Genomic DNA, 101,067 nt, shown 5'->3' on the forward strand with positions numbered 1-101,067 from the left:
CTCTTTACTCGAAGCAACCTGTTTATTTTTGACTAAAAAACATTCGTGATCTTGCCCTGGGGTTGGTATAGTTGTTTCGATAATTAATATAAGTATATTGTCACATTATTGTGTTAATTCATGGTGTTCTAAATTTAGGACTTGCATTCACATAATTAGCACAGCACTCATGACCTATGTCACAAAAAAGAAAATTATTTAATGCCATTTCATTCAATGCATATTATATTGAAGACGTATATTGACATGTTCTATTATATCAATATCCTCGTTTCTGGTAGTAGACGATTTTAATAATTTATAGAAGCCACATTGGTCGCAACCATTGTGGTTTCGTTAATTATTATAATAAAAAAAATAATTCATAAAAATAGTTATCCAATTTTCGCATCTGGTTAGATGTCTTATTTAAATAACCCTATAAAATTACGAGTCACGCTCATGCTCATGCTCATGCTCATGCTCATGCTCATGCTCATGCTCATGCTCATGCTCATGCTCATGCTCATGCTCATGCTCTGAATATGAGATTTGATGTATTGCAATTAGAAAAGGTAATTTAACCAAAGAATTTAGTGTGTTTTTAAAACTTATACCTAACGGGTTTAACTTAAATGTTAAGTTTACTTTTTTCGTTATTGAATTAATAATGAAAGTAGTTAAATTAGAGCGCATTTAATGTGTTATAAAATGGATTAGAGAAAGCAATGAACGACACTGATGAAATCGATAACAGCAAGAAAAATAAAAAATATGCTAATTATTTTATTCCTTACAAAACTACGTATGATTTACGTTTAAGTAAAAGGGAACCAAATTTAATAAACATACTTATGCAGATTCAAGGTTATGAATATGGCTTTTTTACCGTATTAGGTGTCCGCCCATTATCTCAACGAAGTGACAGAAAAAACAGTGCTATCTATGTAGTCAGGTGTCGGTGTGGTAAATATGCCGTCAGGACATTAAAAGCAATCAAAAATCCTGGCAACGTTAATGATATGTGTGAACATTGCCACCACCTATTTAATCTCAGGCGTAAAGAAATTTTTCGCACGACAGGAAAAGATGTGGATTTGTCAGAACTAACAGGAATTCAAGATAAAAACCCTTTAGAAATTAAAGAATAAGGAAACAGTGCCGCACCTTGGAATTGAATGTTCGGGGTACACCTTATTCTATACGTGAGAGCAGCCCATATACCGTCTCAGTCATTAAACTGCAAGCGGTATTTCTGCATTTAAATATTGTTCCCGATTTCATTACGCCATAAGCCAATCGTAAGAGTTTACGCATCACTGCACACATTCTGACTTCTCCCCTTTATGGCGTACTGACATCGTATGTCGGTAAACGGTTGGTTTTGCACTGCCACAGTGTCTTTCGTACTCAACACTGCTATGAAAGTCAGGAAATTGACGAAGTGACTGGCCAACGCCTGTCCAAACTCAGGAACAACCTTACCCTGATGTGTTTAAGCTGCTTCCTACCTAATTAATATATGGTTGGTGAATGGCTATATCTTCCGTGTTCCTTTCACTGTATGTGCACCCTATGCACCGTCACATTTTCACAAAATAAAATTCATTTGTTGTCAATATGTTTCTTTTTCTTTATGTGTTGTTGTTCTTTTGTTCATTGAATTGGGGGTTAGTACAAATTAGTGTGGCTACCAATCAATGGTATTGTTGTGCGCATGTTGCGCAAATGTTTATTTTTAAGTCATTGGCTGATGTGATGGTCGTTATTGGGAAGACGGATCCTGGCAGCATTATTTGTATCCACATATCAATACGTTATTTGGTGGGTGAAGTTTGTTTCAAGTCATGATTCAAACATCTAAATATGTTCTTTGGTGTCGTACCAATAATGAGTTTTTATTGAAAATTAAGGTGTTATTTCTGAAATAGGAAAGGAAGAGAAGGAAGATGAATGCACAAAATCAAATTTTAACATTACCAGAAAATCTTGGAGTGGCGATATTAACTGGAGGAGGACTTTGGGATGATTGGTTGGATATTAACGCACTGAACAAACTAGTGAATCATCCATTGCTTAATGCAATGCGCGAAGAAAGAATTACATTATCCGGAATGCGTTATTTCCTGATCCAGCACTATCACTATTCTTGTCATTTCACCCGTTTTTTATGTGCGTTGATAAACCATCTGGATAACCTCGACGATATTCACTATTTAATGGAAAATCTGCTTGAAGAAATGGGCGTCAACGATGACAGAAAAATTACCCATGCTGAGTTATTTCAACGCTCATTAGCGGCAGTAGGTGCTCGCGCTTGCGCGATTACGGCACTGTCGGAAACCACCTTTTTTGTTTCGTCAGTATTGAATTATTGTCGTTCAGGAGCAGTAGCTGATGGTTTAGCTGCGCTCTGTCTGGGAGCTGAAACGATTGTTCCTTTGATTTATAAACCCGTACTGCACGCGCTAACTTGTCTCGACATTAAGGAGCAGGGACTAGAGTTTTTCCGGCTGCATATTGAAGAGGATGAAGAGCATGCAATCACTATGATGCATATTCTCCGTGAGTTGACTGAAAATAATCCTGAGCTGACGCAGCGTGTTAAGGATGTCGGACGTAACACGATATTGCTTCGTTGCAAAATGTTTGATGCTGTCTATAAGAATATTCAAGACGAAATTATTTCTGGCTCTGATGACTACTGTGTCTTTGAAAAGTATGAGTCAAATGTACGAAGCTATTGTCGAAACTATCCAGCTATTTTTACTAAAGCGAGTAATGCGTTACTTACTGATCATAAAGGAAAACTATGGGTTGATTTTCTATCAGGTGCGGGTTCACTGAATTATGGTCACAATAATCCGTTATTAAAAACACAGTTGCTTAATTATCTTGAGCAAGATGGCATAACACATTCTCTTGATTTATATACCAGCGCGAAACGCGAATTCATAGAAAATTTCAATCAACAAATCTTACAGCCACGCGGATTACGTTATCGTTTCCAGTTTACTGGCCCAACAGGCACCAACGCGGTGGAAGCAGCGATGAAAATCGCGCGTAAAGCTGCCGTCCAGTGCCTGAGTGACCAGTACCAAAGAGCCATCTTTCAGTAATTGCTGATCGGGGCATGGCAGCCCCTTGTTAGTCAGATAGTCGGATTGTCCGAAAGTAGTTTGAGCCACCAGCTTTTTAACTTTTTCGGCTATCAAAGGAGCCTCTGATTTCAGAGCCTCCTTTCTGGCAGGCTTGGGTTCTGGCAAAGGGAGGGCCAGCGCATCAGAAACAGCCTTTACCGCCTCAATGATCGTTATCCCTTTAGCCCTCATCAGTAAATCAAAGCCATCACCATGATTCGGGTTATCACACTGGCGACAATGCCAGTCACCGTTCCCGTGGTCATCCATGAAGTGAAAGCGGTCAGAGCCTCCACATATCGGGCAAGCACCATGCTTACCCTTTGCCGGAACATCTACCCCACAGGCAGACAGCAATCCTTGCCACTGCCCTTGCGCGGCTGCTTTTACCGTGCGAATATCAATATGGCTTACCATTTTGGGAATCCCTCACGGTGATGGATTTCAAAATCCGCATACTGTGCTGTGTCATTCAGGGCTTCGGCGATCCTTGGCAGATACATCAGGGCTTCACCGATGCGGCGTAAATCGTCCCTTGCCTGACAATCAGCATAGTTTTCGTTGTCTGCTGACCAGAAAGCCATTTCCCCCATTGCAGACATCGCCGCCATCACTGCACTGTGTGCACCGTCTGAATGCTTGCGTAAGTCTTTCAGCTCCTTAGTGTCCATAGTGCTAAAGTTGTTGTGTACCAAGTGGTTATAGATATCAGACATAATCAGGCTCTCCCTGCGTAGGTGTGTTCTTTAGTGAAACGGCTTAATGGCATGGTGATCGGGCTTTGATAACCCTCACGGACAAACGTCACGCGGTTAAAGGCGACTGACAACACCTGAACGGTATCCCCGTTCTTATGGGTGTAGTAGTCATGGGGGGAAGGGTTAGGCATGGTTCACCCCCTGAACGGTAGACATATCGCTACGGTTGAAAGGGGTATCGATACCGATATCCCATGCTTGACGGGAAACAAATATCAGTGAGGAAATGCCAGCCAGTAAACGGGCTTCTCCTTCGCTACCTGCCAGTACCGTAATCAGGCGCACAGGGTGAAGATCCACCAGCCGCTGAGTGCCAGATGCAATTAGGAATGTAAATTTAAGGCGAGTTTGGTTATGCTGTGGGGTATCCATAGCGTAAGCCTCCTTTACGTTATTGGTTAGACGCCTCGATAGTGTTAGTAGCACTTCGGGGCGTTGTTGTTTTACATCTGATACAAATGTGTTGTACACTGTCAGACACAGACACAGACACAGACACAGACACAGACACAGACACAGACACAGACACAGACACAGACACAGACACAGACACAGACACCTCGAGTATTACATATGTCAAACACAAATTTACCGAGAGGCAATAAACAAATTGCGTTCAGAGTTGAGCCACAATTGGAACAAGCTATGAGAGAAGCGATGAAGATTGATGGTGATGAATCTATATCTGCATGGATAAAAAGAATTATCCGCAAAGAGTTGCAATCTCGCGGTATTGAGCAATAACCAACCAATGGACAATAAGTCCGGTAGTTAACCTCGTCAAAATTATTGACTTGGTTGACTGATCCTCTAAAAGAGGGCAAGTTAACTGATTGATTTATTTCATGACGCAAATATGCGTGATCCCAAAGGGTAGCATTCGCCGTGCTATCCTTTTCTTTTTGTACCTGACTAACTGTCAGTCGCAAATTCTGTGAGTAAATATCATTTACGCTCAAAGTTATTTGCGAGTAACTAAGAGTTACGCCCAAAGTCCGATTTTCGGGCATTGGATTTTGCATCGACGAAATTCGTCGGGACAAATGGTCACCAGTTTGCACACCGATATTATCGGCGCTCAAATTACAAGCAGACTGCAAATATGCCGTCTGCTTACTTTTCAAGCTATCATTGTAACCCATTGATTTATTCGAGGCCGTCACTTTGACCGCCGGAAACATTCCAGTATTTCCAGTTCCCAAAGTGAGGATGAATGGAAGCATCAAAGAGTTACTTGGGTGTGCGAAAATATTCTCATACCCATCGGCTAAAATTTCAGCCGATGATTGAGCGAAACTTTTCGCTGAATGGTACTGAGCAAAATATTTTGCCGAGGTCATTGGTTCAGTGACCCCGAAGCCAGCCAGTAGGGAATCATTCACTTGGTAGGTATTCATTAATTTGCCTCTACGCGCTGTGCTAGCCACTTTTGAGACAATCCTGTCAGCTTGTCCTTACGGGCGTGATAATCCATACCTAACTCAATCAGCGTGGTATTGGTCTGTTCCAGATAAGAAAGGTGCTCAAGCTGTAGCTCACTCATCGCATCACGAGGCTCACCAATAACACCATGCTGTTTCGCCCACTGTTTAGCTGTTAATCCAGCCAGAACAATACGGTTCAGCATATTTGATTCATTGGTGTAGTGGCGTGGTAGTGTCGTTTTACCTTGCTCTATACGTGCCAGTTCCAATGCTGAACACATGGGCTTAAAGTAGTTCGCTACTTTTAAACGTGATTTCAGCTCATTTCGTAGCTGTTTGGTTACTGCTGGGGCTACTTTGTGTAACGCTTCCTCACACTTGATAAAATACTGGCGGATTAAACGGCCTTGTTCGGTACGCTCAACCATGCCAAGTTCTTTGGCCATATTCAGAGATAGGAAATAATCTTTACTGCGTCTGTCACCCCCGCGCTTCGATCTCCATTGTTCGTTTTCTGCGCTTTGGTTCCCCCGTTTCGGGGAATCAAAGGTGAAAAAATCAACATCCTTAATAAAACTATATTCAGCAATACGCCCATCAATCCAAGTCGAAAAATCACGACCCACCCCTAATGCCTCATGTAATGATTTCGCACTTACACTATTCACTAATTGCCCGTTAATATTGCTTTGAATAATTGGCAACATCTCAGCAAAAGATAATTCGTTAATATCGTTCTGGCTGTTTTCAGAGTGAGCAAGTCCCTGACCATTTAAGGCCACCTTTTTAGATGTCATATTTTTACCCTGTCTTAATTAATTTGATTTTCGGCTATAGGGATTATTTACATTCTCTACTGTTGGTGGGTTACGTACCCACCATAATATATCGCTTAATAACCATGCGCAGGAATTACGCCCAAAATGACAGCGAGGAGGAAATAAACCTAATCCCTCTAATTTATGGCAATGACTGCGAGATATACCGGATATTTTTTCTCGCTCCCTTTCTCTTATTCGCCTTTCACTTTCACCATAAGCGGAAAGAATATATTTCCGCTGTTCATCGGTAGGTAATATGAATTTTGACATTACATCACCTCGCTGCGAGATTCAGCGATGCGTTGTGATATCCAGTCATCTATTTCTGACTCAATAAAAGCAACTGAACGAGTACCGATTTTGACTTGTTTAGGGAATCGGTTATCTGCAATGAGTTTGTAGATCCATGCCTTGCCGTAACCGGTTCTACGCTGAACTTCGGGTAAGCGGATAAGATTTTCTTTAAGTGGTGTTATTGCTGGCATATTGCACTCCTGTTATCGAGTCCTTGATTTACCTTAGTGGACGTTTGTTGATGACAGGGAGAATATACAAAACTTATTTGGCGTTTTTCGTAATATTACAAACTCAGATGTAATATTACAGAACGATATTTTTTAACCAGCCTGATACCGTGTTTCCTGATGGTACGGTAAAACCTTTACTTTCAAGATCAAGCTTTATCTCACCATTATCAATATGGGAGCGTGGATTATTGGCGATATCCTCCCCATAATGAGCTGCTATTAGTGCATATATAAACTCTGCTTGTTTATTAGTCGTTTTAGATGATGCTTTTTTGCTGGCTGGCATACATATAGATACAAATTCATCTATATCCTCTTTTTTAATTGCAAAATATGCGTTTTCTGGCAATCCGATGCATGGAACAAAACTGTCATAAAGATTACCTTTAATCTCAACGTTTCTTATTTGCTCAAATCGCTCTATATGAGCCTTAAAGAATCCATTTTCTTCTTCGCTTTGAGACTGAGATAATTTCACCAATTCGATCATTTCTCGTTCAAAGTCTATTTTTTGGACAACCTGAAACTTTTTTTCACCATCTGCCAATATTATTCCTTTAGTCTCATATAAAGATCTTTTGGGTTTCGGTAGCCCTTGCTCTTCACTGTATTTTTTTTCTGCCTCGTACTTAATAATTCCAATATGCAAAGCTGACCAGATGCCTTCAGTAAAAATTATTTTTTCACCAATTGGTGTTGCATGAATAATAGGTGTATCAGTCAACAGAGCTTCTTGACTAAGAAGATGAATGTTTGATGTGATAGCTGTCTCTGGTTCGCTAAGTACATGGGACAATGTTTTACTCGTGATTTGCACTTCACGTATAAAGCAGCAAGAGTGAAAAAAGATTGATGGTTTCAACTCACCGTCAGCAATCAGGCGAGCTACGTCAGAAACACCGATATCATCATTAAGTGTTTTTCGTAAGTATTTTGCACATTCATTCAGGTTTAACCATTTTCTTTTCCCCAGTATATCCAACTGCCAACCCCCATGATTTCCATGTCGTTATTTTGTTGTCTACTGAGGTTAATTTTACGTTTTAATCATATAGTTGCAAGTGTACAAAATCAGGTAGTTTTGTGGATAACTATTGAATGGTTTTTCCATTGTTGGCGTAATCAAAGAGCTTGGATGATTATATTTATTAATATTTTAACTAGTCAGATCCCATGAGCATCAAGCATGTTTCTTAAATTTACCGTGAATGACATTATCACCGTTCTCTAATGCTTCCATATAATCCGCATACCATTGCATCATTTCCCGGCGCCCCTCTAAATATTGGGCATGGTTATACGTGCCGCGAATAGAGTTCTTATCGACGTGGGCAAGTTGCGTTTCGATCCACTCAGAGGGGTAATTTTGTTCGTGCAAAATAGTACTCATCGTGTGGCGGAATCCGTGGCTCGTTGCTTGTCCTGTGTAGCCAATTCGCCTAATTAATAAATTTAATGCCATTTCACTCATAGGCTTATTTGCATCATTCCTGCCTTGAAAAACATACTTGCCTTGTCCTGTAATCGGTTTTAGCTGTTTTAAAATAGCAATAGCTTGATTTGATAAGGGAACAATATGAGGACGGCGCATTTTCATTTTTACAGCAGGTATTTCCCATTGCGCTTTATCAAAATCAATTTCTGACCATTCAGCTTTACGCAATTCACCAGGACGGGCACCAATTATCATTTGTAATCGCATCCCCATTTTTACAATAAAACTTCCTGTATAGGCATTTAAGGATTTATAGAACTCAGGGATTTCATCAACAGTTAAAAATGAATAATGTTCTTTTTTATGTGGAGCAAAGGCAGACACTAAATCAGGTGCGGGATTATACTCAGCTCTTCCTGTCACTATTGCATATCGCCATACCTCCCCACAGCGTTGACGCACTTTTCTGAGTTTCTCAGTCGCCCCCCGATCATTCATTCGTGATAAAACAGACATAAGCTCCATTGGCTTAATTTCAGCGATAGGTCTATTACCTATATAGGGGAAAACATCGTTTTCAAATGTTTCCATCATTTCTTTGGCATAAGAGACTGACCATCTGTCTACACGTTTCTCATACCATTCACGCGTTATGTTTTCAAAGGTATTTTCTATCAAGTTTGCTGCGGATATCTTTGTAGATTTTCTTACGTCGCTGGGATTAATCCCATTAGCAACTAATTTCCTTGCTTCGTCACGTTTGGTTCTGGCCTCGGTGAGTGTTACTACCGGATAAACACCTAATGAAATCATTTTAGTTTTACCCGCGAATTGATAACGATAGCGCCAGCCTTTGGAGCCATTGGTATCAACCAATAAAGATAGCCCGTTACCATCCGCCAGCGTATAGGCTTTTTCTTTTGGTTTGGCTCGTTTGATTACCAAATCTGTTAGCTTCATATGTCACCAATATTGTATAGAAGAAATGTATAAGGAATCTCTATACAAAAAACTATACAACAAATTGTAGAGATTTAGGAAGACGGTTGTAGACTTCGAGAGATCAGAGTTTCTCGTTAGGGTTTGATTTTTCTGGAGGTTGTAGGTTTTAGTAGACGTTGAGAGAGGTTCGTTTGGCGTCCCCTGCAGGAATCGAACCTGCAACTAGCCCTTAGGAGGGGCTTGTTATATCCGTTTAACTAAGGGGACAGCGGAGCGCAGTATACCTGTTTTTCTTGTCAGAGATAAGGCATAACGAACTGTTTGCCTATATAATCACCACTCTTTTTTATTACCATTAATGAAAGATTGGCAGTATATTTTACATATTGGGTGCAATAGCTGGTATACAGCACGATAATTGATATCTAAAAATAATTATATGGAGAACAATATGAAGTATCGTCTGAGCGGGGTTGCTCTTACAGCCGTCTTACTTGTGGGATGTGCCAGTTCATCAAATACGATAGAGCAGGGGCGTTCTGATCCGCTGGAAGGGTTTAACCGTGTTATGTTCAACTTTAATTATGATGTTCTCGACCCATATGTACTGCGTCCTGTTGCTGTAGCCTGGCGTAATTATGTGCCGATGCCTGCACGAAATGGCATTGGTAATTTTATGAGCAACCTCGAAGAGCCAGCCAGTATGGTGAACAGTTTCTTGCGTGGTGATGTTCATGAAGGTGCAAAACACTTCAACCGTTTCTTTTTGAACACCTTGTTGGGAATGGGAGGGCTTATTGATGTTGCTTCCATGGCAAACCCCAAACTGGCAAAAGAAGATCCGGTGCGTTTTGGTAGCACATTGGGATACTATAACGTGGGGTATGGTCCGTATGCTGTTCTGCCCGGTTACGGTAGTTTTACATTGCGTGATGAAGGCGGTAACTTGGCGGATATGACTTATCCCATATTGAGTTATTTCACGGGTTGGATGTCGGTAGGCAAGTGGGTTTTCCAAGGTATAGAAACGCGTGCTCGCTTGCTGGATTCTGATGGCCTGTTAAAGAACTCTTCAGATCCTTATTTGATGATGCGCGATGCTTACTTCCAACGCCACGATTTCATGGCCAATGGCGGCATATTGGCGCCGGAAAAAAATCCTAATTCGGCAAGTATTCAAGATGAATTGGATTCTATAGATTAGTTCGGACTTATAATCAAAAAAGGATAGCGGGCGCTATCCTTTTTGGGGTTACGGTATGTAGTTAGAACGTATAGTTAAAGTTTATACCATACAACCATGCGGTTCCTTTGGAATCGAATTCATATGATGAATTGAAAGGAGCAGGTGCGTCCTCTTGCAATTTTTCGCTAACATGTACTTTTTTACCACGCATATAGGAAACACCAACATCTACAGAAGCATCTTTATTGAATGCATAAGTGGTTCCTAAGCTAAACCAAAAACGATCTTGATCCGGAATGGAGATAGAACGATTTTTGGCGGGTACAGGGCTTTCATCAAAAGCGATACCGGTACGGAATGTCCAGTTATCGTCATAGTAGTAAGTTGTACCTAGTGAGATACGATAAGCATCGCGGAAACCTTCGTGTTTGTGGAATAAGGTATTGCCGGAATCTTTATTTTTACCACGTAATTCTTTAAATTCGCTCCAGCCTGTATACAGGAAGCTATAGTGAATTGCCCATTGTGGTGCAACGCGGTTATAGCCTGAGAATTCCCACATATCCGGTAAATTCAGATCCAATGTTCCTTTGATGGTATTACCCCCAAGGCCATTTATGCCAGGAAATCCGAGCGCCGGGTTAGCAGGAATATTAGGCAGTTCATTGCTGTAATCGCCTTTTTTAAACTTCACTTTAACTTTAGAACGGTAAGTTAAGCTATAACGATTATTTTCATCAAATTGGTACAAAAGGCCTGCATTCCAACCATAACCCCAATCTTTGCCTTCCAAACGGGCACCTTCAGTAGTTGAAGGGATGCTAGCCTTAGATTTTGGGTTAATTTTGTGAATCATTCCTGTTAATGCTGGCCCGACTTCGCCCATATGACGAACAATTTCAGCATCGGCATAAATAGCATTAACACCTAAGCCAAAACTGAATTGATTATTAAATTTGTAAGCGCCACTCAGATTAAAGTTCACAGTCTTGAGCGATGTTTTTCCACCAATGGGACCAGCAGAATAATTATTACTGAAGTTGGTAGACAAGCCAAAGTTAGAAGTCGCAGAGGCGCCAATATACCACTGATCATTAATTGGAGCGATAAAATGCAGGTTTGGGATCCATGCATGTGGTGCGATGTTTTTAGCATTTGTGCTCTGACGCGTAACAGGTGACTTCCCAGTAATATCAACATCTGGGTTGACATACACCAGACCACCAGAAAATGACGGGCGATCAAATAAGGTCATGGCCGCAGGGTTACGGCTGCCTACGGAAGCGTTGTCTGCAACAGCACCTGCCCCAGAAAATGCACGGCCTAGTCCTGATGATGAATATTCATTCAATTGAAAACCAGCAGCACTAGCGTTGGATGAGAGAATGGCAACCGCCACTGCTAATGCTGAACGTGTAAATAGGTTTTTCTGGTCCATAACCAAACCTCATTGTCTAATTATTATTAACATGCCACTCAAGTAGCTGAGAGCGCGGGATTGTAGAGTCGATTTGTCGCAATGACAACAATGACAATAATGACAAATCAGACCAGTGCACGAAGTATAGGCTTGATAATAGAATATGTTGCAAGAATGTTTTCTAAATACAACTAAAATGATTCTTAAATTGGGACTTACTTAACAAAAAACAGACAACTTACGTTAATGAAGTGTAAACGGGTTTCTGTTGACGTGGTCAGATCAATAAACAGTGAGATAAATGGCTTTAAACAGCGTAAGTGCTGGTTATCGGTAGTCAGGAAAACGTAGAATTATCAGCAAGTTTTTTAGCCGGAGTAACTTTAAATGTCTGATGCGATTAACCGCTGTAATGCCGAAGAGACGGCAGCTTGCTGCTGTGTTGATGTGGGAACCGTTATTGATAATGAAGACTGCACCGCTTCTTATCAGTGTATTTTTGCGAGTGAACAAGACGCCGAAATCATGCTTAATATGTTGATCAAAAAGGCAAAATCAGTGGAATCTGATCCCTGTGTTATACGCCATAGTATCGAAGCGGTTGACGGTGGAATGCAATTATCTGTGGACTTTACCTTTAGCTGCCAAGCGGAAGCCCTCATCTTTCAGTTAGGCTTGCGTTAATTCACTCTGAACAATGGTTTTCTCATTGTTTTGTCATGCCAATCAGTGAGAAAATCACTTGTAATCGATTGTAAATCATTGCCTTCTCTTTGTACTCCTGTCGCACATTCTTCGTTTAAGTTGTATAAATTATAATAATTTAAAGTTGAGATTGTTCTCATTTTTCGTTTATTCCTATTTGCTATTTTCCAACATTGCGTTAACAATGCATCATCAGGTCTGACCTCTTATGGGGTGAGTAAATATTTTTAATCAATTGATTTAGTTAATAATAATGATTAGGAGTTGCTATGGGTCGTTCTTCAACAAAAGTAATACCGCAAAAGGAACGTGTCGCTATTGTCAGCGGGTTGCGCATTCCTTTTGCGAAACAGGCAACTTTCTACCACGGTATTCCGGCTGTTGACTTAGGAAAGGCTGTTGTAAGCGAGCTGGTCATTAGGAGCGGTTTGTCGCCTGAGAAGATCGACCAATTGGTTTTTGGACAGGTGGTTCAAATGCCGGAAGCACCGAATATTGCAAGGGAGATTGTTTTGGGGGCAGGCTTAAGTGTAAATACTGATGCCTATAGTGTTTCCCGCGCCTGTGCGACGAGTTTTCAGGCAATTGCAAATGTGGCTGAAAGTATTATGGCAGGGACAGTCAATATAGGGATCGCCGGAGGTGCGGATTCTTCATCCGTTTTGCCCATCGGAGTGACTAAGTCACTGGCGCGCACGTTAGTTGATATGAACAAAGCCAAGAGCCTCTCTCAACGATTCAAATTACTCAGCCGATTGAAACTCCGTGATTTATTGCCTGTATCCCCAGCCGTTGCTGAATATTCTACAGGGTTGAGAATGGGGGATACCGCTGAACAGATGGCAAAAACGTATCATATCAGTCGTGAAGATCAGGATGCACTTGCGCATCGCTCCCACGTATTAGCCGCTAAAGCCTGGGAGCAAGGGCTTTTGCAAAAGGAAATGATATCGGCATATTTCCCGCCATACAGTAAGACATTGGCAGAAGATAACAATATCAGAAAAAACTCCACCTTAGCTTCTTATGCCAAATTGCGCCCGGCTTTTGATCGTAAATATGGCACAGTTACCGCAGCAAACAGTACACCATTGACTGATGGTGCAGCGGCAGTAATGTTAATGCGTGAATCGGTTGCCAAAGAACTCGGTATGGTTCCATTGGGGTATTTACGCAGTTATGCATTTTCTGCCATTGATGTTTGGCAGGACATGTTACTGGGACCGTCCTATGCAACCCCGCTGGCACTGGATCGTGCGGGTATCACCCTGAATGAGCTTACTCTTATCGACATGCATGAAGCATTTGCTGCCCAAACATTAACGAATTTAAACATGTTTGCCAGTGAGAAATTTGCCCGTGAAAAGTTAGGGCGTTCTCAGGCAATAGGTGAAGTGGATATGGATAAATTCAATGTATTGGGTGGATCAATTGCTTATGGGCATCCCTTCGCGGCGACAGGCGCCAGAATGGTTACCCAGACGTTGAATGAATTGCATCGCCGTGGTGGTGGTCTTGGGTTAACAACAGCTTGTGCCGCGGGTGGTTTGGGTGCAGCAATGGTATTGGAGGTAGAATAATGGCTCAGGCTGAAAAAGAAACGGTTATGTCAGCAGCAATGCAACCGGAGCAATCAGTATTCCGTTTTTCTGTCAGGGACGACAAGGTGGGAATTATCACCATTGATGTACCCGGAGAGAAAGTCAACACACTGAAAGCTGAATTTGTTGAACAGTTCCTGATCATGTTTGAAAAAGCGCAACAAGTTTCAAACTTGAAAGGGCTAGTTATTGTATCCGGCAAGGCAGATACCTTCATTGCTGGTGCTGATATTAGCATGATAGCTCACTGCCAATCTCAGGAAGAAGCGACAGCATTGGCTGAAAAAGGTCAAAAACTGTTTGCGCAGATTGCCAGTTATCCTTTACCGATTGTGGCCGCGATCCATGGCGCGTGTTTAGGTGGTGGGCTGGAGTTGGCATTGGCTTGTCATGCGCGAATCTGTTCTTTGGATGAGAAAACCCGTCTTGGTTTGCCGGAAGTTCAGCTTGGGTTATTACCCGGTTCAGGCGGAACGCAAAGATTGCCTCGTTTGATTGGTGTCAGTGCTGCGTTAGACATCATATTGACCGGCCGTCAGCTCAAGGCAAAACAGGCGCAACGGCTGGGCGTTGTGGATGACGCCGTTCCTTTAGATATCTTGCTGGATGTTGCTGTGCAGTATGTTAAAAAAGGCATCGTGAAACGTAAGCCATTGGTATGGTCACAGCGCATACTGGCAAGTGCATTAGGCAGGCCGTTGTTATTCCAGATGGTTCATAAAAAAACGCGAGAAAAAACTCGTGGCCATTATCCCGCACCAGAAAAAATCATCAATGTGATTCGTGCCGGCCTGGAAAAAGGCTCTGAGAAAGGTTTTCAGCTTGAAGCCAGGGCGTTTGGTGAACTGGCGATGACACAAGAATCAGAAGCATTGCGGAGTCTGTTTTTTGCTTCTACAACGTTGAAGAATGAAACTGGCTCTTCAGAACCGCCCGCCGAAATCAGACATGTGGGGATTTTGGGGGGCGGCCTGATGGGGGGCGGTATTGCCAATGTGACCGTGACGCGAGGGAATTTGCCTGCTCGCATTAAAGATATTAATGAAAAAGGCATTAATCAGGCCTTGAAATATACCTGGGATCTCCTTTCTAAGCGGGTAAAACAGCGTCGTTTGCAATCAAGTGAGCGTTCTCGTCAGATGTCTCTATTGACAGGAACAACCGATTACAGTGGGTTTAAGCAAGCTGATATTGTGGTTGAAGCGGTATTTGAAGATTTAGTCCTGAAACGCAAAATGGTTGCAGAGATTGAAGAGAATACAAAACCCGAAACCATTTTTGCGTCTAACACTTCTTCATTGCCAATCCATAAGATCGCTGAAACGGCGACTCGGCCAGCGCAGGTGATCGGTCTTCACTATTTCAGTCCGGTAGACAAAATGCCGCTGGTGGAAGTCATTCCACATGAGGGAACGAGTGAAAAAACGATCGCAACGACCGTAGCGTTAGCCAAGAAACAGGGAAAAACAGCGATTGTAGTCGGGGATAAAGCGGGTTTTTATGTGAACCGAATTCTAACACCTTACATTAATGAGGCAGGTTATTGTTTATTGGAAGGTGAACCGGTTGAACATATCGATAATGCTTTGCTGAATTTTGGTTTTCCTATTGGTCCCATCAATCTGCTGGATGAAGTTGGCATCGATGTGGGTACTAAAATCATCCCTGTTTTAGTAGAAGAATTAGGCAGTCGATTTGCGGCACCGGAGATTTTGGCTGCAATTTTGCAAGATGACCGAAAGGGCAGGAAGAATGGCCGCGGTTTCTATTTATATACGAGTAGAAAATTATATACGAGTAGAAAAAAATCCAAAGAAGTGGATGCTTCGATTTATTCCTTATTAAAGATCAAACCCGCGATAAAGATGTTGCCTGCTGACATTGCCCAGCGTTGTGTGATGCTCATGCTCAATGAAGCCGTGCGTTGTTTGGATGAGGGGATTATCAGAAGTCCACGTGATGGTGATATTGGTGCTGTATTTGGCATTGGGTTCCCACCGTTCCTGGGCGGGCCATTCCGTTATATTGATAAGCTTGGCAGTGACAAAGTTGTAGAAATTTTACGTCGTCTGGAGACGCAATATGGCGAAAGATTTACGCCCTGTGAGGGTTTAATTCGGATGGCAGAACAGAAAAAGAAATTTCACGTATAGCTTGAATTTTATTGGTTAAAACAGTCAGGTCGGCTCTTGTCATTAAGGGCCGATTTTTTATAGGAAATAATTAATTGTTTATTCATGGTTTGAAAAGCTAAAGTGTGGGTTATTTTGAGACAGATTCACAATTAACTTAACGGTGGATTATGTACGTTTTTATTATGCGTCATGGTGATGCTGCTTTGAATGCCATCAGTGATGCAGCGCGGGAACTGACCTCCAGAGGATATCAAGAATCACAGCAAATGGCTCATGGGCTTTCGCAACAATCGCCTGACATAGACTGTGTTCTGGTCAGTCCTTATATCCGGGCAGAACAAACATTGAAGGCGGTACGAGAAAACCTGGTGCTTCCCGACAATGAAGAAATACTGGCTGAGTTAACGCCATCGGGAGATGTAATGTTGGTTGCCAGCTACTTGCACGTTTTGTCAACGCAAGGGTATCAATCTGTATTGATAGTTTCTCATTTACCGTTGGTCGGCTATTTGGTGTCTGAGCTTTGTCCGGGGCAAACTCCGCCGATGTTTGCGACATCCAGCATTGCTTGTGTCGAGTTGGATCACCAAACGGAAAAAGGGTGTCTGTTATGGCAAACATCCCCTGCACAATTAGCGGCGAAATCCTGACCAGACACCTTAATTCTTAGGCAATTTAATTAAAGAGAAAAACAAGTTAGCGCTGCGTAAATTCATCCATCTCTACCAAAATGAGTAACGCAGCGCTCCCTCCCCACGTTTTGGGCGCTTGATGGAAGGCAATAATATCAGGATGTTGGGCAAGCCATAGCGGGGCTTGTTGTTTGAGAATATGTTTACCATGTCCATGCATAACGCAGGCACAATAGACATGCTCTCGACGGCAGGCAGCGATTAATGCCCCCATTTCTTGTTTGGCCTGTAACTGAGTCAGCCCATGTAAATCCAGAAACAGTTCAGGGGAATAATCGCCACGTCGCAATTTCTTTAATTCATAATGGCTGGCACCTTCCCGAATGTAGCGGGTCGGGCCTTCCATATCCAAATTTGGCTGGAATTCATCGGAAAAATAATAACTGGCATCAGCTTGCTCTTGCTTCAAGCGTTCAGGGGCAATACGGTTAATTTTTTTTCTCTTCGGGGGATGGGAAACCGTATCTTGTGCAATGCGCCGGGTTCCCGTGACAGACGACCTGAATAGGCTGATGTCTTCTGTGTTTAATTGATATTTTTTCTTCATTACACGTTCATTTACTCACAACTTTTAGCAAGTGTACCTGATTTTTTGTGATTTTTCCTGATAGTTATCATTTAAAGTAACAACATGTTCACAAAATAATTTGACAATGATGTCTGGTTATAAAATAAATGTATATACAACATGAGTTCTGATACAAACAACAAAAATAACAGGATAGTACAATGTCGATTGAACTAAGAGACACTGATGTCATATGGCGCAATGCCAAACTTGCCACAATGGATCCTGCAATTAAAGACATGGCTGGTGAAAGCAATTATGGCATGTTAGAGCAGCATGACCTTATTGTGCGGGGCGAAAAAATCTTAGCGATTGTGCCGACAGATAGCGTACCCGCCAACCAATGTAAGGTCATTGACGCAGAGCAGCGCCTGATCACCCCTGGCTTAATCGATTGCCACACTCACTTAGTTTTTGGCGGTAATAGAGCCTCTGAGTGGGAACAGCGCCTGAATGGGGTTTCTTATGAAGAAATGAGTGCCAAAGGGGGAGGGATTAATTCGACAGTGAATGCCACCCGCAACAGTTCAGCTCAACAGTTGGAAAGTGTCTCCCAGAAACGTCTCAATGCACTGATGGCCGAAGGCGTGACAACGATTGAGATGAAATCCGGTTATGGGCTGGATCTGATAAATGAAGAGAAACAGTTAAATGTCGTGCGGGCATTGGCACAGAAAAATCCCATCGAAATTAGCCCGACATTACTTTCTGCCCATGCCGTCCCACCTGAATATAAACATGATCCTGATGCCTATATTGATTTAGTGTGTGGCTCCATCCTGCCTACTCTTTGGCAAAAACAGTTATTCGAAGCTGTAGATGTATTTTGTGAAACGGTTGGTTTCAATCTGGAACAGACCAAACGCCTTTTTGCAACCGCAAAGCGCCTGAATATCCCCGTAAAAGGTCATGTTGAGCAACTTTCCAATTTGGGCGGAAGTGAACTGGTTGCTGAATATCAAGGTTTATCAGTGGATCACATTGAGCATTTGGATGAAAAAGGAATTGAGGCTCTCAGTCGTAGTGGAACCGTGGCTGTGTTACTGCCGGGGGCATTTTACTTCCTGAGAGAAACTCAACGTCCACCGATTGCATTATTGCGCCAATATGGCGTTCCAATGGCTATTTCGACAGATTTTAATCCCGGCACGAGTCCTTTTGCCTCTTTGCGCCTGATGATGAATATGGCTTGTGTACAATTTGGTTTGACACCGGAAGAAGTATGGCAGGGAGTCACCATTCACGCCGCCAGCGCACTGGGACGAGCAGAGAGTCATGGTCAACTTACGGCAGGTTTTATAGCGGACTTTGTCGTTTGGGATGCCCGGGATCCGGTGGATATCTTATATGAACTGGGACATAACCCGTTGGTTTATCGTATTTATCATGGTGAAATGACGCATCGTGATGACTTAAATGGCTTTAATTAATGGTGGTGAGGGAAAAAATATGAATTTATGGCATCCAGCATCAGAAAATAGTTGGCAGGGGCGTAATGATCTTGCAGAAGCCAATAATGCCTTACGGATATTCCAGACAATAAAGCAGCCCACCAGTTTCTCCCCAGCTGAATTTCCTCACCACATTGCGCTATTGGGATTTGAATGCGATGAAGGTGTTAAGCTGAATCAGGGGCGTCCGGGAGCAAAACTGGGAGCAGAATATCTGCGCCAATCGCTGGCAAATCTGGCGAGCTATGACGGCCATGATAGGTTAGTGGATTTGGGAAATATTCGCGCTGATTCAGGCGAACTGAGTGAAGCCCAGCAGGCGCTCAGTGATGCTGTCTATGAATGCCAGCAGCATAATATGAAAACGCTGATTTTTGGTGGTGGGCATGAAACGGCTTTTGCACATGGGATGGGAATTTACCGAGCGTTCCCGGAGCAGCGTGTTGGTATCATCAATTTTGATGCCCACTTGGATCTGAGAAATTCGCTGCAGCCTACATCAGGCACTCCATTTCGGCAACTTGCGCATTACTGCCAGCAACACCAGCGTCCATTTAATTACAGTTGTGTTGGCGCCAGCCTGGCATCAAATACCCAGGCATTACTGGATGAAGCCAATCATCTTGATGTCACGATTATTTGGGATACCCACTGTGTTGAATCCCTGTTGGATAAGGTACAGCAGCAATTACAAGATATCATTAATCAGGTTGATATCATTTATATGACTATCGACTTGGATGTGCTGCCAATTTGGCAAATGCCGGCCGTTTCTGCGCCAGCGGCATTGGGAGTTCCGCTGGCGCGTTTATTGCCATTGGTTCAACTCATCTGTCAGAGCAAAAAATTGCAGGCCGTGGATTTAGTGGAGCTAAACCCTTTGTATGATATTCAGGGAATGGGGGGGAAAGCGGCGGCTCGCCTTGCCTGGCAGTTGGTGCACTGGTGGAATAACTAACGGGTGGGGATCGTAAAAAGTGAGAAGGAAGGGACAGTGACAGACGATTTACCATATACCTATGCCAAACCGGTGCCCCTGTATGCAAAGGTCAAACAAGCGATTATTGAAAAGATCTATACAGGGAAATGGAAACCGCATGATCGGGTTCCTTCGGAAGCGGAATTAGTCAAACAATTTAGCTGTAGTCGTATGACGGCTAATCGGGCATTGAGGGAGTTAACGGCAGAAGGTTTCCTGTTTCGTTTGCAGGGGGTGGGATCGTTTGTCTCTGAGCCAAAAGGACAATCTGCGTTATTTGAAATTCACAGTATTGCAGATGAAATTGCTTCCCGCTCTAACCGACATAGTTGCAAGGTGCTGAAACTCGCTGAAGTGACCGCCAATATCACTCAGGCTGTGGAATTCAGTATTGCAGCCGGGGCACCGCTCTACCATTCCATCATTTTGCATTATGAAAATGAGATACCTGTGCAAATTGAAGATCGCTATGTCAATGTTCAGGCGGCACCGGAATATTTGCGGCAAGATTTTCGGCAACAAACCGCCCATGATTATTTATCTCAGGTAGCGCCATTAACCGAAGGGGAGCATATTGTTGAAGCTGTGGCGGGAGATGCCCTTTCTTGTCGGTTATTACAAATTGAAGCCAGCACACCTTGTTTATTAATTAGCCGCCGAACCTGGTCGAAAACGTTTATTGTTTCCAGTGCCAGATTATTGTTTCCTGGTCATCGATATAAATTAAAAGGGCGGTTTAATTCATAGTCTTCCTGTAAGTTATAAAAAATTACGCTACAAAAACCTCTTTTTTCTTATTGGGAGGGAGAGGTTTTTCATTAATCATTGTGACAATAATGTAAAATCAATGTGATATTAAACACAAAACCAGTAAAAATATCTCCCCGTTTATGACGAAATAAATCAATATCATTTTGTTGATTTTTATCACAAATAGTGTTGTGTCCCGCATCATCAACTTTATCTTCGTCACATTTTTGCCTATTGAATATACATGTATATACAACTATAAAATTAACAAAATTCACAAAAATGAAATAGGAAAAAAAACCGTGACGACGCAAAATAATAAATTCAGCAACGTAACCATCCGCTCTCCCAGAGGGCCACAACTCACAGCAAAAAGCTGGCTAACCGAAGCACCACTTCGTATGCTCATGAATAATCTTGATCCCGATGTGGCGGAAAATCCCTGCGAATTGGTGGTTTATGGTGGCATTGGCCGTGCCGCCAGAAACTGGGAATGCTATGAAAAAATCGTTGAAACCTTAAAAAATCTGGACAATGACGAAACCCTGTTGGTGCAATCAGGTAAACCGGTGGGGGTGTTTAAAACACATGAAAATGCCCCGCGTGTATTAATTGCCAACTCGAATTTGGTGCCCCATTGGGCAACATGGGAACATTTTAACGAACTGGATGCCAAAGGGCTGGCTATGTATGGTCAGATGACCGCCGGTAGCTGGATTTACATTGGAAGCCAGGGCATTGTACAGGGAACTTACGAAACGTTTGTCGAAGCAGGCCGCCAACACTACAACGGCAACTTGACCGGCCGCTGGATATTGACGGCAGGCCTGGGGGGGATGGGAGGAGCACAGCCACTGGCTGCAACATTGGCTGGTGCCTCTTCATTAACCATAGAGTGCCAACAAAGCCGCCTTGATTTTCGTTTGCGTACCAAATATGTGGATGAACAGGCCGTTGATCTGGATGATGCTTTGGCACGTATTGAGCGTTATACCCGGGAAGGTAAAGCAATCTCAATCGCATTATGTGGTAATGCTTCAGAAATCTTACCTGAGTTAGTACGCCGTGGTGTACGTCCTGATATGGTGACAGACCAAACCAGCTCCCATGATCCATTACATGGTTATTTGCCAGCTGGTTGGACATGGGACGAATATTGTCGTCGTGCTGAAAGTGAGCCAGAAGTGGTGATCCGGGCGGCAAAAGCGTCAATGGCCGCACATGTTGAAGCCATGCTGGCTTTCCAGAAACAAGGTGTGCCTACCTTCGATTATGGCAATAATATCCGCCAAATGGCGAAAGAATCGGGTGTTGAAAACGCCTTTGATTTTCCCGGATTTGTTCCTGCTTACATTCGCCCTCTGTTCTGTCGCGGTATCGGACCTTTCCGTTGGGCGGCACTTTCCGGTGATCCTGAGGATATTTATAAAACCGATGCCAAGGTAAAAGAGCTGCTGCCGAATGATGACCATTTACACCGCTGGCTAGATATGGCGAGAGCGCGCATCAGTTTTCAGGGCTTGCCTGCCCGTATTTGTTGGGTGGGATTGGGCGATCGCGCCAAATTAGGCTTGGCATTCAATGAAATGGTTCGCCGTGGGGAGCTTTCTGCACCAATCGTCATTGGTCGTGACCATCTGGATTCCGGCTCGGTCGCCAGCCCTAATCGTGAAACTGAAGCCATGCAAGATGGTTCTGACGCAGTGTCTGACTGGCCATTGCTGAATGCCTTACTGAATACTGCCAGTGGTGCGACGTGGGTTTCCTTGCATCATGGCGGTGGCGTTGGTATGGGATTCTCTCAGCATTCCGGCATGGTCATTGTTTGTGATGGAACGGATGAAGCGGCTGCACGTATTGCCCGCGTCTTACACAATGATCCGGCAACCGGCGTTATGCGCCATGCGGATGCGGGCTATGAATTGGCTATCCAGTGTGCGAAAGAACAGGAACTAAACCTGCCAATGTTAAACCTGCCAGTGGCTGATGCAAAATAAGGAGCGTTGTTAAAATGAAAAACATTACTATTCATCCGGGAAAAATGACACTTGAAGAACTACGTCATGTTTATCAGCACCCTGTTCAGATTCGTCTGGACGAACAGTGCGTTCCGGCCATTGAGAGCAGTGTCGCTTGTGTGAATCGCATTATCAGTGAAAATAAAACCGCGTATGGTATCAATACCGGTTTTGGCTTGCTGGCGAATACCCGTATTGCAGAGCAGGATTTAGAAGAGTTGCAGCGTTCTATCGTGTTGTCACATGCGGCGGGCGTGGGTGAGCCTCTGCCGGATGAAATTGTCCGATTGATTATGGTGTTGAAAATTAATAGCCTTGCCCGTGGTTATTCCGGCATTCGTCCGGCCGTGATTCAGGGATTGATTGCCCTGGTCAACGCTGAAGTGTATCCCTGTATTCCAGGCAAAGGTTCAGTAGGGGCTTCCGGTGATCTGGCACCATTAGCGCATATGAGCTTGTTATTGTTGGGAGAAGGTCAGGCCCGTTATCGTGGCGAATGGCTCCCGGCAAAAGTGGCACTGGAAAAAGCAGGACTTGAGCCGATGTGTCTTGTCGCAAAAGAAGGATTGGCACTGCTCAACGGTACACAAGTTTCGACCGCCTTTGCCTTAAAAGGGCTATTTGCCGCCGACGATTTACTCGCCTCAGCGATTGTTTGCGGCACCTTGTCTGTTGAAGCCGCTCTTGGCTCCCGTAAACCTTTTGATGCTCGTATTCATGAAGTCCGTGGACAGAAAGGTCAGATTGATGTGGCCGCCCTTTACCGTCTGGTATTGGAAGAACAAAGTGAGATTTCTGCCTCTCATCAAAACTGCCCGAAAGTTCAGGATCCTTATTCGTTGCGTTGCCAGCCACAGGTGATGGGGGCCTGTTTAACCCAAATCCGCCATGCGGCTGATGTCATTATGGTTGAAGCCAATGCCGTTTCTGATAATCCCCTGGTCTTTACCGAAGAAGATGAGGTGATTTCTGGTGGTAATTTCCACGCTGAACCGGTTGCTATGGCAGCGGATAATCTGGCTATTGCTTTGGCAGAAATCGGTTCATTGTCAGAACGCCGCATTGCTTTGCTGATGGATAGCAATATGTCGCAGTTACCGCCATTCTTGGTCGAAAACAGCGGAGTTAACTCCGGTTTCATGATTGCGCAGGTGACGGCGGCGGCGCTGGCAAGTGAGAACAAGGCACTGGCACATCCTTCGAGTGTCGATAGTCTGCCAACGTCTGCCAATCAAGAAGATCACGTTTCAATGGCACCTGCCGCAGGCCGTCGCTTATGGGAAATGGCAGATAATGTGCGCGGTATTTTAGCGATAGAATGGTTGACGGCTTGCCAGGGCATAGATTTTCGTCATGGTTTGGAAAGTAGTCAGATATTGGAAAAAGCCCGCCATATTCTCCGCGATAAAGTTGCACATTATGATAAAGACCGCTTTTTCGCCCCGGATATTGATGTAGCAATCCAGTTGTTGGCCGAGCAGCAACTTTCTGCCTTGTTGCCTGCCGGAAGTATCTTAGAAAATTAAGTAAAAACACATCGTATAAGGCCGGATTTTATCCGGCCTTATCGTAGTATTTATCTTTTCCAATCTAATAATAAAAGACACAAGGATAAATCATGCAAAGCATCTCACAACTCAAGCGAGGGTTGAGCGTTCGCCACATTCGATTTATGGCACTGGGTTCGGCAATTGGTACAGGTCTTTTCTATGGTTCGGCAGGTGCCATTAAAGCCGCAGGGCCAGCGGTATTGCTGGCTTATGCAATGGGTGGTGCCGCCGTTTTTATGGTCATGCGGGCTTTGGGGGAAATGGCGGTTCATCGCTCTGCACCAGGCTCTTTCTCTTACTATGCCACTCATTACTTAGGGCCATTGGCGGGTTTTCTGACCGGATGGACTTATGTCTTTGAAATGCTGGTTGTTTGTCTTGCTGATGTCACCGCATTTGGTATCTACATGAAGCTCTGGTTTCCCCATGTTGACCAGTGGATTTGGGTACTTGGCATTGTCTTTTTTATTGGTGCCATCAACCTGTGTAATGTCAAAGTATTTGGTGAAATGGAGTTTTGGCTGTCTATCATCAAGGTTGTTGCAATTATCGCTATGATCGTCGGCGGTTTTGCCATCATGATGTATGGGTTTGGTCAGGAGTCTGAGCATGCCACAGGCCTGTCGAACTTATGGGATCATGGCGGATTTATGCCAAACGGCCTCGCGGGAGTCATTGCTTCGCTCACCGTCGTTATGTTTGCTTTTGGTGGTATTGAAGTCATCGGCATTACTGCCAGTGAAGCTAAAAACCCGGAAAAATCCATTCCGCGTGCAATTAATGCGGTTCCGTTGCGTATCTTACTGTTCTATGTCCTTACCCTGTTTGTTTTGATGTGCATTTATCCGTGGAATCAAGTGGGACAAAATGGCAGCCCGTTTGTCCAGATATTTTCCAGTCTGGGCATTGATTCCGCCGCCAATATTTTAAATGTTGTCGTCATTACCGCCGCCATTTCCGCGATTAACAGTGATATTTTTGGCGCAGGACGGATGATGTATGGCATGGCACAGGAAAAACAGGCACCGGCCTCGTTTACTCAACTGACTAAAAGCGGTGTACCGTGGGTTACAGTGCTGGTGATGTCAGGGATCTTGCTGGTGGGCGTGCTTTTAAATTATTTATTGCCGGAAAAAATTTTCATCATCATTGCGTCTATTGCAACATTTGCAACCGTCTGGGTATGGCTGATGATTTTGCTGTCACAATATATCATGCGTCGAAAAATGCCGGCAGAAGAGACCAGACAGCTTAAATTCCCCGTGCCTTTCTGGCCTGTCGCACCCGCTTTGACTATTGCTTTTATGGCCTTTGTTATTGCGGTATTAGGTTATTTCCCCAATACCCGCATCGCCTTGTACGTTGGGATAGTATGGATAGCATTATTGACCATAAGCTATTACCTATGGGTGAAAAAGAATAAATAATCACCAGATAACCTAAACATGCCACCCTGCCTGTGTAGGGTGGTTTCGTATTATCACTCTCCTTTTCAATTCCTAAGATAATTCATCTGTTCAGAAAGCTGATTTGTGTCCGGGAACGTGGCAAACTAACGAGTTGATATATCTTTTTGTTGTTTGGAGGTGTTTTTTGGATAAGATTTTAGTCGATGAGGCTGTTGCAGAGCTGCGTACCATTTTAGATATGTTGCGTTGGTCTACCAGCCGTTTTAGCGAATCGGATATCTATTGTGGACATACGGCATGTAATCCGTGGGATGAGGCTCTGCAATTAGTTCTCCCCTCATTGCGTTTGCCTATGGATGTTCCTGATTCAATGCTGGCTTCCCGCCTGACATCAACAGAGCGCCAACGCATCGTGGAACTTGTCTTGCGTCGTATTAATGAACGTGTTCCTGTTGCTTATTTGATAAATCGCGCTTGGTTCTGTGGTCATGAATTTTATGTCGATGAGCGAGTTTTGATTCCACGTTCACTGATTAGAGATGTGATTGAAAACCATTTTGAAGGATTTATCTCACGTCAGCCATCGACAATTTTGGATCTTTGCACAGGAAGCGGTTGTATTGCAATTGCTTGTGCCCATGCTTTCCCGGAAGCCGAAGTTGATGCTGTTGATATTTCTCCTGATGCTTTGGAAGTTGCAGAAATAAATATAGAGAATCATAAGCTTTCTCACCGTGTCATCCCGATTCGTTCAAATCTATTTCATGATATACCATCGATGAAATACGACATCATTGTGACTAATCCTCCTTATGTCGATGAAGAAGATATGAGTGATTTTCCTCAGGAATACGATCATGAACCTGAATTAGCCATGACTGCAGGTATTGACGGGTTGGATTTGGTTCGTCGTATTCTGGCAACTGCCCCGGATTTTCTTTCAGAAGAGGGAATACTGGTATGTGAAGTAGGTAACAGTATGGTACACCTGATTGAGCAATACCCGGAAGTACCCTTCAAATGGCTGACATTCGAACATGATTATGGTGATGGTGTTTTCGTACTGACTCGTCAGCAGCTTGTTGAATATCACGAATATTTCCAGCCATTCAAAGACTGATATTTTTTTCATTCATCTAATGGTTAAAACGGCTATTTCATATAAATTGTATCTATACCAGTCCAACTTCAGGATGCGTGTTATATTTCCCCGCACAGCGGGGAAATATAAGGCTTCGCGTTGTCTTGCGGATTATAACTTGATGTTTATCGCGTATATATCCAGTGGATTTCGAGTCGTAGCTGGCAATATTGTTGCTCGAAAAAGTAAGGATAAAAGGCAAATAAAATTACTGAAATAAGATAGGTTTTAATCATTGGGTGAGTTATTGTTATTCGATCTCATTGGTAACGCAAATAATGATGGCAGGGTAGGAATGGCAGGAAATAGTATTGGGCAGTTTTTTCGTGTCACCACATTTGGTGAATCTCACGGGATCGCACTGGGATGCATTGTCGATGGTGTTCCACCGGGCATTGCTATCACAGAAGCTGACTTACAAATCGACCTGGACAGGCGTCGTCCGGGAACGTCCCGTTATACGACACAACGTCGTGAACCCGATCAAGTTCGCATTCTTTCCGGTGTTTTTAACGGCGTGACAACAGGCACCAGCATTGGTCTGATGATTGAGAACACCGATCAGCGTTCACAAGATTACAGTGCAATTAACGATGTTTTCCGTCCGGGCCATGCTGACTATACCTACGAACAGAAATACGGGTTGCGTGATTACCGTGGCGGGGGGCGTTCATCTGCCCGTGAAACCGCCATGCGCGTTGCAGCAGGGGCAATTGCTAAAAAATATCTGTTGGAAAAACACGGCATTCTTATTCGTGCTTGCCTCACTCAGATGGGCGATATTCATTGTGAACTGAAAGATTGGGAGCAGGTTGAACAGAACCCTTTTTTCTGTCCGGATGCAAGTAAGCTAACTCAGCTTGATGAATTACTCCGCACATTGAAAAAAGAGGGGAATTCTATCGGTGCGAAAGTCAGTGTAATTGCTGAAAACGTACCGGCCGGATTGGGAGAGCCGGTTTTTGACCGTTTGGATGCAGACATCGCTCATGCTTTGATGAGCATTAACGCGGTCAAAGGTGTTGAAATTGGTGATGGTTTCGGTGTGATCAATTTACGTGGCAGCGAAAACCGCGATGAAATGACGACGCAGGGGTTTACCAGTAATCATGCTGGCGGCATTTTAGGCGGAATTAGCAGTAGTCAGCCAATTATTGCACATATCGCGTTGAAACCGACATCCAGCATTATGGTGCCAGGCAGGACTATCAATCGTCAGGGAGAGGAAGTGGATATGGTAACTCGTGGCCGCCACGATCCTTGTGTTGGTATTCGTGCCGTACCTATTGCAGAAGCCATGATGGCGATTGTGCTGATGGATCACTTACTGCGCCAGCGGGCACAGTGTGCCGATGTAATACCATCGCTTCCGCGCTGGTAATTCGGGAAGAGACGCCTGATATCCACTTCGGCTGGTGCTGAAAGGTATCATGAGAATAGGCAAGCAGTTTTCTGGTGAAATGCATAATGGAATGGTCATTATTGGGACCGGAAATTTACGGTTTTCTCTTTTTGGTTGCGATGGTGGCGGGGTTTATCGATTCTATTGCAGGAGGCGGTGGATTATTAACCATTCCTGCGTTGCTATCGATGGGGGTTTCTCCTGTCCAGGCACTGGCAACAAGTAAGTTACAGGCTATAGGCAGCTCTTTCTCTGCCAGCCTTTATTTTATCCGCCGTGGTGTAGTGGATTTGCGTTCCCAGCGTTTTGCTATCTTCATGACGATAATTGGCGCGATGTTGGGAGCTTTGCTGGTTCAATTTGTGTCACCGGATTTTCTGCGTTATTTATTGCCGGCATTAGTGATTATTATCGGCCTTTATTTCCTCTTAGTACCGAATATTGGAGCAGAAGATAGGCAACGTCGTCTTGGCCCAATGGCATTTGGTTGCCTTGCCGGATGTGGTATTGGCTTCTACGATGGCGTGTTTGGGCCGGGAACAGGATCGTTTTTCGCACTCTCTTATGTCATGCTTTGTGGCTACAATTTGGCGAAAGCGACGGCCCATGCCAAGGTACTGAACTTGGCATCTAACATCGGAGCCTTGGGATTCTTTGTGCTTGGTGGACAGATCTTATGGCTGGCGGGCGTTGTGATGTTGGTAGGCCAGATAATCGGCGCGCGATTAGGGGCGAGTTTGGTGTTGAGCAAAGGGAAGAAACTCATTCGTCCACTGTTGGTGACAATTTCCTTTTTGATGAGCATCAAACTTCTTTATGATCAGCACGGAGATACCATCCGTTCTTGGCTGGCATTTTATTTTTGATTTAGGATCTGGCATTAATACATGACCGCACATCATTATCAACAACTGATTGAAATTTTTGATAATTGCTTTAGCAATGACTATAACACCCGTCTGATAAAAGGTGATGGTGAGCCGATTTATCGGCCTGTAGATGATGAAGTTAACTATAACCGGATAGTGTTTGCCCACGGTTTTTACGCCAGTGGATTACATGAAATTTCTCATTGGTGCATTGCGGGTGAAGAGCGTCGCAAACTGATCGATTTTGGTTACTGGTACTGCCCTGATGGGCGTGACGCCCAAACGCAGGAGAAGTTTGAAAAGGTGGAGATTAAACCACAATCGCTGGAGTGGCTATTCTGTGTAGCGGCGGGATTTCCCTTTAATGTCAGTTGTGACAACCTTGAAGGCGATTTTGAGCCGGATCGCCTTACTTTTCAGCGGAAAGTGCATGCGCAAGTCATGCAATACCTTGAAAATGGGATACCAGCACGAGCTGCACGCTTTATTCAGGGTCTGCAATCGTTTTACAATACGCCACCATTAAAAGCAGGGCATTTTCCTTACCCGGAAGATCTCTTTGCTAACTGAAATTGATTTTGAGGAAAAAATGATGCTCGCAGAGTTTGAAACACGTATTCTGGCGCAAATTGATGATAGGGTTGAACATGCCAGTGATGATGACTTATTTGCTGGTGGTTACCTCCGCGGGCACCTGACATTAGCTGTTGCTGAATTAGAGGAAGAAGGCGCGAATACGATTGAACAGCTCCATCAACGTGTTGAAGAAAGCATCTACAAAGCCATTAAAGTGGGAGAACTGACTCCCCCTGATCAGGTTTTGGTTTTGGCAACTTGGCAAAAACTGCTGGATGGCGCAAAAGACTAATTACTTGATATAGAAATAACTTTATTTAGGGCTATGCATATAGCCCTTTATTTTTTGCTTGAATTGAGTAACTCTCCATCTTCAATGACAAAAATATTCGTAATGCATCTCAATAATGAGAGTAAAGAGTGATAATTAAATCTTTATTGATCGTTTTATCGTAAATATAACGCGCATCTTGAAGTTGGATGGGTATATATATCAAAAAATATCAACTTTAAATGAGGAGCTACCCAATAAAATAGTGGCTCGAACCGGAGCTTGCATCAGACATAATTTTTCCATGCCTGATGCAACAGAATAAACGGCTTCAAGGTTTTTCTGTTCTTACTGCTTTGCCGCGTAATAGCTTCCTAACCCAAAAGCGATTTGGGTGTGAAGCCGCTAATGTCTCGTCATCAAGCGGCAGAGGTTCACCGAAAATTTGGCTGGCTAATAATTCTGCACTTAACGGAGCGGAACATAATCCCCGTGAACCCAACGCACCAAGAATAAATAAGTCTGGGTAACAAGGAGATTCTTCAATCATTTTATTAGTGTTTATTTGCAGAGATAAATTTGCATATTTATCCATAAGTTCACTGAAAGCAGGAACATTCCCGACCATTGGCATATGATCTCGAATGACACAGCGGATACCCTGGCGAGACTTCTCTTCTGAAATGTCAACTTCCTGTGGCCAATCAACATCCGGGAAACATTTTAATAAACGATCTCGGTTTTCTTGTTGCTCGATAGAAGAATACAGTGTATCCAACTGATTACGTTGATAACTGGCACCGATACAGTGATATTGGTTATTAGGATTAACAGGCGTCATGTAGCCATCGTAACACAGTACACTTTTCAATTGGCTCAGGCTATCTGTAGTTGGAATATGGCTAACTTGACCGCGAACAGCGGTTACAGGGAGTTTTTTAGTCTGTTCAAATTGTGGCAGACAGTGACCATTGGCAATAATGACAACGTTGTGATCCTTGCATTGCAGGTTTTCCTTATGTTCAATCTGCAATTGCCAGCCATTTTCACTCTGAATGAGCTGAGTTATTTTATGATTAACATAAACCTGCATTCCACGTTGTTCAGCCAGTTTAATTACTGCTTGAGTCAGTTGTGCGGGGTATAACCAACCTCCTTGTGGATAGTGAATGCCATCATAATTCACATCTATTCCACTGGCATGGCTTAATTGGTTACGGTTCATACCGAGGGCTATTTCTTCTGGCCACGTTGTCCGTAGCATTTTGCTAATTTTCTTCGCGCTTTTTTCATCATAAGCTAGTTGGCTGACACCACACCATTGATGGTCAAACGATACATTTTCGTCAATTAATTGATCGTACTGACGGCGGGCAAAAGTAAATGCTGATGTAAAGAAGCGTTCTAATGGATCGTCATTACCATTCAGTAAGGGATAAATGGCTCCTTGTTGATTGCCGGATGCATTTTGGGCCGGTTGTGCATCTTGGCAATATAGTGTGACTTTGGCACCACGGCGCACTAGGGCAAGTGCAGTAAGTGCGCTGGCAATACCCCCACCAATGATGGCAATATCATCGGTACAGGTAGCGGCTTTGCGAGAAAACCAGGGTTCATAAGGTAAGTGAAGTGAGCCACCTGATGACGATAGCGTACCGGTCAACATCTCTCTTTTACGCCCAAAACCTTTAACCTTAGTGACATTAAAGCCTGCGGCTTGCAATCCTCGGCGGACTATTCCGGCGGAGGTAAAGGTGGCAAACGTACCCTCAGGACGACAAAATTTTGCCATTGCAGCGAACAACTGTTCACTCCACATTTGTGGATTTTTTGCTGGCGCAAAACCATCTAAAAACCAGGCATCCACTTTCTCTGTCAGGCCTGAACTGATTTTCGGTAATAGATCATTTACATCCCCAAACCAAAGATCCAGAGTGATAGCGCCATTATCGAGAATTAATCTATGGCAGCCCGCCAGTGCCAAGGGCCATTGTTGGCATAATTGCGCAGAAAATGCCTTAAATTCTGGCCAACGCCGGTGTGCTGTTTTCAGGTCAGATGGTTTTAATGGGTATTTTTCAAAACTGATATAATGCAGCCGTTTTAATGCAGATTCAGGATATTGTTGTTTAAAATGGGAGAAAGCTCGCCAAAGTGTCAGGAAATTCAATCCAGTACCGAATCCCGTTTCTGCAATAACACATTCTGGACGGGAGTGTGTATTAAAACGTTGAGGAAAATGATTACCTTTCAAAAATACATATAATGTTTCTTCCAAGCCATCTTGATTTGAAAAATAAACATCATCAAACTGCTCTGAAATGGGGGTGCCCTGCTCATTCCAGCTTAGGGTTGCGTTGCTGATAGCGCTGCTTTTCACAATAATGCCTGTACTGTTGATAACAATAATAGGTGGATTTTAACGGTCTTCGTTTAGTTGCACCACCCATGACAAAGCTTTAACGTTGAGTCAAGATCAATTTTTCTTTGAATTTTTAACCTGATCGGACTTGTTCAGCTTACAAGTGTAAGCTAAAGTGCAGGTGAATAAATCCCGCAGGTAAACATATTGATGAGGTAAGTAATGAAACGTGCAGTAATCACCGGTCTGGGTATTGTTTCCAGTATTGGTAATAACCAGAAAGAGGTGTTGGGATCTCTGAAAGAGGGCCGTTCCGGGATAACTTTCTCAGAAAAATTTAAAGAAATGGGCATGCGCAGCCATGTTTGGGGAAATGTAAAACTGGATACTGCTGGTTTGATTGACCGCAAAACTTTACGTTTCATGAGTGACGCATCGATTTATGCTTATCTGGCAATGGATGAGGCAATTAAAGATTCCGGCCTGTCCGATGAACAAGTTTCTAACCTGCGTACTGGATTAGTTGTCGGTTCAGGAGGAGGCTCTCCCTATAACCAAGTCGCAGGTTCAGATGGTATGCGTGCCCGTGGATTGCGTGGCGTTGGGCCTTATATGGTCACACGGGCAATGGCTTCCGGTGTATCAGCGTGTTTGGCAACACCGTTTAAGATCAAGGGAGTCAACTACTCCATCAGTTCTGCCTGTTCAACCTCTGCACATTGCATCGGCCATGCCGTTGAATTAATCCAACTCGGTAAGCAGGATATTATTTTTGCCGGCGGTGGTGAAGAATTAAGCTGGGAAATGGCTTGTGAATTTGATGCAATGGGGGCACTGTCCACTAAATATAATGAAACACCGGAACAAGCCTCCCGTACTTATGATCAAAACCGCGATGGTTTCGTGATCGCGGGTGGTGGCGGTATTGTGGTTGTTGAAGAATTAGAGCACGCCTTAGCCCGTGGTGCGCATATTTATGCTGAAATTATCGGTTACGGGGCAAATTCAGATGGCGCAGATATGGTCGCTCCTTCTGGAGAAGGCGCTGTGCGTTGTATGAAGATAGCATTAGATGGTGTTGAGGGTGGAATCGATTACATCAATACCCACGGAACTTCGACACCAGTTGGTGATTTGAAAGAGTTGGAAGCCATTAGAGAGGTTTTTGGTGACAATACACCTGCCATTTCCGCCACTAAAGCGATGACAGGGCATTCATTGGGTGCAGCAGGTGCCCATGAAGCGATTTATAGCCTGTTGATGTTGGAGCATGGCATTATTGCACCAAGCATTAATATTGAAGACCTGGATGAAAAAGCACAGGGCATGAATATTATTACTGAACCCACCAAACGCGAGCTAAGGACAGTGATGTCCAATAGCTTCGGGTTCGGTGGTACAAATGCATCCCTGGTGATGCGCAAGTATTCAAACTGATTTTTTAAGTAATAAAAAATTTATAGCCAATCCATTGATTATGTGGATTGGCTATTTTTATTAAGGCGCCGCTATTTTATGGCGGCGTTTATTAATGATGCGCAGAATGGGCGGAATAACAATGACCAATACCGCCAGAATCAGCAAAACTTGTGTGATAGTACTACTCCATAAGATCTCAAAATCTCCATTGCTGATTGAGAGTGCCCGTCGTAGGTTTTGTTCCAGCATTTCGCCTAAGACGAAACCTAAAATCAGTGGTGACATTGGGAAATTCATTTTTCGCAGTATATAGCCGAAAACACCTAACCCGACCATCAACATAAGGTCAAAAGTGGTACTGTGGATGGCGTATACGCCAACTGCGGAAACGATGGCTATTGAAGGAACCAAAAACCACATTGGGATACTCAACATACGGGTAAATAGCCCAATCATCGGGATGTTCATGATCAGTAACAAAATATTGGCGATCAACAAAGCAGCAATAAGCCCCCAGACAATATCAGGTTGCTCGGTGAACATGGTAGGACCGGGAGTGATGTTATAAAGTGTCAAAGCGCCCAGCATCACAGCGGTTGTACCTGAACCGGGGACACCGAGAGTCAGCATAGGAATAAATGAACCACAGGCTGATGCGTTATTGGCGGCCTCCGGTGCAGCGACACCGCGGATATCACCTTTACCAAATGAATCACTGTTACCACTGATCCGTTTTTCTGTCATGTAGGTTATTGCACTGGCGATTGTCGCCCCTGCACCGGGTAATATTCCCACAAAAAAGCCAATCACTGATGAGCGTAAGGTTGGTCCTGCACACGCTGCCGCTTCTTTCCGATTGAATAGCAAACGCCCTGTCTGGCGAATGACTTTTTGCCCCGCAGAAGTACTCTCCAGCATCAATAAAATTTCACTGACGGAAAATAGCCCAATGACGACAACAATAAATTGAATACCATCGGAGAGGTGCACGTTATTAAAGGTGAAACGATAAACGCCGGTATTAGCATCAACGCCCACGGTTGCTAAGGCCAAACCGATTAAGGCGGCAAGGAGTGATTTTATGGGATTTTGACTCATCATGCTGCCGAGGCAAGCAATGGCAAATACCATGAGTGCAAAGTACTCAGCAGGCCCGAATGCTAAAGACCACTGTGCTAAAAGTGGAGCAAATAAAATGATACCCATGATAGCCAAAAGTGAACCACAAAACGAACTCACAGCAGAGATAGAGAGTGCAACCCCCGCGCGTCCCTGTTTTGCCATCGGGTAACCATCAAGCGTTGTCATAATGGCAGCGGCATCTCCCGGTACATTCAGTAATATTGAAGAGATACGGCCGCCATACTCACAACCAATGTAGACAGTTGCTAATAAAATCAGGGCAGATTCAGCGGGTAATTTTAACGCAAAAGCCAATGGCAGCAGGATCGCCACCCCATTTATGGGACCAAGACCAGGCAGTAACCCAACAACAGTCCCGATAAAACAGCCGACTAATGCAATGACCAGGTTTTTAGGTACTAATGCGACTTCAAAACCATGGAGCAGATATATCCAAGTATCCATTGTTGTCTCCTTAGCTGAACCAACTGCCGACGGGCAGGGTGACCTCTAACAAACGGTCAAAGGCAAAAAAGAGCGAAATACCGAGAAATACACCAGAAAAAATCGCTGTAAGGAGCGTGGCGTTAAAGAGTCGTGCCACACTGATAGTCAATAACGTGGTTGCGAGTGGAAAACCCAACCACTCAAATGACCATGCATAAATGGCTAGTGTGGCAATTAATAAAACTAAGCGACGTAACACGTGTGGTGTCGGCCAGCAAACAGGGTCAGGTTTTTTAAACAGCAACAGTAACGCACAGAGTGCCATCAATGAAATAATAGCAATTGGAAATGGACGAGGACCCAGAGGTTCATAGCTATATTCACTATGGATACCCCATCCAGTCACCAACCCGATTCCACATAGCACCAGCCATACAGTAGCAAAGATACGATCGCTCATGATGCTATCCCTGTTATTTTGCTAAACCAAAGGATTTGGCCATTTCATGGTATTGAATAACTTGTTTTTTCACATAGTCATCCAGCTCTTTGCCCGTCATATTAAATTCAAATAACCCGCGCAGTTCACGTTGTTTTTTGAATTCGTCAGTTTGTTGGAGTTTTTTAAAGGTATCTACCCACCATTGATATTGTTCATCAGAAACTTTGGGTCCCATATAAAAACCGCGAATAATTGGCCAAACAAGGTCATAACCCTGTTCTTTTGCTGTTGGAATTTTTGCTAGATCGCCGTCTAAGCGTTTATCGGCATAAACAGCAAGTATGCGAATTTTATCGCCACTAAGATAAGGTAACGTTTCACTGAGATCACCGGATACGACTTGGATATGATTACCCAACAGGGCAGTGATAGGTTCACCGCCACCTTCAAACGCGACATAGCGCATTTTGCGGGGATCAACCCCCACCTTTTTGGCCAGTAATGCGGTTTTCATCCAGTCTTGACTACCGATGGAAGCACCTGCGCCAAACACAATACTATCAGGCGCTTTTTTAAACGCCGCCAGCAAATCTGTCAGCGTCTTGTAAGGCGAGTCATTGCGTACAGCAATCATGCCGTAGTCTGTGCCGACACTGGCGAGCCAGCGTACATCATTGACGTTGTAGCGACCAAATTTGCCTTGTGCAAGATTCAATAAGGAACCGCCGGAAAAGGCAACGACAGTACCGGGTTCCGCAGGCCGTTGAGCAATAATGGCATTATAAGCAACCGCGCCGACACCGCCGGGCATAAATGTCACCCGCATGGGAGAATCGATAGTTTTAGTTTCTAACAGTGAAATTTGGATGAGTTTGCAGGTTAAATCAAAGCCTCCGCCAGGTTTGGCGGGTGCAATACATTCGGTTCTATTGGGAGCAGGAGTTGCAAAAGCGCAGGCACAAATAAACAGGCTTGCAGCGGTTAATAATGTTTTAAAAGTTCTCATTTTTATTCCTCACATAGCACCAGTAAAGGAGATGAATGACAAATTTCTGGTGCATGTTCATTTATAGAAATGAAACCTTTCAATTACCTTTCATTAACAACAAAAGTTGTCTGGATGTGATTTCAATCGCTTAATTTGCGTAGTGTTTTACATGATTTTGTTAATTAATTGTTTGCATTCATGTTTTTTGTTAACCCCTAAGCAATTGCTAAATCTTAATATTGCAATTATGTGATATCTCCGCTTTATTTCTCTGGTTAATTTTTGACAATAGGTATTATTCAATGCGGCTATTATTGGTTGAAGATCACTCAGAATTATCACATTGGTTACAGAAGGCATTGAATAATGCTGGGTTTGTGGTGGATCTGGCGCAAGATGGTATTGTGGCAGATCAGCTTTTGCAGACTGAAAATTATGCGTTGTTGATTCTGGATGTGGCCTTACCCAGATTAGATGGTTTGTCTCTGTTATCACGGCTGCGTAAGCGTGGTCAAAACTTACCCGTGTTGTTATTGACGGCTAAAACAGAGGTTACGGATCGTGTGAAAGGATTGAATTCCGGTGCCGATGATTACCTGACTAAGCCTTTTGATTTTCAGGAATTGGAAGCCCGTATTCGTGCATTGTTACGCCGTAGTTCAGCTATACCACAAGAAGCACAGAAATTTGGTTCATTAGCTTATGAAGGCGAAGGGTATTTTGTACTGAACAATGTACTGCTGGCACTGACACCCAGAGAATTGTCTGTTTTAACAACACTATTTTATCGTCGGGGGCGTCCGGTCTCTAAACAGCAACTGTTTGAGCAAGTGTTTTCTCTATCGGATGAGGCAAATCCACAAAGCATAGAGCTATATGTTCATCGGTTGCGGAAAAAATTAATCGACAGTGATGTAGAAATCAGGACATTACGTGGATTGGGATATCGATTGGAGCGGCTGGCATAATGAAGTATCTGAAAGTACCGCGATCGTTATTCCACCAATTATTGCTGTTTCTGGGCGTCCCTTTACTATTATTGGGTTGTGTTTCTGTTTATAGCCAGTATATCGGTGTGAAAAATGCGGCTATGCTGGCTTATGACAGAACACTGCTTGCTTCAGCAAGAACAGTCGCTGAACGTTTGACTGTCAGAGAGCAAAATTTGCTCGTTGATGTACCTTATGTTGTTTTGGACAGTTTCGAACGCAATACAAATGATCGCCTGTACTATCAGGTCATATCGCCGAAAGGCAAGACGATTTCCGGTTATGACGACCTCCCGCGAATACCGCAGAACGTCCAGCGTTCACCCTTGTATACGGCACTGGCTTATTTTTATGATGCGGAATATCAGGGGCAGCCTATACGAGTAGTGGGGTTATACCAACCCGTCAATGAAGGCAACATAATGGGGATGGCATTGATATTGGTGGCGGAAACTGTATCTTCCCGCCAATATATGGCTCAACAGTTACTGCTGTCTTCGCTGGTTAATCAGGGGACGGTCGTATTGTTGACATTACTCCTTGCTTACATTCTGCTCAGGCTCCTGCTGAAACCGTTGCGGAAGCTTTCAGGCATTATGAGCCTCCGTTCTGCTAATGATCTAACACCATTACCAAATATTTTACCGTGGTCCGAACTTGTTCCCTTACTGCACTCGCTTAACCGATATATTGGGCGGTTGGGTTTAATGGTTGAACGCCAGGAGCGATTCAGTGCGGATGCTTCTCATCAACTGAGAACCCCTTTAGCGGTATTGAAAACACAAGTTGCGGTAGCACGTGGCAACCCGGCTTCAGAACAGCGGGATAGCATACTGACGGCAATTGATAAGAGTTTGGATAATATGATCTTGCTGACTGATCGTCTGCTGCAACTTTCACAACTTAGAGTGCATGAAAAAGAGGCAATACAAAATTATCAGCCGGTCAATATCGTGGCGCTGTTGCAACAAGTCTGCTTTTCTCGCTTACAGCAGGCAGAAAGCAAAAACATTGACTTAGGTTACGAAGGGGAAGATGCCTTAGGGATCAGAGGCGATCCGCTATTGTTAGCCGAAATGTGCGCTAACTTGCTGGACAATGCCATCAAATATACCCCGCAAATGGGAGTGGTAACGGGAAGGGTGAGTATAATGCCAGATAAAAAACACGCTTGCCTTGAGATCGATGATTCAGGGTCGGGTATCGCCCAGGAAGATATTCATCAATCGCTAATGGCATTTAACCGTTTGGACAACGCCGCCGGGCTGGAGGGGGCAGGATTAGGGCTGACTATTGTTAAAGAAATTTGCCAGTATCACCGTGCCACTCTCCAGCTTTTACCCAGTGAGGTATTGGGGGGATTATTGGTAAGAATTGTGTTCAGGCTTTCTGCGTGTGAGCGGGATGCGTAACTGTTGCGCAAGTATCACACCCGCTAACACAATGCCACCCCCAATTAAGTGGTAACTGTGCATTTCCTCATGAAGAGCCACGATAGCAATGATGGCAGTAAATACAGGTGCCAGGTTCATAAAAATAGACGTCATATCTGCGCCAATGCGGGTGACACCTTGTATCCACAAATAGGGCGCAAGAATGGAAGCGGGAATGCCAGCAAACAGAACAAGGGAAAGATTATCGGCTGTTAACTGAACATTGTCCGTTATCATAAAATTAGGCAGAAGCAATAAAACGCCAAACCCAATTTGTACATAGAGTGATTGCCAGTTGGGTAATGGAATTGCCCAGCGTTTGGTTAAAACCCCATATAAGGCATAAGAAGCGGCGGCAATAAACATCATCACTTCCCCAATCCCCAGGCCATGTTGCAATAATGAAGCGGGTTCCCCTTTGCTGACCAGCCACACAAGGCCAAACAGAGATAACACGGTGCCGAGAGTGATACCAACAGTGGGGGTAACCCGTAAGGCAAAGATACTGATAATGACGGTTAATAAAGGTATCAAGGAAGTGAAAATGCCGATGATTGTCGCGCTGACGGTGTGAGCGGCATAATAGGCCAGGCTTTGGTTAAGTACCATACCCAGAGAACCCAAAATCAGTAGCTTCCACCAATATTGGACAACGATTTTCCGCTGCTTTAGGGCTGGCAATAAGAGAAAAGGCGTCAGGGCCAGAAAGGCAATAAACCAGCGGTAGAAAGAAATTGCAGCAGGTTCAATCAGGGTGGCAGCCGCTTTGCTGACAACGGCATTGACTGACCAGATCAACACCGCGACGAGGGGGAATAATAAGTTCTTCATTGAGTGAAATTATTCATGTAAGTAAATCGTTTAGTGAGTCTATACCAATCCAACTTCAAGATGCGTGTTATATTTTCCCGCTGCGCGGGGAAATATAAGGCCTCGCGTCGTCTTGCGGATTGCGACCTGAAGTTCATCGAGTATAAGGGCATATAGGTTTTCTGTGAATATAGCTTTTCTGTGAATATAGGTTTTCTGTGAATATAGGTTTTCTGTGAATATAGGTTTTATGCAGATAAAATGGCAGAATAGTGGATCACGCCCATTTAAGCCATTGGATGAGAAAAGTGAAAATCTTAGTTGATGAAAATATGCCTTATGCTGAACAGCTCTTCCAGCAATTAGGTGAAGTGCAGGCAATTCCAGGACGCCCGGTGCCTGAAGGAATTTTGGAACATGCCGATGCCTTTATGGTTCGATCTGTCACTAAAGTCAATGAATCGTTGTTGCAAGGCAGTTCGGTGAAATTTGTCGGAACTGCCACTGCGGGAATGGATCATGTTGATCAGCAATGGTTATCTCAGGCAGGGATTGGTTTTTCCGCCGCCCCTGGATGTAACGCTATTGCCGTGGTTGAGTATGTCTTCTCGGCATTGATGCTATTGGCTGAACGAGATCAATTTCAGCTGAAAGACAAGACTGTCGGTATAGTCGGTGTTGGTAATGTCGGGGGGCGTTTAGCTGATCGACTGGCGGCTTTGGGCGTGAAGACGTTACTGTGCGATCCTCCTCGGGCAGATCGGGGTGATGAAGGGGCGTTTTGGCCGTTAGAAAAATTGGTGCAAGAAGCGGATATTCTGACTTTCCATACACCACTTAATCACTCTGGCCCATACCAGACGTATCATTTGGCTGATGCAGAATTACTTTCTGCATTACCGGATAACCGTATTTTAATTAATGCCAGCCGTGGCGAGGTGGTTGATAATCAAGCGTTACTTTCCGCGCTGCAAAATGGCAAAAAGTTACGCACAGTGCTTGATGTTTGGGAGCCAGAGCCTAACCTTTCTCTACCCCTGTTAGCGTTAGTGGATATTGCGACTCCACATATTGCTGGTTATACCCTGGAAGGCAAAGCACGGGGTACAACTCAGGTTTTTGAGGCCTATTGTGAGTTCCTGGGGCAACCTCGCAAGACAGCGTTGGCTGATCTGTTGCCGACACCTGATTTCAGTCAGGTCACAGTACGGGGGGATGTGACACAAAGTCTCCTCAAGCGTTTGATGCATTTAGTGTATGATGTGCGCCGTGATGATGCACCTTTACGTCAGGTTGCGGATCAACAAGGTGCTTTTGATCGATTACGCAAATACTATCCAGAACGGCGGGAATGGTCTTCCCTGACCGTGCATTGTGACTCAGAAGAGAGTGCTCAATTACTGTCCAAAATTGGATTTAACGCAAAAGTCATTTAATACAGGCAGGAATCCCTGTCTGTCAGCAAAATAAAAGAAGTGGAGAAAACCAACATGTCAGAAGGTTGGAGTATTGCGCTTTTGGGTGCAACGGGCGCAGTAGGTGAAGCGATATTGGCGTTATTACAGGAACGTCAATTTCCGGTTGGTGAACTGCATCTTCTTGCCAGTGAGCAAAGTGCTGGAAAGATCCAGCGTTTTAACGGAAAAAACATCACAGTTCGTGATGTGGCAGAATTTGACTGGTCACAGGTACAACTCGCCTTTTTTGCCGCTACGATGGAAATAACGGCACAACATATTGAAAAAGCAACAGAATCTGGCTGTCTGGTGATTGATAGTAGCGGCTTATTTACAGCAGAACCCGATGTGCCTCTGGTTGTTCCTGGCGTTAACCCGTACGCATTGGCTGAATATCGTAACCGTAATATCATTGCGGTGGCAGATAGCTCAACAAGTCAGGTTCTGACAGCCATCAAACCATTAATCGATGCGGCAGGCATTGCCCGTTTACATTTGACCAACATATTGCCAGTTTCTGTTCATGGTAAAGCCGCTATTGATGAACTGGCAGGTCAGAGTGCCCGCTTATTGAATGGCATTCCACCAGATGAAGGCTATTTCAGCAAACAACTGGCTTTCAATTTACTGCCTTTGCTGCCAGATGCAGAAGGTGTGGTGCGTGAAGAGTGCCGTATTGTCGATCAGGTTCGCAAGGTATTGCAGGATGAAGGATTGCCGGTTTCTGTCAGTTGCGTCCAATCCTCCGTTTTTTATGGCATTGCGCAAATGGTGAGTGTGGAAACACTGCGTCCGATTGGTATCGAAGAAGCTCGTGGTGAGTTTGAGCGCTTTGAAGAAATTCGGGTTTCAGAAGAGGGGGATTACCCGACGCCGGTAACGGATGCTTCGGGCAGCGATAGTTTGAGCATAGGTTGTCTGCGCAATGATTATGGTCTGCCAGAGATGCTGCAATTCTGGTCAGTTGCCGATAATATCCGTTTCGGCGGTGCCTTGATGGCGGTTGAAATCGCCGAGAAACTGATGCAGGAGCAATTTTACTGATGTCTGATACAGAGCTGAGTCAGTCTGTGCCAGAGGCAAAAAAAGTAAAAATTGCACTGGGGATTGAATATGACGGCAGTCGATATTATGGTTGGCAGCGTCAGCAAGAAGTGAAAAGCGTGCAGGAGTGTCTGGAAAAAGCCCTGTCGAAAGTCTCGAATGAGCCGATTTCAGTTTTTTGTGCGGGCAGAACGGATGCGGGAGTACACGCAACTGGGCAGGTTGTGCATTTTGAAACCTCAGCCCAACGTAAAGATGCAGCCTGGACAATGGGGGTCAATACCCATTTGCCACCGGATATTGCAGTACGTTGGGTTAAAACGGTGGATGATGAGTTCCATGCCCGTTTCAGTGCTACCGCTCGTCGTTATCGCTATGTGATTTTCAACCATCGTTATCGTCCGGCGGTATTGGAGCACGGCGTCACGCATTTTCATTATCCATTGGATGAGAAAAAAATGCATGAAGCGGCACAAAGCTTGTTGGGCGAAAATGATTTTACCTCTTTCCGGGCAGTGCAGTGCCAATCCAATTCACCGTGGCGCAATATGATGCATATTAACGTGAGTCGGCACGGGCACTATATTGTCGTGGACATTAAGGCGAATGCTTTCGTGCATCACATGGTACGCAATATCGTTGGCAGCTTGCTGGAGATTGGTTGTGGTCACCAGGATATTGGCTGGATGGCTGAATTATTGGCACTGAAAGACAGGACAAAAGCGGCCGCCACTGCCAAGGCTGAAGGCTTATATTTAGTCGCTGTGGATTATCCTGAGCGTTTTGGTTTACCTGAACCCATCATGGGACCCCTGTTTCTGGCAAATCATTTAATCTGACATTTTCGAATAGTGGCAGGGATGTTCGGTCATCACGAGGAATATTATGGAGTTTTTGACTCATTTTGTTGATTTTGCGAAATTCATTGTCGATTTTATTTTACACATTGATGCCCATTTAGCTGAATTGGTGGCCCTTTATGGTGATTGGGTTTATGGCATCCTATTTCTGATTATATTTTGTGAAACAGGTTTAGTGGTCACGCCATTTTTGCCCGGGGATTCCTTGCTGTTCGTGGCTGGCGCACTCTCGGCATTAGATTCCAATGATCTGAATGTACACATCATGGTGGCTTTGATGCTGACGGCCGCGATTATTGGTGACGCTATAAACTATACCATTGGCAGAGTTTTTGGTGAGAAATTATTTACCAACCCAAATTCAAAGATTTTTCGCCGTAGTTATTTAGATAAAACCCATGAATTTTATGAAAAACATGGCGGAAAAGCCATAATCTTGGCTCGGTTTGTGCCAATTATTAGAACGTTTGCCCCGTTCGTTGCCGGAATGGGGAAAATGTCTTACCGCCACTTTGCTGCTTATAATGTCATCGGTGCATTTATCTGGGTGCTATTATTCACTTATGCCGGTTATTTATTTGGTGATATGCCCGTTATACAGCAAAATCTGAAATTATTGATTGTTGCTATTATTTTTATTTCTATTCTGCCAGGCATCATAGAAATTTGGCGTCATCGTCGCGCTGCATCGAAAAAAGCAACAGGCAGTGCAGTAGATAAATAGACGATAGATAAATCGACAACCGTAAACAGGTTTGAGCAGTTTTTTATCCACACTGCAATGGCATTGTGGTTTAATGGCACGTAAAACAAAAGCTGGCAGCAGCCAGATTCAGACGGAAAGGTTCATTAATGAGCTGGATTGAAAAGATTCTAAACAAAAGCAAAATCATACAAACTCGTAAGGCAAGTATCCCTGAAGGAGTTTGGACAAAATGCGACAGTTGCAGTCAAGTACTTTATCGTGCTGAATTAGAGCGTAACCTTGAAGTGTGTCCAAAATGTGGCCACCACATGCGCATTTCAGCCCGTAAGCGATTGCATTCATTTTTGGATGAAGGCACTGGCACAGAATTAGGCAGTGAACTGGAACCGAAAGATATCCTGAAATTCCGCGATACCAAAAAATACAAAGATCGCTTAGTCGCTGCCCAGAAGCAGACGCAAGAAAAAGATGCAATTATCGTCATGAAAGGTAAGCTGCATGATATGCCCGTTGTGGCTGGTGCGTTTGAGTTCAATTTTATGGCCGGTTCAATGGGTTCTGTGGTTGGTGCGCGTTTTGTGCGTGCCGTTGAACAGGCGCTGGAAGACAACTGTCCATTTGTCTGTTTTACCACCAGTGGTGGCGCTCGTATGCAGGAAGCATTGATGTCACTGATGCAGATGGCAAAAACCAGTGCGGCGCTGGCAAAAATGCAACATCGTGGTTTGCCTTATATCTGTGTGTTGACCCACCCGACAATGGGGGGGGTAACGGCAAGTCTGGGGATGCTGGGTGATATCAATATCGCTGAACCTAAGGCATTGGTTGGCTTTGCTGGTCCTCGTGTCATCGAGCAGACAGTGCGTGAAAAATTGCCGGAAGGTTTCCAGCGCAGTGAATTCCTGCTGGAGAAAGGTGCGATTGATATGATCGTACGTCGTCCAGAGATGCGCGATAAAGTTGCCAGCCTGCTTGCCATGTTGACCCACAAACCTCATCCGGGCACAAAAGCAGAGCCAGTAGAAGCAATCGTTGTTGATTCTGCTGATGTCGAAGCTGATATAAACATCACTCCTAATAAAGAAGATGTCTGATATTTCACAAATTCCTCAAGCCACGTCGTCACTCATGACGTGGCTTTCCTATCTGGAAAACCTGCATACCAAAGCCATTGATATGGGGCTTGAACGTGTGGGTAAACTGGGCCGCCAGTTAGGTTTATTGAAACCGGCTCCAAAAGTTATCACGGTATCAGGCACCAATGGCAAGGGAACCACCTGCCATGCCCTGGAATCTGTTTTTCTGGCCGCGGGGCTTAACGTCGGCGTGTACAGTTCCCCGCATTTAGTACGCTACACCGAAAGGGTGCGTATTCAGGGGAAAGAACCCGCAGAACAAGATTTCTGCCGTGTATTTGCCGCGATTGAAGCGCAGCGTGGCGACATCTCATTAACCTATTTTGAATATGGCACATTGGCAGCCTTACAGCTTTTTGAAGAAGCTGCTCTTGATGTTGTGATTTTGGAAGTCGGGCTGGGTGGTCGTTTGGATGCCACCAATATTGTTGATGCCGATATTGCCGCAATCACCAGTATTGCACTGGATCATACGGATTGGTTGGGAGCCGATCGTGAACACATTGGCCGTGAAAAAGCGGGCATTTTCCGCCGTGGACATTTTGCGGTGGTGGGTGAACCTGAGATGCCTCACTCAATTGCTGAAGTTGCGGATGAATTGGGGGCTAAACTCTTTCGCCGTGGCGTTGACTGGCATTTCTCACAGCAAGAAAATAGCTGGAACTGGCGAAGCGATAAGCAACAATTCAATGAGTTACCTTTACCGAATTTGCCGTTAGCAAATGCTGCAACTGCAATGGGGGTGATCGATTGCTTGTTGCAGCAGGATGACAAAGTCAGCCGGGCCATTGATGAACAAGCAATCCATGCAGGGCTAAGAAATGCGCAATTACCGGGGCGTTTCCAAATTGTCAGGGAAAATCCGCTGGTCATTTTGGATGTGGCTCATAATCCACATGCTGCGGGCTATCTGGTGCAAAAACTGGCAGAATGGACTCGTTCTCCAGACAGTAAGATCCGGGGTGTGGTTGGCATGTTGGGAGATAAAGACATAGCAGGGACACTTGCCTGTCTTTCTCAACAAATTGATGAATGGTATTGCGCATCATTGCATGAACTGAGGGGAGCAGAAGCCGATGTACTGGCTGGACATCTTGTGCAGGCGAGGACATTCCCCGAAGTAAAAACAGCCTGGCAGCAGGCAATGAACGATGCATCAGTGCAAGATATTATCGTGGTTTGTGGCTCTTTCCACACTGTTGCACATGTCATGGAAGCACTGGAGGAGGGCAAGGAAAGTGGCCAGTAAATTCCAAAATCGCTTGGTTGGCACCATTGTTCTCGTTGCATTGGGTGTCATTGTCCTGCCTATGATTTTTGATGGCGATAAGAAATATAACGAAGATCAATTTGCTTCAATTCCTTTGGTGCCAAAACCGGGTGATGAAGAGGATATTGACGCGATCCCACCCTTGACACAAAACATGCCGTCTACACCGCCTGAGGGTGCTGCGGAAGCAATGCAATCACAGGAGCAAGAGCCAGATATAGATATGTTGTCCCGTCTATCGCCTTCAGAGCCAATAACAGCACCTCCTGTCACGCAAGATCCTAAAACAGGGGGGCAACCTGAGTCATCTTCTCAACAGAAAGTGGCAACTAAACCACAGGTTAAACCGGAACCTCGTATTGAAAGCCAGCCAGAAACCAAACCTAAACCGAAGCCAACCGAGCAAGCCCCTCAGGCAACGGCATATGTTGTTCAGCTTGGCGCGTTAAAAAATGCGGGCAAGGTTGACGAAATAGTGGCAAGGCTGCGTCTTTCCGGGCATCAGGTATATACAGTGCCTTCTTCTCCGGCACAGGGACAGTTAACCCGGATCTATGTCGGGCCGAATGCATCAAGGCAGGCACTGGAATCTATTTTGTCCGAATTAAGAGAACTTACGGGATTACAAGGGCAGATCAAAAATTATAAGCCATAATCTGATTGGCACAGCAAATGCGGTTTGTTTACCTGCCGGAAATTATTTTCAGTAGCGTGATGAATCTACTACGCAAACGTTTTCGTTTTCTGTTAGAATGCGCCCGACCTGAATGTCGGGGGCCTGTTTTTGGATTAAAATATGGTCTGGATTGATTATACGATCATTGCCATCATTGGTTTCTCGGCACTGGTTAGCTTGATTCGGGGTTTTGTTCGCGAAGCGCTCTCCCTGATGACGTGGGGCTGTGCTTTCTTTGTTGCAAGCCACTTCTATACTTATTTGGCGGCTTATTTTACCCGCCTTGAGGATGAACTGGTGCGCAATGGGATAGCGATTGCTATCTTATTTATTGCAACACTGATTATTGGCGCGGTAGTAAACTATGTCATTGGTTCACTTGTTCAGCGAACGGGCCTGTCAGGCACTGATCGGGTCCTGGGGATCTGCTTTGGCGCCTTGCGTGGTGTCTTGGTGGTGTCTGCCATTCTGTTTATTGCAGACTCTTTCACGCCACTGCCCAAAAGCCAGGATTGGCAACAATCACAACTGATCCCACAGTTTAGTCAAATTATCAGGTGGTTTTTTGACTACCTACAAAGTGCGTCGAGTTTCCTGCCGGAGAGATAACGCTCTCCGCTTGGCTGATGAGGAAAGGCTACATGTGCGGTATTGTCGGTATCGTCGGTTTTACACCGGTTAACCAGTCGATTTATGATGCATTGACGGTGCTTCAGCACCGTGGACAAGATGCAGCAGGTATTGCAACTATTGATGGTAACAATGAGTTTCGTTTACGTAAGGCTAATGGTTTGGTCAAAGATGTGTTTGAAACACGGCACATGTTACGTTTACAGGGAACCGTCGGCATTGGACATGTCCGTTATCCTACGGCGGGCAGTTCCAGTGCATCTGAAGCGCAGCCCTTTTATGTGAATTCTCCTTTTGGTATCACGTTGGCACATAACGGCAATCTGACAAACGCACATGAATTGAAAAAAATGCTGTTTGAAAATGCCCGCCGTCATGTCAACACCACCTCAGATTCTGAAATTCTACTGAATATTTTTGCCAATGAATTAGCCCAGTTTCCCCATTTCCCCTTAGCGCCTGATGATATTTTCTCGGCAGTCGCAAAAATGCACAAAAAAATTCGTGGCGCTTATGCTTGTGTTGCCATGATTATCGGGCATGGAGTGGTGGCTTTTCGTGATCCACATGGCATTCGTCCTCTGGTGCTGGGAAAGAAAACACTGGAAGAGGGTCGCCATGAATACATGGTGGCATCGGAAAGTGTGGCGCTGGATACATTGGGTTTTGAGTTCCTGCGTGATGTGGCTTCCGGGGAAGCGATTTATATCACTGAAAACGGGCAACTGTTTACTCGCCAGTGTGCAGAAAATCCGTCATTAACACCTTGTTTGTTCGAATTTGTCTATTTCGCTCGCCCGGATTCCTTTATTGACAAGATTTCGGTCTATAACGCCCGGTTGCGGATGGGACGGACATTAGGGGAAAAAATTGCCCGTGAATGGGAAGATTTACAGATTGATGTCGTTATTCCCGTACCGGAAACCTCTTGTGATATCGCCCTGGAAATCGCCCATATTCTGGATAAACCCTATCGTCAGGGATTTGTCAAAAACCGTTATGTAGGGCGTACCTTTATCATGCCTGGTCAGCAGGAGCGTCGTAAATCCGTTCGTCGTAAACTGAATGCTAATCGCGCTGAATTCCGGGGTAAAAATGTTTTGCTGGTGGATGATTCCATCGTCCGTGGAACCACGTCTGAACAGATTGTTGAACTGGCGCGTGAAGCGGGCGCTAAGAAAGTCTATTTTGCTTCGGCGGCACCGGAAGTTCGCTTCCCGAATGTTTATGGTATTGATATGCCGAATGCCAATGAACTGATTGCTCACGGCCGGGAAGTGGATGAAATTCGTCAGATCATTGGGGCCGATGCCCTGATATACCAAAACCTCCACGATCTTGTCCAGGCTGTCCGGGAAGAAAACCCGGATATTGAAAAATTCGAATGCTCCGTATTCGATGGTATCTATGTCACGAAAGACATTGACCAGTGTTACCTCGACTATCTGGAAAACCTGCGCAAAGATGATGCCATGAAAGTGCGTGGCCAGAGCGAAATAGAGGATCTGGAAATATATAATGAAGGATAATATTGTTATTATCATGCAGTTATAGCCAGAATCTCAGAGGAAAACATGAAAAAATTGATTGTCGGGCTGACCGGCGCGAGTGGTGCGATTTATGGTGTCAGGTTGCTGCAAGTTTTGCGGCCAATAGAAGGCATTGAAACGCATTTAGTGATCAGTCCATCAGCCCGGCAGACTCTGGCATTGGAGACGGACTATACGTTGCGGGATGTACAGACTTTGGCCGACGTTGTACATGACAATCGTGATATTGCCGCCTCCATTTCCTCTGGCTCTTTTAAGACATTGGGGATGGTGATTTTGCCTTGCTCCATAAAAACCCTATCAGGAATTGTGCATAGTTACACTGACGGCTTAATTACCCGTGCCGCAGATGTTGTTTTGAAAGAGAAGCGCAAGCTAGTGCTGGGGGTGAGGGAAACGCCCTTGCACTTGGGGCACCTGAGATTAATGACGCAGGCTGCGGAAATTGGGGCGGTGATCATGCCACCGGTTCCGGCATTTTATCATCGTCCTGAACATATTCAGGGTATCATCGACCAGACGGTTAACCGTGTGCTTGATCAATTTGATATTGACTTGCCAGAAGATCTGTTTAGCCGTTGGCAGGGCGTTAAGCCCATTGGATATGGCATGTAAGTTGAGTCAATATGCTGTTGTGAAGAGACCACAACAGCATATCGTTTATTGCCTGATATTTTGTTCAGGCTACACCAGCGTTGTCCTTTTCCTCTATTACATCTTGTAAGGCTTCTTCCAGTTGAAAATAACGGAAACCAAATCCGGCTTCTTCCAGTCTTTTGGGAATGGCTTGTTGACCCCCTAAGACTAACTCAGCGGCTTCTCCCATCATGACTTTTAACACAAAGGCAGGAATGCGCATAAAAGCAGGACGATGTAATACCGTTGCGAGTGTGGCACTAAACAGCTCATTATGAACAGGGTAAGGAGATGTCATATTAAAGGGACCATAGAGATCAGGTGATACCAGCAGGTAATAAAGGCCATTGACCATGTCGTCAATGTGTATCCACGGCATATACTGCTTGCCAGTGCCGATTGCTCCCCCTAAACCTAGCCGGAACAGTGGCAACATTTTTTGCAGAGCGCCCCCTTTGGGAGCCAAGACAATGCCTGTACGCAGCAAACAGACACGGGTTTTATCACTTTGAGCCTGTAGGGCAAGCTGCTCCCACCGTTCACAAAGCTGATGGGCAAATTCATTGTGAGGAAGATCGTTTTCGGTAACGACTGATTGTCCCTGATCGCCATAATAGCCAACGGCTGAACCGGAAATAAAGACAGATGGCGGAGATTCACTGGCCTTGATTAGCTTGCTCAATTGTTCCGTGAGCTGCCAGCGGCTTTGACACAGTTTCTCTTTTTGTTTTGGTGTCCATCGTTTATTGATAATAGACTCGCCAGCAAGATTGATAACAGCATCAAAGCCATTGAGATGGTGTTGGTCATTTAACGTTGTCCAACATTCAACGCGATCAGAAAACAGAGAATACACCTTTTGTGGTGAACGACTCAAAATGGTGATGGAATGGGAGAGCGACATCAACTGGCAGGTCAAGCGATGACCAATTAACCCTGTGCCCCCCGTAATTAAGATACGCATAGCCACCCCCTGTAACAAAAGATCATTGTACATTGGACTATAACAAGGGATGACTTAATCGGCAGCGAAATATGCTGCTATCTGTTACCACTATCAAGTTTTATGGTGCAAAATCTCGCCATCAGATGAATTTATTACATATCTGGAGTTAAGCTTCCTTATAGGCTGCTTGTGTCGCAGGACGCCGGCTTATCTTATCCAGCCATTGAGCAACCGCCGGATAATCCTGTAGGTCGATTTTTTGGTATTCATGGCATTTCGCCCACGGATAAGTGGCAATATCTGCGATACTATATTCGTCTCCGCCGAGATAAGCCGTTTTTTCCAGTTGGGTGTTTAACACCTTGTATAAACGTTTTGATTCTTCCACATAGCGATTAATGGCATAGGGGACAACTTCTGGCGCGTAGCGGTTGAAATGGTGATTTTGACCGAGCATTGGGCCAAAGCCGGCAACTTGCCAAAACAGCCATTGCAATTGTTCGGTACGTTCACGCAACTCTTTGCTTAATAGCCGGCCTGTTTTATTTGCCAGATAAAGTAAAATGGCCCCTGATTCAAAGATAGCGACAGGCTCTCCCCCATCGGCGGGTTGATGATCGACAATAGCCGGGATCTTATTATTGGGTGAAATGGTGAGAAATTCAGGTTTGAACTGTTCGCCAGTGCTGATATTGATGGGGTAGATAGTGTAAGGAATGCCGGCTTCTTCAAGAAAAAGGGTGATTTTGTAGCCATTTGGGGTTGGAGCATAGTATAGATCTATCATATAACCTCCAGCGATAATAACTTTCTGAAAAATGTAACGATGTTACCTTAACATCGTTTGTTTATAAATGTTATAAACTTACTGCAAAAAGTAACAGGCAACTGATTGATAAAGGGTTTTTAGAATGATGCAAGAAAAATCAGCAAATATTGAATGGATTGACATCGTTAATGAAGGCAATGAAGTCATTGCACAATCGTCTCGCCAACAGATGAGAGCGCAGAACTTGAGGCATCGTGCGACTTATATTGTCGTGCATGATGGTATGGGCAAAATTCTGATTCAGCATCGTACAGAAACGAAAGACTTTTATCCGGGAAAATTAGATGCCACGGCGGGAGGGGTTGTTATGGCGGGAGAAACGTTGCTTGAGGCTGCCCGCCGGGAGGCAGAGGAGGAGCTGGGGATTGCCGGTGTTCCTTTTGCCGAACATGGTGTTTTTTATTATGAAGAGGACATTTGTCGTATATGGGGTGGTTTGTTCAGTTGTGTTAGTCATGGGCCATTTGCATTGCAGGAAGCAGAAGTTGCCACTGTTTACTGGCTGACGCCGGAAGAGATCACGGCCCGTTGTGATGAATTCACGCAGGATTCCTTGAAAGCGCTCTCCTTATGGTTAAAGCGTAACCATCAAGTAGAGTAGTTTTCACTATCATTGAGAATTATTTGTTACGGAAATGAGGGTATTTCGTTGATATTAAATCCTAATTTAAACAAGGAGTATGTATATTTATAATACATACTCCTTGTTTTATAAAATTTAATGATTGAACCTTATCTTTAATATTGATAAATGATGCTCTTTAAATTTGTAATTCAGCTATGGCCGATGCTAACCCTTGAACGAAAGGCTGACGCATAATGGTGATGTGATCACCAGATAACGTCTCGGAGATAACTTCCCCGGTTACCCGCGTTTTCCATCCATCAATAATGCTTTCGGCAGAGATATGTTGTTCTTCATACTCCTGGTTATCGCTGGCCAGAAACAGGTGGAGTCTCCCTGAATAGCGTTCCTGCGGTTGATAAGTCGCCAAAGATTGGGTCTTGAAGACATGTAAATAAGCAGCGATTTCCTTAGATTCAAGTTGAGGAGGTAAGAGTTCCTCTTCAATTAAACGAAGTCGCAAGTTATCGAATTGCTCTTCTTCTGTCATGAATTGGAATTGTTCTTCAGTAAAGTTTTCCTCTGCCCCCGCCAATGCAGCAAGCACATTGCCAAACTCGGCCAGCCAGCGGCTATTGGACCATTCTGATTCGCGCCTTTGGGTTAAACCCTCTGGCGGGGATTCACTATCGACTAAAGCCAGTAAGCCAATGCTTTCACCCTGTTGGACGAGTTGGCGGGCCATTTCGAATGCGAGCCAGCCTCCGAAAGAGTGCCCAGCTAAATAATAAGGGCCATTGGGTTGAACTTTCTTAAGAAAGTCGATCATAACGCTGGCCATTGCCTCAAGGCCGTTCACCTCAAGGTATGATGGAGGATCGCTGCGTCCATCTAACTCAGGTGATTGCATACCCCAAACGGAATAAGCCCCTTCCAATGCTGTGGCCAATTCCCGCAAATAGAGCACATGTCCTCCGGCACCGGGCGCAAAGAACAGCGGTGTTGCTTTGATGTTCCGTGACAGGCTGACCATAGAACCAACATGGATATTATCGTGATCTTCAATGGCCCGGGCTTGTTCTTTGATAGTGGTAAACGACATCAGGCTCGCCATCATATTCTGCTGAAGCCCTAGTTTTTCTATTGCTAAGGCGCTGGCTTTCAAAATAAGCAGTGAATGGCCTCCTAACTCAAAGAAATGGTCATGACGGCTGACACGCTCTAAACCAAGCAGATCCTGCCAAATCTGAGCCAGGGTTATTTCAACCTCACCTTGAGGGGCCTCATAATTACGCGCTACGATGGCAGATTGATCGGGAGCAGGAAATGCCTGACGGTCGATTTTACCATTAGCGGTAAGCGGGAAAGCGTCAAGAATGACAAATGCACTGGGTAGCATAAACTCGGCAAGTTGTTGAGCAAGCTGCTGACGCAGTTCACCGGGAACCAAGTTTGCACCGGATTCAGGCTGAACATAGGCGATAAGACGTTTATCATCATGGGTTATTTCTCTAACCAAAACAATGGCTTCCTGAACTCCCTGACATTGCGCCAGCCGAGTTTCAATTTCCCCCGGTTCAATGCGGAAACCCCGGATCTTGACCTGAAAATCATTGCGCCCCAGATATTCAATCGCGCCATCGGGCAGCCAGCGGCCCAGATCGCCGGTTTTATACATACGGGCATCGGGCTGTTCACTAAACGGATCTGCCACAAATTTCTCTGCGGTTAAATCCGGGCGATTGAGATAACCCCGCGCCACCCCTGCGCCACCGATATGGATCTCACCACTGACGCCAATAGGCACCGGCCGCCCGTGCGGATCAAGAATATAAATACGGCTATTGGGCAGCGGATAACCAATCGGGATAACGTCCGTCATTTCAGGCGAATCTTGACCGTTATCAGTGAGGGTTAAGGTGGTGGCAATCACCGTGGTTTCGGTAGGGCCATAAGAGTTAATCCAGCGGCAGGATTGGGTTTCTGGTATAGACTGCCAACTCAGCAAATGACGCAGTTCCGCTTTTTCACCACCGACGATAACGGTGTGCAGGTATTGGCCGAAACCACTGTGCCCCGCCATCATTTCCTGTACCCAGTGATGCCAGAAGGCGGTGGGCATATCCATAATAGTGATTTTCTGCTCATTTAGCAGATCGACAAATTCTGCATCCGGTACACGGATATGGGCAGGGCGCAGAACCAGAGTGGCACCGGCGGCCAGAGTAGGGAAAATATCGGATACCGAAGTATCAAAGGCGATGGTCGCAAATTGCAGGATACGATCCCCTAATTGTGGCTCGCTGGTCTGGTGCTGCGCATGGATAAAGTTCACCACATTGCGGTGCTCCAGCATCACGCCTTTGGGCTGTCCGGTGGAGCCGGAGGTATAGATGATGTAGGCCAGATGGTGCGGTTGAAGCTGAACATCAGGATTATGAACCGGCTGGTTTGCCACGTGATTTCGGTGGCTTTCATCATCCAGCAACCAGACGGGCATGTCTGATATTGGCAGCAGTCCCTGCAAATGTTGTTGGGTCAGCAATAACACCGGCTGGCTGTCCGACAGCTGATAAGCCAGGCGTTCGGCCGGGTATTCCGGGTCGAGCGGCACATAACCGGCCCCCGCTTTAAGGATAGCGTACAGGCCGATAATCAAATCCAGACTGCGGTCAACACAGATAGCGATGCGATCATCAGGGCGCACGCCAGAAGCGATCAGCTGGTGAGCCAGTTGGTTAGCGTGGCGGTTTAGCTCTGCATAACTCAGTTCGCTCTCACCAAATACCAACGCAAGCGCATCCGGTGTGCGTGCTGCCTGTTGTTCAAACAGTTGGTGAATTAAGGCGTCTTGCGGATAGGTGACTACGGTATCGTTAAAGGTTTCCAGTAGTTGAGTACGTTCGGCCAGTGGCAGGATGTCGATAGCGTGGATAGGTTGCTCCGGCGCATATTGCAGTGCGGCCACAATCCCGTCTAACGCTGTCTTCATATAGGCATTAATACGCACTGGATTAATTTGCTGGCTGCATTGGGTAGTCAGCGCAAATCCATCATCAAAATCATCGACATCCAGCGACAAGGGGTAGTTACTGCGCTCTTCACTGTCCAGCTCCTGAATACCGTCCCAGGCCGGTGAACCGGATTGCTCCTCGTTACGCGGGCTGTGGCGGAAATTAAGCAGGCTGTTAAACAGCGGCAATGAGGCTGGCACACCGCTGCACCGCTGGGCAATCGCCAATGGGGTCTGTTCATGATCCAGCAATTCACTCAGGCGCTGGTAGGTTTCCTGTACCGCCTGTTTTACGGTACGAGCCTGTAATTGAATACGGACTGGCAGGGTATTGATAAACATCCCCAGCACCTGAGGGGCACCTATACCGCCCTGTAATCGGCCCAACAGAACAGTACCGAATACCACATCTTCACGGCCACAGCATTGTGCCAATACCTGTGCCCAGGCCACATGGAACAGTACAGCCGGACTGATACCCAACTGGCGGGTGCAATCCCGGAGCTGTTGTGCCAGTTCATCATCTAACGTGACGATATCTTCCACGATTTTAGCGTGCTTATCGCGGCTGTTCCCCTGCACATCCAATAACCCGAACGGCAGAGTCGGTGCTTCCACGTCGCCCAGTAACTGCTGGAAATAAGCCTGATGCACTTCAATCGGCACCTGACGGGTCTGGGCAATAAAATTGCGGTAAGGCAACGGGGCAGGCAGAGACGCTTCTTCACCCAGGATCAGCGCCTGCACTTCGCTGAAAATAATTTCCAGTGACAGATGGTCACAGACCAGATGGTGGTGCAACAGACTCAGCCACCACTGATCGGTGTCAGGCTCCTGAGCGATATAGGCGGCCAGTAATGGTGCCTGCGTAATATCTAACCGTATGCTGTCCGGATCGGTCAGACGCCGGAGCTGGCTTTCAGCACTTTCTCCTGCGGATAACGTCAGCTCTGTGATCGGCAGGGGCGCATGACGGCAGACCACCTGCACGGGGAGCGGAAGCTCCTGCCAGTGGAAGGCACTGCGTTGAATATCGTGCCGGTCAATTACCCGCTGCAACGCCTGCAAGAAACTCTCCAGCCGTGTCCGGCTGTCAAAGTGCATCAGGATATTTTCAAGGTAAGTGTCACCGGTTTCTGCCAGTAAATGGTGGAACAGAATGCCTTCCTGCAAGGGGCCAAGCGGGTAAATATCCTGAATATTGGCGACACCGCCCGGGACACGGTCAACAATCTGGTCAATTTGGGGCTGGGTTAAGGTTACCAGCGGCAGCATAGCCGGCGTAATACGCTGGCTGTCTTCGCGGATCAGGTTAGGCGGAATAGCTATTGCCTGCGCATCTTGCTCACTCTTCTGATGTAAGCGGGCGCTCATGGCTGCCAGCGTGGGGGCCGCGAAGACCGCGCTGACCGCCAGAGACAGCCCTTGCTGGCGTAACTGTTCGATCAGGCTGACCACCAGCAGGGAATGGCCGCCCAGTTCGAAGAAATTGTCATGGCGTCCGACCTGTTCCAGTTCCAGAATCGATTGCCAGACGGCCGCCAGTTTCTGTTCGGTTTCGCCCTGTGGTGCTTCATATTCACGGCTGACGATAGCGTGCCGATCCGGTGCCGGCAGGGCGTTACGATCCAGTTTACCGTTGGCAGACAGCGGGAAGGCATCCAGCATCACAAAGGCAGCAGGCAGCATATATTCCATCAGGCGGGTACGGAGTTGTTCACGCAAATCGGCCGGTTTTAATGTGATGCCGGTTTTGGGGATCACATAGGCAATTAAGCGCTTGTCACCGGTTGCTTCTTCACGGGCGATCACCACGGCATCGCGGACGCCCTCGCAAGCCACCAGTTGGGTTTCAATTTCCCTCGGTTCAATGCGGAAGCCCCGGATCTTGACCTGAAAATCATTGCGCCCTAAATATTCAATCGCGCCATCGGGTAGCCAGCGCCCCAGATCGCCGGTCTTGTACATACGGGCATCGGGCTGTGTGCTAAACGGATCCGCCACAAATTTCTCTGCGGTTAAATCGGGGCGATTGAGGTAACCCCGCGCCACCCCTGCGCCACCGATATGGATCTCACCACTGACGCCAATAGGCACCGGTCGGTCGTGCGGATCCAGAATATAAATACGGCTATTGGGCAGCGGATAACCAATCGGGATAACGTCCGTCAATTCAGGTGAATCTTGACCGTTATCAGTGAGGGTCAAGGTGGTGGCAATCACCGTGGTTTCGGTAGGGCCATAAGAGTTAATCCAGCGGCAGGATTGGGTTTCCGGATGAGACAGCCAGCTAATCAAATGGCGGTACTCCGCTTTTTCACCGCCCACAATAAGGGTATGCAGAGATGGGCTGAAACCACTGCGCCCTGCCATCATCTCCTGTACCCACAAGTGCCAGAAGGCCGTTGGCATATCCATAATGGTGATTTGCTGTTCACGCAGGAAGGTGACAAAAGTCATATCCGGTACACGGATATGGGGCGGCCGCAGAACCAGAGTGGCACCGGATGCGAGGGTGGGGAAAATATCGGATACCGAAGTATCAAAGGCAATGGTCGCAAATTGCAGGATACGATCCCCCGCCTGGGGTTCGCTGGTCTGGTGCTGGGCATGGATAAAGCTCACCACATTGCGGTGCTCCAGCATCACGCCTTTGGGCTGTCCGGTGGAGCCGGAAGTATAGATAATATAGGCCAGATGGTGCGGTTGAAGCTGAACATCAGGATTATGAACCGGCTGTTTTGCCACGTGATCCCGGTGGGCTTCATCATCCAGCAACCAGACGGGGATGTCTGATACTGGCAACAGTCCCTGCAAATGTTGTTGGGTCAGCAATAACACCGGCTGGCTATCCGACAGTTGATATGCCAGGCGTTCGACGGGGTATTCCGGGTCGAGCGGCACATAGCCGGCTCCCGCTTTAAGGATCGCGTACAAACCAATAATCAAATCCAGACTACGATCAACACAGATTGCCACGCGATCATCGGGGCGTACGCCAGAAGCGATCAGCTGGTGAGCCAGTTGGTTAGCGTGGCGATTCAGTGCCGCATAACTCAGTTCATTCTCATCAAAGACCAATGCAATTGCATCCGGTGTGCGTGCTGCCTGTTGTTCAAACAGTTGGTGGATTAGGGTGTCTTGCGGATAGGTGACTACGTTATCGTTAAAGGTTTCCAGTAACTGAGTGCGCTCAGTTAGTGACAGGATGTCGATTGACTCAATGGCTTGTTCAGGCGCATATTGCAACGCGGCTACAATCCCTTCTAACGCTGTCTTCATATAGGCATTAATGCGCACCGGATTAATTTGCGGGCTGCATTGTGCGGTGAGTGCAAATCCGTCATCAAAATCGTCCACATCCAGTGATAAGGGGTAGTTACTGCGCTCTTCACCCTCGATCTCGTCAATACCTTCCCAGGCCATTGCAGCCACTTGTTCATCTTCGCGTGGGCTATGACGAAAATTAAGCAGACTGTTAAACAGTGGCAATGGTGCCTGAATACCACTGCAACGTTGGGCAACCGCCAGAGGTGCCTGCTCATGTTCCAGTAGTGCGGTTAACTGCTGATAAGTTTCTTGTACTGCCTGCTTGACGGTACGTGCCTGTAACTTAACGCGAATAGGTAAGGTATTAATAAACATCCCCAGCACTTCGGCGGCACCCATCCCGCCCTGTAACCGTCCCAACAGAACAGTACCAAATACGACATCATTCCGACCACTGCATCGCGCCAGCACCTGTGCCCAGGCCACATGAAACAGTACGGCCGCACTCATCCCCAATTGACGGGCGCAATTACGGAGATTTTGGGCCAGCTGGCTATCCAGCGTGAGAACGTTTTCCACTATCTCATTGAGACCGCCACCTTGAACGTCAAGCAACCCGAACGGCAGAGTAGGTTCTTCCACATCACCCAATAATTCGCGGAAGTAGTTCTGATGAACCTCCAAAGGTACATTGCGGATCTGCGCGATAAAGTTTCGGTAAGGCAGTGGTGTAAGTAACTCTTCACTGTCCCCCAAAAGCAGGGTTTGTATTTCACTGAATATCATATCCAGTGATATGTGATCACACACTAAGTGGTGATACAACAAGGAGAGTAGCCATTGATCGGAGGCGGGATCTTTGGCTATATGAGCAGCTAACAGAGGTGCTTTAGTCATATCCATCCGTATTGCACGGGGATCGGTGAGGCGGCGTAGCTGGGTTTCTGGGGCTTCCTCTGCCGATAGTGTGAGTTCAATCATTGGCAATGGTGCATGGCGATAGACGATTTGTACTGGTTTAAGAAGCGCTTTCCAGTAAACGGCGCTGCGCAGAATATCGTGCCGGTCAATTACCCGCTGCAACGCCTGCAAGAAACTCTCCAGCCGTGTCCGGCTGTCGAAAATCATCAAATGGTTGTCCAGATAGAGATCACCTTCCGTTTCCAGCAAATGGTGGAACAGAATACCTTCCTGCAAGGGTCCCAGTGGATAAATGTCCTGGACGTTGGAGATACCGCCTGTTACATGGGAAACAATCTGATCTATCTGGTCTTGGGTCAATGCCACCAGCGGCAGCATATCTGGCGTAATGACGGAACTGTCTTCTCTAATCAGGTTAGGCGGTACGTCCTGTAGGGGGATAGCCTGAGTGTTATTGTGACGGATTAGGGCGCTCATGGCCGCCAGGGTAGGAGCAGAGAAGACCGCGTTGACATCCAAAGACAGGTCGTGAAGACGAAGTTGCTCTATCAAATTGACCACGAGCAGGGAATGCCCGCCCAGCTCAAAGAAATTGTCTTGTCGCCCAACGTGTTCCACATGCAACAGGGATTGCCAGATTGCGGCCAGTGTTTGTTCAGCTTCGCCTTGTGGCACTTCATATTCACGGCTGACAATAGCGCTCCGATCTGGCACCGGCAGGGCGTTGCGATCCAGTTTGCCGTTGGCGGACAGCGGGAAGGTATCCAGCATCACAAAGGCAGCGGGCAGCATATGCTCCATCAATCGGGTGCTTAGTTGCTTGCGTAATTCAGCCGGACTGAGTGTCATACCGGTTTCCGGGATCACATAGGCGATTAAACGCTTATACCCCGTTTCTTCTTCACGGGCGATCACCACGGCATCGCGGACGCCGTCGCAAGCCACCAGTTGGGTTTCAATTTCCCCCGGTTCAATGCGGAAGCCCCGGATCTTGACCTGAAAATCATTGCGCCCCAGATATTCAATCGCGCCATCGGGTAGCCAGCGGCCCAGATCGCCGGTTTTATACATACGGGCATCGGGCTGTGTGCTAAACGGATCCGCCACAAATTTCTCTGTGGTTAAATCCGGGCGATTGAGATAACCCCGCGCCACCCCTGTGCCACCGATATGGATCTCACCACTGACGCCAATAGGCACCGGTTGCCCTTGGGTATCCAGAATATAAATACGGCTATTGGGCAGCGGATAACCAATCGGGATAACACCGTTGAGATGCAGTGGACTTTGGTGATCCAATTTCAGGGTGGTGGCAATTACCGTGGTTTCGGTAGGACCATAAGAGTTAATCCAGCGGCAGGATTGGGTCTCCTGATGAGACAGCCAGTTGATTAAATGGCGGTGCTCCGCTTTTTCACCGCCCACAATAACGGTATGCAGAGATGGGCTGAAACCGCTGCGACCTGCCATCATCTCCTGTACCCACAGGTGCCAGAAGGCCGTCGGCATATCCATAATGGTGATTTGCTGTTCACGCAGGAAGGTGACAAAAGTCATATCCGGTATCCGGATATGGGCAGGACGCAGAACCAGAGTGGCACCGGATGCGAGGGTGGGGAAAATATCGGATACCGAAGTATCAAAGGCGATGGTCGCAAATTGCAGGATACGATCCCCCGACTGGGGTTCGCTGGTCTGGTGCTGGGCATGGATAAAGTTTACCACATTGCGGTGCTCCAGCATCACGCCTTTGGGCTGTCCGGTGGAGCCGGAGGTATAGATGATGTAGGCCAGATGGTGCGGTTGAAGTTCCATCGAATTGGGGTCAGGATTATGAACCGGCTGGTTTGCCACGTGATTTCGGTGGGTTTCATCATCCAGCAACCAGACGGGGATGTCTGATACTGGCAACAGTCCCTGCAAATGTTGTTGGGTCAGCAATAACACCGGCTGGCTATCCGACAGTTGATAAGCCAGGCGTTCGGCGGGGTATTCCGGGTCGAGCGGCACATAGCCGGCCCCCGCTTTAAGGATAGCGTACAGGCCGATAATCAAATCCAGACTGCGGTCAACACAGATAGCGATGCGATCATCAGGGCGCACGCCAGAAGCGATCAGCTGGTGAGCCAGTTGGTTAGCGTGTCGGTTTAACCCTGCATAACTCAGTTCACTCTCGCCAAACACTAACGCGGTGGCGTCAGGGGTTTGTTCCACCTGTTGTTCAAACAGTTGGTGGATCAATAACGTTTGTGGATATGGGAAGGCCGTATCATTGAAATCATCTAACACTTGAGTGCGTTGGTATGGTTGCAATAGGGGTAAACTTTCCACTGGTTGCGAATCATCTTTAACCATCGCGGTCAGCAGGGTTTGCAGGTAACTGGCGATGCGTTCAACGCTGGCAGGGTCAAACAGATCACTGGAATATTCCAGGCCACCCACTAAGCCCTTTTCGGTATCATTTATCGAGAGAGACAGATCGAAATGCGCACTGCTTTCGGTTAGATTGATTTCACTAATGGTGATATCCGGCAAGGTGATATTCTGCTGTCCAGGGGTATTATCCACTGACATCATCACCTGAAAAATCGGGCTATGACTGAGGCTGCGTGGTGGTTTTAGTATTTCTACCAACTGTTCGAATGGCAGATCTTGATGGGCGTAGGCATTCAGTGCATGAGCCTTAACCCTGGCGAGCAGAGCGCTGACTGTTGGATTGTCATTTATTTGAATGCGCAGAGCCAGCGTGTTAACAAAAAAGCCAATCAGCGGCTCTAATTCGCTATATTGCCGGTTAGCGACCGGGGTGCCAATCACCAGATCTTTCTGCCCGCTCAGACGGGAAAGCAAAGTTGCCCATCCCGCCATCAGGGTCATGAATAATGTTGTGCCGTGGCGCTGGCTAAGGTTTCTTAATCCGGCACTTAATTCCGGTGACAGAGTAATATCAACATACCCTCCGGCATAACTCTGTTGCTCTGGGCGTGGCCCGTCTGTCGGTAGTTCCAAAAGTGCAGGCGCACCCTGTAACGCATCGCGCCAGAAATTCACCTGTTTTTCCAATATTTCTCCCTGTAGCCACTCTCTTTGCCACAGGGCATAGTCAGCATATTGGAGTGTCAACGCGGGCAGGGGATCATCCCGCCCTTCGCTGAATGCATGATAAAGCGTGGAAAGTTCGTGCATCAGGATGTTAAGGGACCAACCATCGGAAATAATATGATGCTGGGTTAATAGCAGGATATGTTCATTTTCAGCCCGCCGCAGCAAGCGCCCTCTGATGAGGGGGCCTTGTGCAAAGTCAAATGGCTGGCTGGTTTCACGCTGGATTATCTCTTCGATGGTAGTTTGTTGCTCTTGCGCAGGCAGATGGCTGAGATCTTCCACGGCCAAAGAGAAGCCGCTCTCTGGTTTACCGATAATTTGCAGGGTCTGGCCTTCAGCCATCTTGATACCCTTGGCTCTCCTGATCGTTGTACGCAGAATTTCATGCCGAGCAACAATTCGGTCTAATGCTGCTTGCAGGGCCTCTAAATTCAGAAACCCTTGCAGACGCAGACCCCCCGGCATGTGATATGCCGTTTGGGCGGCGGGATCTAACTGCGCCAGAAGCCATAAGCGTTGCTGTGCCCAGGAGAGGGGAAGCGCTTGCTGATCCGCGTTTCTCGGGATAATGTGCCTTTTTTCTCCGATCTGCTTTTTTTCCCCAATCTGGTTGTTTTCAATGCGTTCTTTAATTTTTTTCTGGAGTACCGCTTGTCTTAATTCAAGCAGGCTTAGTTCTTTGTGACTCATTTAATTAATTATCTCCATTTAGCAGGGCACGCAGTTCATCTTCGGACAAGTTTTCTAATTCTTTTTGCAGCAATTCGATATCTTCTTGTGCGAAAAAGGTTTCGATCTGTCTTGATGCGATAAGCCCGGCGAGTTCAGAAAGTTCTGGATGGGTAAATATGTCTTGAATGGACACTTCAAGATGGAAGGCATCACGTAATCTTGCCATTAACTGAATGATTGATAGGGAATTTCCACCCAGATCAAAGAAGCTGTCATGGCGTCCTATTTGTTCTAACCCCAATAAAGTCTGTAGGATAGCGGCAATTTGCTGTTCGATTTCACCCTGGGGTGCTTCGTATTCACGGCTGGCGATGGCTGAACGATCTGGCGCTGGCAGGGCTTTGCGATCTAATTTGCCGCTTCCGGTTAGCGGGAAGGCTTCCAGCACAATAAATGCGCCAGGCACCATATAACTCGCCAGACGGTGATTCAGTTGTTCACGCAGCCTATTGGCATCTGGTGTGAAACCGGATTGTGGAATGACATAGGCCACCAGACGTTTGTCGCCGGTTTCTTCTTCACGGGCGATGACCACGGCATCCCTGACGCCTTCACAGCTAGCCAGCTGTGCTTCAATTTCCCCCAGTTCAATGCGAAAGCCGCGTATCTTGATTTGAAAATCGTTGCGTCCCAGATATTCAATCATGCCGTTTGGCAACCAGCGTCCTAAGTCACCGGTTTTGTACATGCGCGCATTTGGCTGTGCGCTGAATGGATCGGCAACAAATTTCTCCGCAGTCATCTCCGGTTTATTCAGATAACCCCGTGCGACACCTGAACCAGCGATGTGAATTTCACCACTGACACCAATAGGCACCGGTTGACCGAGGGTATCCAAAATATAGATACGGGTATTGGGCAATGGGCGACCAATCGGAATATTGTCATTAATATATGGAACTTGCGGGTTATCTCTCGTCAATTTATCTACGGTCAATGTTGTGGCAATAACGGTAGATTCAGTCGGGCCATAGGAGTTAATCCAGCGGCAGGATTGCGTTTCCGGGTGAGACAGCCAGTTGATTAAATGGCGATGCTCTGCTTTCTCACCGCCGACAATAAGGGTGTGCAGATAGGGGCTGAAACCACTGCGCCCCGCCATCATCTCCTGTACCCAGTGGTGCCAGAAAGCCGTGGGCATATCCATGATGGTGATCTTCTGCTCGCGCAGGAAAGCGACAAATGTCGCATCTGGTACTCTGATATGAGGTGGACGCAGAACCAGAGTGGCACCGGATGCCAGCGTCGGGAAAATATCCGATACCGAGGTATCAAATGCGATGGTGGCAAATTGCAGGATGCGATCACCCGATTTAGGTTCGCTGGTCTTATGTTGCGCATGAATAAAGTTCACCACATTGCGGTGCTCCAGCATCACGCCTTTGGGCTGTCCGGTGGAGCCGGAGGTATAGATGATATAGGCCAGATGATGGGGTTGAAGCCCCATTCGGCGGATATCAGGGTTATGAATCGGTTGTTGTGCCACCGCGTTACGGTGGTCATCATCATCCAGCAACAGGGTGGGAATATCCTGCGCCGGCAAATGTGCCTGTAAATGGCGCTGAGTCAACAACCAGACTGGTTGACTGTCTGATAATTGATAAGCCAGCCGTTCTGCGGGGTATTCTGGATCGAGCGGAATATAACCAGCACCCGCTTTCAGGATACCGTACATACCGATAATCATATCCAGACTACGATCGACACAGAGAGCAATGCGATCATCGGGGCGTACACCGGATGCAATCAGATGATGAGCCAGTTGATTGGCATGGTAGTTCAGTTCGGCATAGCTCAATTGGCTTGCACCAAACACCAGTGCGGTGGCATCAGGTGTCCGTTCCACTTGCTGTTCAAACAGTGGGTGGATTAAAACCTCGGGCGGAAGATCGACGGCAGTATCGTTAAAGGTTTCCAATACCTGAATACGCTCTTCTGGCGGGAGGATATCGAGTGATTCAATTTTCTGCTCCGGTGCGTGTTGCAGGGCTGCAATAATGCCTCGCAAGGCGATATCCATATAGGCGTTGATATGCGCCGGATCAATCTGCTGATAGCACTGTGCGGTCAGTGCAAATCCATCATCAAAATCATCGATATCCAGTGACAGTGGATAGTTACTGCGTTCTTCACCACTGAGTATCTGCACACCTTCCCATGCCAACGATGCAGATTGAGATTGATTACGTGGGCTATGGCGGAAGTTCAGCAGGCTGTTAAACAACGGTAATGGGGCCTGGATGCCACTGCAACGCTGGGCAACGGCCAATGATGCTTGTTCGTGATCGAGCAATTCACTGAGTTGTCGCTGGGTTTCCCGGACTGCCTGCTTAACGGTACGCTCCTGTAACCGAATACGGACAGGCAGGGTATTGATAAACATACCCAATACTTCGGAAGCGCCGATTCCGCCCTGTAAGCGTCCCAGCAGGACCGTGCCAAACACCACATCGCTTCGCCCACTGCATCGGGCTAATACGTGTGCCCATGCGACATGGAACAGCACTGCGGCACTCATGCCGAGTTGCCGGGCGCAGTTACGCAGGTTGTGGGCGAGTTCGCTATCCAGTGTGAGGATATGCTCTACGATTTTATTGCGCTTTGTTTCTTTGGGGTCGTCAAGTAATCCAAAGGGCAGAGTTGGCTCTTCAACATCCCCAAGTTGCTCGCGGAAATAGGTTTGATGGACTTCCTGCGGCACGCTACGGGCTTGGGCGATAAAATTACGGTAAGGCAGGGGAACAGGCAGGGTGTCACTTTCTCCCAGGATCAGTGCGTTAATCTCATTAAAGATCATACCCAATGAAATGTGGTCGCACACTAAATGGTGATGTAATAAGGAGAGCAGCCACTGCCCAGATTCAGGATCCCGGGCGGTATGTGCCGCCAGAAGTGGGGCTTTGGTGATTTCCATTCGCACCGTGCGTGGGTCAGTGAGATGACGTAATTGCGCTTCTGTTAACAACGCGTGTTCAATAATCGGCAGCGGTGCTCGACGATAAACAATCTGAACAGGTTCGGGCAATTCTTGCCAATGCACAGCACTGCGCAGGATATCGTGCCGATCAATGACTTGTTGCAGTACCTGTAAGAACGTATCTAGACGTGCCCGGCTGTCGAACGCCATAAGCTGATTATCCAGATAGATATCGCCTTCGGTTTCCAGCAAATGATGGAACAGGATACCCGCCTGTAATGGCCCAAGCGGATAGATATCCTGAATATTGGTGATACCGCCGGGAACGAGGTGGACAATCTCCTCGATCTGGTTTTGTGTCAATTCCACCAGAGGCAGCATGTCTGGGGTAAGAGTCCGGCTGTCTTCGCGGATCAGGTTTGGCGGAACAGCCCATTCGGTGCTACTACGCGTGCTATTTTGATTTAAACGAGCGCTCATGGCAGCCAGTGTTGGTGCCGAGAAGACGGTACTGACATCAAGGAATAGGTCATGCTGGCGTAATTCTTCGATCAAATTAACGACTAACAAAGAATGTCCACCCAGCTCAAAGAAATTGTCATGGCGTCCCACTTGCTCAAGGCGTAGCAGGGATTGCCAAACTGCCGCCAGTATTTGCTCCGTTTCTCCTTGTGGCGCTTCATATTCACGGCTGACAATGGCAGAGTGGTCCGGTGCTGGCAGGGCTTTGCGATCCAGCTTGCCATTGGCGGTCAGCGGGAACGCATCCAGCATAACAAAGGCACTGGGGAGCATATGTTCCATTAAACTGGTACTCAATTGCTCACGCAGATAGGCTGGGTTGAGGAGAACGCCTGATTGTGGAATAAGATAAGCAATCAGGCGCTTATCCCCCTTTTCCTCTTCACGGGCAATCACCACGGCATCACTGACGCCTTCGCAAGCGGCCAGTTGTGCTTCAATTTCCCCCAGTTCAATGCGGAACCCGCGTAGCTTGACCTGAAAATCGTTGCGCCCCAGATATTCAATCGTGCCATTGGGCAACCAGCGCCCCAGATCGCCGGTTTTATACATACGGGCATCTGTTTGTTCACTAAAGGGATCAGGAATAAATTTCTCTGTGGTTAAATCGGGTTGATTGAGATAACCACGGGCAACGCCTGCGCCACCAAGATGAATTTCGCCACTCACCCCAATCGGCACCGGCTGACCCCGGGTATCCAGGATATAAACGCGGGTATTAGGCAGTGGATAACCAATCGGGATAACACTTTCGAAGTGCGGTGGATGTTGGTGATCCAGCTTTAATGTCGTGGCAATCACCGTTGCCTCAGTCGGGCCATAGGAGTTAATCCAGCGGCAGGATTGGGTTTCCGGGTGAGACAGCCAGCTGATTAAATGACGGTACTCCGCTTTTTCACCGCCGACAATCAGGGTATGCAGATAGGGGCTGAAACCACTGCGTCCGGCCATCATCTCCTGTACCCACAGGTGCCAGAAGGCCGTGGGCATATCCATAATGGTGATCTTCTGTTCGCGCAGGAAAGCGACGAAGGTTGCATCCGGTATGCGGATATGAGGCGGTCGCAGAACCAGTGTTGCACCGGCTGCCAGCGTCGGGAAAATATCCGATACCGAGGTATCAAATGCGATGGTGGCAAATTGCAGGATGCGATCACCCGGTTTAGGTTCGCTGGTCTTATGTTGCGCATGGATAAAGTTCACTACATTGCGGTGCTCCAGCATCACCCCTTTAGGTTGTCCGGTGGAGCCGGAGGTATAGATGATATAAGCCAGATGATGGGGTTGCAGCCCCATTTGGCGGAGATCAGGATTATGGCTGGGTTGCTGTGCTACCACATTACGGTGGTCATCATCATCCAACAACAGGGTGGGAATGTCCTGCGCCGGCAAATGTGCCTGTAAATGGCGCTGAGTCAACAACCAGACTGGCTTACTGTCTGATAATTGATAGGCCAGCCGTTCTGCGGGGTATTCTGGATCGAGCGGCACATAGCCGGCCCCCGCTTTCAGGATACCGTACATACCGATAATCATATCCAGACTACGATCGACACAGAGAGCAATGCGATCATCGGGGCGTACACCAGATGCAATCAGATGATGAGCCAGCTGGTTAGCATGACGATTTAATGTCTTGTAACTCAGTTGGCTATCGCCAAACACTAATGCAATCGCATCAGGTGTTTGTTCCGCTTGTTGCTCGAACAGTTGGTGGATCAACCTGTCTTGCGGATAGACCAGATTGGTATTATTGAAATCCACCAATAATTGCCTGCGTTGTTGCGTTTGCAGCAACGGTAAATCGTGTATCCGCAGAGGATCATCAGCAACCATCGCGGTTAATAGGGTTTGCAGATAGCTGGCGAGCCGTTCAATGCTGGCTCGATCAAACAGATCACTGGCATATTCCAACTCACCGATTATCCCATTTTCGGTATCGTTCATGGAAAGTGACAGATCGAAATGGGTGCTTCTGTGGGTTAATGGCAGTTCATCCAGTTCTAAATTGGGTAATTCAAGAGATTGCTGGATCGGTGTGTTATCCAGCGCGAGCATGACCTGAAATATCGGGCTATAACTTAAGCTACGTGGCGGTTGCAGCGCTTCGACCAATTGCTCAAAGGGTAAGTCCTGATGTACATAGGCTGCCAGTGCATGGGCTTTGACTTGTGCCAATAATGCGCCAACGGTGGGGTTATCCTCCAGTTTCACCCTGAGTGCCAGCGTATTGGCAAAGAAACCGATCAACGGTTCTAATTCACGGTGCTGTCGGTTAGCGATCGGCGTTCCGATAACAACATCTTGTTGACCACTGATGCGGGCAAGCAATATTGACCATGCTGCCAGTAATGTCATGAATAATGTGGCACCATGGCGCTGGCTCAATGCCTTTAAGCCATCACTTAATGCAGGTGAAAGGGAGAATGCCACGTGATCACCACGGTAGCGCTGAACCGCAGGGCGTGGCCTGTCTGTCGGCAGTTCCAGTAACGCAGGGGCACCTTGCAGCGCTTCTCGCCAGAAACTGACCTGTTTTTCCAGCACGTCACCCTGTAGCCATTGTCGCTGCCAGAGAGCATAGTCAGCATATTGTATTGTCAGTGCAGGCAGTGGATCGCGTTGTTCCTGAATGAAAGCACGGTAGAGGGTGGTGAATTCATATATCAGGATGTTCAATGACCAGCCATCCGAAATCATGTGGTGCTGAGTCAACAACAGAACATGTTCATCACTGGCGAGTTTTAACAATTGTCCACGAATTAATGGTTCCAGAGCAAAATCAAAGGGATGGTGAGTTTCAAATTGAGCGGCGGCATCAATAGCCGCCTGTTTTTCTGTCTCAGTTGATTGACTGACATCTTTAATGGTCAACGTGAAGCCCCGCTCCGCTCCGGCAATTACTTGCCGGGCGATACCATCCTCCATGTTGATCGTTGTGCGCAGAATTTCATGGCGGGCAACGATCCTATCCAGAGCCGCTTGCAGCGCATTCAGGTTTAGCTGGCCTTGCAGACGCAACCCGCCAGAGATGTGATATGCCGTTTGGGCGGCAGGATCTAACTGCGCCAGGAACCACAGGCGTTGTTGTGCCCAGGAGAGAGGCAGAACTTGTTGTCGGTCGGCGGGGAGTATCACCGGTTGTGTGGCATGCGGTGCTGGTTGATTGGCGGTATCCAACGATTGGGCCAAATCGGACAAAATTGGATGGGTGAATAGATCTTGCAAGTCCACTTTGCTGTTGAAAATCTGGCGTAAGCGGGTAGCCATCTGCACTGTCAGCAAAGAGTGCCCGCCCAATTCAAAGAAATTATCGTGACGTCCTACTTGCTCCAGCCCCAGCAGGGATTGCCAGACCTCCGCCAGTTTCCGCTCAATTTCCCCTTGAGGGGCTTCGTATTCACGGCTGGCGATTGCAGTACGATCCGGTGCTGGCAAGGCCTTGCGATCTAATTTACCACTGCCGGTCAGTGGGAATGCTTCCAGTATGACAAATGCACTGGGGATCATGTGCTCCATCAGATGGATGCTCAATTGTTCACGCAGATGGGAAGGGGTGAGCGTAACATCAGGTTGTGGTATCAGGTAGGCAACCAGACGTTTGTCGCCAGCCGTTTCTTCACGGGCAATGACCACCACATCTTTAACGCCGTCACAAGTTGCCAATTGCGCTTCGATTTCGCCTAATTCAATACGGAAGCCACGCAGTTTGACCTGAAAATCATTGCGGCCTGAATATTCAATGTTACCGTCCGGTAGCCAGCGCCCCAGATCGCCGCTTTTATACAGGCGTGCATTGGCTTCTTTACTGAACGGATCGGGCACAAAGCGTTCTGCCGTCAGTTCCGGTCGGTTTAAGTAACCACGGGCGACACCGGCGCCGCCAATATAAATCTCCCCGCTGACACCGATGGGTACGGGGTGGCCGAAAGGATCGAGAATATAAATACGGGAATTGGCATTGGGGCGGCCAATGGGAATGTTGTTTACAATCTCGGTGGAGGCGCCACCCGTTAGGATCAGTGACGTTACGATAACGGTGGTTTCCGTTGGGCCATAGGTGTTGATCCAACGGCAGCATTGCGTTTCGGGCAATGATTGCCAATCCAGCCAATGGCGGTATTCTGCTTTCTCTCCACCGACTATAACCGTATGCAGGTCAGGGCTGAAACCTGTACGATCGGCTTTCATCTCCTGTACCCATTGGTGCCAGAACGCCGTCGGCACATCCATAATGGTGATCTTCTGCTGCCGTAAAAAATCAATAAATTCCGTATCCGGCACACGGATATGGGCAGGACGCAGGACTAAAGTCGCCCCCGCAGCCAGTGTCGGGAAAATATCTGATACCGAGGTATCGAATGCCACGGTCGCAAATTGCAGAATGCGATCCCCGGGTTGGGGATGGCTGATTTGATATTGAGCATGAATAAAGTTGACGACATTACGGTGTTCCAGCATCACCCCTTTAGGCAATCCGGTCGAACCGGAGGTGTAGATAATATAGGCCAGATGATGTGGCAAAAGCCCTGATTGGCGGGTATCAGGATTGTGGGTTGGCTGTTGCGCCACAACATTTAGATAATTTTCATCATCCAGCAACCAGACCGGCACCTCCGTCAGCGGTAAACTGTCCTGTAACTGTTTTTGCGTCAGCAATAGCTTTGGTGTGCTGTCTGATAACTGGTATGCCAATCGTTCGGCAGGATATTCTGGATCGAACGGAACGTAACCTGCTCCTGCTTTGAGAATGCCCAACATGCCCATGATCATATCCGGGCTGCGCCCGACGCACAGAGCCACGCGGTCGTCTGGGCGTATGCCAAAGGCAATCAGGCTGTGTGCCAGTTGGTTGGCACGCTGGTTCAGTTCGGCATAACTCAGTTGCGTATCTTGATACACCAGAGCAATAGCATCAGGCATCGACTCTGCGTGTTGTTCAAAGAGCTGGTGGATCAATTTATCCTGTGGGTAGGGGAGGGCTGTGTCATTAAAATCCACCAACAATTGTTGGCGCTGTTGGGGGGTGATCAGCGGTAGTTCAGCCACGCGCTGGCTATCATCAGTCACCATTGCCGCCAGTAAGGTGTTTAAATGGCTGACCATACGCTCAATCGTGGCGTGGTCGAACAGATCACGGGCATATTCCAGATCACCCACTAACCCCTTTTCAGTTTCATCCAGCGTTAATGTCAGGTCAAAGTAAGCACTATCCCTGATTAATGGCCGCTCATCCAATACCAATCCCGGCAGGTCGAAATGCCGTTGTCCCGGCGTATTATTGGTTGCCAGCATAACCTGAAAAATTGGGCTATGGCTCAGGCTGCGCGGAGGCTGCAAAATCTCGACCAGTTGTTCGAAGGGCAGGTCTTGATGGGCAAATGCATTGATTGCTTGTTCTTTTACTTGTGCCAGAAGTTCACTGACACTCGGGTTATCATGCAATTGCACACGTAATGCTAATGTATTGGCAAAAAAGCCGATTAAAGGGGCTAATTCAGGTTGTTGACGATTAGCAATGGGCGTACCAATCACAATATCATCCTGACCACTGAGGCGGCCGAGCAATGTAGCCCATCCCGCCAGTAACGTCATAAATAGGGTTGTTCCGTGGCGTTGGCTGAGTTCTTTTAAACCAGTCTGCAATGCAGGAGGCAGAGCAATATTAACGCGGCCGCCGGTATAGCTTTGCTTCACAGGGCGCGGACGGTCAGTGGGGACTTCCAGAAGTGCGGGTGCACCTTGCAGGGCGTTACGCCAGAATTCGACCTGTTTTTCCAGCCCTTTTCCCTGCAACTCATTTTTCTGCCAGAGAACATAATCAGCATACTGAATGGTCAGGGCGGGCATTGGATCAGGCTGTCCTTGACAGAATGCGCGATAAAGTGTGGACAGTTCTTGCATAAAGAGACTGACTGACCAGCCATCAGAGATAATATGGTGCTGAGTTAACAGCAGGATATGCTGATCTTCTGCCAGTTTTAGCAAGCGTCCCCGTGCTAATGGGCCATGAACAAAATCAAAGGGATGGTTTGCCTCAAGACAGGCGACTTTTTCAATGGCCGCTTGCTGTTCTGAGGCAGTTCTTTTGGAATAGGACTGACTGAAATCTTCTTGTATCAGCGGAAAACCACAATCTGCCTCATGGATAATTTGCTGTGCTTCGTCTTCTGCCGTCATGATCGTGGTACGGAGAATTTCATGGCGCGCCACAATACGATCCAGGGCTGCTTGCAAGGCATTCAGATTCAGTTTGCCCTTTAGATTCAACCCCACTGACATATGGTATGCCGTTTGTGCAGCAGGATCTAATTGAGCAAGGAACCATAAACGTTGTTGTGTCCAGGATAATGGCACGCCGTTATCACGCGATTGAACTGTGATTGTTGTTTTTTTCGTCGATTGGCGGGTTAGTTTTGCTGATGTGGCTAACTCAAGTAGTCTTCTGCGTTCCGCTAAGGGTAAAGATGAAAGCTCGTTATTATTCATTGGATTATCACCACTTAAAACAAAGTAAATTAAAATCTAATTCATTGATTTATAAATATCTTGTAGGGATTCTGAATCAAATTGCCCTAATAGAGAGTCGATAATGCATTCTTCAAGTTGACAGAGGGTTGGGTGGGAAAACAGTTGATGAATAGATAATTCAACATCAAATGTTTGTTTTATTTGCGACTGTAGCTGTAGTACTAGCAGGGAATGTCCGCCCAATTCAAAGAAGTTGTCATAGCGGCTTATCCGATCCAGTCCCAATAACACTTGCCAAATGACGGCCAACTGCTCTTCCGTTTCGCCTTCTGGAGCCGCATATTCACGACTTGACATGGCCGCATGATCGGGAGCAGGCAGGGCCTTGCGATCGAGTTTGCCATTTGCAGAGAGAGGAAACGCCTCCATCACCACAAAGGCAGTCGGTATCATATAATCGGCGAGAGTGCGGCTTAGTTGCTCACGCAGTTGAGAAATGCCCGGTTTGCTATCCTGATTTGGGATCAAATAGGCAACCAGCCGCTTGTCGTGGGTTCCATTTTCACGGGCAACAACCACCGCTTCACGAATGCCTGCACACTGGGTCAGGCAGGTTTCAATTTCCCCCAGCTCAATACGCAATCCGCGAATTTTGACTTGAAAATCATTGCGTCCCAGATAGGCGATACTGCCATCCGGTAGCCAACGTCCCAGATCGCCGGTTTTATACAGACGAGCATCAGGTCCGGCATTGAATGGGTCGTTAATAAAACGTTCAGCGGTCAATTCAGGCAGGTTCAAATAACCACGGGCAACACCCACTCCACCGATATAAATTTCCCCCGCCATCCCTATTGGAACGACTTCTCCGTGGGGATCGAGAATATAGATTCGGATATTGGCAATAGGATACCCAATCGGCACCTGCCCGATATAGCGATCCGGAACACATTGCCAGGCCGTGACATCAATGGCTGCCTCCGTGGGACCATATAAATTATGCAGTTCGCTGTGAGGCAAGTGGGACAGACAGTGTTGTTGCAAGGCATAAGGCAGTGCTTCCCCACTGCATAAAATCTGGCGCAGGGAAAGGCAGCGTCCGGCCGGAATATCATGAAGAAAACTTTGCAGCATGGAAGGCACAAAGTGGATCGTCGTGATTTGACGTTTTTCTATCTCTTCCAATAAATAGTGCGGTTCTTTGTGACCGCCGGGGCGAGCCATCACTACTTGACCCCCAACCATCAGGGGAAGGAAGAATTCCCAAACAGAAACATCAAAACTGAACGGCGTTTTTTGTAAAACGCGATCTCGCGGGGTTAATTGATAAGTATCCTGCGCCCAGAGCAAACGGTTAACCACACTGCGGTGCTCATTCATCACGCCTTTGGGGAGTCCGGTTGAGCCAGAGGTATAGAGGACATAGGCCAGATGACGCGATGTCAGCCCTAAATAAGAGGCTTCCAGGTTATCATCATCCTGACGGGCAAGATTGGCCTGAACGGTGGGATTATCTAAAAACCAGACCGGCATTTCGGTCACGGGCAATTGTTCTTGCAAGCCATGATGGGTCAGCAGAACCACAGGTTCGCTGTCTGACAGGATATAAGCGAGCCTGTCTGTGGGATATTCCGGATCGAGGGGCACATAAGCCGCCCCCGCTTTCAAAATCCCCAGCAAACTAATGACCATATCCAAACTACGTACCATGCAAACGGCGACGCGATCATCTGGATGAATTCCCGCAGCGACAAGAGCGTGAGCTAGCTGGTTAGCCCGCTGATTCAATTCCATATAACTGAGTTGCGTATTCCCGTACAGCAGTGCAATGGCAGTTGGGTTGCGTGCGGCTTGTTGCTCAACAAATTGATGGATTAAGGCGTGTTGCGGGAAGGGATTATCCGTATTGTTAAAATTATGAAGGAGTTGCTGACGTGCCTGTTCATCCATCAATGGTAAACGATCAATTGTCTGTTGTTCGTCGTCTACCATCGCTTCCAGCAGAGTCAAGAGGTTCTGCATAAGCTGGGAGATGAATGCGGCATCAAATATTGCAGTGTCATAATAAAAGGTATAGCCGATATGATCACCGGCTTCTAAGACATTTATCATCAATGGAACGGGGACATCGGCATAGAGAGGATAGGGGAAGGGCCGCAACTCTGCATTTCCCCACTGTACCGTGACATTGTCATCTTCCGCCATCCAGAGGGTGGTGAGATCACCCGTATATCTGGCTTTCTGGAATATCATGACCGTCTGGAATACGGGGTGAACGTCTGCATTGCGTTGCAGTTTCAGTTGTTCCAGTATCCTGGAAAACGGATATTTCTGGTTTTCAATCCCCTGCCGAATGGTCTTCGTCGCTTGAGTGATATGTTCCTGTACGGTCATATCACCGTTTATCTGGCAGCGTAAAGCCACCGGATTGATAAATTCACCGACTAATTTTCCCCAACGAGCACGGCCTCTTCCCGGCAAAATAGAACCGATAATGACATCATCGACTTCGGTATAACGGCTCAGAAGAATTTGGTAGGCAGCCAGAAAAACAGCAAACAGGCTGTTATCATATTTTAGTGCCAATGCTTGCAGCTTACGCGTCAGTGACTTGTTAATGATTTTCTTTAACGATATTTTTCCTGTGGCGGGCAAGGTGCTGTTTTTCGGTGGCCATTGCAATACGGCTAAATCGCCTGCCAGGGTGTTTTGCCAGAATTGTTGTTGTTTTTTGGCGCTGGCACTTTTCAGCCATTGTTGTTGCCATTCCACATAATCGTGGAAACTCTTTTCTGGTGCGGGTTCCAGGGGGGTTGCAGAAAGCAGAACATCAAGTTCATCTAACAGTATCCAATAAGACCAGCCATCAACGGTCAGATGATCAAAGGTCAAGACCATGACGCTTTCTTGTGGATTGCATTGGTACCAGCTGGCATAAACCCGCAGCGGATCGGTGAGATCAAACCTATGCCAGCAATCCTCCTGAACACGCTGTTTAAGCGTTTCTTCGCTAAGATATTGAGCATCATGTACTGTCAGTGTGATGTTAGCGCTGTCTGCGATGCAATAACCTAATTCGCCGGGGTATAGTCCGAAACTTGCCCGCAGCATCGGGTGTCTTTGTACCAGTTTATTGAGAGCTTCTTCTAAACACGTAGCCGTTAATCCTTTAATGTGAGCGCAAAATGCACTATTATTTTGACCGCGTTTATCCGGGGCAATTTGATATTGAAACCAGCGGCTGCGTTGAGCTTCTGATAAAGGGAATGATTTCAATTTTTCAGGGTAATTCATTCTATAGCTCCCTTTTTATGGGTACATTAAAAATAAAAACATGAGAACTGATAAAACAAGAAATCACACTTGGGTTTACACAATAAAAAGAGCTGACCATTCTAATAAAAAAGAACAGTCTTATCTTTATTTAATCTCTTCTTGTCGCTGAGAAGATTATGTTTATTACAAAATTAGATAATTTCACATTAAATAATCCTATTGCACATTTCTAATAGTTTTTTTCTAATGTGTCTAATTTTATTAGATACCAATCCAACTTCAATATAAGGCCTCGCGTCGTCTTGCGGATTACAACTTGAAGTTTATCGAGTATAGGTATTATGTGATAAATTTTATTGCCATTGGTGATTTTTTTGTTCACTTTGTTGCTCAAGCTTTTTTGGGGGTATAAAGTGAAATAAGAGCCTGTTTTATCAGGCTCTTTGCAATAAGCTTTATTTCATTTTATTGAATGTCATGGTCCTTATGATCAACTTCTTTAATATGACCATCCTCTAATTTAATAATGCGGTCAGCTATATTAAAGTAAGCATCATCATGACTAATAACCAGGACAGTTTTACCTCTGGCTTTTAATTCTGGCAGAAGTTCAGTATAGAATAAGCGTTTAAATACAGGGTCCTGATCGGCTGCCCACTCATCAAACAGATAAATAGGACGATCTTCCAGATAAGCTGAAACTAAAGCCAGTCGTTTCCGTTGACCTGCGGAAAGATTTGTGGTGGAAAATTCGCCATCAACGATTTTAACTTTGTGTGCCATGTTTAATGCTGCAATATAATGTGTTGCTTTTTCGGTGACATTCGCATCGCTGTTGAGTAACTGCTCAAACAGATGGTAATCAGAAAAAACGGCAGCAAAATGCTGGCGATAATGTTCATTATTCGCTGATGTTACTTGCACACCATTTAATGAGATAGTACCGGATTCTTGCTCAAACAGGCCAACAAGCAACATGGCGAGCGTTGTTTTCCCACTGCCATTCCCACCGACGATAAAAACAATTTCGCCTTGCGATATTTTCAAACTTAATGGACCGAGTGCAAACTGGCGATCTTCTTTATCCGTTGTGTAATGGTGGACAACCTCTTTCAGTTCAATCTCGATGGCTTGTTGCCTGCTAAATGGATTCGTGCCTTCAATGTGTACCGCCAGGGCTTCATCCAGTTGGCTGTCAAGACGCCGCATTTTATTCAATGAAACTTCCGCTTCTCTCAGCTCTGGAATTGCTCCAATAACTTCACTGATTGGGCCTGATAAGAAAAGAACAAGCAGCGATACAGTCACCAATGTTGCTGGTTCCTGGGGAAGCCAAATCGGGACAACAAAAATAATAATACCAATCATGGCATAAAATGTAACAGAACTGGCATTAAGCACCCAGGCATAGCTGGAATTCGCTTTAACACAGATCTCCTGGAATACTTTGGCGGCAGGCGCAATCACTTTGCTAATGAAAAGATGACCTTTTTGTTTATTGAGTTGCAGCTCTTTACTACCATCAATCAGGCTTTGGAAATTAAGGTATATTTTATCTATTTGATCACGCATATCTGTCATTAATTGTAATGGATATTTTTCCCACAGATAAAACACATACATTCCGATAAGGCTGAGTGCCGCTAAAATGAGAAACAGTTGCCAGGACATCCAGGCCAAATAACTAAAACAGGCGATGATTAGGGTGATATTACCAAAAACGGAGGGGGCCAACATAAAGGAATGTACAAAAACATCGACATCTTTGGTTAAAACCGCCAATAAACCGTGCGGCCCAAGTTTATGCAGTTTTTTGAGTGGTGCCCGCAAAATTTTATTACTTAAACTTAGGCGTAATGAAAAAACCGTGGACTGGGCTAAGTGAGATAATGTAATTTCTGACACGGTTTTAGTAATAAAAAAAATAAAACAGATGCCAAAAAAGCTCCAAAGAAATGTAATCAGGTTAATCTCTTCTGTGACGCCTTGACTGATCATCCCGACTATCGAAGCACCGGCAAACCCACTAATTAATGCGCTTATTGTCGATACCAACAGTAATACCCAAGATTGACGATATAAATAAGCTATTAGAGTCATAAAAAAGCCATTGTCGAAGGTTATAATTAATATGAAAATTCATCTATACCAATCCAACTTCAAGATGCATGTTATATTTCCCCGCGCAGCGGGGAAATATAAGGCCTCGCGTCGTTTTGCGGATTTCAACTTGAAGTTTATCGAGTATATCTGCTTACTCAATCCACTATAGTTATTTTTTTCTTATAAAACTGCAAGTGTGATTTATAATATGGCGATATTAATAAATATCATCGTGATAAATATTATTCTTAATGTGAATGGTAACTATACGTGATTATATAGATGGATTATTTGGTCGTGTATTCAATCCGGTGCGTGAACTTTTTCCCGATGAGCTGAACGTTGATGCCCTGCATCGCCTTTACCGTGTTTTTTGACGAATTCAGTTTGCTGACAAAATCAACATTTTATTTCAACCGTCGCCATTTAATCTCTCTGAAAAAAGAGCGATCATGCACAATCATCAACGGGTTGGATATGTGACCGGAACTTTTACAAGAAAATGGCATTAATTAATAATGCAAATTAAATTGATAATCATTTACATTTAAAATATTGTAATGGCGATTTCCTTCTCAGACGCTCATACCTCTCCTGATGAACGTTTTGTCAAATTGGATTTCCGGCACCGCCTGTAAGCAGCCAGCGATGGGGAAGAGACCATAAGGAGTGCAGCCACGAGGCTGAAAAGCGTAACGCTACCAATGGAAAGGATAGTAGCAATGAAAATGGCAATGGAAAGGATTGTAGCGAAAAGTCTCGTATCAGGCACCAAAACGGCGATTCTACTTCTCAAACCACGGCAGATAATCTCCGTGGTTACTCGTTACCAGATGGATAGCAAAAAAACGATTTTCATATCCAACGCATTAAATTACACCAAAAGTGTCTTCACTAATTATCTAGATTCATCTAACCACAACGATGAAGTCGTAAGCCACCGCTTTTGCTACATGATAAGCAATAAACTAAGAAAAAATATTTCCGATCTGAAAGGTGCATCCGTGCAGTTTAACGTCAATAACCTCACCATGTCGCCTCCTGCTGTGGAAAAGAAACGCGCTTCTACTGCTATGACTGCAGCATGTCCTCCACGGCCAGTTATCGCTAATAACACCTGGTATCCGGCACCGCTGGCGGCTCGCTCTCATGTTGCCGTCGGTATTTTTCTCCTTTCAGGGAGGGGGGAAAAGCGGGCACCTACACCAACAAGAGGAACTTGATTTTGTCTGGTATTACCAATGATCTTCTTTCACTAACGTTGCAAGAGGATGACTTTATCTTTCTGTCGCCCCACAAAAGCCTGCTCGCTCGGGGATGCTTCGCCACCTTGACACATCCTGCTGCATCCGGACATCATGTCGAGAGCGAGTTTCAGAAGAAAGTGCAACAGTTGCTGCGTCAGGCTCAACAGGCCGGAGTAGAAAACCCCATTGTAGTGGGAGCTATTCCGTTTGACAAACGTCAACCCTGTTCGCTGTTTATTCCGCAGACCTACTACTGGCTCGATCGTCACGCCTTTAATCTCTCCGATTCTCCGGTACAAGTAGAGGGCCAGGCTCACTACATTCCAGATCATGATGTGTTTTGCAGCATGGTGGAGAACGCTTTGAATCCACTGCGCGTCGGTGCACTGAATAAAGTAGTGCTGTCGCGCTTGTTACAGATTGAAAGTATCTCCCCGCTTAGCGCTTTGAGCTTATGGCTACAGCTCAACAGACAGAATCCGGAGAGCTACAACTTTCACTTACCGCTGGCGGATGGCACTCTGATTGGTGCTAGCCCTGAACTGCTGCTACGTAAAGAGGGCAATGTCCTGCGCTCCTGCCCTCTTGCCGGCTCAGCGCGGCGAGGCGACGATGACTCTAGTGACAGAAATACCAGGGAAAAGCTGTTGAACTCTGGAAAGGATCGCCATGAGCATTTGGTGGTCACAGAGGCTATCCGTCACCAATTGACGGATCTCTGCCGGTCTCTGACGATCCCAACAGAGCCCTCGTTGCTCAGTACGCCTACGCTCTGGCATCTCGCTACTGAGATTCAGGGTATATTGTCCGATGATCGCGATAATGCGTTATCTCTTGCCTGTCTACTTCATCCCACGCCCGCATTATGTGGCTCTCCTTATACTTCATCCCGCAACCTGATCGGTGAGCTGGAGCCATTCGATCGCGGCTGGTTTGGCGGTATTGTCGGCTGGTGTGACGCCCGCGGAGACGGGGAATGGGTTGTGGCGATCCGCTGCGGTAACGTTCGGCCTCATCAGATTGAGTTATTCGCTGGCGCCGGCATTGTTCCGGACTCTGTTCCGGAAAACGAATGGTTGGAAACCCGTACCAAATTTAACACCATGCTGAGTGCACTTGGTTTTGCAACGCAACAGGAGCAGACATTATGATTGAATTTAGTCGCTGGTCTCAGGATATGGCTGAACGTTATCGCCAGAAGGGGTACTGGATTGATCGCCCGCTGAGCGAGATTCTCGATATTCACTGCGAGAACGATGCTGTGGCACTATTCTGCGGGGAGCGGTGCTGGAGCTATCGGGAGCTTAATGAAGCAGTAAACCGACTCGCTGCTTCCCTGTACCGACGCGGCGTGCGTCGGGGACAAACCGCATTAGTACAGCTTGGCAACGAGGCTGAGTTTTATATCGTCTTTTTTGCCTTGTTGCGCCTGGGCGTTGCACCCGTTAATGCGCTTTATAGCCACCAGAGCAGTGAATTAACTGCGTATGCGCACCAGATTACGCCAGAGATACTCATTGCCGATCGCCAGCATCGCCAGTTTCATGATGATACTTTTATTGATCTTCTGGTAGCCAAGTGTCCGGAATTGAAAATAGTGGTGCTTCACCATGAGGATTCAGATTCGAACCGTTCGCTTTCATGCCTGATCTCGGAAGAGCCGGGAGACTTCACGCCCACGCCGACGCCAGCGGATGAGGTCGCATTTTTCCAGCTTTCCGGCGGCAGCACTGGCACTCCCAAGCTGATTCCTCGCACTCACAACGACTACTATTACAGTATCCGCGCCAGCAATCCGATCTGCGACATCAGCGGCAAAACCCGATATCTCTGCGCACTGCCAGCCGCACACAACTATCCTATGAGTTCACCGGGCGCACTGGGCGTATTTTATGCGGGTGGTCAGGTCATCCTTGTCCCCGATCCTAGTCCGGATGGATGTTTTCCGGTCATCGCCCGTCATCAGATCAATATCGTCGCTCTGGTGCCACCTGCAGTCAGCATCTGGCTGGAATATACCAATATCAGAGGACACGCCAACGAACTCTCCAGTCTGAAAGTGATGCAGGTCGGCGGTGCTCCTCTGGGAGAAACGCTGGCCAGACGCATTCCAAAAGAGCTGGGCTGCCAACTCCAACAAGTATTTGGTATGGCAGAAGGTCTGGTGAACTACACCCGACTAGACGATGACGATGCGCATACCTTCACAACTCAAGGATGCCCCATCAGTGAGGATGATGAGGTATGGGTTGCAAACCGGGAAGGCCTTCCAGTACCGCACGGAGAGGCTGGATTGCTGATGACTCGAGGCCCATACACCTTTCGAGGTTATTACCGAAGCCCAGAACATAACCAGACGGTGTTCGACAGTAACGGGTTTTATTGTTCTGGCGACGTGGTTATTCAGTTTCCCGATGGATATCTGAAAGTCGTTGGACGTGAAAAGGATCAAATAAATCGTGGCGGCGAAAAAATTGCCGCTGAAGAGGTTGAACACCTGTTGCTGCGCCACCCAGCGGTGGTGTACGCCGCACTGGTCGCTATTAATGATTGTCTAATGGGCGAGAAAACCTGCGCCTTTGTGGTAACACGTGAACGCGGATCCGTGAAACCAGCCGTGCTGCGTCGCTGGCTACGCGAGCAAGGTATTGCTGACTACAAAATCCCCGATCGTTTTGAAAGTCTACCGGAGTTACCGCTCACGCCGGTAGGAAAAATCAACAAACAGGCGTTACGTGCACTTGCCAGCGCCACCTTAGAAAATTGAGAAAATATGCCATGAGCATTCCTAAACTTCAGGACTATATCCTGCCCGATGAAACCGTCTTACCTGTAAATAAAGTCGAGTGGAGGTTGGAGCCACAGCGCACCGCTCTGCTAATTCATGATATGCAGGAATATTTCCTCAACTTCTGGGGAGAAAAGAATAAGATGATTCAGCAGGTTATCGACAACATAGTTACTCTGCGCACGCGTTGCCATGAGCTCGGTATTCCCGTGTTTTACACAGCTCAGCCTAACCAACAAAATGACGTTGATCGAGCGCTACTGAATGATATGTGGGGACCTGGCTTGAACCGCTATCCAGAACAGCAAAAAATCGTAGCAGCATTGTCCCCCGAACCGAAGGACACTGTGTTGGTGAAGTGGCGCTACAGTGCGTTTCAGCGCTCTGACTTGGAAACCTATCTGCAAGAATGTAAGCGCGACCAGCTTATGATCTGTGGCGTGTACGCCCATATCGGTTGCCTAACCACTGCCACTGATGCCTTTATGCGCGATATACAGGCTTTTATGATAAGCGATGCGCTGGCGGATTTCAGCCGGGAAGAGCATATGATGGCGCTTCGCTATACTGCGGGTCGTTCCGGACGCGTGTTGAGTACCTCTATGGCGTTGTCGGCACTTATTCCTCCCGCAGTAGAACGTAGATGGGATCGTGAACGTCTGCTTGCCATACTGCAACCCGCGCTGGACGAAGATGCACATGACATTGATGATGACGAAAACCTGCTTGATTACGGCTTAGACTCGTTACGCACAATGTCCTTTGTCTCAAAGTGCCGCCAGGAAGGATGCGAAATTGATTTTATCACGCTGATGAAACAACCAACGTTGCAAAACTGGCTTGCGCTGCTGAACGGCGATTTGGAAGAGAAATGAACGAGTTCAAGGGAAAAACTGTCTGGGTAACAGGAGCTGGAAATGGTATCGGCTTCCGAACAGCTCTCCGTTTTCACGAGGCAGGAGCCAGGGTTTTTGGATTCGATCTGAAATTTTCTGATTCAATGCCGTTTGAGACGCTCATTCTGGATGTCAGCGATGCTCATGCGGTGCAAAAAATCTGCCCTCCATTGCTGAAGGAAAATGGGCTGGATGTGCTGGTTAACGGTGCGGGAATTCTGCGTCTCGGCTCTGCAGAAACGTTAAGCCGTGAAGACTGGGAAAGCTCAATCAACGTTAATGCAGGCGCAGTATTTAATCTGTTTAAAATCCTCATTCCACACTTTCAGCGTCAGCGCAGCGGCAATATCGTTTCAATAGCCTCCAACGCAGCTCACGTGCCGCGCGTTAATATGGCAGTTTATTGCGCTTCTAAAGCTGCGATGCGTAGTCTGTGCCTGAGTGTGGGATTGGAACTGGCACCTTTTGGGGTGCGATGTAACATTGTTTCACCTGGTTCCACACTGACTCCAATGCTGAAGGGAATGCTCAACGATGATGATATAGCATATCAGCGTCTGATCAACGGCTTGACTGAACAATTTAAACTCGGCATTCCACTTGGGAAAATCGCCCAGCCCGACGAAATAGCCAACGTCATTTTGTTTTTGGCCTCCGACCAAGCAAGCCATATAACGTTGCAAGATATTGTCATTGATGGGGGCGCTACACTCGGTGCTTGATAATCCGAATGTTTAAATCTGTTTACCTGTATGCCACTATAAAGAACGGAAAGACTATAATTATAGGGAATGGGTAAGTATTAAAAACCTAAACCAAAAACGAGTTAAAGGAAAGGGATATAACATGAGCCATATTACCGCATTGAGAAAAGTTAATAATTTAAAACAAGAATTTGATTTAATAGAAGAAATCTGGTCACCGAAGGTGATAGCTGAAACAAATGAATATAAGATAATCATCTTGCTCGCTGACGGTGATTTTATGTGGCACACACATGAAGATGAAGACAAGGTATTTATGGTTATTGAAGGTGAACTTCGTATAGATTTTAAAAATGATCACGTAATAATAAAGCAAGGTGAGTTTTTTGTGGTACCTAAAGGGGAAGAAAGTAAGCCTTCATCCAAAGAATTAACCAAGTTGCTATTAATAGAACCCTATGTAGTCGCGAATTCAGGCCAATAAATTATTAATAAACATTGTCAGGTCGTGAAGTCAGATAATAAGTGCCACGCGTGATTTAAGATGGAAAAAAGGGGGAGCGGCTAATTGGCTCCCCCTTGCTTCTACCACCTACAAGTCGGTGCGGTCAATGCTGATTTTTTAGAAGCGTACTTTCACACCGATACCCACTTCACGCGGCTCCAGCATATATCCTGAAGGCCCCCCCGTACTATCCTGGTATTTATTTGTCGGCACACGTCTGTCAAAGACGTTATTTCCGTAAGCAAACAGTTCCAGATTTTTGGTCGGATTATAGGATAAACGGAGATTGGAAACTAAATAGGCACTGACTCGCAATTCGGGATCGTTCTGGTCATTTGAGAAGTAACGATCCACGTAACGAAGATCGCTACTTAGACGAACTTTTTCCGTGATGTTCCAGTCAGCACCGACGTTAAACATGTAGCCGGGCGCTTTAGCGAATTGTTTTCCTTCAAACAAGTTGCCTCGATAATCGGCGAATTTTTTGATTTCAGTATGAAGCAATCCAAGCCCACCGCGTAGGCGAAGATTGTCTAGTGCCCGATAATCTGCCCCCAGCTCAAGTCCGTAGGTTACCGCCTTGTCGGCATTGACAAGGATAGAACCGTTAGTTCTGTCTTTCATGTAATCCTGTACAGAACTCTGGAACCCCTTATAATCGGTATAAAAGATATTACCGGTTACCAGCAAGCGGTTATTGAGTGCTTTACCACGCGCAAACAACTCGTAATTCCAAGCCTTTTCCGGCGCGAAGGTGTAATAGGAATGCCCAGAGAAATTCACACCTGTACCACCCGGTGCATAGCCTTTGCTTATCAGAGTACCGACGGTTATATCATCAGTAACGTCATAGGCGAGAGAAACTTTCGGCAGAATAGCATGGAACCCTTTACTATATTCATGATAGACGCCAGGCACATAGCTGGTGACCCCTTCATGCTTGACCTGGTCATATTGGTAACGCAAGCCACCGGTCAGAACCCATTTTTCCGCAAAACGCCTGGTCGTCTCTGAGAAAAGACCGACACTGGTATTCGTCAGATCGGCGTCTGCCTTGCCCAGCAGATTATCAAGCACATTTGAAGCCTTGTCCCGCGAGTAATAGAGCCCTGTCACTCCACTCCAGGTTGAATATTCATCACCGAAGTTCAAACGTATTTCGTTGGAAACATTGTTAGAATCACGATTTGCGATACCTAGAGCCCTCTTCGTGAAAGTGTAACGATACTGCGAGGCCGAATATTGGAGCTGGTTGGAGAACACCATATCGTTTTCAAACGTATATTGAAGATCTAAAATACCGACATCACTGCTGGTCTTAGCCCTGTTGGTGCTTAGCGTCGAGTTTTTCAAATCACTGTAGGGCAATGACGCCGACTCACTGTCAGGATTTTTTGCTGTCATATGGGAGTAAGTCAGTTTGGCCAACCAAGGGCTATCCAGCGGTTGCCAAAGTGCCTTAACACGGACATCCAGATTTTCGAAATCTTTGTTCATATCAGAATCGACGAAACCGGGATTGGTATATTTAATGAACGTATTTCTACCGCTGTAATCCATGGCGAGGCGTACTGCGAGATCATCTGTCAATGGGCCATTGACAGTAAAAGAAGCCCGTTTCTTTTGGTGGCTTCCGTATAAAATCTGCCCATCGAATTCGGGGGTAAAGGTGGGATCGTTAGTCTTGATAATAACTGCACCGGCGATACTATTCGCGCCCTGTGTCGTCGTTTGTGGGCCACGGAATACTTCTACTGAATTTACGTCCCAAACAGATCCTCTCCCCAAACTAAATTCTGCGGAGCTGAGATACCGCCCATCAACACTGATGGTCGCTCGTGGTATGGGTTTAGAAAGAAAGGTATTTCCTCCTACGAGAGGCCCATTTGTCTCAATACCACGAATACTCGGTGCACTTGTATTGCTGGTATAAAGCACATTAGGTATACCCTGCAAAATATCAACGATGGTTGTCGCCTCAGGTTTATTCTGTATCTGTTGCCCGGAAATAACTGTGACTGAACTTGACGTTCTCTGCAGAGTTCTTTCTGTTTTTTCACCTGTTACCGTGATGACATCGGCGTCATCACTCCCCGTTTTGTTTTTCTCTGTTTGAGCCAAAGCGGCAGCTTGACCCCCCAGGGACGATAAAGAAAACAAAATCGCACTGCTAAGTAACACTTTTTTGCGTGAAAAAAGCAGATTCCACCCATTTACACGAATAGGCGGAGTTATTTTTATAGATATAATTCTCATTATCATTATCATTATCATTAATGTTCGCAAGATGACAATATTATGTTAACCTTCTCATTTGTCAATTGTATATTTTTGTCAATTCAAATACGGCAGCCACTGTAACGCACATTCTGCAGGCAGCATTAGTCCTCCTATGTGGCATTTAATGGATATTGGCTCGTATTAATGCATTGTAATAAATGACTGTTCAGTTTGATAAAACGAGAAAATCCATGTTGAATATTGATTCAGGAAAGTTATCGCACATCGCCATATCCCGTTACGAAGAACATATCTGGCTACTACAGCAACAAAACCCTGGCCGCATTCTCAAGCAGCTCTCAGCCTGGCGGCTTCATGACGATGTTAGTATTTCAATGCTGATACACGCTATTCAGTCTGTTATTGAAGCAATACCGGATCTGAACGTACGCTATGAGTTAAATGATGACGGTGAATTACATAAAACCCGAGTCATGGGCTGGCAGACATGCCTTGAGTTTTTCCATGCCAGCTCACATGCAGACATGATCAAGCAGATACTGGCTGTACAAGCATCTGCTTGGATTCCTGAACAGCATCCACCTTTTAAAATATTGATAATACAAAAAAATAATGAAGTTGTTTTATCTCTTATTTTGCACGAAATATTGGCACAAATTTGTCATGAAAAAGAGATACTCGAAATACTGATCCGCGCTTATGCCGGTCACTGTGTAGAACCTCCATCTCTAAAACGTGTTTCCTTACTACCTTTCGACGGAAAAGCGGCTTCTCTCGTATCCTGGCTGCGCTGTTGCAAGAGTGAGAACAGCATTATTCATTCCTCTTTTGATGTCACAACTGACCTGAGTAAAGATCGGCTCGCACTGCGTTGGAAAACAGGACTTAAAATTAATGAACTGAAAACGTCCCTTTCCCGCGACAAACTGCCCCACTGTGTGTCGGCTATGATTTCAGCCAGATTCGCCCAGTTCATTGGCCTGCTCGGCGGTCAAGAAAAGATTGCACTTTGCCTGTTACAGCCGGACGGCTTCCGCCGCATTATTATCGAGTGTGGCATGGCGGAAACACAGATCATCAAATCCGTCATGGATAGGCTTCAGGCGCAACCAGACGAAGATAATCTTCTCTCCGGTACTCCTGTAACAGGGAGTGATGAGTCCTGGGTATATGTTCGGTTGCTATCTCGTCCGAATGGCCTGGTTGAACAACAGAGTTTACTGAGCCAGCCCATCCTGTTGCCAACCTATGAAATGCGTCCCGATTTTGAACTGGCAGCAGAGTGTGAAGGTACAGAAGAAATTAGCCTTATATTAACAACCGGCCAGGCGATTTCCGGTCACATTGGCGAGTTTCTGCTAAATCGTTTTGTGTCATTTCTTAAAGGCGGTGAAGATGCCATTGCAGGTTTAGTCGCGAATTCTGTGCCTGGCACTGCTGTGCACTCTGCTCACAACGCCCCCGAAAAGGAAATTTCCGCTGGTACTGATGAAATAGCAGCGATCATATTGTCAGAGTTCCGTGAAACTTTGGCCGTTACAGATATGACGCTGGATGATGATTTTTTTGACTGTGGCGGTCATTCTCTGCTGGCAACGCGCATTATCGGTAAACTACTCGGCACGCACGGGCTGGAAGTGCACTTCGGTGATTTCTTCAGTCATCCTTCTGCTGCCGCCTTGGCATCACGCGCAGTGATAACAAATCAGAGTAAGGATACGGAGCCTTCGGCGCAGACGCAAAACGATCGTTTGACGGCGCCCTTGGCACTCGCACAAACCTCTCTTTGGAATGCCTATAACGCTTATGAATTTAGCACCATCTTCAACCTGCCATTCGCACTGGATTTTCTTGATGAGGTTGACGAAACGCTCCTTGAGCAGGCTTTTTCTGATCTTATCGAGCGTCACTCCAGTCTGCGCACTCTATTCCATGTTCAAAATGGTGAGATCTGTCAGCAGATTGTCGCTATGTCAGACGTGAATAATGATAAGTGGTTCTGGTACAGTCACGAAAGTAAAGGTATACGTCTTGATGACGAGGCTGCTTACAAGTTCGATCTTTCCCGCGAATTGCCAATCAGAATACGGCTGATCCGCAATCCAGAAACCGGACGTCAAATATTGTCATTCCTCGTTCATCATATGGTTATTGATGAATGGTCGTTGAATGTCCTGATGGAAGAACTTGCCCAGGCTTATTTAGCGCGTTCTGTAGGTATGGCTCCTGTCTGGAAAAAAACCGCATTGTCATTCCATAAGTTTGCTCTACAACAGCAGGCAAATGGCTTCAATCAAAAGCATCTTGATTACTGGACTAACATGTTGTGTGATGCAACGTACGGGTTAGAACTCGCCTTATCTGACAATCAGAAGACTATCGCAGCGCATGAAAGTTCGTCAAAAGCTGGTTGGATCGAATACAAACCTAAACCTGAAATCACTCATCGTCTTTATTCCTTCGCTCGACAGAATAATGCTTCCCTGTTCAGTGTTGTCTACGCTGCAATTGCACTTTCGCTACACAAGCTTGGCAATCTGAAGGATATTGTGATAGGTACTTCTGCGTCGGGTCGTACTGATCCCGATACCTATGAAACAGTAGGCTACTTTACCACCATGGTTGCCCATCGGCTGCAGTTCTATCCAGAGCAATCCGTCGGCACACTGATCGAAGACACCAGAGACACTATCAATAATTCCATGCCGTATGCGGATATACCGCTCGATATTATCCAACAATCGTTAGGGATGACGCCTGAGGATGGTCTGATCTTCGACGTTTATATTCAGATTCATGCCAATAATGCGTTGAATGGTGCCCTTAAGACCCCGTCTGGTAACGATATATGCTACCGGCAAATTGATCCTGATAAAAAAGAATCCATGTTTGGTCTTCAATTCGAGATCATGGAAGATGTCATTGATGGAGAAAGAATAATGCGACTGGTGATAACTTACCGTGCGGATCGTTACCCTGAAGAACACGTCCAGCGCATCTGTGAAACCATAGATAAAGTTTTCACATTCTTCACAACACCTGATGTCTCAAGCCTCCCCCTTGCTCAAGTTCCTGTGTGATATCTATGGGGTGATGAACCAATCATTATGGATGTGATGTGATGTGGTTAGGTCAGGTCAGGGGAGGTTTGTTGCCTGACCGAGTCATATAACCCTACTTCGTTCTGAAAGAGAAAACATTATGCGATCTGCTATTACTGTCATATTACTGTGCTTGATGGGGACATCGACCTTTGCCGCAACGCGGCAGGTCACGGATACTATGGGACGGGAAGTCGTTATTCCTGAGGAGCCACAACGTATTGTGGTGATGAGCGAGCCTGCTCTCGGCCTGCCCTTAATGGAGCTGGGCGTTCAACCGGTCGGCAGTTATGGTCGTTCGGAAGATGGCACTTATCAGCTTGGTGCAGATTTCGTCGATAGTGTGCTCGGTGAAGGGTACACAAAACCACAAGGCATCAGTGCTGGCAGGGAAATCGATCTGGAAAAACTTTATGCACTTAAACCCGACCTCATTATTGGAACCGAATTCGATATCGACAAGGTAAAACAGCTTTCAACGGTTGCTCCTGTCTATCTGCAAAATTTCCTTTCTGGAAAATTCCATCATTTCAAGATTGAAGAAAATCTGGCCAGACTTACCGGACGTGAGCAGAATTTTCAAAAACGGCGGGACATATATTTACAGCGCGTAGCGGCAACGCGCGCCCTTTTGCCGGAAAATACGGCTAATAAGACCTATCTGCCGATCCTTATAACAGATCAGATCAATGTCGTCGGCGAAGCGACCGGTTTCACTCAGGCATTGGAAGATCTTGGTTTCACCCGCCTGAAACTCTCGGCACAAGGCGGTCTTTCGGTCACCTCATCTCAACTGCTTTTACAGTTGAGTGCTGACAAATTAGGCGAACTCAATCCGGACGTTCTGGTAGTACTCAACAGTTGGGGCAGTAAGGAGCACGATGAGAACGCTATTCGCTCTGCACTTGATCGGATTGTGCCTGGATGGACTCACTATATGAAACCCGCTCGCGAAAAACGGATTATTTTTCTTAATGCGGGCGAAGTTTTTACCCCCACGTTTGCCAGTGCGGAACATACTCTCAGAGCCGTGGGAGAATGGGCTAAGACAAAGCAATAAAATGATCCAGTCAGCCAGAGGCTATGTGAATTCAACTTATTTTTATACTTGCTTCTATTAATCCGGATTTTTCAACCACGTGAATAAACTATGAGAGAATTAACGTCAATGCAGGCAGCCTGCTGGGTCGGACGTAACGTTCAGACCGATTTGGGAGGTGTTGCCGCACATCTTTATGCCGAATTCGACGGCCATGACATTGAGATAGAAAGATTTAAACAGGCTCTGGAACGTGTTTGTTCTCTGCACCCCATGCTAAAACTCTGCGTCAACGCTGAAGGGCTTCAGTCTGTTATTCCATCCGGTGAGTCGTTGTTACTGGAAATTGAGGATTTTAGGGGATTACCAGAACAAGAGGAGGCAAGGTTACTTCTTGTTAAACGCATGGAGTGGACCCATCAGAAGCTTGATCTTTCTTCTGGTCAGGCGTCCCGTTTTTCACTCAGTCTGCGAGATGGCGGAAAATTTCGCCTGCATGTCGATACAGATATGATAGCTATCGATCCTTCGAGTTTCAGGGTATTAATGGAGGATCTGGCGATATTTTATGATAACCCGGATCAGCCGGTTCCGGTAATCGCGTCATATTTCAACTGGTGCGATCAGGTGCGCACCGATCCCTATCTAAAAGCTGCCCGTGAAAGGGACAGAATCTGGTGGCGCTCACGTATTCCGCACATTCCGCCTGCCCCCGCGTTGCCGATTAACAAAACCTTGCCCAATCAGGCTCGCAGCCATCGGCTGGCGGCATGGCTCCAGCCAGACGAGCGTCAGGCCTTGAAAAAACTTGCCCGAACACACAGGGTAACCATGTCGAGCTTAATGCTGGGACTTTTCTCTATTGTTCTTGGAAGGCATACCGGAGATAAATGCTTTCGGCTCAATGTACCGATGTTCTGGCGTTCCCCCCTTGTGGATGGCGTGGAGAGGATCGTCGGCGATTTCTCTAATGTGCTCATCCTCGGTGTAGATATCAATGGAACAGAAAGCCCTGCTGACCTTTGTAAACGGCTTGGCGGGCAACTGACAGATTTGCTCGCCCATTCGGCTTATCCTGGTGTGAATCTGATGCGCGATCTTTCCCGGCATCATGGCGCGACGCAATTGACTCCTGTCGTCTTCACCACGGCGCTGGATATACCGGAGGGAGAACTTCTCTCAGATCGGGTCAGGCGCGTATTTGGTCCTATGAACTGGGTTATCTCACAAGGTCCGCAAGTTGCGCTCGACGCACAAGTTGCTTCCGCCGACGGGGGTATTCTCATCAACTGGGACATTCGTCTGGATATACTGCCAGAAGAATGGATAACCCCAATGTTCGACAGTTTTGTTAATTTCGTCCGTGAAATCGCCACATATCCGCAACGCTTCGATGAGGCAATACATTCACCCGATGCAATAACAGCTCCATCACCGAGAGTCAGAATTGAAGCCACTGACTCTACTGTAAAAATCGATCGAAAGAATAGCATGGAAAAACCATTAACCTCCCTGCAAATGGCATATCTGCTTGGGCGGCGGGCAGAATTACCGCTTGGTGGCGTTGCGATGCAAGAATTTCGCGAGTATCGCGGGCGCATGGACTTGGAACATCTGCGAAATCACCTAGCGGATATGGTTCAGCGTCATGAAAGTTTACGCACCCGGATAGATGCAAAGCGACTCGTCCAATGTGTTAGCGTAGAAGCGGATATCAATTTACAGCAAATCGACCTGAGTACCCTGTCACGGGAAGAGGCACTCCGTCATGTGGAAAACCACCGTGAAGCATTTGCACATGCTCTTTTCGACTTGGAGCGTTCTCCGTGGGATATCACGTTGTTTCGTTTGCCAGAGAATCAACCGGAAGAGAATAACCTGATCGCGTTTGTTCGTTTTGACGCACTGATCCTTGATGGACGATCGATAGCTGCCCTGATGGTAGAACTTTTCGAGGGCAAGGTATCAATCATGGAGGATACTGGTGCCCCCTTGGATGAGGAAGATATCTCTGAAAGGCGCAAGATAGATGAAGCGTATTGGAAAACAAAGCTTGAGACAATCAGTGGTCCACTACGATTTCCGTGGAAAAAACCACTGGCACAAATAGGCACTTCTCTCTATGCACGGCAAAGCCTGATTGTAGCACGGGAAGATTACATCGCAGTGTCGAAAGCCGGTGCCAAACAAATGCTTTTCAAGAATTCTACCATCATGACGTTGGTACTTGAGGTTATGTCCCATTGGATCGATGAGAAGAGTTTGTTCATTGGTGTTCCCGTCGCACCGCAGGTATCCGGTGTTTTATGCAATCGTTCAAGTTTTATTGTGGTTAACTGGAATGTTGAGCAGGGCAATCTTTCTGAGCGAGCCAACACTCTACAGAATGATGTGCTGGAAGGGCTCGAACATCTTGCATTTTCAGGTATAGACATTACCCGACTTCTGGTTGAAAAGCATGGTGCAGGCCCTGTTTTACCGGTGGTGATTACCAACGGACTTTCGTGGCCGGTATCAGGTCACGAAAGTTGTATGCAGTTGCATAGTGGGCTAACTCAGACACCACAAGTTGCGATGGATATTCGTTTTTCGATCAATGCAGATAAAGCGCTTGTTTTTGACATCGATTATGCTACTGCAGCGGTTGAATCGGCTCTCGTTCGAGACATTTTAGGAGCTATACGCAAAGCAATACAGGTCATCGCAGCTTCAGGCGTATTCGCAATTTCGGCACGGGATATTATCGATACGAACCACTATCGATTTAACGGCATTGAAACTGATTTTCACTGCGGGCGATTTCTCAGTCGGATAGCCACCAATATCTTCGACAGCAAAAACACTAAAACGGCACTTATCAGTGGCGACAGGCATGTCAGCTACGCTGAACTGGGATGTAATGTGCGTCGAATAATGGGAGCTTTCATGGAGAAAGGGCTTTCCAAAGGAAGTGTCGTTGCCCTCTGTATGCACCGTGGGCCTGAGCACACGGCTGTGACACTAGCCTGTGCGTTGACGGGAGTGATCTGGGTTCCGATAGACGCAGATTCGCCCTCAGAGCGACTGCGCTATCTCCTTGAAAACTGCCATCCGGACCTTGTGGTAACGACAAAAAGAGAAGAGATTGAATATCCAGCAGAAACACCTGAAAAACTCTTGTCTGCCGAGCCGTTGGCGGAGCTTCCTCTTATGCTTGATGCTCTCTCATCAAGCGAAGCGCCCGCCTATTACCTCTATACATCCGGGACAACCGGAAGGCCGAAATGTGTTGTTTTATCCAATAAATCAACATCGAATGTCATCACCAGTACTCTTGACGAATGGTCTGTAACGCATCGGGATGTCTTCATTTCTGTCACACCTTTGCATCATGATATGTCGGTCTTCGACGTTTTTGGTTGTCTGACAGCAGGTGCGACCCTTGTTCTTCCCGCTATCGGTGAAGAAAAGGATGCACTACGCTGGAACCAGTTGGTTGCCAGGCACAAGGTGACATTATGGTGCTCCGTACCCGCTATTCTGGAAATGCTTCTCGCGTGCCGCCAGGGGAGTGAATTGAAAAGCCTGCGGCTGATTGCTCAGGGTGGCGATTACATCAAACCGGCGGTTATTGGTAGTCTGCGTACACTCCTGCCATCAGTACGGTTGATTTCGTTGGGGGGACCAACAGAAACGACTATATGGAGTATATGGCATGAAATAGGGCTGGACGACGTTAGCCAGATCCCCTATGGAAGGCCCTTACCGGCTAACAGCTATTTTCTGCTAAACGAGCGTGGCAATCATTGTCCGGTGGGTGTTACTGGCCTTATTCATACGGCAGGCGTCAATGTCGCATTGGGTTATCTGGAAAACGGAAGCCTCACCCAGACCAATTTTGTGACCATCAAGGACACGAACGGAAAAGAGCTCCGTGCGTTCCGGACCGGTGATCACGGGCACTATCGTCGTGATGGTATTATTGTCTTTGATAGCCGTGTCAACGGTTACGTCAAGGTGCGTGGAGTACGTATTTCGTTGCCGGACATCGAGAATGAACTGGTTCGCCACCCGTCGGTTAAGCACGTTCTTGTGGTGGATTATGGCGAGGAAATGCACGGTGAGACCGCCATCGGCGTACTTTATGTGCCGCAACAAGAGGGTGCTTTATCAGGAGCAGAATTGCGCCAATATGCCTGCCAATGTCTGCCAGCATCGCATATTCCAACACGGCTCCTACCGGTCCCTGAATTACCGCTCTCACCAAATGGTAAGCCTGATCGCGCTAAAGCACACAGCCTGCTGACGGAATCGGTGTATGAGCAACCATCTATTAAGCGCGACGCTTTCCCAGCTAGAGAAACAGCGATGAAAAAACAGGTGCTGGAAATTTATCTGGACGTGCTCGGCCAATCACACGCTAGCCACATCGATGGAGACAGCGACTTCATCAGCATGGGGCTGCGCCCTCAACATCTGAAAACAATTTCAGCACGTATCTATGAGAAATTTGCGATCGTGCTCTCGCTCTCGCAACTGCTGCGTTGCCGTAACGTAGCAGAAGTCGAACAGCACTTAATGGAAAAATTTTAGAAAACAACACGGATTATTAATATGAATAATATTGACCTGATCGGTATTGGTATTGGCCCCTTCAATCTGGGATTAGCGGCGCTGCTTTCGTCACACTCTGATCTGACCAGCCTTTTCCTCGAACGTAAGCTTGAGTTTCGCTGGCATGAGGGACTCCTGTTACCCGGTACAACGTTGCAGGTTCCATTCCTGGCGGATCTGGTAACGATGGCGGAGCCTACACACCCTCTGAGTTTTCTTAATTATCTTCATAAACATGATCGTCTTTACAAATTCTATTATTATGAAAACTTTCAAATCCCGCGCCAGGAATATGACCATTATTGCCGCTGGGTGACGCAACAGCTTCCCTCCTGCCAATTCGGTGAAAACGTTACTGATGTGGCTTATGATCCAGTTTCCGATCATTTCATTATTGAAAGTAAACCTCATACGGGACCGACGCATCAGTATTACAGTCGTCATCTTGCTATCGGTATAGGAACCGCTCCATTTCTGCCTGAGTGGGCTAAAATCCAGACTAAAGCGCCTATTTTACATTCGGCAGAATTCATAAACAGACGTGCACAGCTCTCAACATGCCGGCGTGTCACGGTAATTGGTTCAGGGCAAAGTGCTGCCGAATGCGTGCTAGCGCTCCACAATGCATTGACGCCTGAAATGATAGAGGCCGGTGCTTCAATCCAGTGGATCACCCGATCTGCCGGTTTTCATCCTATGGAATCGTCGAAACTTGGTCAGGAGTGTTTCACGCCAGCCTACATGAACTATTTTCACAATATAACAAGAGAGAAACGCCGCAAGATCGTGTCGGGTCAGGGGGGACTTTATAAAGGTATCAGCGTCTCAACTATCGCAGATATTTTCGATATTTTGTATGAAGGCTCCATCGGTGGCCGTGATCCAGGACTTCTGCTTATTTCAAATTGCGAAGTCGAGCAGGTGGAAAACATAGGAGACTCTGAAGCGTTGCGGGTTGTTTTTCGTCATCGGCATCTCGATAAAGTCGGCGTCATTGAAACCGATGCTATTGTCGCTGCTACAGGTTATGAGCATACCAGCCCCGAATGGTTAGAAGGACTCAAAAATACTGTGCTTGCAACCGATGATTATGGCGATTTTATTGTAAAAGAGGACTTTAGCGCTCAGCGCCTTGACAAAGGAAAAGGCTTTATTTTCGTCCAGAATGCTGAGATTTTTCAGCACGGTATTGGCTCTCCCGATCTAGGGCTTGGCGCGTATCGCAATGGGATTATTGCCAACCAGCTTCTTGGGCGAGAGTATTATCGCTTGCCTAAAAACTCATCATTCCAGAGCTTTGATCTACCATAGTGTTACGATACAGGAGATAAAGATGACATTGTCCCTTGCGGATAAGAACAAGCTAGATGCGTTTTGGCATTACTGTGTTAAAAACCAGTATTTCAATATCGGCTATCCTGAGTCCTCAGACTTTGATTATTCTTATTTACAGAGATTCATGCAGTTCTCTATCAACAATTGTGGTGACTGGGGAGCGGAGTGCAACTATCTCTTAAACTCTTTTGAGTTCGAAAAAGAGGTCATGAAATACTTTGCTGAACTGTTCAAAATCCCTTTCGAAGAAAGTTGGGGTTATGTTACCAACGGAGGAACGGAAGGTAATATGTTCGGCTGCTATCTTGGGCGAGAACTATTCCCGGAAGGGACACTTTATTATTCAAAAGATACGCATTATTCGGTAGCTAAAATCGTCAAGTTACTGCGTATCAAATCTTGTTTAGTAGAATCCTTACCCACTGGTGAAATAGATGATAATGACCTGATGCAGAAGATCATTGCTCATAAAGAACCACATCCAATCATCTTTGCCAATATCGGCACGACATTGCGTGGTGCGGTGGATAACATAAAGATTATTCAACAACGTATGCAGCAAATCGGTATCGCTCGTGAGAATTATTATCTACATGCCGACGCTGCCTTAAGTGGGATGATCTTGCCGTTCGTAGATAACCCGCAGCCTTTTACCTTTGCAGATGGTATCGACTCCATTTGTGTCTCCGGGCACAAAATGATAGGTTCCCCCATTCCTTGCGGGATTGTTGTTGCAAAACGGAAAAACGTTGAGCGTATTGCAGTCGATGTTGATTACATTTCGGCTCAGGACAGAACCATATCAGGTTCACGTAATGGCCAGACACCACTAATGATATGGGCAGCCATTTGCAGTCACTCGTTTGCCGATTGGCAGCGCCGCACCAAACACTGCCTGGAGATGGCACAATATGCCGTCGAGCGTTTCCGTGCCGCCGGGATAAACGCTTGGCGTCATGACAACTCCATTACAGTGGTATTTCCATGTCCGTCGGCAGCCGTCTGGAAGAAGTATTGTCTGGCAACGTCGGGGGATGTTGCACATCTAATCACCACGGCACATCATCGTGACAGTCGTAAAATTGACGCATTAATCAACGGTGTTATTGCGGAATCGCGTCATATAGTTCAAGTGCAGGATGCTGTCATGTGAGAGGTAAAAACAACGACATTGGGGCTTACCCTGTGATTTTGGTATGTTAGCCAAATCATAACGATGACACTGTAATTTATTTTATATAAGATAAACTGAAGGAGCCTTTGGTGCTTACAGCAAAAAATATCACCGCAACTTACGGCAAGAAAACCGTATTGCATGATTTGTCAGTAGACTTTGCCCAAGGGCGCATCACTGCACTCGTCGGGTCTAATGGCTGCGGTAAGTCGACACTTCTGAAGTCCATCATGGGTTTCATTCCCCTGAAAAGCGGAGAAATTCTGTTGGAAGGTAAGCTGATTACAGGGATAAGTCGTAAAGCACTGGCCCGAAGAATCTCTTATCTGCCGCAGGAATGCCACTGCCCGGATTACATGACACTGGGAGAGTTGATCGAGCTGGCAGCTTGTGGGCGCAATTCGCTTTTCGGTGGGCCATCCTCGCGGGATCGCAAATTGTTTCAGGATGTACTGGAAATCGTCGGCTTGGCCGATAAGGCAGGCTCTCAAGTCAATGCCCTTTCAGGAGGGCAACGCCAGCGCGCCTGGGTGGCGATGGTGCTTGCACAGGACACTGATATCATTCTTATGGACGAGCCAGTGAACCACCTGGATATCAAATATCAATACACGGTGCTTAAACTGGTTCGCGATCTCTCACTCCAGCACGGAAAAACCGTCGTTGTGGTGTTACATGATTTAAATCTAACAACGACTTTTGCCGATGATGTTGTGATGCTGAATACTGGCAGCGTCATTGCAGCAGGTGCTGTCAATAAAACGATAACGGTAGATAATATCCGGCGTGTATTCAATATTCCGGCCGATATTTTCAGTCACAACGGCAGCATTATCTGTCAGCCTTATCCGGGCATAAACCATCCTGAAAATCAGCCTAGAGTATGACAATGAAATCCAGATTGTTTTTTATATTCGCCCCTTTTGTATTGCTGCTGATCTTTTTTTCCAGTCTCTCTTTTGGCGTGAATATTGCGTCAGTTTCGCAAATTTATGCGGCCTTAACACAGCCCGAACCGCAGAACTATGAGCAGGCAGTTATTCTATACCAGCGACTGCCACGGGCTTTGATTTCTGTTTATGTCGGTGCGGTAATGGCATGCAGTGGTCTCGTCTTTCAGGGGCTTATCCGCAATCCACTGGCCTCCTCATCAACATTGGGAATCAATGCCGGTGCGGCACTGTTTGTCATCGTAGGCGCAATCAGTTTTGAGTTTGACCTGACATTACAAGGCATAGCCGCGCTTGTCGGCGGATTATTTGGTTTTTTGTCATCTCTTGCGGTATCTCGCCTGGCTGGTGTTAACGGCGTTTCTCGTGACTTGCTACTGATACTGTCAGGCACATTAATAACGATGCTTTATCTTGGAATAAGTAATGCTGTTCTTCTTGCCTATCCTGCATTACGAACCGAATATTTGAGCTGGTTAGCAGGGGCTATCAATCATGCCTATATCACAAGGCTTCACCATTTCTGGTGGTTCGGTATCCTGGCCTTGATAGTACTTTTATTACTGGCACGCCCACTGACTCTTATTCTGCTCGGTTACGAAAAGGCGTTTTCGATTGGTGCAAATGCCACGCTTGTTTCACGCATTGCGTTGATTGCAGCCATAGTTGCATCCAGTTCTGCCGTTGCCATATGTGGTCCTATTGGTTTCGTGGGGCTGGTTGTCCCCCATATTGTCAAGCCTCTGGTTGGTCAGAATTTTATGCTGTCGCTGCCAGCTTGTGCTCTGACGGGGGCCAGTATCTGCCTGATTGCTAATCTCTGTGCACAGACACTTTTCCAGCCTTATGTCATACATACCGGCATTCTGATGGATTTTTTGGGAGGGTTGTTTTTTATCTGGATCATAAGAAAGCGCTATCTTTCAGTGACATCGGAGAGATCGTTATGAATTTCGGTCAGGCAACAGACGGACAAAGGGTATTACGTTTCGCCAACGGGTTGCAGATGCGTACCCGTGATATAAAAGTCGGTTTATACCTATTTACCATCACGATCATACTCGTGGTTATTTCTTTAAACGTCGGGGTTACGAACGTTGGTATCCGTGAATTCACGCATATGCTTTTCGGGTATTCCCTTGATCACCACCAATTTTATGCACTTTGGGTTGTACGGATACCTCATATTTTATTGGGTTTGATGGTGGGTTGGTGCGCAGCCCTTGCTGGTGCTATTTTACAGCCGATTGCCCGCAATCCACTGGCTGACCCCAGCCTTTTGGGCATAAGTCAGGGATCTATGACGATGATCATAGTCTTGCTGGCGTTTATTCCTTCCGCACCTAAAATGCTGATCGTCATTGCTGCACTAGGTGGCGGACTGATTGTTGCGTTGTTTTTGACTTTGCTCGTTGGCAATAATCGCGCAAGTGGCTTGGCAATTTTGCTGATGGGGATTGCCGTCTCATCCGTTCTTAGCTCTGTCAGTTCTTTTCTTATTCTCTATCTTCCGACAGAGTTATCCTTGAATCTTTCTGGATGGATGCAAGGATCGTTGTTTCAGGCCAATTGGTCAATTATCGCATCATTCATGCCATTATTCTTATTGAGTATTATCGGAATTCTGCTCACTGGCCCCGCGTTAAACCGCTATGAGCTTGGAAACGAACTTGCCATGTCCCTTGGGGAGCCTATCAAATATTCCCGCCCGTTGCTGATGATGTTTTCTGTTCTGTTAAGCGCAGCATCTGTCACCACAGTGGGGCCATTGAGCTTTGTGGGGATATTAGCACCGCATCTGGCTAGCTTTATTTCATCAGCTACAGGCCGCGCCCGACTGTTTCTTTCCGCTCTGGTGGGCGGCAATCTAGTCGTCGCCGCGGATATCATGACGAAAGCAGTACCCTCAGAAGTCTTTCTCCCTATCGGGTTAAGCTTCACACTCATTGGCGTACCCCTGTTCATCCTGACGATGCGGCTGAACGCATTACGTAAACGCTGAATACCTGAGGCGTGATATCAGTTTATTAAATAGACGCGATGCTCGACTTTTATGATGAGTTGAAATGACATAGCCGCTCCTTTATAACTTTAAGTC

General features: G+C 46.5%; 69 protein-coding genes, 1 tRNA gene and 2 pseudogenes. 47 read left to right on the forward strand and 25 right to left on the reverse strand.

Translation table 11 applies throughout. The features are described from left to right. Nucleotides 1-707: 707 nt before the first annotated feature. Entirely contained in the window at nt 708-1,130 is a 423-nt protein-coding gene (locus AAY47_RS03705; protein WP_047767001.1) for a hypothetical protein, read from the forward strand. A gap of 798 nt (nt 1,131-1,928) precedes the next feature. Further along, nucleotides 1,929-3,098, forward strand: coding sequence for an aminotransferase class III-fold pyridoxal phosphate-dependent enzyme (locus tag AAY47_RS22360; protein ID WP_072059733.1), 1,170 nt, complete (start codon nt 1,929-1,931; stop codon nt 3,096-3,098). On the opposite strand, the pseudogene AAY47_RS20375 reads toward AAY47_RS22360, so the two are convergent. The 4 genes and pseudogenes from AAY47_RS20375 to AAY47_RS22365 all read right to left on the reverse strand — a co-directional run. After that, a pseudogene (locus AAY47_RS20375) lies at nt 3,042-3,536 on the reverse strand (primase-helicase zinc-binding domain-containing protein); the annotation flags it as partial. The gene AAY47_RS22360 and the pseudogene AAY47_RS20375 overlap by 57 nt on opposite strands. Further along, on the reverse strand, nt 3,530-3,835 hold the full coding sequence (locus AAY47_RS03715) for a hypothetical protein (RefSeq protein WP_047767003.1): 306 nt from the start codon (nt 3,833-3,835) through the stop codon (nt 3,530-3,532). The gene AAY47_RS03715 and the pseudogene AAY47_RS20375, both read right to left, overlap by 7 nt. A gap of 2 nt (nt 3,836-3,837) precedes the next feature. After that, the gene (locus AAY47_RS20380) at nt 3,838-4,008 is read right to left on the reverse strand and encodes a DUF4222 domain-containing protein (protein ID WP_072059734.1); all 171 of its coding nucleotides are present in this window, start codon (nt 4,006-4,008) and stop codon (nt 3,838-3,840) included. After that, entirely contained in the window at nt 4,001-4,249 is a 249-nt protein-coding gene (locus AAY47_RS22365; protein WP_047767006.1) for a hypothetical protein, read from the reverse strand. Before AAY47_RS22365 ends, AAY47_RS20380 begins: the two co-directional genes overlap by 8 nt. 201 nt (nt 4,250-4,450) lie before the next feature. Between AAY47_RS22365 and AAY47_RS22210 the strand changes: the two genes are divergently transcribed. Beyond that, entirely contained in the window at nt 4,451-4,621 is a 171-nt protein-coding gene (locus AAY47_RS22210) for a hypothetical protein (RefSeq protein ID WP_047680438.1), read from the forward strand. A 652-nt stretch (nt 4,622-5,273) separates the two neighbouring features. Here the strand turns inward: AAY47_RS22210 and AAY47_RS03735 are convergent. The 6 genes from AAY47_RS03735 to AAY47_RS03755 all read right to left on the reverse strand — a co-directional run bounded on the left by AAY47_RS03735 (nt 5,274) and on the right by AAY47_RS03755 (nt 9,293). Then, nucleotides 5,274-6,098 (reverse strand): antA/AntB antirepressor family protein, encoded by an 825-nt coding sequence (locus tag AAY47_RS03735; RefSeq protein WP_047767010.1) that lies wholly within the window; start codon nt 6,096-6,098, stop codon nt 5,274-5,276. 18 nt (nt 6,099-6,116) lie between these two features. Then, the gene (locus AAY47_RS20390; RefSeq protein WP_072059735.1) at nt 6,117-6,392 is read right to left on the reverse strand and encodes an AlpA family phage regulatory protein; all 276 of its coding nucleotides are present in this window, start codon (nt 6,390-6,392) and stop codon (nt 6,117-6,119) included. Then, on the reverse strand, nt 6,392-6,607 hold the full coding sequence (locus AAY47_RS03740; RefSeq protein WP_047767012.1) for a helix-turn-helix transcriptional regulator: 216 nt from the start codon (nt 6,605-6,607) through the stop codon (nt 6,392-6,394). The genes AAY47_RS20390 and AAY47_RS03740 overlap by 1 nt, the downstream gene beginning before the upstream one ends. 115 nt (nt 6,608-6,722) lie before the next feature. Then, complete coding sequence (locus AAY47_RS03745) at nt 6,723-7,631, reverse strand: hypothetical protein (protein WP_047767014.1); 909 nt, start codon at nt 7,629-7,631, stop codon at nt 6,723-6,725. Nucleotides 7,632-7,829: 198 nt separating this feature from the next. Further along, nucleotides 7,830-9,044, reverse strand: a complete 1,215-nt coding sequence (locus tag AAY47_RS03750) for a tyrosine-type recombinase/integrase (RefSeq protein WP_047767016.1) — start codon at nt 9,042-9,044, stop codon at nt 7,830-7,832. A gap of 174 nt (nt 9,045-9,218) precedes the next feature. After that, a tRNA-Arg gene (locus AAY47_RS03755) sits at nt 9,219-9,293 on the reverse strand. 184 nt (nt 9,294-9,477) lie between these two features. On the opposite strand from AAY47_RS03755, the gene mlaA reads away from it, so the two are divergent. Next, nucleotides 9,478-10,230: a phospholipid-binding lipoprotein MlaA gene (gene mlaA / locus AAY47_RS03760; protein WP_047767018.1), complete on the forward strand. Its 753-nt coding sequence runs from the start codon at nt 9,478-9,480 to the stop codon at nt 10,228-10,230. 61 nt (nt 10,231-10,291) lie between these two features. On the opposite strand, the gene fadL is transcribed toward mlaA, so the two are convergent. Continuing rightward, complete coding sequence (gene fadL / locus AAY47_RS03765; RefSeq protein WP_047767020.1) at nt 10,292-11,650, reverse strand: long-chain fatty acid transporter FadL; 1,359 nt, start codon at nt 11,648-11,650, stop codon at nt 10,292-10,294. A gap of 369 nt (nt 11,651-12,019) precedes the next feature. Here fadL and AAY47_RS03770 point away from each other — a divergent pair, with 369 nt between their 5' ends. The 4 genes from AAY47_RS03770 to sixA all read left to right on the forward strand — a co-directional run bounded on the left by AAY47_RS03770 (nt 12,020) and on the right by sixA (nt 16,723). Continuing rightward, nucleotides 12,020-12,316, forward strand: a complete 297-nt coding sequence (locus tag AAY47_RS03770; RefSeq protein ID WP_072161162.1) for a YfcZ/YiiS family protein — start codon at nt 12,020-12,022, stop codon at nt 12,314-12,316. 290 nt (nt 12,317-12,606) lie between these two features. Continuing rightward, the gene (gene fadI / locus AAY47_RS03775; protein WP_047767023.1) at nt 12,607-13,917 is read left to right on the forward strand and encodes an acetyl-CoA C-acyltransferase FadI; all 1,311 of its coding nucleotides are present in this window, start codon (nt 12,607-12,609) and stop codon (nt 13,915-13,917) included. Beyond that, complete coding sequence (gene fadJ / locus AAY47_RS03780) at nt 13,917-16,091, forward strand: fatty acid oxidation complex subunit alpha FadJ (RefSeq protein WP_047767025.1); 2,175 nt, start codon at nt 13,917-13,919, stop codon at nt 16,089-16,091. Before fadI ends, fadJ begins: the two co-directional genes overlap by 1 nt. Before the next feature lie 149 nt (nt 16,092-16,240). Then, nucleotides 16,241-16,723: a phosphohistidine phosphatase SixA gene (gene sixA, locus AAY47_RS03785; protein ID WP_047767027.1), complete on the forward strand. Its 483-nt coding sequence runs from the start codon at nt 16,241-16,243 to the stop codon at nt 16,721-16,723. A gap of 46 nt (nt 16,724-16,769) precedes the next feature. Here sixA and smrB read toward each other — a convergent pair whose 3' ends face one another. Next, entirely contained in the window at nt 16,770-17,312 is a 543-nt protein-coding gene (smrB, locus tag AAY47_RS03790) for an endonuclease SmrB (protein WP_047767028.1), read from the reverse strand. 182 nt (nt 17,313-17,494) lie between these two features. On the opposite strand from smrB, the gene hutI reads away from it, so the two are divergent. The 11 genes from hutI to AAY47_RS03850 all read left to right on the forward strand — a co-directional run bounded on the left by hutI (nt 17,495) and on the right by AAY47_RS03850 (nt 29,770). Continuing rightward, nucleotides 17,495-18,763 carry an imidazolonepropionase gene (gene hutI / locus AAY47_RS03795; RefSeq protein ID WP_047767030.1) on the forward strand — a complete coding sequence of 423 codons (1,269 nt, stop codon included), beginning with the start codon at nt 17,495-17,497 and terminating at the stop codon, nt 18,761-18,763. A 19-nt stretch (nt 18,764-18,782) separates the two neighbouring features. Continuing rightward, a complete protein-coding gene (hutG, locus tag AAY47_RS03800; RefSeq protein ID WP_047767131.1) occupies nt 18,783-19,742 on the forward strand; it encodes a formimidoylglutamase in 960 nt (319 codons plus the stop codon). Nucleotides 19,743-19,778: 36 nt separating this feature from the next. Then, nucleotides 19,779-20,510, forward strand: a complete 732-nt coding sequence (hutC, locus tag AAY47_RS03805; protein ID WP_047767033.1) for a histidine utilization repressor — start codon at nt 19,779-19,781, stop codon at nt 20,508-20,510. A gap of 305 nt (nt 20,511-20,815) precedes the next feature. After that, entirely contained in the window at nt 20,816-22,510 is a 1,695-nt protein-coding gene (hutU, locus tag AAY47_RS03815) for a urocanate hydratase (protein ID WP_047767037.1), read from the forward strand. A gap of 14 nt (nt 22,511-22,524) precedes the next feature. Then, on the forward strand, nt 22,525-24,057 hold the full coding sequence (hutH, locus tag AAY47_RS03820; RefSeq protein ID WP_047767039.1) for a histidine ammonia-lyase: 1,533 nt from the start codon (nt 22,525-22,527) through the stop codon (nt 24,055-24,057). 92 nt (nt 24,058-24,149) lie between these two features. Continuing rightward, complete coding sequence (locus AAY47_RS03825; RefSeq protein ID WP_047767041.1) at nt 24,150-25,508, forward strand: amino acid permease; 1,359 nt, start codon at nt 24,150-24,152, stop codon at nt 25,506-25,508. A 166-nt stretch (nt 25,509-25,674) separates the two neighbouring features. Then, a complete protein-coding gene (gene prmB / locus AAY47_RS03830) occupies nt 25,675-26,610 on the forward strand; it encodes a 50S ribosomal protein L3 N(5)-glutamine methyltransferase (RefSeq protein ID WP_047767043.1) in 936 nt (311 codons plus the stop codon). A gap of 316 nt (nt 26,611-26,926) precedes the next feature. Continuing rightward, nucleotides 26,927-28,012, forward strand: coding sequence for a chorismate synthase (gene aroC, locus AAY47_RS03835; protein WP_047767133.1), 1,086 nt, complete (start codon nt 26,927-26,929; stop codon nt 28,010-28,012). An 86-nt stretch (nt 28,013-28,098) separates the two neighbouring features. Further along, the gene (locus AAY47_RS03840) at nt 28,099-28,899 is read left to right on the forward strand and encodes a sulfite exporter TauE/SafE family protein (RefSeq protein WP_047767045.1); all 801 of its coding nucleotides are present in this window, start codon (nt 28,099-28,101) and stop codon (nt 28,897-28,899) included. Nucleotides 28,900-28,920: 21 nt separating this feature from the next. Then, nucleotides 28,921-29,472, forward strand: coding sequence for an elongation factor P hydroxylase (locus tag AAY47_RS03845; protein ID WP_047767047.1), 552 nt, complete (start codon nt 28,921-28,923; stop codon nt 29,470-29,472). Between the two features lie 22 nt (nt 29,473-29,494). After that, nucleotides 29,495-29,770: a YfcL family protein gene (locus AAY47_RS03850; RefSeq protein WP_047767135.1), complete on the forward strand. Its 276-nt coding sequence runs from the start codon at nt 29,495-29,497 to the stop codon at nt 29,768-29,770. Nucleotides 29,771-30,080: 310 nt separating this feature from the next. Here AAY47_RS03850 and mnmC read toward each other — a convergent pair whose 3' ends face one another. After that, nucleotides 30,081-32,129 (reverse strand): bifunctional tRNA (5-methylaminomethyl-2-thiouridine)(34)-methyltransferase MnmD/FAD-dependent 5-carboxymethylaminomethyl-2-thiouridine(34) oxidoreductase MnmC, encoded by a 2,049-nt coding sequence (mnmC, locus tag AAY47_RS03855; protein ID WP_047767049.1) that lies wholly within the window; start codon nt 32,127-32,129, stop codon nt 30,081-30,083. A 204-nt stretch (nt 32,130-32,333) separates the two neighbouring features. Between mnmC and fabB the strand changes: the two genes are divergently transcribed. Next, nucleotides 32,334-33,548 carry a beta-ketoacyl-ACP synthase I gene (gene fabB, locus AAY47_RS03860; protein ID WP_047767051.1) on the forward strand — a complete coding sequence of 405 codons (1,215 nt, stop codon included), beginning with the start codon at nt 32,334-32,336 and terminating at the stop codon, nt 33,546-33,548. Nucleotides 33,549-33,608: 60 nt separating this feature from the next. Here fabB and AAY47_RS03865 read toward each other — a convergent pair whose 3' ends face one another. The 3 genes from AAY47_RS03865 to AAY47_RS03875 are packed head-to-tail and all read right to left on the reverse strand — an operon-like array spanning nt 33,609 to nt 36,547. Next, the gene (locus AAY47_RS03865; protein WP_047767053.1) at nt 33,609-35,117 is read right to left on the reverse strand and encodes a tripartite tricarboxylate transporter permease; all 1,509 of its coding nucleotides are present in this window, start codon (nt 35,115-35,117) and stop codon (nt 33,609-33,611) included. 10 nt (nt 35,118-35,127) lie between these two features. Then, nucleotides 35,128-35,559 carry a tripartite tricarboxylate transporter TctB family protein gene (locus AAY47_RS03870; protein ID WP_047767055.1) on the reverse strand — a complete coding sequence of 144 codons (432 nt, stop codon included), beginning with the start codon at nt 35,557-35,559 and terminating at the stop codon, nt 35,128-35,130. Between the two features lie 13 nt (nt 35,560-35,572). Further along, a complete protein-coding gene (locus AAY47_RS03875) occupies nt 35,573-36,547 on the reverse strand; it encodes a Bug family tripartite tricarboxylate transporter substrate binding protein (protein WP_083446718.1) in 975 nt (324 codons plus the stop codon). A gap of 284 nt (nt 36,548-36,831) precedes the next feature. Here AAY47_RS03875 and tctD point away from each other — a divergent pair, with 284 nt between their 5' ends. Continuing rightward, complete coding sequence (gene tctD / locus AAY47_RS03880) at nt 36,832-37,497, forward strand: transcriptional regulator TctD (RefSeq protein WP_047767059.1); 666 nt, start codon at nt 36,832-36,834, stop codon at nt 37,495-37,497. Then, on the forward strand, nt 37,497-38,930 hold the full coding sequence (locus AAY47_RS03885; protein WP_047767060.1) for a sensor histidine kinase: 1,434 nt from the start codon (nt 37,497-37,499) through the stop codon (nt 38,928-38,930). Before tctD ends, AAY47_RS03885 begins: the two co-directional genes overlap by 1 nt. Here the strand turns inward: AAY47_RS03885 and AAY47_RS03890 are convergent. Beyond that, nucleotides 38,880-39,782: a DMT family transporter gene (locus AAY47_RS03890; RefSeq protein WP_047767062.1), complete on the reverse strand. Its 903-nt coding sequence runs from the start codon at nt 39,780-39,782 to the stop codon at nt 38,880-38,882. The genes AAY47_RS03885 and AAY47_RS03890 overlap by 51 nt on opposite strands. Nucleotides 39,783-40,069: 287 nt before the next feature. Here AAY47_RS03890 and pdxB point away from each other — a divergent pair, with 287 nt between their 5' ends. From pdxB to AAY47_RS03940, 10 genes are all read left to right on the forward strand, one after another. Then, entirely contained in the window at nt 40,070-41,197 is a 1,128-nt protein-coding gene (pdxB, locus tag AAY47_RS03895) for a 4-phosphoerythronate dehydrogenase PdxB (RefSeq protein WP_047767064.1), read from the forward strand. 54 nt (nt 41,198-41,251) lie between these two features. Next, nucleotides 41,252-42,262, forward strand: coding sequence for an aspartate-semialdehyde dehydrogenase (locus AAY47_RS03900; protein ID WP_047767066.1), 1,011 nt, complete (start codon nt 41,252-41,254; stop codon nt 42,260-42,262). Further along, complete coding sequence (gene truA, locus AAY47_RS03905) at nt 42,262-43,101, forward strand: tRNA pseudouridine(38-40) synthase TruA (RefSeq protein ID WP_047767068.1); 840 nt, start codon at nt 42,262-42,264, stop codon at nt 43,099-43,101. The genes AAY47_RS03900 and truA overlap by 1 nt, the downstream gene beginning before the upstream one ends. Nucleotides 43,102-43,147: 46 nt before the next feature. Next, entirely contained in the window at nt 43,148-43,846 is a 699-nt protein-coding gene (locus AAY47_RS03910) for a DedA family protein (protein WP_047767070.1), read from the forward strand. 128 nt (nt 43,847-43,974) lie between these two features. Further along, nucleotides 43,975-44,922 carry an acetyl-CoA carboxylase, carboxyltransferase subunit beta gene (gene accD / locus AAY47_RS03915; protein ID WP_047767072.1) on the forward strand — a complete coding sequence of 316 codons (948 nt, stop codon included), beginning with the start codon at nt 43,975-43,977 and terminating at the stop codon, nt 44,920-44,922. Beyond that, complete coding sequence (gene folC / locus AAY47_RS03920) at nt 44,915-46,213, forward strand: bifunctional tetrahydrofolate synthase/dihydrofolate synthase (RefSeq protein ID WP_047767074.1); 1,299 nt, start codon at nt 44,915-44,917, stop codon at nt 46,211-46,213. The genes accD and folC overlap by 8 nt, the downstream gene beginning before the upstream one ends. Next, nucleotides 46,203-46,889 (forward strand): cell division protein DedD, encoded by a 687-nt coding sequence (gene dedD, locus AAY47_RS03925; protein ID WP_047767077.1) that lies wholly within the window; start codon nt 46,203-46,205, stop codon nt 46,887-46,889. The genes folC and dedD overlap by 11 nt, the downstream gene beginning before the upstream one ends. A 141-nt stretch (nt 46,890-47,030) precedes the next feature. After that, nucleotides 47,031-47,519 carry a colicin V production protein gene (cvpA, locus tag AAY47_RS03930; RefSeq protein WP_047767079.1) on the forward strand — a complete coding sequence of 163 codons (489 nt, stop codon included), beginning with the start codon at nt 47,031-47,033 and terminating at the stop codon, nt 47,517-47,519. A gap of 32 nt (nt 47,520-47,551) precedes the next feature. Then, nucleotides 47,552-49,069, forward strand: a complete 1,518-nt coding sequence (gene purF, locus AAY47_RS03935; protein ID WP_047767081.1) for an amidophosphoribosyltransferase — start codon at nt 47,552-47,554, stop codon at nt 49,067-49,069. Between the two features lie 45 nt (nt 49,070-49,114). Next, nucleotides 49,115-49,705, forward strand: coding sequence for a UbiX family flavin prenyltransferase (locus tag AAY47_RS03940; RefSeq protein ID WP_047767082.1), 591 nt, complete (start codon nt 49,115-49,117; stop codon nt 49,703-49,705). Between the two features lie 64 nt (nt 49,706-49,769). Here the strand turns inward: AAY47_RS03940 and AAY47_RS03945 are convergent, their stop codons facing one another. Beyond that, nucleotides 49,770-50,690 (reverse strand): TIGR01777 family oxidoreductase, encoded by a 921-nt coding sequence (locus AAY47_RS03945; protein ID WP_047767084.1) that lies wholly within the window; start codon nt 50,688-50,690, stop codon nt 49,770-49,772. A 148-nt stretch (nt 50,691-50,838) separates the two neighbouring features. Beyond that, entirely contained in the window at nt 50,839-51,459 is a 621-nt protein-coding gene (locus AAY47_RS03950; RefSeq protein WP_047767086.1) for a glutathione binding-like protein, read from the reverse strand. A gap of 124 nt (nt 51,460-51,583) precedes the next feature. On the opposite strand from AAY47_RS03950, the gene yfcD reads away from it, so the two are divergent. Beyond that, nucleotides 51,584-52,102: an NUDIX hydrolase YfcD gene (yfcD, locus tag AAY47_RS03955; RefSeq protein ID WP_047767087.1), complete on the forward strand. Its 519-nt coding sequence runs from the start codon at nt 51,584-51,586 to the stop codon at nt 52,100-52,102. 160 nt (nt 52,103-52,262) lie between these two features. Here yfcD and AAY47_RS03960 read toward each other — a convergent pair whose 3' ends face one another. The 5 genes and pseudogenes from AAY47_RS03960 to AAY47_RS22590 all read right to left on the reverse strand — a co-directional run. After that, nucleotides 52,263-63,065, reverse strand: coding sequence for a non-ribosomal peptide synthetase (locus tag AAY47_RS03960; protein ID WP_047767089.1), 10,803 nt, complete (start codon nt 63,063-63,065; stop codon nt 52,263-52,265). 4 nt (nt 63,066-63,069) lie between these two features. Continuing rightward, nucleotides 63,070-73,035, reverse strand: a complete 9,966-nt coding sequence (locus AAY47_RS03965; RefSeq protein WP_047767091.1) for a non-ribosomal peptide synthetase — start codon at nt 73,033-73,035, stop codon at nt 63,070-63,072. 36 nt (nt 73,036-73,071) lie between these two features. Beyond that, nucleotides 73,072-76,311: a non-ribosomal peptide synthetase gene (locus tag AAY47_RS03970; protein WP_047767093.1), complete on the reverse strand. Its 3,240-nt coding sequence runs from the start codon at nt 76,309-76,311 to the stop codon at nt 73,072-73,074. Nucleotides 76,312-76,758: 447 nt separating this feature from the next. After that, a complete protein-coding gene (locus tag AAY47_RS03975; protein ID WP_047767101.1) occupies nt 76,759-78,393 on the reverse strand; it encodes a cyclic peptide export ABC transporter in 1,635 nt (544 codons plus the stop codon). Nucleotides 78,394-78,735: 342 nt separating this feature from the next. Further along, nucleotides 78,736-78,822 (reverse strand): annotated as a pseudogene (locus AAY47_RS22590) (IS1 family transposase); the annotation flags it as partial. A 296-nt stretch (nt 78,823-79,118) separates the two neighbouring features. On the opposite strand from AAY47_RS22590, the gene AAY47_RS03980 reads away from it, so the two are divergent. From AAY47_RS03980 to AAY47_RS04005, 6 genes are all read left to right on the forward strand, one after another. Further along, nucleotides 79,119-79,619: a hypothetical protein gene (locus AAY47_RS03980; RefSeq protein WP_152669756.1), complete on the forward strand. Its 501-nt coding sequence runs from the start codon at nt 79,119-79,121 to the stop codon at nt 79,617-79,619. A gap of 107 nt (nt 79,620-79,726) precedes the next feature. After that, nucleotides 79,727-80,794 carry an isochorismate synthase gene (locus tag AAY47_RS03985; protein ID WP_327213534.1) on the forward strand — a complete coding sequence of 356 codons (1,068 nt, stop codon included), beginning with the start codon at nt 79,727-79,729 and terminating at the stop codon, nt 80,792-80,794. Continuing rightward, entirely contained in the window at nt 80,788-82,410 is a 1,623-nt protein-coding gene (locus tag AAY47_RS03990) for a (2,3-dihydroxybenzoyl)adenylate synthase (protein WP_047767107.1), read from the forward strand. Before AAY47_RS03985 ends, AAY47_RS03990 begins: the two co-directional genes overlap by 7 nt. Nucleotides 82,411-82,421: 11 nt before the next feature. Further along, complete coding sequence (locus AAY47_RS03995; protein ID WP_047767109.1) at nt 82,422-83,306, forward strand: isochorismatase family protein; 885 nt, start codon at nt 82,422-82,424, stop codon at nt 83,304-83,306. After that, entirely contained in the window at nt 83,303-84,049 is a 747-nt protein-coding gene (gene dhbA, locus AAY47_RS04000) for a 2,3-dihydro-2,3-dihydroxybenzoate dehydrogenase (RefSeq protein WP_047767110.1), read from the forward strand. Before AAY47_RS03995 ends, dhbA begins: the two co-directional genes overlap by 4 nt. A gap of 124 nt (nt 84,050-84,173) precedes the next feature. After that, nucleotides 84,174-84,515 (forward strand): cupin domain-containing protein, encoded by a 342-nt coding sequence (locus AAY47_RS04005; RefSeq protein ID WP_053014200.1) that lies wholly within the window; start codon nt 84,174-84,176, stop codon nt 84,513-84,515. A gap of 138 nt (nt 84,516-84,653) precedes the next feature. Here the strand turns inward: AAY47_RS04005 and AAY47_RS04010 are convergent, their stop codons facing one another. Next, nucleotides 84,654-86,792, reverse strand: coding sequence for a TonB-dependent receptor (locus tag AAY47_RS04010; RefSeq protein WP_072059736.1), 2,139 nt, complete (start codon nt 86,790-86,792; stop codon nt 84,654-84,656). A gap of 215 nt (nt 86,793-87,007) precedes the next feature. Between AAY47_RS04010 and AAY47_RS04015 the strand changes: the two genes are divergently transcribed. From AAY47_RS04015 to AAY47_RS04050, 8 genes are all read left to right on the forward strand, one after another. After that, nucleotides 87,008-89,857 carry a condensation domain-containing protein gene (locus tag AAY47_RS04015; RefSeq protein ID WP_047767141.1) on the forward strand — a complete coding sequence of 950 codons (2,850 nt, stop codon included), beginning with the start codon at nt 87,008-87,010 and terminating at the stop codon, nt 89,855-89,857. A gap of 121 nt (nt 89,858-89,978) precedes the next feature. Further along, nucleotides 89,979-90,938, forward strand: a complete 960-nt coding sequence (locus AAY47_RS04020) for an ABC transporter substrate-binding protein (protein ID WP_047767112.1) — start codon at nt 89,979-89,981, stop codon at nt 90,936-90,938. A 90-nt stretch (nt 90,939-91,028) separates the two neighbouring features. Next, a complete protein-coding gene (locus tag AAY47_RS04025; RefSeq protein WP_047767114.1) occupies nt 91,029-95,489 on the forward strand; it encodes a non-ribosomal peptide synthetase in 4,461 nt (1,486 codons plus the stop codon). Nucleotides 95,490-95,510: 21 nt separating this feature from the next. After that, nucleotides 95,511-96,821, forward strand: coding sequence for a putative histamine N-monooxygenase (gene basC, locus AAY47_RS04030; RefSeq protein ID WP_047767116.1), 1,311 nt, complete (start codon nt 95,511-95,513; stop codon nt 96,819-96,821). A gap of 22 nt (nt 96,822-96,843) precedes the next feature. Beyond that, nucleotides 96,844-97,998: a histidine decarboxylase gene (locus AAY47_RS04035; protein WP_047767118.1), complete on the forward strand. Its 1,155-nt coding sequence runs from the start codon at nt 96,844-96,846 to the stop codon at nt 97,996-97,998. Between the two features lie 110 nt (nt 97,999-98,108). Beyond that, a complete protein-coding gene (locus AAY47_RS04040) occupies nt 98,109-98,906 on the forward strand; it encodes an ABC transporter ATP-binding protein (RefSeq protein WP_047767120.1) in 798 nt (265 codons plus the stop codon). A 2-nt stretch (nt 98,907-98,908) separates the two neighbouring features. After that, on the forward strand, nt 98,909-99,919 hold the full coding sequence (locus AAY47_RS04045; RefSeq protein WP_152669757.1) for a FecCD family ABC transporter permease: 1,011 nt from the start codon (nt 98,909-98,911) through the stop codon (nt 99,917-99,919). Next, complete coding sequence (locus AAY47_RS04050; RefSeq protein WP_047767123.1) at nt 99,916-100,971, forward strand: FecCD family ABC transporter permease; 1,056 nt, start codon at nt 99,916-99,918, stop codon at nt 100,969-100,971. Before AAY47_RS04045 ends, AAY47_RS04050 begins: the two co-directional genes overlap by 4 nt. The last annotated feature ends 96 nt before the right edge of the window (nt 100,972-101,067 follow it).

It is taken from the genome of Xenorhabdus griffiniae (assembly GCF_001028135.1).
Classification (GTDB): Bacteria; Pseudomonadota; Gammaproteobacteria; order Enterobacterales; family Enterobacteriaceae; genus Xenorhabdus; species Xenorhabdus bakwenae.

Excerpts from the sequence above, each read along its gene's own strand:
- AAY47_RS03705 (WP_047767001.1), top strand. The coding sequence starts at position 708 with ATGAACGACACTGATGAAATCGATAACAGCAAGAAAAATAAAAAATAT.
- AAY47_RS22360 (WP_072059733.1), top strand. The coding sequence starts at position 1,929 with ATGAATGCACAAAATCAAATTTTAACATTACCAGAAAATCTTGGAGTG.
- AAY47_RS03715 (WP_047767003.1), bottom strand. The coding sequence starts at position 3,835 with ATGTCTGATATCTATAACCACTTGGTACACAACAACTTTAGCACTATG.
- AAY47_RS20380 (WP_072059734.1), bottom strand. The coding sequence starts at position 4,008 with ATGCCTAACCCTTCCCCCCATGACTACTACACCCATAAGAACGGGGAT.
- AAY47_RS22365 (WP_047767006.1), bottom strand. The coding sequence starts at position 4,249 with ATGGATACCCCACAGCATAACCAAACTCGCCTTAAATTTACATTCCTA.
- AAY47_RS22210 (WP_047680438.1), top strand. The coding sequence starts at position 4,451 with ATGTCAAACACAAATTTACCGAGAGGCAATAAACAAATTGCGTTCAGA.
- AAY47_RS03735 (WP_047767010.1), bottom strand. The coding sequence starts at position 6,098 with ATGACATCTAAAAAGGTGGCCTTAAATGGTCAGGGACTTGCTCACTCT.
- AAY47_RS20390 (WP_072059735.1), bottom strand. The coding sequence starts at position 6,392 with ATGTCAAAATTCATATTACCTACCGATGAACAGCGGAAATATATTCTT.
- AAY47_RS03740 (WP_047767012.1), bottom strand. The coding sequence starts at position 6,607 with ATGCCAGCAATAACACCACTTAAAGAAAATCTTATCCGCTTACCCGAA.
- AAY47_RS03750 (WP_047767016.1), bottom strand. The coding sequence starts at position 9,044 with ATGAAGCTAACAGATTTGGTAATCAAACGAGCCAAACCAAAAGAAAAA.
- mlaA (WP_047767018.1), top strand. The coding sequence starts at position 9,478 with ATGAAGTATCGTCTGAGCGGGGTTGCTCTTACAGCCGTCTTACTTGTG.
- fadL (WP_047767020.1), bottom strand. The coding sequence starts at position 11,650 with ATGGACCAGAAAAACCTATTTACACGTTCAGCATTAGCAGTGGCGGTT.
- AAY47_RS03770 (WP_072161162.1), top strand. The coding sequence starts at position 12,020 with ATGTCTGATGCGATTAACCGCTGTAATGCCGAAGAGACGGCAGCTTGC.
- fadI (WP_047767023.1), top strand. The coding sequence starts at position 12,607 with ATGGGTCGTTCTTCAACAAAAGTAATACCGCAAAAGGAACGTGTCGCT.
- fadJ (WP_047767025.1), top strand. The coding sequence starts at position 13,917 with ATGGCTCAGGCTGAAAAAGAAACGGTTATGTCAGCAGCAATGCAACCG.
- sixA (WP_047767027.1), top strand. The coding sequence starts at position 16,241 with ATGTACGTTTTTATTATGCGTCATGGTGATGCTGCTTTGAATGCCATC.
- smrB (WP_047767028.1), bottom strand. The coding sequence starts at position 17,312 with ATGAAGAAAAAATATCAATTAAACACAGAAGACATCAGCCTATTCAGG.
- hutI (WP_047767030.1), top strand. The coding sequence starts at position 17,495 with ATGTCGATTGAACTAAGAGACACTGATGTCATATGGCGCAATGCCAAA.
- hutG (WP_047767131.1), top strand. The coding sequence starts at position 18,783 with ATGAATTTATGGCATCCAGCATCAGAAAATAGTTGGCAGGGGCGTAAT.
- hutH (WP_047767039.1), top strand. The coding sequence starts at position 22,525 with ATGAAAAACATTACTATTCATCCGGGAAAAATGACACTTGAAGAACTA.
- AAY47_RS03825 (WP_047767041.1), top strand. The coding sequence starts at position 24,150 with ATGCAAAGCATCTCACAACTCAAGCGAGGGTTGAGCGTTCGCCACATT.
- aroC (WP_047767133.1), top strand. The coding sequence starts at position 26,927 with ATGGCAGGAAATAGTATTGGGCAGTTTTTTCGTGTCACCACATTTGGT.
- AAY47_RS03840 (WP_047767045.1), top strand. The coding sequence starts at position 28,099 with ATGGAATGGTCATTATTGGGACCGGAAATTTACGGTTTTCTCTTTTTG.
- AAY47_RS03845 (WP_047767047.1), top strand. The coding sequence starts at position 28,921 with ATGACCGCACATCATTATCAACAACTGATTGAAATTTTTGATAATTGC.
- AAY47_RS03850 (WP_047767135.1), top strand. The coding sequence starts at position 29,495 with ATGCTCGCAGAGTTTGAAACACGTATTCTGGCGCAAATTGATGATAGG.
- fabB (WP_047767051.1), top strand. The coding sequence starts at position 32,334 with ATGAAACGTGCAGTAATCACCGGTCTGGGTATTGTTTCCAGTATTGGT.
- AAY47_RS03865 (WP_047767053.1), bottom strand. The coding sequence starts at position 35,117 with ATGGATACTTGGATATATCTGCTCCATGGTTTTGAAGTCGCATTAGTA.
- AAY47_RS03870 (WP_047767055.1), bottom strand. The coding sequence starts at position 35,559 with ATGAGCGATCGTATCTTTGCTACTGTATGGCTGGTGCTATGTGGAATC.
- AAY47_RS03875 (WP_083446718.1), bottom strand. The coding sequence starts at position 36,547 with ATGAGAACTTTTAAAACATTATTAACCGCTGCAAGCCTGTTTATTTGT.
- tctD (WP_047767059.1), top strand. The coding sequence starts at position 36,832 with ATGCGGCTATTATTGGTTGAAGATCACTCAGAATTATCACATTGGTTA.
- AAY47_RS03885 (WP_047767060.1), top strand. The coding sequence starts at position 37,497 with ATGAAGTATCTGAAAGTACCGCGATCGTTATTCCACCAATTATTGCTG.
- AAY47_RS03890 (WP_047767062.1), bottom strand. The coding sequence starts at position 39,782 with ATGAAGAACTTATTATTCCCCCTCGTCGCGGTGTTGATCTGGTCAGTC.
- AAY47_RS03900 (WP_047767066.1), top strand. The coding sequence starts at position 41,252 with ATGTCAGAAGGTTGGAGTATTGCGCTTTTGGGTGCAACGGGCGCAGTA.
- truA (WP_047767068.1), top strand. The coding sequence starts at position 42,262 with ATGTCTGATACAGAGCTGAGTCAGTCTGTGCCAGAGGCAAAAAAAGTA.
- AAY47_RS03910 (WP_047767070.1), top strand. The coding sequence starts at position 43,148 with ATGGAGTTTTTGACTCATTTTGTTGATTTTGCGAAATTCATTGTCGAT.
- accD (WP_047767072.1), top strand. The coding sequence starts at position 43,975 with ATGAGCTGGATTGAAAAGATTCTAAACAAAAGCAAAATCATACAAACT.
- folC (WP_047767074.1), top strand. The coding sequence starts at position 44,915 with ATGTCTGATATTTCACAAATTCCTCAAGCCACGTCGTCACTCATGACG.
- cvpA (WP_047767079.1), top strand. The coding sequence starts at position 47,031 with ATGGTCTGGATTGATTATACGATCATTGCCATCATTGGTTTCTCGGCA.
- purF (WP_047767081.1), top strand. The coding sequence starts at position 47,552 with ATGTGCGGTATTGTCGGTATCGTCGGTTTTACACCGGTTAACCAGTCG.
- AAY47_RS03940 (WP_047767082.1), top strand. The coding sequence starts at position 49,115 with ATGAAAAAATTGATTGTCGGGCTGACCGGCGCGAGTGGTGCGATTTAT.
- AAY47_RS03945 (WP_047767084.1), bottom strand. The coding sequence starts at position 50,690 with ATGCGTATCTTAATTACGGGGGGCACAGGGTTAATTGGTCATCGCTTG.
- AAY47_RS03950 (WP_047767086.1), bottom strand. The coding sequence starts at position 51,459 with ATGATAGATCTATACTATGCTCCAACCCCAAATGGCTACAAAATCACC.
- yfcD (WP_047767087.1), top strand. The coding sequence starts at position 51,584 with ATGATGCAAGAAAAATCAGCAAATATTGAATGGATTGACATCGTTAAT.
- AAY47_RS03960 (WP_047767089.1), bottom strand. The coding sequence starts at position 63,065 with ATGAGTCACAAAGAACTAAGCCTGCTTGAATTAAGACAAGCGGTACTC.
- AAY47_RS03965 (WP_047767091.1), bottom strand. The coding sequence starts at position 73,035 with ATGAATAATAACGAGCTTTCATCTTTACCCTTAGCGGAACGCAGAAGA.
- AAY47_RS03970 (WP_047767093.1), bottom strand. The coding sequence starts at position 76,311 with ATGAATTACCCTGAAAAATTGAAATCATTCCCTTTATCAGAAGCTCAA.
- AAY47_RS03975 (WP_047767101.1), bottom strand. The coding sequence starts at position 78,393 with ATGACTCTAATAGCTTATTTATATCGTCAATCTTGGGTATTACTGTTG.
- AAY47_RS03980 (WP_152669756.1), top strand. The coding sequence starts at position 79,119 with ATGAAAATGGCAATGGAAAGGATTGTAGCGAAAAGTCTCGTATCAGGC.
- AAY47_RS03995 (WP_047767109.1), top strand. The coding sequence starts at position 82,422 with ATGAGCATTCCTAAACTTCAGGACTATATCCTGCCCGATGAAACCGTC.
- dhbA (WP_047767110.1), top strand. The coding sequence starts at position 83,303 with ATGAACGAGTTCAAGGGAAAAACTGTCTGGGTAACAGGAGCTGGAAAT.
- AAY47_RS04005 (WP_053014200.1), top strand. The coding sequence starts at position 84,174 with ATGAGCCATATTACCGCATTGAGAAAAGTTAATAATTTAAAACAAGAA.
- AAY47_RS04010 (WP_072059736.1), bottom strand. The coding sequence starts at position 86,792 with ATGAGAATTATATCTATAAAAATAACTCCGCCTATTCGTGTAAATGGG.
- AAY47_RS04015 (WP_047767141.1), top strand. The coding sequence starts at position 87,008 with ATGTTGAATATTGATTCAGGAAAGTTATCGCACATCGCCATATCCCGT.
- AAY47_RS04020 (WP_047767112.1), top strand. The coding sequence starts at position 89,979 with ATGCGATCTGCTATTACTGTCATATTACTGTGCTTGATGGGGACATCG.
- AAY47_RS04025 (WP_047767114.1), top strand. The coding sequence starts at position 91,029 with ATGAGAGAATTAACGTCAATGCAGGCAGCCTGCTGGGTCGGACGTAAC.
- basC (WP_047767116.1), top strand. The coding sequence starts at position 95,511 with ATGAATAATATTGACCTGATCGGTATTGGTATTGGCCCCTTCAATCTG.
- AAY47_RS04035 (WP_047767118.1), top strand. The coding sequence starts at position 96,844 with ATGACATTGTCCCTTGCGGATAAGAACAAGCTAGATGCGTTTTGGCAT.
- AAY47_RS04045 (WP_152669757.1), top strand. The coding sequence starts at position 98,909 with ATGAAATCCAGATTGTTTTTTATATTCGCCCCTTTTGTATTGCTGCTG.
- AAY47_RS04050 (WP_047767123.1), top strand. The coding sequence starts at position 99,916 with ATGAATTTCGGTCAGGCAACAGACGGACAAAGGGTATTACGTTTCGCC.